The sequence below is a fragment of the Nocardia coubleae NBRC 108252 genome (genome assembly GCF_001612805.1).
Taxonomy (GTDB): domain Bacteria; phylum Actinomycetota; class Actinomycetes; order Mycobacteriales; family Mycobacteriaceae; genus Nocardia; species Nocardia coubleae.
Map to the genome: position 1 here is coordinate 1 of NZ_BDBD01000007.1, position 115,343 is coordinate 115,343.

The following is a 115,343-nucleotide window of genomic DNA, read 5'->3' on the forward strand; positions in this document are numbered from 1 at the left end:
CCCAGTACCTCCGTGGGCGCAATACCACAAGACCCTGGCGCGACAGCCCGACAGCGCCGATCAGTTCCGACGCCGATGCCCACCCGAACGACGCGCACGCCGCGCGAACCAGCGCCCGTCGACCCGGTCCAGCGCGATGGCCTGACTGAACGCCTTGCTCAGATTGTCTGCCGTGAGCACGTCCTCGAGCAATCCCTGACCGACCACCTCACCCTCCTTGAGCAGCAGCGCATGAGTAAACCCCGGCGGTATCTCCTCGACGTGGTGGGTCACCAGGACCATGGCAGGCGCATCCGGATCGGCGGCCAGGTCACCGAGCCGTTCGACGAGTTCCTCACGTCCACCGAGGTCCAGACCCGCGGCCGGTTCGTCGAGCAGGAGCAGTTCCGGATCGGTCATCAGGGCACGGGCGATGAGCACCCGCTTGCGTTCACCCTCGGAGAGAGTGCCGTAGGTGCGGTCGGAAAGGTGTTCGGCGCCAAGGGTTTCCAGCATGTCGACGGCGCGTTCGGTGTCGATGTCGTCGTAGCGTTCGCGCCAGCGGCCGAGCACCGCGTACCCGGCCGACACCACCAGGTCGCTGACCTTCTCGTCGACGGGGATGCGGCTGGCCACGGCCGCCGAGGACAGGCCGATGCGTGGGCGTAATTCGGTGACGTCGACGCGACCGAGGGTCTCGCCCAACAGGTTCGCCGTCCCGGCGGTCGGATGGACCTCGGCGGCAGCCATTCTCAGCAGTGAGGTCTTACCGGCACCGTTGGGGCCGAGGACCACCCAGCGTTCGTCGAGTTCGACCTGCCAGGTGACCGGGCCGACGAGCGTTCGGCCCGAGCGGCGGATGGTGACGTCGGAGAAGTCGATGAGCAGATCTGGATCGGGTTGCGACACGCGCTCCATCTTGGCCCACGGGAGCCCTCAGCGGAACGACCGGCCCGGGTGGGATTCGTCGGTTCGGTGCCGCGCCGCTTCGCGCGACGCGCCGAGGTCGCTGCGCAGCATCCGGGCGGCGAGGAACGACACCGGCACCGCGAGTGCGACCCAGACGATCAGGATCACGGCGATTGTCGTCATCATGGCGGAACCTCCGTGTGTCTCTCGCTGCGGACGGGTATCCGATAGGTCTTACCCACACAATGCTGCCGGTACACCCGAACATCGCGACGACGCGCGCGAACCGCAACGACAGCCGTCCGATTCGCTCGCGCGTGTCGGACGTCTCACGGCACGGCGATCACCGTCATCGAGCCCGGGGCCACCTCGGTGAAGCCCGCGTCACGCACGGCGACAGCACGTCCCGCAGATACCCGCGCGACGAGTTCGGACCATTGCCGCGGGTCGGCATCGCGCACGGCGCAGCGGAATTCGCGTTCGACCCAGGCGGCGGCCGCTTCGACCGGCATGGCGCCGGCCAGCAGCATGCTCGCGTGTCCCACCTGCGCGGCGGCCTTGCCCACCGACATCCGCAGCGCGCTGTTCACCCACAGCACGGGCAGGTCGGGGTCGGGTGGGCCCGGTTCGTCGTGTTCGAGGTCGGTTCCGCCGATCTGGAGTTTGCGGATGCGTGGGTCGATCGCGCCGACGGGGCCGGGGACGAATGCCCGCGCCTGCGCACCGTCGATGTCGACGGTCACGCCGTCGACATCGTTGGCCGCCAGCCATTGCGCACCGCGCGCCCGGCGGGCCACCTTCCTGATCCGCGAGCGTTTCCACGCCAGGTACCGCGCCCCCCATTCGCCGCCCGGCCCGGAACGCGGGTCGAGACACACCGCGACCGCGGCGGCGGCAGCGGCGGCCAGTAGCGCACTGCGCGCGGGTGGTTCGGCCTTGGGGATGTGCAGCACCATCTGCATCGCCTGCACCATGGCCGGGTCGTCGGGGTCGCCGGTGCCGCCGTAACCCTGCGCCAATTCCGCGTGCCGCACAGCGAATTCGGCCGCTTCGTCGCGGACCTCCACCTCGGTATCCCCACCGCTCAGTTCCGCGCTACCCACACCACACCCGATTCGATCGACACCACACGTGCGAACCAGCGTAGCGAGCCGTGCGCGTTAGGAGACCTCGACCGTCACCAGGAAGGTGCTCTCCGGCCGGACCGGCGGCTCCTCGAGCTGCCCGTAGGTGAACTCGACCGTCGTCGTCCCCTCGGCGACCGCGCGCAACGGCCACACCGTCGTCCGGCCCTCGGCCACGGGTTCCTCGGCGACCAGGATGCCCTCGTCGAGATTCACCGGCTCCCATTCCTGGTCCGAGTCGGCGGCCTGGGGCAGCCGGACCCGCAGTTCCTGACCCACATCGAGGGTCACCGTGCGACCGGCGGCCGACTGGTCGACGGTGACCGCCGGTTTCGCGACCGCCGGAGCGGTGCTCGGCAGGGTGAGCGTCGTCGATCCGATGCTGTCGGGGATCGGTTCGTCGTCGCCGCAGCCGGTGAGCAGACCGGCCACGGCGAGCGGGACGAGCAGGAATTTGCGCACGGACTCTCCCAACGCCGAAGTTCTTTCTGCGCTGGGATTACCCGCCGTGCCCGGAACTAACGGCCGAGCAGCGGAACTCGGCGGACACCGCCGTCGCGGGCGTCGGCCGCTTCGACCTCGTCACGCGTCACACCGAGGATGAACAGCACCGCGTCCAGGTACGGGTGCGACAGCGCCGTATCGGCCACCTCGCGCAGCGCGGGCTTGGCGTTGAACGCCACACCGAGCCCGGCCGCGTTGAGCATGTCGATGTCGTTGGCGCCGTCACCCACGGCGACGGTCTGCTCCATCGGCACGCCCGCGTCGGCGGCGAACTTGCGCAGCGCGGTCGCCTTGAACGCGCGGTCGACGATCTCGCCGGTCACCCGCCCGGTGAGTTTGCCGTCGATGATCTCGAGGGTGTTGGCCTGTACGAAGTCGAGTTCCAGCTCGTGCGCGAGCGGCTCGATGACCTGCCGGAACCCGCCGGAGACCACACCACAGCGGAACCCGAGCCTGCGTAGCGTGCGGATGGTGGTGCGCGCGCCCGGGGTGAGTTCGATGCGGTCGGCGACCTCCTCGATCACCGATTCGTCGAGCCCCTCGAGGGTGGCCACGCGCTGCCGCAGCGACTCGGCGAAGTCGAGTTCACCGCGCATCGCGGCCTCGGTGACCTCGCGAACCTGCTCCTCGACGCCCGCGTGCGCGGCGAGCATCTCGATGACCTCGCCCTGGATGAGGGTGGAGTCCACGTCGAACACGATGAGCCGCTTGGCGCGCCGCGCCAGGCCCGCGCGTTCCACGGCGATGTCGACCTGTTCGGCGACGGCCACATCGGCAAGCGCGGTGCGCAGTCGCGCATCGGTGTCGGCGCCGGAGTCGGCCGCCGACACCATGAGCTCCATGCCGGTCACCGGGTAGTCGGCGATGCCGCGGATGGTGTCGATATTGGCGCCGAGCCCGGCGAGCAGCCGCGAGATCGCGCTGAAGGCGTGCGCGGTGACCGGCGAACCGAGCACGACGACGGCGTGGGTCGACATCGGCGGCTTGCCGATCTGCGCGTCGACCGACACGTCGACCTGCATGCCGACGGTGTTCATCGCCTCTTCGAGCTCGTCCTGCAGCGCCTCGGGGTCGTTCGGGCACGAGACCAGCACGCCGAGGGTGAGTCGGCCCCGGATGACCACCTGCTCCACGTCCAGCAGGCTCACCTGATGCCGCGAGAGCGCCGCCAGCAGCACCGAGGTGACGCCGGGTCGGTCGGGGCCGGTGACGGTCACGAGAACTGTGGTGTCGGCCAAGTCGATCTGCTCCGTTCGTTTACCCACAAAAAGAGTGTGCACCCGCTGGTCACCCAGCAGGTGCACACCCTGGTCGTTCGGTGGTTCCTTGCTACTTCGTCAGCACGGGTTCGTCGGCGTGGGCGTTGTGCTTGCCCGAGCCCCAACCCACGTGCGCCTCGCGCTTCATGCGCTCGATCATGTGCGGGTAGTGCAGCTCGAACGCCGGACGCTCCGAGCGGATGCGCGGCAGCTCGTAGAAGTTGTGGCGCGGCGGCGGGCAGGTGGTTGCCCACTCGAGCGAGTTGCCGTAACCCCACGGGTCGTCCACGGTGACGACCTCACCGTAGCGGTAGCTCTTGAAGGTGTTCCACACGAACGGCAGCATCGAGGCGCCGAGGATGAACGCGCCGATGGTGGAGATGGTGTTCAGCGTGGTGAAGCCGTCGCTCGGCAGGTAGTCGGCGTAGCGACGCGGCATGCCCTCGGCGCCCAGCCAGTGCTGCACCAGGAAGGTGGTGTGGAAGCCGATGAAGGTGGCCCAGAAGTGCCACTTGGCCAGACGCTCGTCCATCATGCGGCCGGTCATCTTCGGGAACCAGAAGTAGATACCGGCGAAGGTCGCGAACACGATGGTGCCGAAGAGCACGTAGTGGAAGTGCGCGACGACGAAGTACGAGTCGGTGACGTGGAAGTCCAGCGGCGGCGAGGCGAGGATGACGCCGGACAGACCACCGAAGAGGAAGGTCACCAGGAAGCCGATCGACCACAGCATCGGTGATTCGAACGTCAGCTGACCGCGCCACATGGTGCCGATCCAGTTGAAGAACTTCACACCGGTCGGGACCGCGATGAGGAAGGTCATGAACGAGAAGTACGGCAGCAGCACGGCGCCGGTGGCGTACATGTGGTGCGCCCACACGGCGATGGACAGCGCGGCGATACCGAGGGTCGCGTAGACCAGCGTGGTGTAACCGAAGATCGGCTTACGGCTGAAGACCGGGAAGATCTCGGAGACGATGCCGAAGAACGGCAGCGCGATGATGTACACCTCGGGGTGGCCGAAGAACCAGAACAGGTGCTGGTAGAGCAGGATGCCGCCGGTGGCCGGGTCGTAGATGTGGCCGCCCAGGTGGCGGTCGTAGGCCAGGCCGAACAGGGCCGCGGTGAGCAGCGGGAACGCCAGCAGCACGAGCACCGAGGTGACCGCGATGTTCCAGGTGAAGATCGGCATGCGGAACATGGTCATACCGGGCGCGCGCAGGCAGACCACGGTGGTGAGCATGTTGACGCCACCGAGGATGGTGCCCAGACCGGAGACGGCGAGACCCAGAATCCACAGGTCGGTGCCGACACCGGGCGAGTGCAGGATGTCGGTGAGCGGCACGTACGCCGTCCAGCCGAAGTCCGCGGCGCCACCGGGGGTCACGAAGCCCGCGGTCGCCATGGTCGCGCCGAACAGGTACAGCCAGTAGCTGAACGCGTTCAGGCGCGGGAAGGCGACGTCGGGGGCGCCGATCTGCAGCGGCAGGATGATGTTGGCGAAGCCGAACACGATCGCGGTCGCGTAGAACAGCAGCATGATCGTGCCGTGCATGGTGAACAGCTGGTTGAACTGCTCCGGCGACAGGAACTGCAGACCCGGACGGGCGAGCTCGCCACGCATGAGCAGCGCCATGAGGCCGCCGATCATGAAGTAGCTGATCGCCGTCACCAGGTACATGGTGCCGAGCACCTTGGGGTCGGTGGTGGTGACCGCCTTGTAGAGGAACGAGCCCTTCGGCCCGGTCCGAGCCGGATACGGTCGAGTCGCTTCCAACTGAGGGACTGGCCTGGGCTCTACCGCAGTCACTGATCCTCCTGAAGATGCCTGTACGTCACTCGCAGAGCCGACCGCGCCTCGTACAAGGGCAGCAGACATGCGTTGAAGTGATCGTAAACCGTGCGGCCGCAGCATTCCGCGCGGGTCCTACTCTGTGTCGTATTCAGCGCGCCGTAGGCGCCGCTCGCCATCTTCCTCCGCAGGTCGCGCGGGTGCAACGGTTGGCGGGGACAACCTTTCAGGTTCCGGCGCGTCTCGTGCGCGACCGATCCGGTTCACCCACCTTGGGGTGGTATTCGATCCCCCTCGGAGTGCGCGCCCCACCGCTGGGGTCGCTGTCGGCGGGGTCCCTGGGCGACGAGATTGGAGGTGTACCGAAAACACCGCTGACAAGCCCTCGAGGGGAACACGATGAGCACCTTGGTCACCGCACCCGCCGACAACGTCATCCAGCTGCCGCGCCGCTCGAGCGCACCGATCGCCGACGGCCGACTCGCCGACGCCGACCTGGACCGCTGGGCGAACCGCCTGGCCCGGCTCCTGCTCGGCCGTGGTGCGGGCGCGGGCGACCGGATCGCCCTCGCGGTCGATCCACGGGTGGAGGCCGTCGTCGCCGAGGCCGCGGTGCGCAAGATCGGCGCCGTCCCGGTGAGTGCCGAGGAGCAGTCGGACACGGGTTTCGGGATCACCACCAGGTCTCGCCGCGGCGAACTCTCCGACACCGTCGACTGGCTGGTGCTCGACGATCGGTCGACCCTGCGGCGCTATCTGGTGAGCTCGGACGCCCCGCTGTCCGGCATCGATCTGCGCGCGGTCTCCTGAACCCATTCCGGTCTGGTCCCCACAGGTTCAGAATGGAACCCAGAGCGCAGTACCAAGCGGTCGGGGACACCGGGCTCCACGTATGAAAACGCAGGTCAGCTCATGATCCAGCCTTCTTCGCGAGCGTCCGACACCGCGCCCGAAGATCCTTTCCCCCTGTCCGCCGCCCAGCGCGGCATCTGGTTCGCCCAGCACATCGCGGGCGACACCCCCATCTCCATCGCCCAGTACGTCGAACTCAGCGGCGCGATCGACCACGCGCTGCTGACCGCGGCCGTGCGGCAAACCGGTCGCGAGTTCGGCACCGGTTTCGTGCGCCTGGTCGACATCGACGGACAACCCCATCAACTCGTCGACCCGACCCTGGACGCCGACATCGCCGAACTGGATCTGCGCGGCGAGCCCGACCCGGAAGCGGCCGCGCACGCCTGGATGCGCGCCGAGTACTCCGCGCCGCTGGACATGACGCGCGACCGTCTGGTCCGCCTGGCGATGCTGCGGATCGCCGAGGATCGCTGGTTCTGGTACTCGCGGATGCATCACATCGTGCTCGACGGAATGGGCGCCCTGGCGCTGGTCCAGCGCACCGGCGAGCTGTACAACGCCGCCTTCGAGGGCCGTGAGCCCCCGCCGGCCAAGGCCGAGCCGTTGCAGCGGATCGTCGAGGCCGACCTGGCCTACCGGAGCTCGGACCGTTTCGCGACCGACCGTGAGTACTGGCGCACCCATCTGGCCGATCTGCCGGACCCGGTCACCCTCGCCGGTCGGGCCGCCGAGGTCGACAGTCATCCCACCCGGGTCGCGGGCGCGCTGCCCGCCGAGACGAGCGCCCTCCTGGATTCGGTCGCCGCGGGGATCAATTCGGGCGTCGCCCCGACGGTGGTCGCCGCCTTCGGCGCCTATCTCGCGGCGATGACCGGTGCGCCCGAAGTGGTGCTGAGCCTGCCGGTGTCCGCGCGGACCTCCGCGACGCTGCGCCGCTCGGGCGGCATGCTGGCCAATGTCGTCCCGCTGCGGGTCGCTCTCGACCCGACCACCACGGTGGGCGCGGCGATCCTCGCCGTGCAGAGCGAGCTCACCGGGGCGTTGCGACGGCAGCGGTACCGCCAGGAGGACATCATCCGCGATCTCGGTTGGTCGATGGACGAGGCGGTGTCGTTCGGACCGGCGGTGAACCTGATGATGGTGGACACCAAGATCGCGCTCGGCCCGGTCGTCGGTCGCCTGCATGTGCTCACCTCCGGCCTGATCGACGATCTGTTCGTCAACCTGTATCCGGGGATGGGTGGAGACAGCACCCATATCGATCTCCAGGGCAACGGCAACCTCTACAGTCCCGCGGAGCTGGCCGCGCATCACGACCGTTTCCTGCGTTTCCTGCATCGTTTCCTCGCCGCGGGCCCCGAGGCGCCGCTGTCGTCGGTCCACGTGCTCGCCGATGCCGAGCAGGCCGTGTCGGTGCCCGCGCGCGGTGCCGCCGGGGTCGAACAGCGCACGCTGCCCGAGATCCTCGCCGCGGGCGCTGCGATCGATCCCGACGCGGTGGCGCTGCGCTGGGGCGTGGACGACACGATGACCTACCGCGAGCTCGACGACTACACGAATCGGCTGGCCCGCGTACTCATCGCGGCCGGTGCCGGACCGGAACACGGTGTGGCGCTGTCGATTCCACGATCGGCCGAATCGGTGCTCGCCACGATCGCGGTCGCCAAGTCGGGCGCTCCCTTCGTCCCGATCGATCCGACCTACCCGGACGACCGGATCGAGCACATGCTCGACGACAGCGCGGTGGTCACCGGCCTGACGGTGACCCAGGCACGAAAGTCCTTGCCCGACAAGGTCGACTGGCTCTGCCTCGACGACGAAGCCACCACCGGCCGCGTTGCCGCGCAGGAGGCCACCACGATCACCGACGCCGACCGGACCGCCTCGATCCACCCCGATCAGGTCGCCTACGTCATCTACACCTCGGGCTCGACCGGATTGCCCAAGGGCGTGCTCGTCTCGCATCGCGGGCTGGCGAATCTCGCCGCCGGATCGGGAGCGGGTTTCGGTGTCGACGCGGGTTCGGTTGTCGCGCACGCTGTTTCCCCGAGTTTCGACATCTCGGTGGAGGAGATCCTGGTGACACTGGCGGCCGGGGCCACCCTCGCTGTGGTGCCGCCGTCGGCCTACGCGGGCGACGACATGGCGCAGGTCTTGCGCGCGCACCGCGTGACCCATCTGAACGTGACCCCGGCGGTCGTCGGCTCCCTCGACCCGGCGACGCTGCCCGACCTGGGCACCATCGTGGTCGGCGGCGACGCCTGCCCACCCGAGCTGGTGTCGAAGTGGGCCGGGCGCAGGCTGCTCAACGGGTACGGCCCGACCGAGACGACGGTCACCGCCACGCTGAGCGAACCGCTGACTCCGGGCGGCCCGGTCACCATCGGTGGCCTCGCCCGTGGGGTGAACGGGCTGGTACTCGATCCGTGGCTGCGGCCGGTCGCACCGGGCACCGTGGGCGAGCTGTATCTGTCGGGCCCCGGAGTGGCGCGCGGTTACCACCGGCGCAGCGGGCTGACCGCGAGCCGCTTCGTCGCCGATCCGTATGCGCCCGGAGCGCGTATGTACCGCACGGGCGATCTGGTGCGCTGGACCGCCGACGACGGCCGGTTCACGCTGGAATACCAGGGCCGCAGTGACTTCCAGGTGAAGGTGCGTGGATACCGGATCGAACTCGGTGAGATCGACGCAGCGCTGCAACGGCTGCCCGCCGTCGATTTCGCCATCACCCTCGGTGTCGAGACACCGTCCGGCGCGACCGCTCTGGCCTCCTACATCACTGTCGAACCCGGTGCCGATGTCCATCCCGAGGCGGTGAAAGCCGCTGTCGGCGAGACTCTTCCGGCGTATATGGTGCCCGCATCGGTGATCGTGCTCGACCTGGTTCCGCTCACTCCGCTCGGCAAGGTGGACCGCAAGGCCCTGCCCGCACCGGATTTCGGCGCCCGCGTCGTCGCGAGCAGAGCGCCGTCCACACCGCGTGAGGAAGTCCTCGCCGCCCTGTTCGCCGAGGTGCTCGGGATGGATACGGTCGGGGTGGACGACAGCTTCTTCGCCCTCGGTGGTGACAGCATCGTGTCCATTCAGCTGGTCTCCCGGGCGAAGGCGGCGGGGATCGCGTTCAGCGCCCGTGACGTGTTCGAACGCAAGACCGTGGCCGCGCTGGCCGCGATCGCGGGCGACACCGAGGCCACCGTGGTGCACGAGCTGCCCGGCGGCGGTGTCGGCGCGGTGGAGCTCACACCCATCGTGCACGCCATGATCGAGCACGGTGAGCCGTGGGGTCGCTACGGTCAGGCCGTCCTGATCGGGCTGCCCGACGGCACCTGCCGTGAGACGCTCGTCGCGGCGCTCGGGGTGTTGCTCGATCATCATGATCTGCTGCGCAGCTCGTTGCGCGACGGGGAATGGGTTGTCGCCGAGGCAGGTTCGATCGACGCCGACAGCCTCGTCGAGGTGATGCGGTCGGAATCCGACGATGTTGTCGACCGCGCGTTGCAGGACGCGGCGAACCTGCTCGATCCCGCGTCCGGTGTCGTGGTGCGATGCGTGCTGATCGAACGCGCGGATGCCGCTCCGCTGTGCTGGCTCGTGCTGCACCACCTGGTCACCGACGGGGTGTCCTGGCGAATCCTGCTGCCCGACTTGGCGATCGCCGCAGCCGGTGGCACGCCCGCTCCGGTCGGGACCTCGTTCCGGCGGTGGGCGCACGGTCAGGCGGAACAGGCGGCGCTGCGTGTCGGTGAGCTGCCCGTCTGGCAGCGGATAGCGGCCACCCCCGACCCGGCGTTCGGCCGCGACACCTTCGATCCGGCCCGCGATGTGGTCGCCACCATGGCGCAGCTGCGATCGACCGTCCCCGCCGAGGTCGCGCACGCGGTGCTCACCACCGTTCCCGAGCGATTCCATTGCGGCGCGGACGATGTGCTGCTCGCCGCGCTCACCATGGCGGTGTGCCGCTGGCGTGCGCGCACGGGCACCCTGCTGACCCTGGAAGGGCACGGCCGCAGCGAATCCCTGCTGCCCGGTGCTGCCGATATCGGCCGCACCGTCGGCTGGTTCACCACCGTCTATCCCGTCGCGATCGACCTCGCGGGCATCGACCTGGACGACGCGTTCGCGGGCGGCGGTTCGGCGGGCTCGGTCGTCAAGGCGACCAAGGAGCAGATGCGCGCCGTCCCCGACCGGGGCGTCGGCTACGGACTGCTGCGGTACCTGAACAGCGAGACGGCACCGGCCCTGGCGGACGCGCCGATACCCCAGCTCAGCTTCAACTATCTGGGCCGGGCGGTCACCGGCGAGGGCCCCTGGCTGCCGCGCCGCTTCGCCGCGACCAACGATGATCGCGCGCCCCTGGCCGCCGTCGTGGATGTCAACGCCGTGCTCACCGACGCTGAGCTGGAGGTCACCTGGGCATACGCGGGCAGGTTGCTCGACGAGGCCGACGTGCGGGCACTGAGCGAACTGTGGGCACAGGCACTCGACGCGCTGGTCGACCATGCGCGCACTGATGGGGCAGGTGGGCGCACACCGTCGGATTTCGCTCTCGTCGCGGTCGATCAGTCCCAGATCGACAGCTGGGAGGCGACCTATCCGAATCTCGCCGATGTGTGGCCGCTTTCGCCGCTGCAGTACGGGCTGCTGTTCCACGCGCTCTACGACTCCGACACCGCCGACGGCTACACCGTCCAGTCCTTGCTGACCCTCGTCGGCACCGTCGACAGCGCCCGCCTGCGCCGCGCGGCTCAGGCGTTGGTCGACCGGCACGAGAACCTGCGGGCGGCGTTCGTCGAAACCGCCGACGGACCACGTCAACTCGTCCTCGCCGATGCCGAGATCCAGTGGAACGACATCGATCTCACTGACATCGCCGAGGAGCAGCGGGCGCGCGAGCTCGACCGGGTGGTCGAACTGGACGCGCTCACCCGATTCGACCTCACCCGTCCCCCACTGCTGCGGTTCACCCTGATCACGACGGCACCCGACACGTACCGCCTCGTGATGACCAACCACCACCTGGTGCTCGACGGCTGGTCGACGCCCCTGCTGGTCCGGGAACTGCTCGCCCTCTACGTCACCGCGGGCGACGCGTCACCGCTGCCGCCCCCTCGGTCCTACCGCGAATTCCTGTCCTGGCTCGCGGAGCGCGACGCCCAGGAATCGCTCGACGCGTGGACGCGGTCGCTGGCCGGGATCGACACCCCGACGCGCGCGGTCCCCACCCTGGCCGGGATCGAGTCGACCGAAACCGCGATGATCTCGCGCGACCTGCCACGGACCACCGTGGCCACCCTCGAATCCGCCGCACGCGCCGCCGGTGCCACGGTGAACACCCTCGTCCAGACGAGCTGGGCGCTGGTACTCACCATGCTCACCGGCCGCACCGACGTGGTGTTCGGCAGCACCGTGTCCGGTCGGCCGCCGGAGCTGTCCGGCGTCGAGGAGATGGTCGGCCTGTTCATCAACACGCTTCCGGTGCGGGTGACGCTCGACCCCGGTGAGCGGGTCGCCGATCTCCTGGCGCGGGTGCAGGCCGAGCAGGCGCGCCTGATGGACCATCAGCACGTCGGGCTGGCGGAGATCCATCGCGCTGTCGGCCTGGCCGAATTGTTCGACACACTCACGGTTTTCGAGTCCTATCCGATCGACCGGGCGGCATTGTCGCAGGCCCTCGACATCGCCGGGATGCGTGTACTCGATGTGGAGGGCACCGACGCCACGCCGTACCCGCTGAACCTCATGGTGATTCCGCTGCGCGGCGAGGACGACGCGGGCGACACCTTGCGCATCACCGTCAAATTCATGGCCGATCAACTCGAACACACTGTGGCACAGTCTCTTCTGGATCGGTTCATTCGGCTCCTGGGTGCGCTCGCCGAGAATCCGGATATCCCGGTGGCCCGCCTGCAACATTGCGACGACGACGAAAGAGCTTTGCTGGCCCCGGTATACGGTGCCCCCGCGCTGCCGATGCGCACCCTGCCCGAGGTACTGACTGCGGGCGCCCGCATCGACCCCGCCGCGATCGCGGTCAGTTCGGGCGACCTGCGGATGACCTACGGTGAACTCGACGCCTGGTCGAACCGGTTCGCGCGGGTCCTGCTCGGCCGTGGCATCGGGCCCGAGGTGTTCGTCGTGCTCGCCCTGACCCGATCCCTGGAATCGGTGGTGGCGGTGTGGGCGCTGGCCAAGACGGGCGCGGCGTTCGTCCCGCTGGACCCCAGCTACCCGGTGGAGCGGATCGAGCACATGCTCGCCGATTCCGAGGCACCCATCGGTGTCACCGTCACCGAGACCGGCGAGACCCTGCCGGGATCCATCGACTGGCTGCTGCTCGACGACCTGAACACCCTGCGCCGGGCCATGCTGGTGTCGGACGCGCCGATCACCGATGCCGAACGCGGCGGACCCCTCGACATCGACCACACCGCCTACCTGATCTACACCTCCGGATCGACCGGCAAACCGAAGGCGGTCCTGCTCAGCCATCGCGGTCTCGCCAATCTCGTCACCGCCCAGCGCGAAACGCTCGCTCTCGACCCGTCGGCGAGCGCGTTGCAGGTGGCCTCCCCCAGCTTCGACGCGTCGGTCTTCGAGATGCTCACCGCGCACGCGGCGGGCGGACGGCTCGTGGTGTCCCCGCCGGAGGTGTACGGCGGCAGCGAGCTGGAGACATTGCTGCGCACCGAACGCGTCACCCACGCGGTGATCACCCCGTCGGCGCTGGCCACGATGGAACCCACCGATCTCACCGACCTGCGGGTACTCGCGGTGGCGGGCGAAGCAGCCACCCCCGAGCTCATCGAGAAGTGGGCCGCCGGCAGGCGCATGGTGAACCTGTACGGGCCGACCGAGTTCAGTATCTGGGCGACCGGTCCCGCCGAACTCGTGGCCGGTGCACCGGTCACCATCGGTGGGCCGATTCGCGGTGCGGCGGTGGTGGTGCTCGACAGCTGGTTGCGGCCGGTCCCGGTCGGTATCGCCGGTGAGCTGTACCTGTCGGGCCCCGCGCTGGCCCGCGGTTACTTCAACCGCTTCGAGATGACCGCCGGTCGCTTCGTCGCCGATCCGTTCGGCGCACCCGGTGAGCGCATGTACCGGACCGGCGACATGGTGCGCTGGGTGACCGACGCGGACGGCCGGCTCACCCTGGAGTACCTGGGCCGCAGCGACTTCCAGGTGAAGATCCGCGGTCTGCGCATCGAGCTCGGCGAGATCGACGCGGTGCTCTCGCGCGACGAGGAAGTCGACTACGCGGTCACCATCGGGCGCGAAGGACCGGCGGGCGCGACCGTGCTCGTGTCCTATGTGCTGCCGGTCCCGCACGTCGAACTCGATTCCGAGCGGTTGCGGGCACGCGTCGCGGCGGAACTGCCCGGTTACATGGTGCCTGCGTACATCGTCGTGCTCGACGACATCCCGCTCACACCGGTCGGCAAGCTGGATCGCAAAGCCCTTCCGGTACCGGACTTCTCGGCGGCCCGGCAGGCGTATCTTGCGCCGCGCACGCCCGTCGAACAGTCCGTCGCCGAAGTTTTCGCCGAGGTGCTCGGCAGCGAGCGGGTGAGCGTCGATCAGTCGTTCTTCGAGCTCGGCGGCAATTCGCTGAGCGCGACCAAGGTGGTGGCGCGGGTCAATGCGGCGCTCGGCTCGACCATCGCCCTGCGCGATCTGTTCGACGCGCCGACGGTGGCGCAGCTGTCGGCGCGGGTGGTTCCTGCCGCCGAGGGCAGCGAAGGACGTCCCGCGCTCGCGCCACGGGTGCGCCCGGATCGCCTTCCGCTGTCCCCGGCCCAGCAGCGCATGTGGGTGCTCAACCAGCTCGATCCGGCCTCGTCGGCCTACAACATCGCGATCGCGCTCCGCCTCACCGGCACCCTGGACGTCGCGGCCATGCGCGCGGCCCTCATCGACGTGATCGACCGTCAGGAAAGCCTGCGCACCCGCTACCCCGCCGACGCCGAGGGCCCACGCCAGGTCGTCGTCGGTATCGACACCACTACGCCGGTCATGCCGCTCATCGAGACCGAAGACGGTGCCGCACTGCGTGATCGGATCAACGAGCTGGCCGGCACGGGGTTCGACCTCACCCGCGAGGCGCCCCTGCGCGTCGGGCTGTTCGCGGTTCGTCCCGCCGCCGTGAACCGTGATCGGGACACCGAACTGGTCGACAGGGCGCGGTCGGACTCGTCTCCGGCCATACCACAGCGCCCTTCTGCGCACCCGCAGCGTGCCGGAGCCGACCGTCCGCCCGCGTCTGCCCGGCCCTCGGGCAACGAAACCGCTCATGGTGTGACCGACCATGTCCCTGATGGTGTGACCGACCATGTCCTGGTTCTCGTGGTGCACCACATCAGCGCCGACGGTGCGTCGATGGCGCCCTTGGCCGCCGATCTGGTCGCCGCGTATTCGGCGCGGGTCGCGGGTGCGGCACCGGCGCGACCGCCGCTCGCGGTGCAGTACGCGGACTTCGCGCTCTGGCATCGTGAGCTGCTCGGCTCCATTACGGAACCGGAATCGCTTGCTGCCCAGCAGATCCGGTATTGGCGCGAAACGCTCGCCGGTGCGCCGGATGCGCTGGAACTCCCCTCGGACCGGCCACGACCGGCCGTGCAGACGATGCGCAGCGACGACGTGGACTTCGGTATCGACGAGCAGACACACCGCGCGCTGATCGACTTCGCCGCCGCCCACCATGTGAGCGTCTTCATGGTGGTGCACGCGGCGCTGGCGGTCCTGCTGGCCCGGCTCGGCGGCACCGACGACGTGGTCATCGGCACCCCGATCGCCGGCCGGGGCGACGCGGCCCTCGACGACCTGGTCGGGATGTTCGTGAACACCCTCGCCCTGCGCACACCGGTCGACCCCGGCACCGATTTCCGGCAGCTGCTCGCCACCGTCCGCGCCACCGATCTCGACGCCTTCGCCCATGCCGACGTGCCGTTCGAGCAACTCGTCCAAGCCCTCGACCCCACCCGGTCCACCGCGCATCACCCGCTGTTCCAGGTGTCGCTGTCCCTACAGAACTTCGTGGAGCCGGTCCTCGAGCTGCCCGGCCTGCGCTTCGAGGTCGAGGATTTCGACCGGCGCTCCTCGGCCTTCGACCTCACCCTCGACCTGCGCGAACGCTTCACCGACGCCGGTGCGGCAGGCATCGACGGCGTCCTCACCTACGCGACGGACCTGTTCGACCCCGCCACCGTCACTTCGTTCGCCGCCCGCTGGAGGCAGGTCCTCACCACCGTCCTCACCGCCCCCGACACGCGCCTGTCCGACATCGACATCCTCGCCGAATCCGAACGCGCCGAACTGGTTCCGGTGCTCGGGCCCGCCACCGCCGGAACAACCACCCTTGCCCAGCTGCTCACCACCACAGCGACCACCTACCCCGACCGTGCCGCCTTGGTCGCCCGCACCGGCGGCACGACGACCTACCGCACTCTCGATGCCCGCTCGAACCAGCTGGCCCGGCTGCTCATCGCGGCGGGCGCGCGCACGGAAACCGTTGTCGCCCTCGGCCTTCCGCGCTGCCCCGAACTGCATCTCGGCATCTGGGCCTCGGCGAAGGCGGGCGCGGCGTTCCTGCCGGTCGATCCGAAACATCCGGTGGATCGCATCGAGCACATGCTCACCGATTCCGGTGCGCGGATCGGGATCACGACCGCCGAGTACCGGCCGGCACTGTCGGACGCCACCCGCTGGCTGATCCTCGACGACCCGGACTTCGCCGCGCGCCTGGACAACGCCGACGACAGCACGCTCGAAGACCTCCCGGCGCCGATCAGGGTCGAGAACCCGGCCTGGATGATCTATACCTCCGGGTCGACCGGCACCCCGAAGGGCGTCACCGTCACCCACCGAGGCCTGGCCGATCTGGTCACCTCCCAGCGCACCGATCTGCGGCTGGACGAGCAGGCCCGCGTCTTGCAGGTCGCCTCACCGAGTTTCGACGCCTCGATCTTCGAGGCACTGATGGCCTTCGGCTGCGGCGCCGCCTCCGTCATCGCCCCGCCGGACGTGTTCGGCGGCGCACCCCTGGCCGAACTCATCGCGGCCGAGGGTGTGACCCACATGGTGATCACCCCCTCGGCACTGTCCACCATCGATCCCGCCGGAGTGTCGAGTGTGCGGGTCCTCGCGGTGGCAGGCGAAGCGGTCGGTCCCGACCTGGTCGCGCGGTGGTGCGGTGGCACCGCCGGGCGGACGATGGTCAACCTGTACGGCCCGACCGAATACACCATCTGGGCAACGGGTTCCGGCCCGCTCTCGGCGACGGAGCCGGTCACCATCGGCACTCCGGTGCGTGGTGCGGCGGCGCTCGTCCTCGACGACCGGCTGAGCCCGGTACCGGTCGGTGTAGCGGGTGAGCTCTACCTCGCGGGCACCGCACTGGCGCGCGGCTACCACGCCCGGCCGGGGCTGACGGCGGCCAGGTTCGTCGCCGACCCGTTCGGCGCGCCCGGTGACCTGCTCTATCGCACCGGCGATCTGGTGCGCTGGACCCGTGGCGCGTCCGGGCTCGCCCTGGAGTACCTGGGCCGCACCGACTTCCAGGTGAAAGTGCGTGGTCAGCGCATCGAACTCGGCGAGATCGATGCGGTTCTCAGCGGCATCGACGGGGTGGAAGTCGCTGTGACACTGGGTGTTCCCGGTCCCACCGGAGCCACCGCGCTCGCCGCCTACCTGGTGCGCGTGCCCGGCACCGAGCTGGACGTCGACCGCGTCCGCGCCCTGGCGGCCGACACCCTGCCCGCGTACATGGTGCCCGCCGCCTTCATCGTCCTGGACGAGATCCCGGTCAACGCCGTCGGCAAACTCGATCGAAAGGCGCTGCCCGCACCGGTTTTCGTCACCGACGAGGCGCCCTATCGAGCACCGCAGACCCCGACCGAGAAGGTGCTGGCCGAGGTGTACGCCGAGCTGCTCGGCCGCGATCAGGTGGGTGTCGACGATTCCTTCTTCGCGCTCGGTGGCGACAGCATCCTCGCAATCCAGCTGGTGACCCAGGCCAAGCTGCGCGGTGTGCACTGCACGCCCCTGCAGGTGTTCGAACACCGCACGGTTGCCGCGCTCGGCGCCGCGATCGACGCCGCCGACACCGTCGAAGCGCTCGCCGAACTTCCCGGCGGCGGCACCGGCGACCTCCCGCTGACCCCGATCGTGCGGTACATGGTCGAACGCGGCGGGAACTTCGACCGGTTCGCCCAGACGGCGGTCCTCGAACTGCCCGTCGGCATCGACCGGGCCGCGCTCGTCGCCACGCTCACGGCCGTCATCGACCGGCACGACATGCTCCGATCGCGGCTGTGGGCGAGCGCGGACGGCTGGCGGCTGCGGGTCGCCGAACCGGGGTCGGTGAACGTCGACGCACTGGTGCACCGCACTGTGTTCGACTCCGCCGCCGACCCGGTCGACCTGAGGGAATTCGCGCAGACCGAACTCGACACCGCGATGAACCGGCTGCGTCCCGCCGATGGTGTCGTGCTGCAATTCGTGTGGCTCGACCCCGTCGGCGACGCCGGGTCGCACACCCGGCCCGGTCGACTGATCGTGGTGGCCCATCATCTCGCGATCGACAGCGTGTCGTGGCGAATCCTGGTGCAGGACTTGATCGCCGCCTGGGCGCAGGTCGACGCGGGCGCCACGCCGGTGCTACCCGAGATCGGCACCTCGATGCGGCGCTGGGCGCACGCCCTCACCGAGCAGGCGAACTCCGAACGGCGCGAATCCGAACTCGACTACTGGCAACAGGTGGTGAACGGTCCCGACCCACTGCTCGGCACACGACACCTCGATCCGGCGATCGATCAGGCACGCACCGTGCGCCGTTTCGGCATCGAGGTCGACGAGGACACCACAGCGGCCCTGCTCACCACCCTGCCCCGGCTGTTCCAGGGGACGGTCACCGACGCGCTGCTGGCCACCCTCGCACTGGCCCTGGTGCGGTGGCGCCTGCGCCGCGGCGTCACCGAACGTTCGGCGCTGCTGCGGCTGGAAGGCCACGGCAGGCAGGAGGAGATCGTGCCGGGCGCCGACCTGTCGCGAACCATCGGCTGGTTCACCACCCTGTACCCGGTCCGACTCGATCTCGCCGAGGTCGACGTCGACGAGGCGTTCGCGGGCGGTCCCGCGATGGGTGCGGCCATCCGGGCGGTGAAGCACGACCTGCTGTCGGTGCCGGACAAAGGCATCGGCTTCGGGATGCTGCGGTACCTGAATCCAACAGCCGCGCAACAACTCCCGGCCCGGCTTCCCGGCCAGATCTGCCTGAACTACCTGGGCAGGCACACCTCCGTGGAAACCCCCGCGGGTCTCGAAGGACTCGGGTGGCTACCCACCGACGCGCTCGGCGACCTGGACGCATCCGAACACCAGGACGTGCCGATCATGTCGGCCGTCGACATCAACGCGATGGTCACGGGCGAATGCCTGCACGCCGAATTCGGCTACGCCGCAGAACTACTTGCCGAGGAAGACGTCACCGAGCTCGCCGACCTGTGGGCCGACGCACTGCGCGCGGCCGCGCGCTTCGCCGAAACACCCGCCGCCCGAACCGCTTCGGCCGACGAAGCCGCCGCGATGACCGCCCGCACCGCACCCACCAAGGCAGGACCGGCGGGCCTCGGCCTCGACGTCCTGCTGCCGATCCGACCCGGCGGCGACCGCCCCGCCCTGTTCTGCGTCCACTCCTCCTCCGGAATGTCGTGGAGCTACCTGGGACTGGCCGAGCAGCTACGCCCGGGACGACCGATCTACGGGCTGCAAGCGCCCGATCTCAGCGGCCGGGAACCATCGGCTCGGTCCATCGAGGAATTCGCCCGCCGCTACGTGCGCGAGATCCGCGCCGTCCAGCCGACCGGCCCGTATCACCTGCTCGGCTGGTCCTTCGGCGGCCTCATCGCCCACGCCATGGCGGTCGAATTGGCTACCGCGGGTGAGCGAGTCGGGGTGGTCGCGCTCCTGGACACCGACACCGCCGACATCGACGGTGACACCATCGAACGCCTCTCACCCGGTGCGTTCATCAACACCTTCGGGGCGATCTTCGGCATCGACGACGTCCCCGCCACCTCGACGGCCGAGGAGGCGGCCGACCTCATCACCGCCCGGCTCGGCGGCGTCGAACTCATCGATGCCGCGACCATCGAGCGGATGGCGGGCTCCTACAACGCCTCCGCGGGGACCAGAACCGGCTACCGGCGCCCCGTCTACCAGGGCGATGTCCTGTACTTCAGCGCCACCGTCGACCCCGCCGAATGGATGGGACCCGACGGATGGCGGCCCTACGTGACCGGCGACATCGTCAACCACGACGTCGACGTGTCCCACGACGACCTGACCAACCCCTACGCACTGTCGGTCATCGCGCCGGTGCTCGACGACCACATGGAAGCAGGAGACCGGATATGAGTGTCGAACACACTGCCGTACAGAGCCCTGCGCGCACCGGCACCGGTGGCGTCGTCGTCGAGGGGATCGAGAAATCCTTCGGGGAGGTGCGCGCCCTGCGCGGCATCGACTTCGAGGCCGCGCCCGGGCAGGTGCTCGGCATCCTCGGCCCCAACGGCGCGGGCAAGACGACCATGGTGAACATCCTGTCCACCCTCGTCATGCCCGACCGCGGCCGGGCGACGGTCGCAGGCCACGATGTCGTCGCCGACCCGGCCGCGGTGCGCAAACGGATCATGCTCACCGGTCAGTACGCCGCGCTCGACGACATGCTCAGCGGCTACGAGAACCTGGTGATGTTCGGCAGGCTGATGGGTCTGCGCAAACCGGCCGCCCGCGCCCGGGCGACCGAACTCATCGGCGAATTCGACCTCGACCAGGCCGCCGACCGACGCGTCGGCACCTACTCGGGCGGCATGCGGCGCCGCATCGACATCGCCTGCGGCCTGGTGGTGCGGCCCGACGTGGTGTTCCTCGACGAGCCGACCACCGGTCTCGACCCCCGCAGCAGGCAGGGCGTCTGGGATCTGGTGCGCAGCTTCAAGAACGCGGGCATCACCACCCTGCTCACCACCCAGTACCTGGAGGAGGCCGACGCCCTCAGCGACCGGATCATCGTGATCGACCACGGTGTGGTGATCGCCTCGGGCACCGCCGACGAGCTCAAGCACCGCACCGGCGGCAGCTACTGCGAGATCGTGCCGCTGGATCTGGAGGAACTGCCCGCGATCGTCACGGCGCTCGGCACATTGCTCCCCGCCGAGCACCTGGCGGCCCTCACCCCGGAGTCGGACCGCATCACCATCCCCGCCCCCGACGGTGCGAAAACGCTCGCCGAAGCCCTGCGGCGACTCGACAACGCCGGGCTCGAACTCGTCGACATCGCCCTGCGACGGCCCTCGCTCGACGACGTCTTCCTCCAGCTCACCGGTCACCTCGCCTCGACCGAATCCACCCCGCAGGTGATCTCATGACCGCCACCACCTGGCAGACGCACTGGCGCGCCGCCCCGAACACGCTGCAGCAGTGGTGGGTACTGACCACCCGGCTGATCGTGCCGTCGGTCAAATCCGGTGAGGTGCTCGCCTCGCTGCTGGCACCCGCCGCCTTCACCGCGAGCTTCTACATTCCGTTGAAGACGGTGATGTCGTTCTCCGGCAACGGTTTCAGCAGTTACGCCCAGTACATGATGCCGCTGGTCATCTTGCAGGCGGCGGCATTCACGGCCATCTCGGCCGCGTTCCGATCGGCCACCGATTCCGTCGCCGGGATCGACCGGCGATTCGCCTCGATGCCACTGCGACCCCTGGTCCCGGTGGCGGCACGCATGTCGGGCAATCTGTTCCGGCTGCTGCTGTCGCTGGCCGCGGCGATCGCGGCAGGTTATGTGATCGGGTTCCGGTTCCGGCTCGACGCCGCGCACACCCTCGGGTTCCTGGCGTTCTCGCTGCTCATCGGCATCGCGTTCACCCTGGGCGCCGACGTGATCGGCACGCTGTCCAAAAGCCCGGAGACCACCTCGCAGGCGCTGATGCTGCCGCCGTTGATCTTCGGCATGCTCTCGACGGGCCTGGCACCGGCCGACCAATTTCCCACCTGGGTCCAGTGGTTCGTGCGCAATCAGCCCGTCTCGCAGTTCGCGACGGGGCTACGCGCGCTCGCCGGTGACACCAAGGCCGCCACCGGTGCGGTGAGCTGGTCGCTGATGGGCCCGTCGCTGCTGTGGCTGGCCGCGATCCTGCTGATCTGCGTCCCGGCGGCGATCCGGCTGAGTTCGAGGAGGGCGTGATGACATCGCAGTCGGAGACCTCACCGGTGGCGCTGGTGCGGCAGACGACGATCCAGACCCAGCGGCTGCTGCTGCGTTGGGTCCGCAATCCGATCACCGTGCTCGAGGCGTTGTTCATCCCGTGCCTGCTGCTCGTGATGCTCGACATCGTTGTCGGCGGCCAGATCGAGCGGTTCACCGGGGAGAACGCGCTGTCCAGCTCGGTCCCGATGGTCGCGATCGTCGGCGCACTGTCCGGTGCCGTGGCGAGCGGGGTACTGCTCGGCCGCGAGCGCGACGCCGGGCTGCTCGCCCGATTCTGGGTGCTGCCCGTGCACCGGGCCTCCGGCCTGGCCTCCCGCATCCTCGCCGAGGGATGCCGCATCCTGCTCGGCACCGTCACCGTGGTGATCGTCGGGCTGCTGCTCGGCTTCCGATTCCAGCAGGGACCGCTGGCGGCGCTCGTCTTCCTGCTGGTGCCGGTGGTTTTCGGGTTGGCCTTCGCCACCATCGTCACCGCCGTGGCCGTCTACACGGCGAAGTCCTCGCTGGTGGAGGGGATCACCATCCTCACTTCGCTGATGATGTTCTTCAGTACCGGGTTCGTTCCGCTGGTCGCATTTCCCACGTGGATCCAGCCGCTCGTCCGCAATCAGCCGATGTCGGTCGCCGTCGATGCCATGCGTGGCCTCGCCGACCACGGGCCCGTCGCTCGCCCGCTGCTGCTCACCCTCGCCTGGTCGGCCGGTGCCATCCTGCTGTTCGCCGTGCCCGCCGCCATCGGCTTCCGACGGGCCAGCCGCCGCTGAGCAGGGCCCGATCGGTTACCGGGCGGGCCTCCGCAGGACGCGACGGTTGATGGCGATGACTTTTCCCGCTGCGGCGCGTCTTGATTGCAGACGGTGTGCTCGCCTGCGACCGTCTGCGTAGATCCCTTCAGCCGAGGAGTCAGCATGCAGTTCACCCCGCAACCCGGCGATCCCACCTGGATCGACCTCTACACCTCCGATCTCGACCGTGCCATCGCCTTCTACGGCGACCTGTTCGGCTGGACCGCCGAACGCGGCGGGCCGGAGTTCGGTGGGTACACCACGTTCAGCAAGAACGGCGTCGCCGTCGCCGGTGCCATGAGCCGGATCGAGGACGAGGGCGATCCGTACCCCGACCGCTGGACCGTCTACCTGCACTCCGACGACGCGGCCGCCACCGAGCAGAAGGCCGCCGAAGCGGGTGGCACCGTGTTCGTGAAAGCGATGGAGGTCCCCGGGGTCGGCACGATGGCCGTGCTGGCCGATGTGGGCGGCGTCGGTGTCGGCGTGTGGCAGCCGGGACCGTTCCCCGGTTTCGGCGAGATCGGCCGGGTCGCCGACGGAGTCTGGCAGGACGCCGCCGGCCTGCCGTCCTGGTTCGAACTCATGACACGCTCCTACCCGCAGTCGCTCGACTTCTACCGCGAGGTGTTCGGCTGGAATGACACCTTCACCGTCGCCGACACCGAGGAGTTCCGCTACACCACCCTGCACGCCGAGTCCCCGATGCTGGGTGGGGTGATGGACGGGCAAGGCCATCTGCCCGAGGGAGTACCCGGCGCGTGGGTGGTGTACTTCGGCAGCGACGACACCGACAAGTCGGCCGAGCTCGCCGTCTCCCTCGGCGCGAAACTGGTCTTCGAGCCCATGACCACGCCCTACGGCCGGGTCGTCGGCCTCACCGATCCCACCGGCGCCCACTTCAGCATCGGCGGAACCGCTCGCTGACCGAGGCGGCGGCGTTTTCCGCGTCGCCCCCCGGCGCTAGTCTCGACGCGACGCCCGAGCGGGCGGTATCGACGAGTTCTTTTGTGGGGGAAGATGTCCGGGGACCAGACGGCCGAACGCGCGCGTGCACTGCGGTCGATACCGATACTCGCAGGCCTGGTCGGTGCCGTACTCCTCGCCGGGGGTGTGGTGCTGGCGCTCTACAGCCAGTTCGTCGCGGAGCCGATTCCGGTGCCGTTCGACGGCGACTTCAGCGAGACCGCCGACTTCCCGTTCCATCTGGTTCGGGGAGCCCTGGTCGTCGCGGGCGCCGCGGCGCTGACCGGTGCCGTGGTGCTCGTTCTAGGGCGGCGCGGTGACGAGCGTGCCGCGAGTGTCGGTGCGGGAGGCGTACTGGCGATACTCTTCGTCCTCGGTGGGGGCCTGTGGTTCGCGGTGGCGGCGGACATCCCGTCGACATTTCAGCGACTGACCTCGGACTTCGTCGTGACACCCCGGGCATCGTCTGCGATCGCGTCGCTCGCCCTCGCCATCTCGGGCGCATTGGGGATCTTCGTATTCGTGGTGAAGCCGACCGGCCCGGTGCCCCGTTGGTGGGCGCTGGCGGCGGCGGTCGTCGTCGGCGTGATCCCGGTGCTCGGCGCCGCGGGCGTCGCGGTCCGCTTCGGGGACGACAGCGTCGCCGGCGATCACGTCACCGCCGCAGCGGCACCGGAGGCTGCCGCGCCCGCGGTGCTCGGGTCCGAGAAGTTCCGGCTCCAGATCCCGGCCGATCCCGATCTGCGCCACCGAATCCTCGTCACCCGAGGCGGTTTCGTCGTCGCGACGCCTGCGGGCCTCACGCAGTACGACGGTGCGACGGGAACCGAACGGTGGCACTACCGGCGCAGCGATATCAGCACCGACAGCGTGTGGCACGCGTACGACCAGACGATCTACCTGCGCGCCGAGGACGTCGTGCTGACCTACTGGGCGAACATCGGCTGGCTGGCATTCGACGCCGCCACCGGCGAACTGCTCTGGACCGGAGGGGATTTCGCTCGCGATTCTCGTTCCGTGGCCGAGGGACACTTGCTGGCCACAGCCTCCGACTCGCTCGGGCGGGTGACCCGCTACGACGCCAGGACCGGGCGTGAAATGTAGCGCACCCCAGGTGAATCGGACGCCTGCACCGCCAGGCCGCCGCACGTCGCCACCACCACTACCGCGATCTACCGTGTGGTGATGTGTGACGAAGGAGGGGATGCGACGGTGGTCGTCACCGCGTTCGATCCTATGTCCGGAGAGGTTCGCGAGAAGCGCAGCTTCCCCACTCCAGGGGCTAAGCAAGATTTCGATATCGACGTCCGCGTTTTCGACAGCGGCGTCGTCTGGGTGAAGCGCTGGCGGGAGGAGGCGGACACCGAAATCTTCGTGCGACCGGACCAGCCGCTGACTTCGAGCGTCGTCGTGTCGACGCGCGATGACAGCGACGTGGACGTAGCGGACAGCACCGCAGCCCTGGTCAGCTACAACCCGGACCGGCAAGGATTGCGCGAGCTCTGGGCAGTGCAGTCGACAGCCGACGCTGCGATGGCGACGGAACTCGAGATGTCCACACCCCAGGACCGGCGGGTGCTTCACGACAAGCGCTCGGCGCTGCTCACCGACCAGATCGTCATGCTGAACTGGGACGACGGATACAAGCTGCGGACCTGGGACCGGTCGACCGGCCGCGAGAGCCGAGCCGTACTCGTGGCCACCGGTCCATACGCGGACCCGTGGGTGGCCACCACCTACGGATCCGTGCTGGTGATCTCGACCGATCGCCAGAGCAACGACTCCGAGATCATCGGCTTCGGCTGATCGCGAAGTGCCACCGAGCCGCGCGGCATTCGGCCGGTTTACCAGCAGTGGGATAGGTCGTCGCACCACTGCGGTCGACTGGTTTCGCACCGACGACCCTCGGCCCCCGGCAGGCCCGGCGACCCAACCCAGTACCCTCGTGCGCATGCCGGTGAGCGCCCGAGAACGCACCCGATTCCGTCGCACCGCCACGCAGGGTCGTCGTGACCGCTCGCGGGGCGCGCTCGTTGTCGCCGCGTTGCTGTGCGTCGCCGTGGTGAGCGCGGGTTGCGCGGACAAGCACGACGATGCGAGCACGATCATCCGCACCACGACCAATATCGCCGGTGCCGGTGTGGTCGGCGCCGACCGCGATACGGCGACCGCGTGCCCGACGCCGAGTGCACCCGACGCGGGTTCGGGTACCCGCTCGGTCACCCATTCGGCCGGGGTCTCGCAGGTACCTGCCGATCCGCAGCGCATTGTCGTGCTCACCAGTTCCGCTCTCGACGCGGCGTGTGCGCTCGGCCTGTGGGAGCGGGTCGCGGGCGCGGTGACGCTCGACGGTGAGCGTCCGCAGCCGATGTACCTGGGGTACGGCGTGCTGAAGGTGCCGAGTGTGGGCCCGATCGGCGCGCCCGACCCGGCGCGGATCGCCGAGCTGAAGCCCGACCTCATCCTCGGCGACGTCCCCCCTGCCGCAGGCGGTTACGAGGCGCTGCGCGCGATCGCACCGACCGTGCTGGTCGGCAGCGGCGGCAGCTGGCAGTCCGATTTCGTCGCCTACGCCGCCGGTATGGGCCGCACCGACGCCGCCGAAAGTGCCCTGCAGTCCTATCTCACCGAAGCCCAGGACGTCGGCACCGCGCTGCACGCGAACCAGTCCCAGGCCTCGGTGCTGCGCTTCACCGCCGACACGATCCAGGTGCAGGGTTCGGAAACCTTTGCCGCCCAGGTCCTCTCGGATGCCGGTGTGCAGCGTCCCCAGGCACAGCGCGGCACCTCGTTCGACATCACCCCCGACGACTTCTCGAACAAGGCCGAGGGCGACATCATCTACGTGATGTTCGACGGCCCCGACGGCGAGGCACACGGCAAGAAGGTGCTGCGCTCGAAGGAATTCGAGAACCTGGGCGCCGCGACGGATCGCCGCGTGTTCGCGGTGGACGACAAGATCTGGCACACCACCGGCCTCACCGCGGCGCGCGCCGTGCTGACGGATCTGCGCAACAGCCTCAACGGCTACGTCACCGACTGATCGGCGCACAGCAAACGTCCAGCGAGTTTCCAGGCCGGACGCAGTCCGCGCGCTTACCGTCGTCGGCATGGACGAACACGATCTGGGACTCGGTCACGATCTGCGGGTGATGTCGCGGCGGCGAATTCTCGGCGTTCTCGGAGCCGCGGGTGTAGCCGCCGTCGCGGCGGGCTGCGCGGCGGGCGAGGAAACCGGCGCGACCACCACCGAGGCGTCGACGACCACCACGGCCACCCCCGCCGCAGCCCCACAGGAAACCGCGGGCCCCTACCCCGGTGACGGCTCAAACGGACCGAATGTGCTGATCGAATCCGGCGTCGTCCGATCCGATCTGACAACCAGCTTCGGCGCGTATTCCGGTGCCGCCCAGGGTATCCCGATGTCACTGACCTTGACAGTGCACGACCTTGTGCGGGGCGGGGCCGGTGCGGGGATGGCGGTGTATGTGTGGCATTGCGATCGTGAGGGCCGCTACTCGCTCTACAGCGACGGCGTCACCGACCAGAACTATCTACGCGGCGTACAGGTGGCCGACGATGCGGGCGTCGTCGAATTCACCTCGATCTTCCCCGCCTGCTACGCGGGCCGCTGGCCGCATATCCACTTCGAGGTCTACGACTCGCTCACCACCGCCGTCGCGGGCGAGAACGCCCGCCTCACCTCCCAGATCGCCCTCCCCCAGGACTCCTGCGAGACAGTGTTCGCCGCCGACGCCGGTTACGCGGCCAGCACGAAGAACATGTCGGCGGTGAGCTTGTCCTCGGACAACGTCTTCGGCGACGGCTGGGATGCCGAACTGGCCACCGTCTCAGGCACTCCCGTCACCTCCATGGCCGTATCGCTCACGATCGGTGTGGGCGAGAAGTCCAGTCCCCTGCCGGGTGGTGGCCGCCCGCCTCGCTGAGATCATTCCGGAGCGTCGGCGCGCACGCTGCGGCGCAGCTTCAGTTTGTTGAACACACCGATGGCGACGACGCCTGCCAGCAGCACGTACAGCGTGATCGTGATCGGGGTGCTCACCAACGTCAGCGGATCGTTGTCCGAGTTGTTCATGGCCGCGCGCAACGAGGTCTCGGCCAGCGGCCCGAGGATCACCGCAATGAGCACCGGGGCGATCGGCACGTCGTAGCGGCGCATCGCGAAACCGATCGCACCGAGCACCAGCATGAACACGACGTCGACGATCGATGCCGCCGCGGCGTACACACCGAAACACGCGAACACCGCGATCCCCGCGTACAGGTATTCGCGCGGGATCTTCAACAGATTCGCCCAGAGCCGGGCGAAGGGCATGTTCAGGATCAGCAGCACGACCATGCCGATGAACAGGCTCGCCATCAGCGCCCACACCAGGTCGCCGTTGCGGCTGAAAAGCAATGGGCCAGGCTGCATTCCGTACTGCTGGAACGCGGCGAGCAGCATCGCGGCCGTCGCCGAGGTCGGCAGGCCGAGCGCGAGCAGCGCGCCCATCGCGGTGCCCGCGGTGGCGTTGCCCGCCGCCTCCGGTGCGGCCACACCGCGGATCGCGCCCGTGCCGAACTTCGGCTTACGGCTGCGGCGGTCCATTCGTTGCTCGGCACCGTAGGCGAGGAAGGTCGGTACCTCCGCGCCACCTGCGGGAATCACACCGAACGGCACACCGAAGGCCGTGCCACGGGCCATGGCGGGCACCATTTCCCGGAACTCCGAGCGCGTCAGGTAGGGCCGCCCCTGCGGGGCGATGAGCGTGCGGTCGTCGGGTCGCCCGATCCGGGACGCGACGTACAGGACTTCACCGATGGCGAGCATGGACACCGTGATCACCACGACGCTCACCCCGTCGAACAGTTCCACACTGCCGAAGGTGAACCGCTGCGCACCGCTCACCTGATCGGTGCCGATCACAGACAGCGCCAAGCCGATGAGCAGCGCGGCAATGCCTTTGAGAACCGAATCCGACACCACCACCGAGATCGCGACGAACGCGAAGACCGCCAGCGCGAAATACTCTCCCGGCCCGAACCTGGTCGCCAGATTCGCCAGGTGCGGTGCGAAGAACACCACGAGGACGGTCGCGATCAGCCCGCCGAAGAACGCTCCGACCGCCGCGGCCGCCAACGCCTGTGGGGCGCGGCCGTTGAGCGCCATCCGGTGGCCCTCGATGGATGTCGCTATGGCGGTGGAGTTGCCGGGTGTGTTCATCAGGATGCCGGAGATCGAGTCACCGAACAGGCCACCGAAGTAGATGGCGGCCATCATCACCAGCGCGGCCAGCGGGTCGAGTGTGAACGTCACCGGCAGCAACAGCGCCACCGCCATCGCCGAACCGAGCCCGGGCAGCACGCCGACGGCGGTGCCGATCACGCAGCCGAGCACCACGTAGAGCAAGTTGGCCGGGGTCAGGACGCTGCCGAAACCCTCCAGGAGGTTCGCGATCTCGTTCATCTAGAACAGTCCCATCACGCCGGGCGGCAAGCTGATACCGAGCAGACCGCCGAAAACCAACTGGATGGTCGAGGACAGGGCAAGGCCGACAAGGATATTGAGCCCGTACCGCCTGCTGCCGAGGCCGATGGTGACACCCCAGAACGTCACCGCGCCCGCGATGATCCACCCGGCCGGCAGGAGCAGCACCGCGAACATGACCAGCGACGCGAAGGTGATCCCGGTGCCACGCCAATTGCTGGACAGACCGATGATCGGGCGGCCGTTCTCGTCGAGCGGGACCTCCGGCCTGCGGATCACGCTCACCGCCAACAGCACCGCGAAGACCAGGCACAGCACCGCGGCCAGCAGCGGCACCGTTTTCGGGCCGAACAGTTCGCTCTCGTCCGCCACCTCCATGTCGGCGATACCGGCGAACAGGAACGCCGCCAGCGCGACGAGCAGCAGCGGCATGATGAGCGCGCTCCAGCCGGGCCGCCACCACGAGCGTGACACCGACGCCGGTTCGGGTTCGGTGGTACTCACGACAGCCCCAGGTCTTCGACGATCTCGGTGATCCGCGTCTGTTCCTCGGCGAGGAACTGGCGGAACGCCTCGCCTGCCAGGAACGTCTCCTGCCACCGGTTGCGGGCGACGGCGTCGCGCCAGCTCTCGGTGCGGGTCATCTCGGTGACGATGTCGATCAGCTCCTTCTGCTCCTGCTCGCTCAACCCCGGTGGGGCTACGAACCCGCGCCAGTTCACGAGGTCCACCTGCGGGTAGCCGGCCTCGGCCATGGTCGGGGTCGCCTCGAGTCCGGGCAGCCGGTCGGGCGCGACCACGGCCAGCGGTCGCAACCTGCCGTCCTCGATCAGGTCGCGGAAGTCGTTGAAACCGCTGATCCCGATACCAGGGGTGCCCGGTGCCGTCGAGAGCAGGTTGATGGTGAGTTCGCCGCCACCGGCGTAGGCGGCGTAGCGCACCTGAGCGGCGGGGATGCCCGCGGCCTCGGCCAGCTGGGCGGCGAGCATGTGGTCGATCCCGCCCGCCGATCCGCCGCCGACCGGTGTGGTGGCCGGGTTGGTTCGCCAGTCGCGGATCAGGTCGTCGAGGGTGCGATAGGGCGAGTCGGCGGGGACGACGATCACTTCGAAGTCCTCGGCGAGCCGGGCGATCGGCGTCATATCGGCGAGTTCCACGGGCGAGCCGTTGCGCGCGATGCCGCCCATCATCACGGTGCCCGTGACCATGATGGTCCTCGCCACCCCGGTCTGCGTGGACAACTGACCGAGCCCGATCGTGCCGCCCGCGCCGGGCACGTTCACCACCTGCACGTTGTTGACGATCCCGTCGCCGCGCAGCGCCTGCTGGGCTTCGCGGGCCACCAGGTCCCAGCCACCGCCCGCGGCGGCGGGCGCGATGACCGTCAGCTTGGCCCGCGCATCGGCACCGTGGCCCGACCGATTGGCGTCCAACCCCGCCGCGACCACCAGGACCACGACTCCGAGGACACCGAGGATCCAGCGAACTGAGCGGGGAACACGGTGCATCGGGGTCCTCTCACCGAACGTCTGCCGAAAGTTTGCCCGAGTCGGGTCGCCGCTGTGCACAGAACGCACAACAATTCGTCGACGGATCCGGCCGCGCGTCCCCACGGTTACCCTCGTGCTCATGCCTGTGCGTCGCGACAGTTCCGTCATCCATTTCACCGACACCGGCAGCGGCGAGCCGATCGTGCTGTCGCACGGATTCCTCATGGACGCAACGATGTTCGACCGCACCACCGCGCGGCTCACTGCGGCGGGACTGCGGGTGATCGCCGTCGACGCGCGCGGTTTCGGCGAGACCGTCAGCGACCCCGACGAACCGTTCACCTACTGGGACCTGGCCGACGACATCGCCTCGGTACTCGACCATCTGGACATCACGGGCCCCGTCGTCCTCGGCGGCATGAGCCAGGGCGGCTACACGGCCCTGCGTTTCGCCCTGCGCTACCCCGACCGCACCAGAGCTCTGGTCCTCGCCTCGACCACAGCCCGCGCCAACACTGTCGAGGAATCCGCCCAGTACCGCGCCATGGCCACCGCCTGGACCGACCCCGCCATCCCCCTCGAACCCCAAGCCCGCGCCCTCGCACCCCTGCTCATCGGCGGCACCGACGCCGACCAGGAACACTGGATCCGCCGCTGGCTCACCAACCCTGACCGCCCCCGCACCACAGCGGCCTGGACAAACCTCGCCACCCGCGACGAAATCACCCCCCGCCTCCCCGAGATCCCCTGCCCCGCCCTGGTCCTGCGCGGCCACGCCGACCAAGCAGGCGGCACCGCCGACGACGCCAGCGCCCTAGCCGCCTCTCTCCCCGGCACCCAGGGCCTCTCCACCGTCATCGCGGGCCCCACCGCAGGCCACGCAGTCTGGTGGACCCACCCCCAACCCGTATCCACGGCCATCACCACCTTCGTCGACCGAGTGCGTCGCACCGAACAGGTATCTTCCGGATAGCGAGTTCTTCGATCAGGGGCGAAGCGCAGGCCCAGCAACGGCAATCGGCCGAACGCAGCACCGCTTCGGAATACGTCCGGCCGATACCTCACATGCGTTGTGGTGCAGCGATTCCCAACTGTCCCAGGCCGAGCCCGAGGGTGCGAGCGGTGAGCCGGCACAGGGCGATCCGGTTGGAACGAATCGGTTCGTCGGCGGTGAGGACGGGGCACGAGTCGTAGAACGCTGTGTACGCGCGGGCCAGATCGTAGAGATAGCCGGCCAACCTGTGCGGTTCCAGCGTCTCGGCGACCTCGTCGAGCACCGACCCGTATCCGTCGAGAGCCAAGACGAGTTCACGTTCAGCCGGTTCCATCGGGACGCCGATGTCGACGGTGGGCTGAACTCCCCCGCCGGCCTTGCGGAGGATCGAACATACCCGCGCGTGCGCATACTGCAGGTAGACGCCCGTGTTGCCGTTCAGCGAGGTCATCCGAACGGCATCGAAGGTGTAGTCCTTGACCCTCGAAGTCGACAGGTCTGCGTACTTCACCGCACCAATTCCCGCCTGCTCGGCAATCGTGTCCAGTTCAGCAGGCGACAAATCCGGATTCTTCTCCGCCACCACCGCTCGAACACGTGCGACGGCTTCGTCCAGCAGATCCATCAACCGAACCGTGCCGCCTGCCCGGGTTTTGAACGGTTTACCGTCGGGTCCGAGGATGGTTCCGTAGGCGACGTGATCGACCTGGATAGCGTCGGTGAGCCAGCCGACTCGCCGCGCTGCCTCGAAAATCAGCTGGAAGTGCAGGGATTGGCGGGAGTCGGTGACGTAGAGCAACCGGTCGGCGTGCAGGGTGGCGATCCGGTACCGGATGGTCGCGAGGTCGGTGCTGTCGTAGCCGTAGCCACCGTCGCGCTTGCGGGCCATCAGGACAGCCGGCTTGTCGTCAGGGCCGTTGACCTGCTCGGACAGCACAACGATCGCGCCCTCGCTGTCGACGGCCACGCCCTTGTCGACCAGTTCGGTCACCGTATCGGCCAGCTGATCGTTGTAGAACGATTCGCCGGCGTAGTCGTCGGGCGTGAGCAGGACGCCGAGTCGGTCGTAGATCGCGCCGAACGCCTTCTCCGACTCCGCTACGATCTCGCGCCAGCGGGCGACGGTGTCGGGATCGCCTGCCTGCAAGGCGACCACACGATTTCTGGCCCTGTCCGCGAATCCCGAATCGGCGTCGAACTGTGCGCGAGCAGCTTTGTAGAGGCTGTCCAGAGCGGATACCGAACTCGTCTCGTCGTCGAGTTCGTCAGTGTGCCAAGGTGACTCGGGATGCTCGTCGATGTACTGGATGAGCATCCCGAACTGGGTGCCCCAGTCACCCAGGTGGTTGGCCCGGATCACGTCGGCACCGAGGAATCCGAAGACCCTGGCGAGGCTGTCGCCGATGATGGTGGTGCGCAGGTGCCCCACATGCATCTCTTTCGCCACGTTCGGAGCCGAGTAGTCGATCACCACCCGACGCCCGTCCTCTGTCGTCGGAATGCCGAGCCGTTCATCCGCTCCACGCTCCGCGACAGCCGTCCACACCGCGGAGTCCGACAGGTTGATGTTCAAGAAACCCGGTCCCGACACCTGCACGTCAGCGATCACCCCGTCGGTGCGATCGATGCCGGAGGCGATGTCGGCACCGAGCTGAGCCGGTGGCATCCCGACCCGCTTCGCAAGTGGTAACGCCGCATTGGACTGGTAATCGGCGCGGTCGGATCGTCGCACTACCGGGTCCGCATCCGCCGTTTCCGGGCGGACTCGGGCGATCGCCTCCGACACAGCGGTAGCGACACGTCCGAGCAGCGGTACAACACCGGCAGAGCTCACCTTCGGTTCCTTTCGAGATGGGTTGGTGACGTTATTGTCGCAGGCTAGCCGCCCGACCAGCGCTGACCAGATCGCTCGTTGACCCTAGGTAGGTAAACCCGCAGGTACAGACACAATTGCTACGATCGAACCGCTGATCCATGACCCGTGAGCGTCAAGGAGAGACCTATGTCGAAGCGTGAGGTTCCGCCCGAATCCGACAATGCCGCCGATGTCGATATGCCGTGGGCGCCGCGGGATCATGAATGGACCGGGCATCGGGCCGAGCACGATGCCCTGGAGTGGGCGAAGGGTGATCCGAAGAAGCTCGCCAGTATCTATCTGTATCGCGATCCGGAGGGGGATCCGGCGCTCGAGAAGGATTACAAGTTTCCGGTTGCCGACATCATCGACGGGAAGCCGACCAGGGTGTTCCGGGCGGTGGCGAATGCGGCGGCGCGGCTGGATCAGGCCGATATCTCCGGCGCCGACCGCGACAAGGTGAAGCAGCGCATCAGCGAGCTCTACCGGGACGCGGCCGACGCCTTCGACGATCCGGAACTGCGGGCACCGTGGGATCGGTGAACTAGAACTCCCAGTCCTCGTCCTCGGTGTTGACGGCCTTGCCGATGACGTAGCTGGAACCCGAACCGGAGAAGAAGTCGTGGTTCTCGTCGGCGTTGGGTGACAGCGCCGACAGGATCGCCGGGTTCACCTCGCACTCGTCCTTCGGGAACAGGCCCTCGTAGCCGAGGTTCATCAGCGCCTTGTTGGCGTTGTAGCGCAGGAACTTCTTGACGTCCTCGGTGAGGCCGACCTCGTCGTAGAGGTCCTGGGTGTAGTCGACCTCGTTGTCGTAGAGCTCGAAGAGCAGCTCGAAGGTGTAGTTCTTGAGCTCGTCGCGCTCGGCCTGGGAGACCAGCTCGAGGCCCTTCTGGTACTTGTAGCCGATGTAGTACCCGTGCACCGCCTCGTCGCGGATGATCAGGCGGATCATGTCGGCGGTGTTGGTGAGCTTGGCCCGCGAGGACCAGTGCATCGGCAGGTAGAAGCCGGAGTAGAACAGGAAGCTCTCCAGCAGCGTGGAGGCAACCTTGCGCTTGAGCGGGTCATCACCGTTGTAGTACGACAGGACGATCTCGGCCTTGCGCTGCAGGTTGCGGTTCTCCTCCGACCAGCGGAACGCCTCGTCGATCTCCTTGGTGGAGCACAGGGTGGAGAAGATGGAGCTGTAGCTCTTGGCGTGCACCGACTCCATGAAGGCGATGTTGGTGTACACCGCCTCCTCGTGCGGGGTGAGCGCGTCGGGGATCAGCGAGACCGCGCCGACGGTGCCCTGGATGGTGTCGAGCAGCGTCAGGCCGGTGAAGACCCGCATGGTGAGCTGCTTCTCCTCGGTGGTCAGCGTGTTCCAGGAGGGGATGTCGTTGGACACCGGCACCTTCTCCGGCAGCCAGAAGTTGCCGGTGAGCCGGTCCCAGACCTCGGCATCCTTCTCATCGGGTACCCGATTCCAGTTGATGGCCGACACCCGATCGATGAGCTTCATTCCGCCTCCACACCTTTCCGCCAGACCTGTGACCCGCACCCGCCGCCGTGTGCGAGGCCGTTCCCCACGAACACTACTCGTAGTGGGTGACAACCTCGCGGAGCACAACAGCTTGTGTTGCGATGCGGGCGATCCGACCTCACCGGTCGACCGTCCACACCACACACGCGGCCCCCATTGTGCGTCACGCGCCCGCGCGGACCACCATCGCATCGCCCGCGTTTTCCTCACACGCACCGACCACCCCGCCCCGTCGGTGAGCACCACCACCCGCCGCCCGATCCGGAACCACCCCGTCGACCCACGATCACCGTGCGGGAAGATCGTCGGGAGAGAGTGAATCGATCCGAAGGGACATCGACTGTGCGACGGATGTTTCTGTTGACCCTCGCCGCGATGACCTCGGTCGCATGCGGTCCCGGCCCCGCGCCGGATCCGATGCCCAGCGACGGATTCTGGTCCAGGGCAGCGGTTTCCGACGAGGAGAAGGTGACCGTCCTGCGCAAGGTCCGCGCGATCGACGTGTGCGCCCTGCTGCCGCGCGCCTCACTCGAACCGTTCGGAACGGTGAGCACGGTCGAGGACGTCCGCCCGGATCAGTGCCGCGCCGCCATCGCCGTCGACGGTCATCTCACCGGCATCGACGCCACCTGGAGTACAGGGGTGATGTTCTCCGGTGAACCCGCGATGGACGGACCGGTGCGCGAGGAGTCGATGGGCGATGTGCGCGTGCTGTTCGACGACGAACCCGCCACCTCGTCGGATCCGCAGTCGCGGGCGGCGTGTCAGGCGTGGGCGCTGTTCGTGTCGGGCGCCGATCTGTCACTGAGCGTTCGCGCGCCGGGCGATGCCTGCGCTACCGCGGCGGACCTGTTGCGGATCGCCCTGGTCGAGTTCCGCGAGGAACCGCCGCACGGCACCTCACCCGATTCGGATCGCACGGTGGTGACCGGCGCCGACCCGTGTGCCGTTGCCCCGCTGCTCGGTTCGCTCGTCCCGGTGGGTGATCAGCGGCTCACCACCTGCAAACTCACCGTCGACGGTCACGAGGCGATCGTGACCTACGACTACGGCTCCGAGCGCTCCGTCACCGATGACACCCCCGCCTTCACTGTCGGCAGCCGCCAGGTGTTCCGTTTCGAACCGGGCACCGCGACGTCGTCCATCACCTCCCTGACCGCCGTCGTCGGCCGGGCTCTGACTCCCGGTCCGACCGACGCCCTGCTCGGCCCCCGCGTGCCGAAGGTGACGGTCACCGCCGACTCGGCCGTCGCGGAGAAGGTCATGCGCGAGGTACTGCCGCTGCTGCCCTGAGCTACTCCGTGTCCTCCGGGAAACGGCGCAGGGCGATGACGGAGGCGAGCAGCCCACCCCACACCACCACGATCGAAATGATCAGCATCGTGATCGCACCAGCCGACATCAGGACTTCGCCTCCTCGGTCACCGGCGCCGCGACGACGCCGTCCTCGTCTTCCGGTACGCCGGGATCGCGCCACGGCAGCAGCGCCATGACCACGCCGAACACGATGGCCGCTCCGGCCACGCCCCAGCCCGCGATCAGCACGTACTCGGTCGTGTAGCCGCCGTAGGTTTCGTCGAATTCCTGGCGCAGGCTGTCGACCATCATCCACACCAGCGCCACCGGTGTCACCACACCGAGCAGCACCATCCACACGCGGCCGACCTTCAGGTTGGACACCGTGTCGGTGTGTTCGCGCAGCACACCGAGTTTGCGCAGCGCCCAGGCGACCACGATCACCGCGACGAACGCGGCCAGGACGATGCCGTACTGGTTGATGAAGTGGTCGGCCACGTCGAGCAGGTACAGACCGTTGCGAGTCGGGAACAAGGCGATCGAGACAGCGGCGGTGAGGCCGCCGACGATCAGCACCGCGGGCACCCGGGCCAGCCCGGTCCGATCCTGCACCGCCGCGACGATCACCTGGACGATGCTGATCAGCGAGGTGAGCCCGGCCAGCACCAGGCAGGTGAAGAACAGGATGCCGAACCAGGCGGCGCCGGAGGACAATTCGGAGATGATCGTCGGGAACGCGACGAACGCCAGTCCGGGACCGCTGGTCGCGGCGTCGCTCACGGCGACACCGGTCTGGTGCGCCATGAAGCCGAGGGTGGCGAACACGCCGATACCGGCCAGGATCTCGAACGAGCTGTTGGCGAACCCGGCGACCAGCGCCGACCCGCCGAGGTCGGCCTTGCGCCGCAGGTAGGAAGCGTAGGTGATCATGATGCCGAAGCCGACCGACAGGGAGAAGAAGATCTGCCCGTAGGCCGCGACCCACACCTTGCCGTCGGTGATGCTCGACCAATCCGGGGAGAAGAACGCGTCGAGTCCCTCGGCCGCGCCGGGCAGGAACAGCGCCCGCACCACCAGGATCAGGAACAGCGTGAACAGCAGCGGGATGAAGATCTTGTTGGCGATCTCGATGCCGCGGCGGATGCCGAGGGCGAGCACGACCAGCGTCACCGCCCACACCGCGATCAGCGGCCACAGCACACCGGGCACGAACGGCGCCGCGAAGCCCGGCTGGTCGGCGACGTGGAGGAAGTCGTTGCTGAAGAACTTCTCTGGGTCGTCACCCCACTGCTGGCCGACGGAGAACCCGGCGTAGCGGATGGCCCAGGCGATGATCACCGCGTAGTAGACCGCGATCACGAAACTGATGGCCACCTGCCACCAGCCGATGGGTTCGGTCGCGCGGGACATGCGCCGGAACGCCAGCGGGGGTGACCCACGGAACTTGTGGCCGATGGTGTACTCGAAGATCAGCAGCGGGATACCTGCCGAGAGCAGGGCGACCAGATAGGGCAGAAGAAAGGCTCCGCCGCCGTTCTCGTAGGCGATATAGGGGAATCGCCAGATGTTGCCCAGTCCGACCGCCGAGCCGATCGCCGCGAGCAGGAATCCTGCCCGTGTACCCCATTGTTCCCGGGGGCGTGCTGTCATCGCACTTCTCCATCTACTCGCGACGTGTGGTCTCGGTTGCGCGAAAGGACCTTAGTGTAGGGGCGCCCGGCTCCTCCCGGCCGGGGATCCGATGACGCCCCGGTGACGATCCGGCGGAGATCGCGATGCGGCGACAAGGCGGCATCGGTCCAGTTCCGGTGTTTGCGAGTGGATTGCTCGGGCGGGCACACTCGGGTTCGGGTCCGACATCGGACCGGGTCACCGACGACAGGGGTTGCCGATGGTGCGCAGGATCGCGTTCGCCGCGGTGGCATTACTCGTTTGCGTCGGCTGCGGTGACGACGAGAGCGACCCGTCCGCGACCGCGCCGCCACCGCCGGTGGTCCCGGCGCCGCCACCGGAGTTCTGGTCGCAGGTGCCGCGTGACCAAGCCGAACGCGAGAAGGTCGCCCAGGCGACCCGGCAGGTGGATGTGTGCGCGATCTTGCCGCGCGAGGCGCTCGAACCGCTGGGTTCGATCGAGAGCGTCACCGTCGGCCTGGATTCGTGCCGGGCGGTGCTGCACAGCGATTCCCCTGGCGAAGGCACCACCCTGACCTGGCACGCGACACTGCTGCCCGCCCTGACCGCGGGCGGACGCGGCAGGACCAGCCAGATCGGCGATGTGACCGTGCGCCTCGTTCCCGACCGAGACGCCGGTGAGCCCCGATCCTGCGGCGTCACCGCGCATTTCCCGGCGGGGGCGGCGTTCTACCTCGGCCTGTCTACGCGCCCGGGGACAAACCCGTGCACCGTCGCCGACGAACTGGTGCCGGGGATGGTGCAGCGGTGGCGGGAGTCGCCGGCCCAGGGCACCTCCCCCGACACCGTGCCGACGGTGCTGCTCGGCGCCGACCCGTGCGCGGTCCGCACGAAACTCGTCGGCACGGTGCACGACGACGAGCAGCGACTCACCCAGTGCCTGTTCGGTTACCGGGGACAGCGGATCACGGTCGGCTACGAGTACCGGGTGCCGGAATACCTGGCGGCCAACAGCACCGAAGAGCACATCGACGGGCGGACCGTGCACCGTTCGGTCTCGGTGTACGACAGCTCGATTCCTATCTACACCGCCGCCGTCGGGCCTGAATTGCCACCTGAATCAACGGTTTTCGGACGGCGGATCCCCATCGTCGAGGTGGTCGCCGCCACCGACGATGTCGCGAGGGACGTGATGGCGGCGGCCCTCACCCTGTTTCCACCCCGCTGAAACTCAGATGCCCAGAACGAGTTTCGCGGTGGTGAAGTAGATGATCAGGCCGGTGGCGTCGACGAGTGTCGTCACCATCGGCGCCGAGACGACGGCCGGGTCGATGCGGAACTTCTTGGCCAGCAACGGCATCGTGCCGCCGATGGTCGCGGCCCAACCGCAGATGAGCACCAGCGTGACAGCCACGACGATGGCGATCTTGGGGCCGACGAACACGGTGCCGATCAACAGGCCCGCCGCGGCCAGCATGCTTCCGAGCACCAGGCCGACCCGGCATTCGCGCCAGATCACCTTGAACAGATCAGACACCCGCACCTCGCCGACGGCGAGCGCACGCACACATGCCGTGGCCGCCTGCGCGCCCGCGTTGCCGCCCGCCCCGATGAGCAGCGGAATGAACAGCGCCAGGCTGGCCGCCTGCTCGAGGGTGGTGGCGAAGATGTCGGTGACGCTCACCGTGAGCGTGGCCGCGAACAGCAGCAGCATCAGCCACAGTGCCCGGTAGCGCGCCAGCTGGAACACCTTGGCGGCCATGTAGTGGCCTTCCCACGGCGCCGAACCGGCCTGCTTGGCCACGTCCTCGCTGTCGGCGGCCTCGAGCACCTCCATCGCGTCGTCGATGGTGAGCAGCCCGACCACCCGGTCCTCGCTGTCGACGACGACCAGGTTGATCTCGTTGGTCGAACTCATCAAGCGCGCCGCCTTCTCGGCGGAATCGGTGGCACGCACGAACGGCGGTTCGGTGACAACCAGTTCCGACACCATCGCCTCGGGCGCGTGCAGCACCAGCTCGCGCAGTTCCACGATGCCGGTGAGCCTGCGCCCCCGGTCGACCACGGGCAGGGTGTACACCGTTTCGGCGTTGGCGCCCTTGGCACGCACCAAGGCCAGCGCCTGGGCGACGGTCAGATTGCCCGGCAGCGCAACGACTTCCGGCGTCATGTAGTGACCGACCGACCCCTCCGGGTAGCCGAGCAGGGCGGCGGTCATCCGGCGCTCGCGGGGGCTCAGCCCCTCGAGCACCTTCTTGGCGACCTTGGCGGGCGCCTCGTGCAGCATGCGGGCGCGGTCGTCGGGGTCCATCGCCTCGACCAGATCGCGAAAGCTCTTCTCGCGCAGGCCCTGCAGGATCTGCTGCTGGTCGACCGGCTCGAGTTCCTCGAAAACCGTGATGGCGCGGTCCTTGTCGAGCAGCCGGAACACCACCCCGGCCTGCACGGCGTCCATGCGGGCCAGCGCGTCGGCGATGACGTGCGGCGGTCGGTTGTCGAGCCAGTCCATCGCGCTGTTCACGCGGTGGGTCTCGACGATGTCGCGCACCGACTCGGACAGGATCGCCAAGGCCTCGGTCACCGAATGATCCTCGGCCACAACAGGATTCGGTTCGTGCGCGACGGCTTCGACAGGTACGTGACGTGCTTCGACGAGATCGATCTGCGACATGGGACAGTCCTCTGGCGCGACAACGCGCATGCCTACGGCAGAGGTAGGTACATGCGCCGAGATGGTTTCGGGAGACGGCGAGGATTACCGCGGGCGTCCGCCACCACGACCATCACGCACCACCGCCAGGACAGCCGGCCGGTTTCAGTGCGAGAGCGAAGGGGCGACGCCGCGCGGCCTTCGACTAGGGGGTTCGCTGCGCATGGCAACACCACCTCCTCGTCGTCACCGCGGGCCCTGTGCCCACACTTCTCCCCGAAGGATACATGCGAGGACTGGTCGTTTCATCTTTACGCTGTCGTACCACTGGTCACAGTGGCCTCTGTCACACCAGGGGCGGGCAATCCCGCGATGACGGTGTCGACCGCCTGTTCGGCGAACTGCCAGACCTTCGCGCCGCCCACGTGGCGCAGCGGTCCACGCAAGGCCAGTTCGGCAAAGCCGTGCACCGTCGACCAGCAGCTCCACGTGGCGGCCTCGCGCGCCGACGGGGCGAGGTCGCCGATGTGGACCATCATGTCGAGCGTCTCGGCGAGGGCCAGGTAGGCGGGCGAGTCGGCGATCGCGGCGGGCGAGGTGTCTCCCGCGCCGAAGAACGCGACGGCGAACCAGCCCGGCTCGGCGAGCGCGAACGCGATGTAGCCGAGACCGACGGCGCGCAGGCTTTCCCGTGGCCCCGCGGGTACGCGGTCGGTCGCCATGCGCGCCGCCATGTCGGCCTGGATCGCCGACGACACTGCGTCGAGCAGCGCCTTGCGGTCGGGAAAGTGCCGGTAGGCGGCATTGGGCGTGACCCCGACGCGACGGGTGACTTCCCGGATGGTCAGCGCGTCCGGCCCACCGGACCTGGTGAGTTCCAAGCCGGCCGCGAGGAGCGCGGCCGCGAGATCGCCGTGGTGATACGCCAACCCTTGTACACCCTTTCCGCGAAGTATATGGTGTGAACATATCAAATGTGCACGCCGTATACATCGGAGGCCGTACCCATGACCGCACTCCCGAACGTCGTCGACCACGACACCTGGCAAGCAGAACTCGACGCGCTTCGCGTCCGCGAGAAGGCTGCCACCCGCGAACTCGACGCCATCGCCGCCCAGCGACGCAGGCTGCCCGCCGTCCGCCTGCCCGATTACACGCTCAAAGCCGAAGACGGCAGCGATGTTTCGCTCGCCGAGGTGTTCGACGGGCGCACTCAGCTCATCACCTACCACCACATGTGGACGCCGGGGAACACCTGGCAGTGCCCCGGCTGCACCGGGCTCACCTCCCAGTACGCGCGGCTCGATTTCCTCGACGCCTACGACGCGCGGTTCGTCATCGTCACCCAGGGCCCCATCGACGAGGTGCTCGCCTACAAGCGCCGCGTCGGCAACACCATGACCTGGTATTCCACCGCCGACAGCCCCTTCGGCGCCGATATGGGCGCGGGCCCAGGGGCAGGCTTCGCGGTGAACACTTTCCTGCGCGATGGCGACACGGTCTACCGCAGCTGGCACACCGACGGTCGCGGCACCGAACAGCTCGCCTACACCTTCGGCCTGATCGACGCCCTCCCCTACGGACGCCAGGAGGAGTGGCAGGACAGCCCCGAAGGCTGGCCGCAGTCACCCACCTACAGCCGGTGGCCCAGCTCCAAGGACATCGCCGCCTCCTACGGCGACCCGAACGCCTGAGCGGACGGTCGCGGGCGAAAACCGCCGGTCGGGGATTCGGCGCGGCGCGCGCACAATAGTTGCCGGAGTGGGCGGCAGTGGGAACAGTGGAGACCGGAAGCCGCGGTGCGTGGCGCGGCGACATCGGTTGTCAACACACTGAGGAGAAACCTGTGCGCTTCGGCATCTTCGTCCCCCAGGGCTGGCGGCTCGACCTGGTCGACATCGAACCGGCCGACCAGTGGGCGGTGATGCGCGAACTGGCCGAGCGATTCGACAGCGGCGGCGTGTGGGAGTCGGTCTGGGTGTACGACCACTTCCACACCACCCCGGTGCCCACCGACGAGGCGACCCACGAGGCGTGGTCGCTGATGTCGGCCTTCGCCGCCTCGACCAGCCGGGTGCGGCTGGGGCAGATGTGTACGGCCATGAGCTACCGCAACCCCGCCTATCTGGCCAAGGTCGCCGCGACGGTCGACCTGATCTCGGGCGGCCGGGTGGAGATGGGCATCGGCGCGGGCTGGTACGAACACGAGTGGCGCGCTTATGGTTACGGCTTCCCGCCCGCCGGTGAACGCCTGGGCCGCCTCGACGAGGGCGTGCAGATCTTCCGTCAGGCATGGCGGACCGGGCGCGCCACCCTCGACGGCAGGTACTACCAAGTCGACGGCGCCATCGTGCACCCACGTCCGTTGCAGGAGAACGGGATTCCCATCTGGATCGCGGGCGGCGGGGAGAAGAAGACACTGCGCATCGCCGCGAAGTACGCGAACTACACCAACTTCAGCGCCGTCCCCGACGAGTTCATCCGCAAGTCCGAAATCCTGCGCGAACACTGCGCAGAGGTGGGCACCGACTTCGCCGCCATCACCCGCAGCGCCAACTTCAACGCCGTGGTGGGCAGCACGGAAACCGAAGTGCAGGAACGTCTCTCGCTCATCATCGACCGCTACGCGCCCTTCCTCGGCGCCGATGCGGCCAAGACCTACGTCACCGACAATTTCGCGAGCAGCGCCGCCACCGGCACGCCCGAGCAGATCGCCGAACGGCTGGGCGCCGTCAAGGATCTCGGCCTCGGCTACGCCATCCTCAACTTCCCCGAAGCCGCCTACGACACCTCCGGTATCGAACTGTTCGAGCGCGAGGTGGTTCCCACGCTAGGCGGGTAGGGCGGGAACGATCGCCTCCCCCATCCGGGTCAGCGTCGCGCAGGCGTCCGGCGCGGGCTGGCCCGGGTTGGTCACCACGATCATGCGGACCACTCCCTGTTCGGCGCCGAAGGCGACATCGCACACCGTGGTCAGCGAGGCCGAGTCGACCAGCTTGCGTCCCGCACGTCCGGCGACCGTGATGTCGTAGAAGTTGCCGGGACCGGCCTCGGCCTCGAACTCCTCGAGGGAACGATCCGCCGAGTAGACCCGCAACGACGCGGTCGCACCGTCCCACGCGCACGTCTGCCACCCCGCCTCCGCCGACCCGGCGGGGACTCGTGACGCCGGGTCGACCCCCGCCTGTGTCAGCGCCTGCTCCCCCACGCCCGCGCACGGCTCGAACAGCGCCTTCGCCGCCGGGTCGTCCCCGGAGCATGCGGCGACCGTGCCCGCCACCACGATCCCCAGGCCAATCGTCGACAACCGGCGCATTCCAGGTCCCTTCCACTGCCTCACAAACGCGCCCAAGCTACCAAGCGATTGTCCTCACCCAGCCCTGCGTCGCCCGATACTGTCGCGGTCACCACTGCCGACCATCCGGGTTGTGGCAGATCCGTACGGTCCTCCGTCTGTCGAATCTTCTCGGCACTGCGGCTTCTGCTGAATCCTGTTTCCACAGCGGGCTTTCAGACTCCGAACTTCCGGTGAGTGGCGACGTAGGATCACTGCCGGGCCTGCCCGTCGGCGGGTCGGGAAGGGGAATCGGACGATGAGTGCCACCATGCCCGTCGAACTATTAGCGGCGGGTTCTACTACTTTGGGCGCTGCCTACGCGGCCGCGCTGCAACTCCTCGACGCGCGCCGCTCGCGCGTCCGCGTCCAGCAACTGAGCAGAACGATCACCGAGGACACCGCGGAACCGAAGGCCGAGGCCGACTGGCTCGAGACCGCCGCACGCGAGCGCTCGGCCCTCGACATCGAGCATCATCACAGCGCACTCCAGCAGCAGCGGCTGGCGACCATCGCCTCGCTGGTATGCGGCGTGATCGCGATCGGCGTGGTGATGTACGGCCTGATCGGCGACGATCCGAGCGATCCGCAAGGGCTCGCCACCGTGGCCGCGGGTCTGCTGCCCGGCGCGGCCAGCGCCCTGCTGTTCTGGCAGTCGCGCGGAGCGAGCACCCGCGCCGACAAGTTCGCCGAGCGCATCGCCACCACCGCCGCCCGCGCCGAAGCCCTCCGCCATGCGGACTCCATCCTCGACACCCGCGCCCGCGACCGCTTCGCCACCGCCGTCCTCCTCAGCACCGCGTTCCCGGAACTCACCGGTCGGGAGATCTGGCGGATGGCCGAGAGCAAAGCCCCTGCCCACGAAGGTGATTCGCTGCCGCCCGCCGAAGTCCAGGTCGACTGAGAGCTCGACCTGGCCCGGCCACAGTATTGGCATGATCAACGGTTCCCGTTAAGCGCCCCCACCTACGTTGCCGACATGAGCGACTCGGTGGATATGCGGAAAGAGACCAAGCTTCTCAGCGCCAGATACGAGCGGGACAGCGACGGTCGGCTGGTGTTCGTCCCGGCAGTGCCCGCCGAACCGGACCGCGACGCGGAATGGCCGCTGCTGGCGAAGGATTCGACCGGCAGCACCACCCGGATATGGTTCGCGTTCCCGTTGGACATGTCGCTGCACCTCGCGATCGGCGCCGCCACATGGTTCGCCGTCCCCGGCTCGATATCGCTGCTCTACGGCCTACTCGCCTGGCTCACCGCATCGTTCCTACACCGCACCGTCATCCAACGCCTCACCCGAGCAACCCTGGGAAAGGCCGTCTTCGGTCTCCGCATGCGCTACACCGACGGCACCTACCCCACCCTCGGACGACTGATCAAGGAGTGGTTCCGTGGCCTCGGCGCCGCCCTCGAGATGCTGGCCTGGCTCGGCTAGAGCCCGACACACCACCGCCACCGCCCTGGAATTCACCCGCCTCAGGTTTCAGCGCTTCTCCGGGAGGGGGTCGGCGAAAGACCAGCCCTCGGAGAGGAGTTGGTCGACGGCGGTTACGGCGGCGGTGAGGCGTTCGTGGTGGGAGCCCGTCAGGACGGTGAATCGTCGGCCGGTTCGGGTGAGTTCGGTGCGGAAGCGTTCGGTCATCCAGGGGCGTAGGTGTTCGCCGTCGCGGAGGCCGTCGTCTTCGAAGGGGACGTCGGTGTGGTCGGTGAGCAGCCAGAGGTGCTGGCGTGGGGGTGTGTGCAGGGTCGGGTGGGGGACGCCGAGGTAGCGCTCGTGCCAGATTTCGGTGGCGAAAGCGTCGGTGTCGCAGAAGAGTACGGGGCCCGACTCGCGAGCGGCGTGGTCTTCGCGTTCCTGTTGGCGGGCGGCGATCAGGGGGAACTCGGCGGAGGTGAATTCGACCTGGGACCAGTGGGCGGAGGGGCCGAGGGCGGCGAGTTTCTGCTCGCTGTATTCGCGGCCGTATTCGGGAACCCAAGGGGCGCCGTAATGTTCGGCCAGCGCTGTGGCCATGGTCGTGGTTCCGGTGGACTCGGCACCGAGGACGACCACGCGTCTGGTGAGCGCGGCGCGCACCGGAGGCTCGAGAAACTCCCAGTGTGCCATCGGATCCCGCCGGATCGCTGTCGCGGAGATCGGGTAGCGGCGGCGCTGCGGGTCGACGCTGATCGACTGGGCGCCGAAGCGGCGGGCCAGCTCGTCGCCGTAGGTCTCCGAGGTGAACACGGCGTCGACCGGCTCGGGGACGGCGGCACGGAACACCGCCATGTGCGCGTCCCAGACCCGCGGATCGGTGAGGTCCATGGGTATGTCGTCGACGGCGCCTACAACGGAAATGCCGGTTTCCGAGTGGATTTCACGCATCCACGCCACCCGGTCGGTGAGCGGAATCGACTCCACCGAGGCGGCGCAGACCAGCACCGTCAGCCGGTCACAGCGCGCGGCTGCGGTGCGCACCAGATGATGGTGGCCCGCGTGCGGCGGATAGAACTTGCCCAAAACCAAACCGTGCGCGAACCCGCGTGCGGAATCTGATTGCCCGACAGTCGCGTTCATGGTGCTCATACCGCCACAACCGCCGGTTCCGCGCGTACATCCCGCCGCCAGGCGATCAGCCCGCGCACACACAGCGCGAGGAACCCGCAGTACAGGATCGCGGTGAGATAGAGGTCTTTGTAGACATAGAGGGGGATGTAGACGACATCGGCCGCGATCCACAACCACCACGACTCGAGGCGTTTGCGGCACTGCCCGTAAGTGGCCATCAGCGACAGCGCAGTGGTGAGCGCGTCCCAGAACGGCACCGTCGATTCGGTTGCGGTAGCGAGCAATACGGTGATCGCCGCGGTGCCGAGCACACCGCACGCCCCGAGCACGAGCCATTCGGTGCGTGTGGTCCTGCGGACGGGCAGCCGTTCACTCCGTGGCGCCCCGGTGGCCCATGTCCACCACCCGTAGACGGCCAGTGCGATGAACACCACCTGCAACCCGGCATCAGCGAACAACCCGGCCTGGGTGAACAGCAGAATGAAGAACACATTGTTGGCGATGCCGATCGGCCAGTTCGCGATGTGCTGGCGAGCCACCAGCCAGACACACAGCGCACCGCTACCGAATCCGAGCACCTCGGTCCAGCTCACCGGCGTGCCGAGCAGCGTGAACAGCGGTTCCTGTAAGGCAGCTATCAGATCGAGCACGGTCATCCCCCGCATCAGTATTAGTCAAATTGACAATAACCTGAGCGTGGCTGCGGCACAAGAGATCCGTCACCAAGGTCGTCACACGGTTCTTGTTAAGCGGAGTCGAGCAATCTGTGGCGCATGACCAACGCAGCACCGCCCCGGCACGCGACGAGGAACGGCAGCTACGAGCGCGACGGACGATCGACCTACGTCCCGGAGACGACGACCGCGCAGGACGAATTCCCCCTCACCGGACGCACATCCACGGGTTCGGAGACCGGCGTGATCCCCGCCTTCCTCATCGACATGGCCCTGCACGCCGCGATCGGCCTCACCACCTGGCACCTCGTCCAGGGCCCGACCGGCGTCCTCTACGGCCTGCTCGCCTGGCTCGGAGCCTCGTTCACGCACCGCACGATCGTCCAGCACCTGGCCGGAACCACCATCGGCAAATGCTCGTTCGGCCTCAGCCTGCGCCACGCCGACGGCACCCACCCCTCTCTCGGGCAGCTGATAATCCAGTGGTTCCGAGGCGGCTGGGCCTGCTTCGACTTCTTCGGCTGAGGCCGGTCACGACGAACGACCTCGGCGCGGATCACCCGCACCGAGGTCGTCGGCCAAGACTTACAACATGCAGCTGACGCAGTTCTCCACTTCGGTCCCCTCGAGGGCCATCTGCCGCAGGCGGATGTAGTAGAGGGTCTTGATTCCCTTGCGCCAAGCGTAGATCTGGGCCTTGTTCAGGTCGCGGGTGGTGGCGGTGTCCTTGAAGAACAGCGTCAGCGACAGGCCCTGGTCCACGTGCTGGGTGGCCGCGGCGTAGGTGTCGATGATCTTCTCGTAACCGATCTCGTACGCGTCCTGGTAGTACTCCAGGTTGTCGTTGGTGAGGTACGGGGCCGGGTAGTAGACGCGGCCGATCTTGCCTTCCTTGCGGATCTCGATCTTCGACGCCACCGGGTGGATCGAGCTGGTGGAGTGGTTGATGTAGGAGATCGAGCCGGTCGGCGGCACCGCCTGCAGGTTCTGGTTGTAGATGCCGAATTCCTGCACCGAGGCCTTCAGCTCACGCCAGTCGTCCTGGGTCGGGATGCGCACGCCCGCGTCGGCGAAGAGCTGACGAACCTTGTCGGTCTTGGGTTCCCACACCTGATCGGTGTACTTGTCGAAGTACTCACCGCTGGCGTACTTCGACTCGGCGAAGCCACCGAACGCGGTACCGCGCTCCTTGGCGATCAGGTTCGAGGCCCGGATCGCGTGGTAGACCACGGTGTAGAAGTACATGTTGGTGAAGTCGATGCCCTCTTCGGACCCGTAGTGCACCCGCTCACGCGCCAGGTACCCGTGCAGGTTCATCTGGCCGAGGCCGATGGCGTGCGACTCGTTGTTGCCCTGCTCGATCGAGGGCACCGAGTAGATGTGGGTCTGATCCGACACCGCGGTGAGCGCGCGGATCGAGGTCTCGATGGTCTGCCCGAAATCGGGTGAGTCCATCGCCTTGGCGATATTGAGCGAACCCAGGTTGCAGGAGATGTCCTTGCCGACCTTGGAGTACGAGAGGTCGTCGTTGAACTCCGACGGAGTCGAGACCTGCAGGATCTCCGAGCACAGGTTCGAGTGGGTGATCTTGCCCTTGATCGGGTTGGCCCGGTTCACCGTGTCCTCGAACATGATGTACGGGTAGCCCGACTCGAACTGCAGCTCGGCGATGGTCTGGAAGAACTCGCGCGCCTTGATCTTCGACTTGCGGATGCGCTTGTCGTCGACCATCTCGTAGTACTTCTCGGTGACGTCGATATCGGCGAACGGCTTGCCGTAGATGCGCTCGACGTCGTACGGCGAGAACAGGTACATGTCCTCGTTCTTCTTCGCCAGCTCGAAGGTGATGTCGGGGATCACCACGCCGAGCGAGAGGGTCTTGATGCGGATCTTCTCGTCGGCGTTCTCGCGCTTGGTGTCGAGGAAGCGGTAGATGTCGGGGTGGTGCGCGTGCAGGTACACCGCGCCCGCGCCCTGTCGCGCGCCCAGCTGGTTGGCGTAGGAGAACGAGTCCTCGAGCAGCTTCATGATCGGGATGACACCCGAACTCTGGTTCTCGATCTTCTTGATCGGCGCGCCGTGCTCGCGAATGTTGCTCAGCAGCAAAGCCACACCGCCGCCGCGCTTGGACAGCTGCAGCGCGGAGTTGATGGAGCGCCCGATGGACTCCATGTTGTCCTCGATGCGCAGCAGGAAGCAGGACACGGGCTCGCCGCGCTGCTTCTTGCCGGAGTTGAGGAAGGTGGGGGTGGCCGGCTGGAAGCGGCCGTCGATGATCTCGTCGACCAGCTTGCTCGCCAGCGTCTCGTCACCGGCCGCCAGGGTCAGCGCGACCATGCAGACACGGTCCTCGAACCGCTCGAGGTAGCGCTTACCGTCGAAGGTCTTGAGGGTGTAGGAGGTGTAGTACTTGAACGCGCCGAGGAAGGTGGGGAACCGGAACTTCTTGGCGTAGGCCTGCTGGAACAGCTGCTTGACGAACCCGCGGCTGTACTGGTCGAGCACCTCGGGCTCGTAGTAGTTCTCCTTGACCAGATAGTCCAGCTTCTCGTCCAGGTTGTGGAAGAAGACGGTGTTCTGGTTGACGTGCTGCAAGAAGTACTGGTGCGCGGCCTCGCGGTCCTTGTCGAACTGGATCTCGCCGTCGGGGCCGTACAGGTTCAGCATGGCGTTGAGGGCGTGGTAGTCCATCACCTCGCCCGCGGCGTCGGGCCGCACCGCCGACCGCTCTAGACGGGCTGACTTGCCTGCCGGTGCTGTGGTTGCTGTTGCCAAAACAATCCCAATCCCTCTCGGACGCGCGCGACGTCCTCAGCGGTTCCCATCAGTTCGAAGCGATACAGGTACGGCACCCCGCATTTGCGCGAGATGACATCGCCTGCAGCACAGTAGGTTTCGCCGAAGTTCGTGTTCCCGGCCGCGATCACACCGCGCAGCAGGGCACGGTTGTGCGGGTCGTTGAGGAACTTGGCGACCTGCCGCGGTACGAGGTCCTTGTCGGACCGTTGCTCACCCATGACGTGCCGACCACCACCGTAGGTGGGGGTGATCAGCACGTAGGGTTCGTCGACGCGCAGCGAATCAGCGGTGTGCAGTGGTAGTCGAGTAGTCGGGAGACCCAGCTTCTCGACGAAACGGTGAGTGTTCTCCGAAGCGCTGGAGAAGTAGACCAGCCCGCCCGGAGTCGTCCGTTCGGGCATCGCGGCTCCTTCCGAGCGAAGTCCTAGGCGGCCGCGACGGCGAGCGACTTGATGCGGTCGGGACGGAAGCCCGACCAGTGATCCTCACCCGCGACGACGACGGGCGCCTGCAGGTAACCGAGCGCCATGACGTAGTCGCGCGCCTCGGCGTTCTCCGAGATGTCGATGACGTCGTACTCCACCCCGACCTTGTCGAGCGCCTTGTAGGTGGCATTGCACTGAACGCAAGCGGGCTTGGTGTACACGGTGACGGTCATTAGAGTCCCTCTCTCCTATGCCTGATCCACAGCCTGTGATCCGTATGCAGTGCACGAACGGTGATGCTGCGCAAACTCCTGGATCTGGCGAAGAAAGCCCTGCTCGTAACCCCTTCCCTTGGGCCCGATCAGTAGTGGCTTCACACCGTGTTCCAGTACCGAAGACACTACACCTAGTGGCCGACAGATGGGAACAACACAAGGGGTTGCGAGTCGCACAGATGTAATTTCCACCGGGTAAGTCCCAGGACGCACCGGCGGCGAGCAGCCGAAACAGTGGCTCAGATCACGATTTCGCCTACCGGCGAGTCTTCAGCAAACCGGCTCGACAACGAAAGAGCGCCGCATCGACCGTGTCGATGCGGCGCCCGTCGGGAGCGCTGTCAGCTTACGCGCTGACGAGCGTGCCGTTCGCGGCAGCGACCAGCTCGTGCACCGCGGCACCGAGCTGGGTCAGCGCCTCGGCGTCCTCACCCGGATGCACCTGGGCGAACCGGTCACCGATGGTGCCGAACCGCACCGTGGCCGACTCCACGACCACACCACCCGCGACGCCCACGGACTTCACCGCGTCGCCGTGCGCCCACTCGGCGGCACGCGCGCTGATCGAGGCACTCACCACGGCGACCGGCTTGTCCTTGATCGAACCGGCACCATAGGGACGGGAGGCCCAGTCGATGGCGTTCTTCAGCACGGCAGGCAGGGTGCCGTTGTACTCGGGCGTGACAAGCAGGACGGCGTCGGCGGCGGCCACGGCGTCGCGCAGCGCCTGCGCGGTGGCGGGCACGGAACCGGGGACGTCGAGGTCCTCGTTGTAGAACGGGACCTCGGCGAGACCCTCGTAGATGGCGATGTCGACGCCCTCGGGCGCGGTCTGTGCGGCGGCCTCGGCGAGGCGGCGGTTGATCGAACCGGCGCGCAGGCTGCCGACCAGAGTAAGGATGCGGGTCTCGCTCATGACGACTCCTGGTGTACTCAGTGGAAAGATCCAAGTTTCATCCGACAATAACCGGACCGCGGTCCGAATACTTCCCCGGAGGGGCGTGTGAGCAGCGTGAGCTACAGCACACCGAGGTCGGACGAGCCCGGCGTGCTGCGGATCGGGCAACCGTCGTCCCTCAATGCCGAACCGGCCGAGCGCGCAGACGCGGCCCGCAACCGAGCCCTGCTGCTCGACGCGGCCCAGCAGCTGGTGCGCGAGCACGGCGTCGCCGGACTCACCATGGACGCGCTCGCCAAGCGCGCGGGCGTGGGCAAGGGCACGGTGTTCCGCCGCTTCGGCAATCGCTCCGGGCTGATGCTGGCCCTGCTCGACCACTCCGAACAGAAGTTTCAGACGGCCTTCATGTTCGGACCAGGCCCGCTCGGGCCCGAGGCCGAGCCGATCGACCGGCTGATCGCCTTCGGCCGAACCCGGCTGCTCGATATCGAACTCGAGGGCGACCTGCACCGCGCCGCCGAGGAGAAGGGCCGCTTCGGCGACGGCCCCTACGCGCTGCACCGCGCCCACATCGTGCTGCTGTTGCGTGCGGCCGGGGTGCGCGGCGAGCTCGCCCTGATCGCCGACGGCCTGCTCGCCACGCTCTCGGCGGCGCTGGTCCTGCATCAGATGGAGGAGCTCGGCTACACCCGCGCACAGATCGGCGACAACTGGGAATGGTTCGTTCGCCGGGTTGTTTCGCCTGTCGCCCAAGTAGAGTGAGACGGCATGGGGACACTGCGTGAACAGATCATTGCCGAATTGGGTGTGCAGCCCGAGATCGAACCGAAGCAGGAGGTCCGCAGGCGCGTCGACTTCCTCAAGGAGTACCTGAGCACCACCCCCGCGAAGGGTTTCGTGCTCGGTATCAGCGGCGGGCAGGACAGCACCCTCGCCGGTCGGCTGTGCCAGCTGGCCGCCGAGGAGCTGCGTGCCGAGGGCAAGGACGCCACCTTCCTCGCGGTGCGGCTGCCCTACGGCGTGCAGGCCGACGAGCACGACGCGCAGGTCGCCCTGAACTTCATCGACCCCGACCGCTGCGTCGTCGTGAACGTGCGCCCCGGTGTCGACGCGGTGTCGGCCGAGGTGGCCGGGTCCATCGACCACGAGCGGTTACGCGACTTCGTGCGCGGCAATATCAAGGCACGCGAGCGGATGGTCGCCCAGTACGCGCTGGCCGGGCAGGAGAACCTGCTGGTGGTCGGCACCGACCACGCCGCCGAGGCGGTCACCGGTTTCTTCACCAAGTACGGCGACGGTGGTGTCGACCTGACCCCCCTCACCGGCCTCACCAAGCGTCAGGGTGCCGCGCTGCTGCAGGAACTCGGCGCGCCGCCGAGCACCTGGTCGAAGGTGCCGACCGCCGATCTCGAGGACGACCGCCCCGCCCTGCCCGACGAGGACGCGCTCGGTGTGCGCTACAGCGAGATCGACGACTACCTCGAGGGCAAGGAGGTGAGCGACGCGGTCGCCGAGCGCGTCGAATCGCTGTTCACCGCAACCCGTCACAAGCGCACCGTGCCGGTGACTCCCCTCGACACCTGGTGGCGCTAGGCCGATATCGGCATCGTCTTCGAGCAGAACGCCGTCTCGTCGGCGACGGTGGCCCATCGACTGGGGATGAGTCCAGTGAGTAGCGCTCACCGCACCGAGCGCGTTCAGCGTCGGCATGGGCTGTCTCCCTTGGCGATTCGCGACAGGCTCGTCGCGAGCTGATCCGCGCGCGGACTCGAGACGCGCGGATGTCGCGTTCCTAGGGCGCCGGCGGGAGCGGCTCGGTATCGACGCCGCCCTCATCCAGCTCGGACCGCGTCATGGCATATCGAGTCCGCGGGCAGACGGGTCAGCGAGCTCTGGATTCACGCAGTTGAGCGGCGGCGGCCCGCGACTTCCGAAGAAACTTTCGCGATTCGGGAATCAACACGACCCCTACTAACCTTTCAACTGTTGATTGACGGTTAGAAAACCGGCTGTCGCCGCTCATCCCGAGTTCGTTCCAGAAGAAGAGGTTCCTCATGTCTCGTCTGCCGCTCATCCAGTCCGACGCCGCCACCGGCAAAGCCGCCGACCTGCTCGCCGGGGTGCAACAGGCACTCGGCGTTACCCCGAACATGACAAGGGCGATGGTCAACAGCCCCGCCGTACTCGAGGCGTACCTCGGTTTCTCCGGCGCGCTCGCCGGCGGCGCGCTGTCGGCCGCGACCAGGGAGCGGATCGCGCTCCTGGTGGCCGAGGAGAACGGCTGTGACTACTGCCTGTCGGCGCACAGCTACATCGGTGCCAATATCGCCAAGCTCGACGCCGAGGAGATCGAGCGCAACCGCCACGGCCAGTCGTCGGACCCGAAAGCCGAGGCCGCGCTGGTCTTCGCCGCGGCCGTGGTCCGCAACCGGGGTGGTGTCGAAGAGGCCGATATCAAGGCAGCCAAGGCCGCGGGTCTGACCGACGGTGAGATCACCGAGATCATCGCCGGTGTCGCCCTGAATGTGTTCACCAACTACCTGAACAAGGCGGTCGACACCGACATCGACTGGCCGGTGGTGCGCCACCACCAGCACTGACCCGAATTCGCCGGGCCTCGCCCACCAGCGAGGCCCGGCTCTTCTTCTCCCGTGAAAGGGTTTACGGTGATCGAGATTCCTGTGATCGCATATCGATTCGTCGAGGTCGACGGTGTCCGCGTCTTCTACCGTGAGACCGGCCCGCGCGACGCGCCGACGCTGGTACTGCTGCACGGCTTCCCCTCGGCCTCGCACCAGTTCCGCCGGTTGATGGATGCCCTCGGCGGCCGGTACCACCTCATCGCACCGGACTACCCCGGCTTCGGGCACACCTCGGCTCCCGAGGATTTCGCCTATTCGTTCGACCGTCTGGCCGATATCACCGAAGGCTTCCTCGAGGCCCTCGGCCTGCACCGCTTCATCATGTACGTCTTCGATTTCGGTGGGCCGGTGGGCTTCCGGATCGCCGAGCGTCATCCGGAGTGGATCGCCGGACTGATCGTGCAGAACGCCAACGCCTACACCGATGGCCTGTCCGACGGCGCCCGCGATTTCATCGCGCTGACCCCGGAAACCCCCGGATCACGCGACGTGATCGGCGAGCTGCTGACCTTGGACGGCACCCGAGGTCAGTACGAAACAGGTGTCTCCGACCCGCAGGTGCTCGACCCCGACGCCTGGACCCTGGACCAGCACTTCCTCGACGCGCCCGGACGGAAACAGGCGCAGCTCACGCTGGCCTTCGACTACCACAGCAACCTCGAGCGCTATGACGCCTGGCAGCTCTGGCTGCGGACGCACACACCACCCACCCTGATCCTCTGGGGTCGGCACGACCCGTTCTTCCCCGAGCCCGGCGCCCACGCCTACCTCGCAGACGTGCCGCAGGCCGAACTGCACCTGTTCGACACCGGCCATTTCGCCCTGGAGAGCCATCTGCCGGAAATCGCCCCGCGCATCGCGAATTTCGCCGACCGCGTCTGGGACACCGGCCGCACCGATCACTGAGACCGGTCGTCCCTCGCCGCCACCTTCCAGGCGGTAAGCCGGCTCTTCAGCTGGGCCGGGTTCAGCCGCCGGCGAATGGGGGGAGAACGTCTACCCGGTCGCGGAGCATGGCCGCGGGGTCGCGGGTGAGTTCGTCGCCGATCAGGAAGGCGCAGACCCGGACCAGGGTGTCCACTTCGGCACCGTAGGTGGTGGCGAGGGTGGTGCGTAGGTCGGCGACGGTGGCGCCGTCGGGGAGGTCGAGTGTTTCGGTGTTCTTGCCGACCGCGTCGGCGATGGCGGCGAAATAGCGGACCTCAACCACCGATGGCTCCCATCGTGCGTTCCGGGGGGACGAAACCTGCGGCGTCGATGCCGTGACCTGCCCACTTCTGCCACATCGCGCCGCGCCACAGTTCGGCGACCTCGGCGTCGTCGGCGCCGGCCCGCAGGGCGGTGCGCACGTCGAATTCCTGGTCGCTGAACAGGCAGGAGCGCAGCATGCCGTCGGCGGTGAGCCGGGTGCGGTCGCAGGCGTCGCAGAACTTGCGGGTCACCGTCGCGATGATGCCGACGGTCGCCGGGCCGCCGTCGACCAGCCACTTCTCCGCGGGTGCCGAGGGGTCGGCCCGGCCGGCGGGCGTGAGGGTGAAGCGGGTGCCGAGGACGTCGAGCAGGTCGGCGGCGGTCACCATCTGTTCGCGCGCCCACTCGTGGTCGGCGTCGAGCGGCATTTCCTCGATGAAGCGCAGTTCACATTCCTCGGCCAGGCACCAGGCCAGCAGGTCGGCGGCACCGGCGAGGTTGTCGCGCATGAGCACGGCGTTCACCTTCACCGGTGCGAGGCCCGCGTCGCGGGCGGCGCGGATACCGTTGAGGACCGATTCGAGGCGGTCGCGGCGGGTCAGGCGGGCGAAGTCGAGCCGGTCGACGGTGTCGAGGGAGACATTCACCCTGGTCAGGCCGGCAGCGGCGAGGGCACGCACTCGATGTTGGAGGCCGACACCGTTGGTGGTCATCGCCAACGGAGTGTCGGGAACGGCGGCGTGGCAGCCCGCGATGATCTGCTCGAGTTCACGGCGCATCAGCGGTTCGCCACCCGTGAAGCGCACCTCGCGCACCCCGAGTTCCTTCACGGCGAGGGAGACCAGCCGCACGATCTCGTCGGCGGTGAGCAGTTCCTCGCGCGGGATCGGCGGCAGGCCCTCCTCGGGCATGCAGTAGGTGCAGCGCAGCGAACACTTCTCGGTGATGGAGACGCGCAGGTCACGGGCGACGCGGCCGAATCGATCGACCAGCAGCGGCGTCTCGGGCCTGCCGTCGAGAGACGGCCGCTCCGAGCGCACAGCGGGGATCCCCATCTCGACCAGCGTCATTCCTCCAGTATGACCCGTCGGGGCCGTCACATCGGGTCCGGTGCGGCGATTCGTTGCTCACCGCTAGGGCCGGGAAAGAGTGAGCAACACGATCGAACCGGGTCCCGCGACGACGATTAGGCTGGGCACATGACTCACCGGCCCGCCACCGCGTCGGCGCGCAGCGTGGACGAGTACCGCGACACCGTTGCCGCGCTGCTGGCCCACCTCGCCGACCGCACCCCCGAACAGGTGCCGGTCCCCGACGCACTGGGGCGCGTGCTCGCCGCCGATGTGAACTCCCCGATCGATCTGCCGGTCTTCCGCAATTCGGCGATGGACGGGTACGCGGTGCGGGCTACCGATGTCGCCGTGACGCCGGTGACGCTGCCGGTCGCGGGTGTAGTGGCCGCCGGTAGGCCAGGCACCGAGGTACTGCCCGAGGGCGCGGCGATGAAGGTGATGACGGGTGCGCCGCTGCCGCCGGGCGCGGACTGCGTCGTCCCGGTGGAGGACGTGCAGGCGGGCGCCGACCGCATCGTCGTCGAACGCGGCCGGGCACGTGGGGAATTCGTGCGCGAGGCCGGTACCGATGTGCGCGTGGGTGAGCTGGTCACCCGGGCGGGCACGGTGCTCGCGCCGCGTCATATCGCCGCGCTGGCCGCCGTGGGACTGCCGAGTGTGCCGGTGCTGTCGCGGTTGCGTGCGGTGTGCCTGACCACCGGCGACGAGTTGCGACCGGCCGGTTCCGTGCTGGCCCCCGGCCAGATCTACAACTCGAACGGGATCGGCCTCGCCGCCGCCCTGCGCGCCGACGGCGTGGACGTGCTCGAGATCGCCCACAGCACCGACGACGCGACCGTCTTCGCGCAGGTGCTGCGGTCGGCTGTCGCGAAGGCCGACGTGGTGTTCACCTCCGGTGGGGTGTCCAAGGGCGACTTCGAGGTGGTCAAAGAGGTGCTGGCACCGCTGGGCGGGACGTTCGGTTCCGTCGCGGTGCAGCCGGGTGGACCGCAGGGGTACACGGTGGTCGACGGTGTGCCCGTGCTGAGTTTCCCGGGCAATCCGGTGAGCACGATGGTCTCCTACACGGTGTTCGCGCGTCCGGTGATCCGGGTGCTCGCCGGACTGCCCGCGCCCGAGAGCCGCGAGCTGCCCCTGCTCACCCCGGTCCGCTCCCCCGCGGGCAAACGTCAGTTCCTACGCGGCCTGACCAGCGACGACGGCGTGGAGGTCGTGTCCGGACCCGGCTCGCATCTCATCGCGGGTATGGCCTGGGCGGATGCGCTGGTCGACATTCCCGCCGAGGTCACCACGCTCGCCGCCGGTGCCACTGTGCGAATCTTGATGCTATGAGCGAGTTGTCGCACGTCGACCGCGAAGGTCGCGCCCGCATGGTCGATGTGAGTGCCAAGCCCGACACCACCCGGATCGCCGTCGCCGCAGGCGAATTGCAGACCACGGCCGAAGTCGTGCGCTTGGTCCGTGCCGACGGCATGCCCAAGGCCGACGTGCTGTCCACCGCCCGGCTCGCCGGAATCGCCGGTGCCAAAAAGACTTCCGAGCTGATCCCGCTGTGTCACCAGCTGGCACTGTCGTCGGTGAAGGTGGAGTTCGGGTTCACCGAGACGACCATCACCATCGAGGCGAGCGCCAAGACCACCGGGCCGACCGGGGTCGAGATGGAGGCACTCACCGCCGTCGCCGTGGCAGGACTCACCCTGCACGACATGGTGAAGGCGGTCGATCCGGCGGCGGTGCTGAACGGGGTGCGGCTGGTCACCAAAGAGGGTGGCAAGCACGGACATTGGGTGCGGCCCGAGGCGCGGCCGGCGTCGACCGAGGCCGCGGAGGCTCCGGCCGTCGCCGGATCGGGCGGCACTGCGGGCATCTCGCAGGCAGTTGACTCCGTCGCCCCTGCCGCTGATGCTGCGGTCGGCGTCTCGGAATCGCCGCATGCTGCCGAATCACGTTCAGCCGTCGCTGATTCTCGGCACGCCATGAACAGCGCCCCCGTCGGGTCTCGTAGTGCCGCTGTCGTGGTCGCGTCTACTGGCGCGGCGGCTGGGTCGCGTGTCGACACCACCGGCCCGGTGCTGACCGAATGGCTTGCCGCGCAAGGTTTTTCCGTGCGTGGCCCGCTGGTTTACGCGGACGCCGACATCGCGGCAGGCTTGGCCGACGCACTGACCGGGGCGCCGTCGCTGGTAATCACGACCGGCGGCACCGGTGCCTCGCCGACCGACGCAACCCCCGAAGCGACCCGGGCCGTGCTCGATCGGGAGCTGCCCGGGGTGGCCGACGCCATCCGGCAGCGTGGGACGGCGAAATTCCCACTCGCGGCGCTGAGCCGCGGGGTCGCGGGCCTGGTCGGGAGCACCGTTGTGGTGAACCTGCCCGGTTCGCCCGGCGGGGTGAAGGACGGCATCGCCGTGCTGGAGCCGCTGCTGGATCATCTGCTCGCGCAAGTAGCCGGAGGCGGCAATCATGAATGACAAGGGCACGGTCGCGCTGGCCGCGATCAGTGACCGCGATCTCGATCCCGCCGCCGTCGAAAAGGCCGTGGACGGACCGGAATTCGGCGCCGTGGTGGTGTTCACCGGCAAGGTCCGCAATCACGATGGTGGCCAGGCGGTTTCCTCGCTCGAGTACTCCGCGCACCCGCAGGCCGAACGGTTTCTCCACGCGGTGTGCGCCGAAGTCGCCACGGCCAGTGGGCTTCCCGTCGCCGCCGCCCATCGGGTCGGTGCGCTCGACATCGGTGGCCTGGCGATCGTGGTCGCCGTCGCCGCACCGCATCGGGCCGAGGCGTTCACCGTATGCCACGAGCTCGTCGACCGGATCAAGCACGAAGTGCCCATCTGGAAGCGGCAACTGTTCGCCGACGGACTCTCGGAATGGGTCAACGCCTGCGGTTAGACCATGCTCGGGGTGTAACGCCAGATGCCGAGCATCGCCTGGTCGTCCAGTGGTGAGTCGCCCTCGAAGACGGTGGCGCGCAAGCGTTCCAGGGCCGCGTCCGCGTCGAGGCCCGCGCCGATGAGGACCAGGCTCGACACCCGCTGCTCACCCCGCGCCCAGGTGCCGGGGGTGAACGTCACGTGGCGGCCGACCAGGTGCATCTCGAACTTGCGTCGCTCGCCCTCCACGGCGAAGGCCACGCATCCCTTGGCGCGGAACAGGCCGTGCGGCGGGTTCTCCAGGAACTCCACCAGCGCACGGGGGTTCAGTGGGCGCTCGCTGGTGTACGACACCGAGACGTAGTCGTCGTGGAAGTGGCGGTGGTCGGGATCGTCGTGGTCGTGGTCGTCGAGCAGGGCGTCGAAGCTCAACTGCTGCGCCACCTTCGGCTCTTCGCGGGTGCGCTCGTCGAACAGCAGGCCCGGGTCGACCCGGCCGTGCGTGGTCGCGTAGACGGGTACCTGACCGACCCACTCGGTGATCTGCGCACGCAGGGCTGTGAGTGCCTCGGGGGTGACGCGATCGGCCTTGTTCACCAGCACCAGGTCGGCCAGTTTCAGATGCGATATCAACTCCGGGTGCCGGGTGCTCGTTTCGCCGAACTGTTCGGCATCGACCACCTCGACCAGTCCGCCGTAGCCGATGCGCGGATTCGGATTCGCCACGACCATCCGGATCAGATTGCGCGGTTCGGCCAGCCCGCTGGCCTCGACGACGATCACGTCGACCGCGCTGCGCGGCTGCGCCAGCTGTGCGAACAGATCGTCGAGCTCGGACACGTCCACCGCGCAGCACACGCAGCCGTTCCCCAGCGACACCATGGCATCGACCTGCCCCGCCACCAGCATTGCGTCGATGTTCACCGCCCCGAAGTCGTTGACCACCACCCCGATCCGGGTCCCCCGATTGTTGCGCAACAGATAGTTCAGCAGAGTCGTCTTCCCCGACCCCAGAAACCCAGCAACGATCACCACAGGAATCACGGCACCCATGGTGCCATCTCGCCGCTGCGCTCCACCCCCACCGTCCCTCCACCGAGCCCCTCCCCGGCCCTGGACGCGAGATCACCACGCTCTGGTGGCGGCATCGACCGAGAGCCGACCGCCAGCAGAGCGTGGTGATCTTGAAAGAAGGGTTTCGGTGGTCTACTTCGTCGGGCCGAAGACGACGCCGGCGAGGGTGTAGGCCAGGTTGATGAGCTGATCGGTGACGACGCTGTTGTCCATGCCGAGGGACTGAGCCATGGGCATCAGCATGTTCATCACCGTGAGGACCGGGCCGCCGAGAGAACTGCTGAGCGACGTGATGTCCGGAACCGATTCCTCCTGGTAGGGCTGGGCCTTCGGGGCGGCACCGCCGCGTTCCCTCGGGGTGGGGGCCGGCGCGGCCGGCGGGCGGGCATTGGCACCGGGTGCGGTGCGGGCGGGGGCGTACGGCAGCGGCGCCGGGTCGGCGATCGGGGCCCGGGCCGGTGCGCGCGCGGGGGCGGGCGCTGCCGGGGTGGTGGAATCGCTGGACGGTTCCTCCACGGGCGCCGGGTTCTGGCCGGATTCGTCGCCGGCCGCGCCGTTCTCCGGCGACCCCTGGGCGGGTGCGCCCGCCGGGCCCGACTCGGGCGCGGACCCCGGCCCGTTCGCCCCGGATTCGGGCCCCGCACCGTTTCCGGTCGCGTCCGATCCAGGTGCCGACCCCTCGCCGACACCGCCGGACTCGGGTCCCGACGCCGCACCCTCACTAATTCCACCGGACTCGGGTTCCGATGCCGCACCGGGCGCGGATCCCTCGCCAACTCCACCCGACTCGGGTTCCGACGCCGCACCGGGCGCGGGCCCCTCGCCAACTCCACCGGACTCAGGTCCCGACGCCGCACCGGGCGCGGATCCCTGGCCGACTCCACCGGACTCGGGCGCCGATCCCTGCCCGGTCCCGTCGGACTCCGGCACCGATCCCTGACCCGACTCACCCGCAGCACCGGGCGCGGACTTGCTGGTAGACGGCTCACCCCGCCGCGGCGAAGTCGTATCGGACTGACCCGGCTTCTCGGTCGTCGAGTCCGTCGCCGCACCCGGCTCGGGCTCCTGCCCGGGCGTGGGAACCGGGGTCGCCACCGGCGCGCGACCCGGAATCGGCTTGGGTGCCGATGCCAGGGCAGGCGCGGGCCCGATCGGTTTGTTCAGCAGATAGCCGACCAATCCGGTCGTGATGGCCACCGCGTGTTGCAGCCGTCCCTCGCGCGATTCGAGCAGCGCCGCGTCCTCGGCATTGGCGCCGTTGCCCATCTCCACGAAAACGAGCGGTACCCGGGTCAGCGCGGGCCCGGCCACATCGGCGCGGGTCTGCAGCCCGTTGTTCGCCCCGCCATAGGTCGCGGGCGGTATCCCGGCCGCGACATAGGCGTCGCGCACCGCGCTCGACGCGGCGAGCCCGGCTCGCGATTGGGCCTGCTCGACGGCCGGATCAGGCACCGGGAGCTGCGGCAGGATGAGGTGGAAGCCGCGCTGGTCGGCGGGTGCGCTGTCGGCGTGGATGCTCACCGCCACCTCGGCGCCGGATTCGTTCGCGGCGCGGGCGCGTTCGTCCACACAGCCGCCCCATCCGGCGTCGTCGGCGCGGCTGAGCACCACTTCGGCGCCGAGCGCCTGCAGCGAGGTCTTCACCAGCTGGGCCACTTCCCAGTTGATGGTGTGCTCGGGGACGCCGCCCAGCGACGTCATGCCGGTGGTCTGGCAGTCCTTGGTTCCGCCTCGGCCGTTGTCGACCTGGCGAGTGAGATCTTCCGCATGGGCCGGACCCTGATGACCCGGGTCGAGGAAAATCGTCTTCCCGGCGAGCTGATCGCCCTGCGCTGGTTCGGGGGCGGCGTGGGCGGTCACGGGCAGCAGCCCGGACAGCGACACCACGACCGCGGCGGAGACTGTGGAGCAGAGACCGGCCTTGATGATGTCTGGTTTCATGTTCGGTCGGCGCTCCGGAACGGAGCACCCCTCCCTTCCCATTGGTAACACCAAACCCAGTAGTTAACTCTTGCCACGTGTACAACCACAGGGCAAGCGCCGTTACCGAACTGCAATAGGCCGATAATCGCTGGTCAGGTGCCCAGATGGGCGACTTTTCAAGCGCGTCAGGCAACCTCCGGCAACTGCCGCAGCGAGCGCAGCGCGTAGTGCACGCGGGTCTTCACCGTGCCGACGGGAACACCGAAATCCTCGGCCACTTCCCGGTATCCGCGATCACGCAGAATCACTTCGACCACGGCCGCGCGCTGAGGTTCGGGCAACCTGGCGAGCAGTTCGTCGACGAGCAAGCCGTCGACTAACCCGTCGGCGAAGTCCGGCCTGCCGCAGGGCACCAGCTCGGCGAGGTCGTCGAAACCCACATCGATCGGGCGCACGGCCCGAGCCCGCACGATATCGACGACCACATTGCGTTCGATCGCCAGCAGCCACGTGCGCACGCTGCCCTTGCGCGCGTCGAAGTCGGCGCACGCGCGCCACGCGCGCAGCAAGGTCTCCTGTACGGCATGCTCGGCCAGCCCGCGATCGCCGAGGCTGCGCATGGCCCGCCAGTGCAGCAGGCCGCGATCGGTGGCCAGCACGTCGGCCAACCCGTCCCGGGTACACAGTCGCGCACAGTGCGCGTTACAGAAGTTGTCCGTCATACCGGGTTATCGCGGCCGGACCGCCCGATGACAACGCCTTAAGCGACTCTTCAGGATCCTGCTGGTGCCGTACCGGAAAGTAGTTCCTGCGAGCCCGGCCGGGCCTGCTCCAGGAGGGGGGAGCAGGGCTGCCGGGCTCGCTCCGTTCCCGGGCCACGAAGGAATTGCATACATAGCGATTCGTGCATATGATTGCGCCGTTCGGTTCACCGGAGAGGGGAAATCGCATGGGCGCAGGACACGGGCACGACCACGGGGTGTCGGCCGACAGCGACAAACGCTGGCTGGCGGGCGCGCTGGCCCTGATCGTCACGTTCCTGATCGGCGAGGTCATCGTCGGTATCGTCGCCGATTCGCTGGCACTGCTGTCCGACGCCGCGCATATGACCACCGACGCCGCGTCCATCGCGCTGGCGCTGTGGGCGATCCGGTTGGCCGCGCGTCCGCCGAAGGGACGGATGACCTTCGGCTGGAAGCGGGTGGAGATCCTGTCCGCCCAGGCCAACGGGCTCACCCTGCTGCTGCTCGCGCTGTGGCTCGGTTACGAGGCGATCCGCAGGCTGTTCGAGCCGCCGGAAGTGCACGGCGGCCTCGTGCTCGTCACCGCACTGGTCGGCGTGGCCGTGAATGTGCTCGCCACCTGGATGATCAGCCGCGCCGACCGGACGAGCCTGAATATCGAGGGCGCCTACCAGCACATCCTCAACGACCTGTTCGCGTTCATCGCCACCGCTGTCGCGGGTGTGGTCATCATCCTGACGGGCTGGGCCCGCGCCGATATCGTCGCCACTCTGATCGTGGTCGCGCTGATGATCAAGGCGGGTGTCGGGCTGATCCGCGCGTCGAGCCGCATCTTCCTCGAGGCCGCCCCCGACTACCTCGATCCCGCACAGATCGACACCGACATCCGCGCCCGCGACGGCGTGGTCGGCGTGCACGATCTGCACATCTGGGAGATCACCTCCGGCTCGCCCGCCCTGTCGGCGCACATCCTGGTGCAGCCGGGCCGCGATTGCCACGCGGTGCGCGAAGACGTGGCGCACATGCTCGACCACGACCACCACATCAGCCACGTCACCCTGCAGGTCGACCACGCCACCCCGGAGGTGCTCGCGATCGGCAACCGGCAGAGCAGCGCCTGCGGCGACACCCACACAGCCGAAGCGCCGCACACGCACTGACCCCGAACGCGAGAATGCCCCACACCGGAAGGTGCGGGGCATTCTCGTGGCCGACGTTCCCGCCGACCCGGCCGTTACCGGCCGAAAGCGCTGACGAATCAGCCGCCGAAGGAGCCGGTCCACAGGGTGTCGACCAGACCGTGCAGAGCAGCACCCAGGGTGTCGAAAAGACCGTTCAGGGCGGCGCTACCGGTGTCGATGATAACGGGGATCATAAATACTCCTCTGTTTCTCATGCTCCAGCCGAGGCTGGCTTACGAATGGCATATCGACCCCCGAACGCCGCGAGTTACGCAAATTACGGATTAGTGACAGCCGTTACAGTAACCCGGTTTCACCTATCACCACCTGCGGTTATAGGTGCGACAACGTGTTACTTAAAATTGTATGAGAACTTTCTGAGAGTTATTTGTTCACCTTTTATGTTTAGGACTCGGCGTGCGCGGGAAAGGTGCGGAGAATTAGCTGATACGTAATATTTCTCTTTCTTCGGGCACCAGCGGCGAGGACTGTGCGGCCGACGCCGACGGGGCATCGGCCACACCGATCGACCGACCGGCGACCATGGTCAACACGACCTGCAGGAACTCCAGGTTCTTGCGCACCGCCCGCACGGAACGGGCCACCGAGGTCACCGTCTCCGTTCCGGTCTCGGCCTGCCTGCCAGCGAAACGGTCGGCGAGCCAGTCGAGGACGACCGGGACGACGAGGAACTCCAGCGGCAGGTGGGAACCATTGCGGATGCGCAGGTACCGCACGGTCGCACCGGCCCGCTCGTAGCGCTGGACATGCGCGTCGATGTCGGCGACCGCGATCACCTCGTCGCGCACGCCCTGCACCACGAGCAGCGGGGCGGCCGGGGCCTTGCCGCCGGGCTCGATGTCGGTGAGAACGCGGCGCAGCACCGGTTCGGCGAGCAGTTCCGCGATGCCGCCGCGCAGGTGGCGGGCGACATCGCGGCGGGCGAACCGCAGCAACAGCGCGAAGGTACTGCGTTGTTCGGCCTCGCCGAGCAGGGCGCGGAACCGCGTGTCGAAGTGGTCTTCCAGCACGGGGACCAGCTCCGGGTAGGCGCGGCGCAGACCGGCGACGAAGGCGGCGGGGAATCCGGCGAACCAGCCACCGTTGAGCCGGACGAACGCCGCCGCCGGGTCACCCACGGGCGACCCGGCGGCGGCGCCGACGATATCCAGCTCGGGGGCGTACTCGGCGGCCAGCTCGGCCGCCCAGGCCGTCGCCAGCCCGCCGCCCGAATAACCCCACAGGGCAACCTGATTCGACGGCGACAACCCGAGCGCGCCGAAACTCAGTGCCGCACGGATGCCGTCGAGCGCCCGGTAACCGGGTTCCCTCGCGGCGCCGAACCGTCCGTCGAGCCCCTCGTGGTCGGGGACCGAGACCGCCCACCCCTGCCGCAGCGCCATCGCGATGATCGGCAGTTCCAGCGGGGCGATCGAGCCGATGGTCTGCGCGCCCCGGCGCAAGGCGTAGGACGGAAAACACTGCGGGGCAACGGCATCGATCGCGCACTGGAACGAGACGAGCGGACGGGACTCGCGCGGGTCGGCACCCCAGGGCAACAGCACCGTCGTCACCGTCACCTCGGCATTGCCGTCGAGATCGCAGGTGCGATAGAGCAATTGCCATGCGGCGATACGCTGCGGCACCATGCCGAACAGGGCCAGCTCCACCGAGCGCGACCGCACCACCGTGCCGGGCGCGAGCGTCTCTAGATCAGGCGGAGCGATATAGAAGGGATCGTCGGGCGGTAGCGGCGGTGCTCCGCGCAGGGTGGCCGCCCGATCGAGCAGACTGGTCATAGGCTGCCGCCTCCGCCGAAGAACCACGGGTTGAACGTGCAGGCCAGCTCGGGTCCGCTCGCCGGATCGAGAGCACGCAGCGCGATGGAGGCCGCGCGCGGGGAGTACATCATCGTCAGATGGTCGGAGACGTCCTGTTCGCAGCCCGCCTGCAAGGTGATGTTGTCGACGGTCGCGTCCGGTCCGGCGACCAGGAAGCCCAGGTCGAGAGGGTTCATCACTTCGTCGTAGCGGGAGCCCACCACGGTGTAGTGCACGCCGGGCACAGTGTCGCCGCCGGCGTTGAGGGTGGTGTAGAACGGCGAGCCGATGGCCTGTTCCACATTGGCGGCGCCGATGATCGGGCGGTAGAAGCCGAGGATGTCGATACCCGCGTTGTTGATCATGCGGCCGAGCGAGGCGATACCGAGCAGCGAGGTGCCGTGGTGGGTGCCGCCGAAGCTCACGAGGGTGGCGACCTTGCCCTGTCCCCCGTCGAACTTGAGATAGTGGTTGGCGATGGTCGCGCCCTGGGAGTGGCCGACGATATCGACCTGTTCGGCGCCGGTCGCGGCCAGCACCCGCTCGATGAACGCGGCCACCTGGCCTGAGGATTCGACCATCGGGCCCACCCCGTTGCGGCCGGGCAGGATCGCGCCGAGCCCACCGGCCTCCAGCAGGGTGGACTTGCCGAAGTTCAGGGTGAACACGCAGTGCCCGGCATCGGCCAGCCGCGGTGACAGATAGGAGAAGGTGTCGTAGGCGTTGAGCCAGGTGCCGTGCAGCAGGACCACCGGTCGCGGATGGGCCGCGGTGGGTTTGCAGTCCCAGCGGTTGGCCTTGGGCGGCGCGGCGTCCGGGTGCAGCAGGCCGTAGGCGAAGGCGGGCAGGTAAGCCGACATCGAGGGGCCCTCACCGATGGTGTCGGAGGCACGGCTCGACGAACCCGACCCGCTGCCCGAGGAGCTGCCGGTGTCGGCGATGGCGGTGGGGCGGCCGTCGGGGGTGGTCGGCGCGGTGGCGGTCAGGTACTCGGCCAGCGAGGCGACGGTCGGGTCGAGCGTGGGAGTCGCGGCGGCCGAATGGGTGCCGAGCGCGACGAGCGCGGCGGCGATGCCGAACGCGGACAGGGTTCGGCGAAGAGGATGCGTCGTTGCAATCAAGGTTTCACTTCCGTAGAACAGCGTCGTCGGGCAGGTGGCCCGATGCGCGTTCTGCGAATCTATGACCGGCGCCACAGGGTGTCACTGCACCGTGCGCCCAGAAAACGCGACCGTTCTTGTCTCGTGAACCAAGTTCTCGTCGTAGCCGACTGGAGCGCCCACTTTCGCCCTGTCTTGGGACACAATTCCAGGCATGCTCGCCGAACAAGCCACGTCCGCCTCACCCGATCTGACGACTCGCCTGCTGAGTCGCTGGCCCCAGATCGCCGAGCGGATGCTCGCCGAAGGACTCGCCGCCAAAGCCCCCGCCGAACTGCCCGCCGGCCACTTCACCGCCGAGGTGCTGCCGACCATCTATGCCTGCGGCCGGGCGGTGCTCGACGCGATCGCCTCGAACCGGGAGTTCACCAAGTCGGAGGTGGCGATGTTCGTGGCCCCGGTCGCCGAGCGGCATGCCGAGGACCGGTTGCCGTTGCCGCTGCTCATCGATGCCATTCACGCATCGGCGCAGTCGCTGCTCGCGGCGGCCTCCGCGGAGGCCGAGCCCAGCGAGATGTTCGAGTTCATCCACGTGTTCAGCCGGCTGCTCGATCTGCTCCGCCACATCAATATGACCGTGGTCGAGACCTACACCGAGGTGGAGCAGTCGATCTACCACGCCGAACGCGAGGCACGGCGCGAATTGTGCTCGGCGCTGGTGCGCGGGCTACCGGCCGAGGAACTCGCGGCGCGGGCCGACACGATTCTGGCCGAGCAGTACACAGTGCTCGCGATCCACCTCGACGAGCAGCCGCGCACCGGCAGCGCGGCCAACCTGCTGACGCGCCGCCGCATCCGGGTGTTGCAGCGCGCCCTCGACGCGCTGACCGGAACGACCACCCCCGCCACCTTCGACGGCACCAGCGGCATCGCCCTGCTGAGCCGCTCCGAGGCCGATGTCCTCGATGCCGCGCGTTTCGACCAGCTCGCCACGCGACTGGCCGAACAATTCGGGGTTCCGGTGTTTCTCGCGGAATTCTCGGAGGTGGCCCGCGACGACATTCCCACCGCCGCCAAAGACGCGAGCGAACTGACCGAACTGGCTCGGCTCCGGGGTAAGCCCGGCGGGTGTTACCGGCTCGACGATCTGCTGCTCGAGTATCAGCTCACCCGGCCGGGCCCGGCGCGAGAGCGGTTGGCGCAACGCGTGATTCCACTGCTGTCGAGCCCACATCTCGTCGAAGCGCTCGAAGCGCACCTGCAGTACGGCGCCGACCGGAAGACCGCCTCGCGACGGATCCATGTCCACCCCAATACCTTCACCTACCGATTGCGCCGCATCGCCGACCTGACCGGCCTCGACCCGGCCGATCCCAAGGATTCACGAATGCTCGCAGCGGCGCTCACGGTATATCGGCTGGATTCGGCATAAAACGAAAAAACCCGCTATTCGACGTGTGCTTCGAATAGCGGGTATTCCGTTTCCCGACAAGGAAAGTCTTTATTGCGCGGCGTACCTTACAGGTAGGCGCTGCAGGTCGGCCAGGCGCCGGGGCCCTGGGCCGCGAGCACGTTCTCGGCGACGCGGATCTGCTCTTCACGGCTGGCGTTGTCGGCCGTGCCGGTGCCGCCGTAGGCCTCCCAGGTGCTCTGCGAGAACTGCAGACCGCCGTAGTAGCCGTTACCGGTGTTGATACCCCAGTTACCGCTGCTCTCGCACTGCGCCACGGCGTCCCAGTTGTTCGCCGAAGCGGTGGCAGTGGTCAGACCGGCCGGAACGGCGATCATGGCACCGGCGACAGCGGCGAAACCGAGGGCACGGGTGGTGAACTTGCGATTGAAAGACATAAGCATTTCCTGCCTGCGCCCACCGACTCGGTATTCGAACTACCGCGTCCCTGCCCCACAGGTATGTCGGGGATCCTCGAATCGCGGGGCAGGCTTTGCGGCGTTCTGCGATTCGATTCGGCTCGGGTTGTTGTTCAAGCCGTGATCGAATGTAGCTGTTTCGCAACGGAAGATCACGCACCGATCACGGACGCTTATGTAGCAAAGATTGTCCAAACGTACGCTGTTCACCGCTGGTCGTTCGTGATAAATCCGTAATCACAGAACTGTGTTTCAGGCGCCTATTTGTGACCGGCCTCACAGAAAATTAGTGGGCCCGCTCACGTTTCTTCCGCGCAATTCGGGCAACCCTTTGTATGCGTAGTGGCCTCGGCTCCTCAGGCGAGGAGCCGCTTCTCCGATGCCACGGCCACCGCGGCGGCGCGCGTATCGACGCCGAGCTTGTCGTAGATGCGCCCGAGATGCGTTTTCACCGTCGCCTCGCTGATGTGCAGCGCGCGGGCGATCTCCCGGTTACCGAGGCCTTCGGCCAGCTTGCCGAGGATGTCGCGCTCGCGAGCGGTGAGGGTGGGCCCGGGATTGCGCATCTTGGCCATGACCTTGGCCGCCACCGGCGCCGACAACGCGGTCTGACCGCTCGCGGCAGCGTGGATGGCGGCGAACAGTTCCTCGGGGCGTTCGGCCTTCAGCAGGTATCCGGTGGCGCCCGCTTCGATCGCGCGGGTGATGTCGGCATCGGTGTCGTAGGTGGTCAGCACGAGAACGTGCGGTGTCGGCGCCGGTTGGGCGGTGATGAGCCTGGTCGCGGCCACCCCGTCCATCTCGCCGCCGAGCTGCAGATCCATCAGCACCACATCCGGGTGCAGGCGCCCGGCCAGCGCGACGGCCGCCGGGCCGTCGGCGGCCTCCCCGATCACCTCGATCCCGGGAGCGCTCGACAGCAGGGCGTGCAGGCCGGCGCGCACCACCGCGTGATCGTCACAGATCAGCAGGCGAACGGTGGTGGTCATAACGGCCGATGCTAGCGGGCATCGCCCGGTTCGACCGGGGCCAACGGGATCGACACCGACAGCACCGTCCCCTCCCCCGGCGCCGATTCGATCGCGCAGGTACCGCCCAGCTGACGCACGCGCGCCCGGATCGCAGGCAGACCGTGACCCCGATGCTCGGCCGGATGGCCGACGTCATCGGGATCGAAGCCGCATCCGTTGTCGGCCACATCGAGAACGATCTGGTCGTCGAGGCTGGTCAGCGTGAGTGTCGCCGTACTCGCTCGCGCGTGTTCGCGCACATTGGCCAGCGCACCCTGGGCGATGCGGAGCAGCGTGGCTTCCACGCGCTGTGGCAGCGGCACCGGCGCACCTTCGATATGGCATCGCACCGTCAGCGTGTCGGTGGACTCGCGGTCGGCGAGCGCGGTCAGGGCGGCGGCCAGCGACCCGCCCGCGGCGAGGTCGGCGGGGGCGAGATCGTGGACGAAGCGGCGCGCTTCGGTGAGGTCACGCTCGGCGATCTCGGCGGCCGAGCGCAGATGCGTGCGGGCCAGCCCGGGGTCGGTATCCCAGACCAGGTCGGCGGCCTGCAACAGCATGCGCTGGCTGGACAGGCCCTGGGCGAGAGTGTCGTGGATCTCCATCGCGAGCCGTTCGCGTTCGGCCAGCGTGCCTTCGCGTCGTTCGGTGTCGGCCAGTTCCTGACGGGTTCGCACGAGGTCGTCGATGAGCGCCGCCTGCCGGGTCGCCTGCCTGCGCATACCGACGAACAACGCGGTGGTCACGGCCGCCACCGCGGGCGGCGCGAGCACCAGGTTCGGATCGAGCCAGCCCGCGATGCGTACCTGACTGGCCACCACCAGCGCGGTCAGCACGACGACCAGCGTCACCGCGGTGCGTTCGGACAGGATGCGCAGACCCGTGTACACCAACGGCACCGCGCACCAGGCGAAACTCGGTGCGAGCACCACCAGCACCGACCAGGTGAGCACCAGCGCCGCGAACCACACGAGCCGGCGCGACTCCCGCAACTCGCTGAGCCCGTAGAGCACCGCGAGCGCCACCGCGAGGACGACGATGAGCGGTGTCGAACGGGTCTCGCTGTGCCGGATCAGCCAGCGCAACAGCGACGCGGCGAGCAGCACATAGAACGCGCTGTGCACGATGATCGCGAGCAGACGGGTGTCCTCGCGCTGGTCACCGAGGTCCATGCGGCCACCTCCTCTCCACGGCATTCTCTCCCGGCGCCGGGGCCCGGCGGGTCATCCGATCGGTTGACCACGGTGTCGTCCGATCCGGCCGCGCACTCCAGCCACACCGTCGATTCGCGGGAGCCGCCGAGCGAACAGGATGGATATCACCAGGCCGCGCCGCAGATCCGACGGCCGAGAAAAGCTCAGGAGCAGCAATGACCAGCAAGTTCAGCACCCGTAACCGTCTCATCGTCGCCGGTGCCACCGCCGCTGTGGTGGGCGCGGGCGTCGTCGGTGTCGTCACCGTGCAGGCCGCCGATCCCGACCCGGCCACCCGCACCCCCGTCGTCGTCGAGGCCGCCGACAACAATCTGGCCACCAGCACGCACCTGTCGGTCGCCGCCGCGACCAAGGCCGCCCAGACCGCGCTCGACGCGGCCGCCAAGGAGAACCAGCGGGTGAGCGTGGCGGTGGTCGACCGCAACGGCAATGTGATCGTCACCCTGCGTGGCGATGGCGCGGGCCCGCAGTCCTACGACGCCGCCCAGCAGAAGGCGTTCACCTCCGTCTCGTGGAACGCCCCGACCAGCGAGCTCACCAAGCGGCTCGAGTCCGCACCCCACCTGGCCGACATCGACGGCACCCTCTTCCTCGGTGGCGGCGCCCCGGTGAAGTCGAAGGGCGCGCCCATCGCGGGCATCGGCGTGGCAGGCGCGCCGAGCGGTGATCTGGACGAGAAGTTCGCGCAGGCCGGCGTGGCCGCGCTCGGTAACTGATCGAAGGCTGCGCCCGGCGGTCGGACGGAGAATGATGGACCTCGAAGGAGGCATCATGTCCGCTCGCCGGGTTCTGTTCAGTGTCCTCACCATCGGCTTGGTCGCGGCAGTGGCTGTGGGGCTGTATCTGTTCCAGCCGTGGCGGTTGTTCACCACGGTCACGGTCGACGAGGCCCCGGTGGTCGCCGCCGACGGCGCCCCGCCCCCGCTGCTCGCCCAGGGCACGTTTCTCTCCCACGAGCACGACACCTCGGGCACCGTGGTGTTGCAGCGCGCCGCCGACGGCACCGTGGTCGTGCGGATCACCGACCTGCGCACCTCCGACGGCCCCGCCCTGCGGGTATGGCTCACCGATCAGCCGGTGATCCCCGACGACTGGCACAACTTCGACGACGGCACCCATATCGATCTCGGTGCGTTGAAGGGCAACGAGGGCAATCAGAACTACGAGGTGCCCGCCGGAACCGATCTGTCCTCGGTGCGTTCGGTGAGCATCTGGTGCGAGCGGTTCCACGTCTCCTTCGGCGCGGCGACGCTCACTCCGGTCTGATTCTCATTCCGCGCGACGGGCGCGGGCGCGTCGTTTGCCCTCGTGCATCGCCTGCACCCGGGCGACCGGGATGGTGTGGCCTTCGGCGATCAGGTCCTCCGGAAGTTGCTGCGGTTCAGGCATTTCCGATGACCAAGGATCGGAGTCGCCGATCAGGCCGGGCACGGTCCGCAGGGTGAAGTCCGCTGGCGTCACGTCGTCGAGGTCCGACCAGTGCAGTGGGAACGACACGGTGACGCCCGGACGGATGCGCGGGCTGTAGGCCGCCGCGACGGTGGCGCCGCCCGCACGCGTGGCATCGAGGAACACCTTCCCGTGGCGGTCCTCACGGATGAAAGCCGTTGTCCCGACGGCAGGATCGATGCGTTCGGCCCGCGCGGCCACCGCCCGGGTCGCCGCGGCCGCGTCCTCCACGTCGATGCCGTCGACGACCGGTACGAAGACATGCAGCCCCTTGGACCCGCTCGTCTTCACCGCCCCCGCCAGTCCGTCGGCCGCCAGCGCCTCCCGGATCAGCCGGGCACCTGCCACCGCATCGGCGAACGTCTGCCCCGGGGACGGATCGAGATCCAGCACGAGATGCGTTGGCGCGGGCGTTGATTCGGCCAGGAACAAGGTCGCGTGATACTCGACCGCACGCTGATTCCCGAACCACAGCAGCGTCCGCAGGTCGTCACACAGCGCATAGGTGATCTCCCGCCGCGAACTCTCCGCCCACACCGTCGTGCGCCCCACCCAGTCCGGCGTGTATTTGGGCAGATTCTTCTGCATGAACGGCTCCTGCCCCGGCCGCACCCGCACCACCGACAAGGGCCGACCCCGCAGCACCTTCACCAGCCGCTCCCCCACCACCTCCAGGTACCCGACCAGATCCCGCTTGGTCGCCTCGGCACCGTCGAACAGCGGCTGATCGAGATTCGACATCTCGACCCCGCCCCACACCTCTTTACCGGCCATCGCTCCACCCTCCACCCCACCACCGACCAGGTCAACCACCACCTGCGCCACCGGGTCTCACGAGCCGGAGCCGTGCATCGAGAAGAGCACTCCCTTCCGCGAGATGAGTTGATGCACCGCCTGTACCTATTGGTATGTACAGTGGCCGGGTGAGCACCAGAGAGAGCCTGATCGAGAGCACTCGGTCGCTGTTGTGGGAGCGCGGGTACGTCGGGACCAGCCCGAAGGCGATCCAGCAGCGGGCCGGGGCGGGACAGGGCAGCATGTACCACCATTTCGCGGGCAAGGAGGATCTGGCGCTGGCCGCCATCCGCCGCAGCGCCGAGGAGTTGCGGGCCGCCGCCGACGCCCAGCTGTCCGCCGACGGCACGGCTCTCGTGCGGATCGAGGCGTTCCTGCGCCGTGAACGTGACGTGTTGCGGGGATGCCCGATCGGGCGACTCACCCAGGATCCCGACGTCATGGCGACCGCCGCGCTGCGCGAACCGGTGGAAGAGACTTTCGACTGGCTACGAACCCGGCTCGCGCGGGTGCTCGAAGAAGCGCGGGAGCGGGGCGAACTCGAGCTCGACCCCCACACGACAGCCCAGACGATCGTCGCCGTCTTGCAGGGTGCCTACGTCCTCGCCCGTGCCGCCGACGATCCACAACGGTTCGACGACGCGATCACCGGAGTCCTCGGCCTGCTCACACACAGCTCGATCGGAACGGAGTAACCCCCGTCATGCCTGCCCCGACCCCCGAACCCGGCACCACCCCGGTCGTCCGCACGACCCTCCTCGACCAGGTGCTGCCGTCTCCCCGAACCCTGCACCGCGTCGAGATCAGGCGCATCACCCTCGCCCCGGACTTCGCCGGTGGCCTCCACCTGCACAACGGACCGGTCTTCGGCAGCATCGAATCCGGCTCCGCCATATACCAAATCGACGGGGAAGAACCCACGATCCTGCGCCCCGGCGACGTGTTCTACGAGCCCGCGCACGTTCGCATCGCCCGCTTCGACGCCCGCCACGACGGCGTCACCTTCCTCGGGTATTTCCTGCTCGAGGCCGATCAGGAAGCCGAGCTCGAGTTCCCGGACTGACCGCGAACGCAACGAGAGACCCCACGGCGGTGAGCGGGCCTTCTGCCGCCCGTTTTGGTCGATCGCCCGGTCGTCGGCTAAGGTATGTTCCGCGCGGTTCACGCTGGTGAATTGCTGTTCTGGCCCCGTCGTCTAGCGGCCTAGGACGCCGCCCTCTCAAGGCGGTAGCGCGGGTTCGAATCCCGTCGGGGCTACAGATGAGCTCCCCGGTCCACCGACCGGGGAGCTTTTTCGTGTCCGGCGACAAGGCTTCTCGTTCGCGTTGACATCGGCCCATGCGCCATTCGTACACTGTAGGAATGAAGCGCACCCTCTACACCGAGGACCATGAGGCCTTCCGTGCCTCGGTAGCCGAATTCGTCAAGCGGTCGATCGAACCCAAGGCCGAGAAGTTCATCGAACAGCGTGCGATCGATCGCGAGACCTGGTTGGCCGCAGGCGAACTGGGCTATCTCGGGCTCGGGGTTCCGGAGGAATTCGGCGGCAGCGATGCCGGTGACTACCGGTTCAACGCGGTGCTCGGCGAGGAACTGGCCAAGGCCGGTGCGGCGATCTCGTCGTCGTTCGGCATCCACTTCGACGTGTGCGCCCCCTACCTGGTCGAACTGACCACCGACGAGCAGAAGCGGCGCTGGCTGCCGAAGTTCTGCACGGGCGAGCTGATCACGGCCATCGGCATGACCGAACCCTCGGGCGGTTCCGACCTCGCCGCGCTGAAGACCACCGCCGTGCGCGACGGCGACGACTGGATCATCAACGGCTCGAAGACCTTCATCACCAACGGCTTCAACGCCGACCTGGTGATCGTGGCCGCCCGGACCAGCCCGGAGAAGAAGGCCAAGGGCATCACCCTGTTCGTCGTGGAGAACGGCATGGACGGCTTCACCCGCGGCCGCAAACTCGACAAGGTCGGCCAGCCCGAATCCGACACCGCCGAGCTGTTCTTCGACAACGTGCGCGTCCCCGACGCCAACCGCCTCGGTGAACTCGACCGCGGCTTCATCACCATGATGCAGATGCTGCCCCAGGAACGCATCGGCGCCGCCGCCTCCAATATCGCCCACGCGGCCGCGATCCTGGACGAGACGCTGGCATACGCCAAGGAGCGCAAGGCTTTCGGGCAGCAGATCGGCAGCTTCCAGTACAACAAATTCCTGTTCGCCGAGCTGGTCACCAAGGTGGAGGTCACGCAGGCCTTCATCGACCAGTGCCTCGCCGCGCACACCACCGGCGAGCTGTCGGCCGTCGACGCCGCCAAGGCCAAATGGTGGTCGGCGCAGGTGCAGAACGACGTGCTCGACGCCTGCGTGCAGCTGCACGGCGGCTACGGCTACATGCGCGAATACCGGGTGGCGCGGGCCTGGATGGACGCCAGGGTCACCAAGATCTGGGCGGGCTCGAACGAGATCATGAAGGAACTGATCGGCCGCGACCTCGGTCTGTGAAGCAGAGCGTCGCGCCCGGTGAAGCGATCCACCGGGCGCGACGCGACGCCGGTCAGTTCAGGGTGATCGGCAACGCGGCCAGATCGTTCTGGGTCAGCACCGGCAGGTTGCCGAGTTCGCTGTCGGGCACGGCCAGGCGCAGATTCGGGAAGCGGGCGAACAGCGCGGGCAGCGCGATCGCCGCCTCGAGCCGCGACAGAGCCGCACCGGGGCAGATGTGCGGGCCGTAGCCGAAGGCGAGGTGGCGGTTGGCCGTCGAGCGGGTCACGTCGAACTCGTCGGCGGTCTCACCGTGCACGGCGAAGTCACGGCCGACGGCACGGTAGGACATCACCACACCCTCGCCCTTCTCGATGACGGTCTCGCCCACGGCGATGTCCTCGGTGGCGAACCGCATCAGCAGGTGCGAAACGGGCCCGTCCCAGCGCAGCGACTCCTCGATGACCTGCTTCCAGTCCACCTCGCCGGCAAGGACTTTCGCCAGCTGCTCGGGTTCGTTGAGCAACGCGCGCACGGTGTTGACGATGAGGCTCACGGTGGTCTCGTGCCCGGCGGCGACGAGGGCCTTGATATTGCCGATCGCCTCCGCCTCGGTGAGCGCCTCGCCGCCCTCGTCCGCCACCACGAACGCCGAGGTGAGATCGTCGCCCGGATCGGCGATCTTCTTGCGCACCTGGTCGGTGAAGTACACGTCGAGCTCGCCGATCACGCGCAGGCGCTCGTCCTGCGGGGTCATCACCGAGAAGAACTTCTTGTACCAGTCGAGCAGCTGGGCGTGGTCCTCGCGCGCGACGCCCATCAGGTCGCCGACCACGCGCATGGGCAGCGGGTAGGCGAACACCTGCTTGAGGTCCACCGGGGTGCCGTCGGCACCGGCCGCGGCGAGGTCGTCGAGGAGTTCGGCGGTGAGCGCCTCGATCCGCGGGCGCAGCTCCTCGAGCCGGCGCGGGGCCAGCGCCTGCGCGGTCTTGAGCCGCAGCCTGCGGTGTTCGGCGCCGTCGACACTGAACATCGAGCGGTCGACGTCGACCATCCCGATCAGCGGCCACTGGTTGCCCACCACGCCGTCGGCGAACAGTTTCCAGGCGTTGATGTCCTTGACCAAGCGAGTGTCGGTGGTCAACTGACGGGCCAGGGCGTGGTCGGTGACGGTCCACACGGTCACACCCATCAGGTCGATCCGCGTGATCGGCCCCGCGTCACGTAGTCGGGCGGTCTCCCCCGCGAGATCACCGACCATGGGGTCGATGGCGATAGGGCATTGCGAACTCACAAGAAACCTCCGACGGGTCGAACAGGGGTGAAACGAACGGGCAGTGCTTGCATGCCCCGAAGGAAAGCCGAAGGTCGCCGGGTGAGCTGGTCGGCCGGAACCGCCAGGTCGACATCGGGGAGCCGGTCGAGCAGCACCTCGATCCCGGTTCGAGCGATGATCTCGGCGATCTGCTGCGCCGGGTACGGGCAGCGGTATTCGCCGTAGCTGAACGCGAAGTGCGCGTTGTTGCCGGTGGGCACGGTCTCACCGTCGGAGAACGACTGGCGCACATGCGGATCGAGGTTCGCAGCGGCCAAGCCGAGCAGCAGCATGTCCCCGGCGCGGATGGTGCGGTCGCCCAGGCGCGTATCGCGGGCGGCCCAGCGACCGGCCAGGATGGAGGTCGGCCCCTCTTCCCAGAGCACCTCGTTCATGGCCTGGCCGACGCTGCGCCTGCCGCCACCGAGCGCGGCGGCGAACCGTTCGTCGGTGAGCATCAGCCGCATCGAACTGCCGAGCCAGTCGGCGGTGGTGAGGTGACCCGCGGCGGCGATCGCCATCAGGTCGTTCATGTACTCCTCGTCGGTGAACGGCTCGGGATCGGCCAGCATCAACGAGGTGAGGTCGCCGCCGGGGCGGGCCTTCTTGGCGGCGACGAGGCGGGCCATGTGCTCGGCGAAACGCATGTGCCCGGCCTGGGCGTCGGCGCCGCCGTCGGCGAGGGTCTTCATGGTCAGCGCCAGGTCGGCGGCATCGGCGTCGGGCAGGCCGAGGATGCGCCCGAGCGCGAGCACGGGCAGCGGTTCGGCGAATTCGGCGACCAGGTCGGCGGTGCCACGCCCACAGAACCGGTCGACCAGTTGATCGGCGAGTTCCTCACAGGCACGGCGCAATTCGAAGTGGTCCACCGCGTCGAGCGCGGGTTCGACCATGGCCAGGTGGCGACGGTGTTCGGCACCGGCGGTGAAGTAGATCGACGGCATCGGCCGCCCGACCATCGGCAGCAGCGGCCAGTCCTCGGGCACCCGCCCCCACTGGTTCCACAGCGACACATCGCGCGGGAACAGCACCGGATCGCTGGTCACCTGGTGCAGTTCGCGGTACCCGATCACCAGCCAGGCGGGGAAACCGCCGGGCAGTTCGACGGCGACGACCGGGCCGTGTTCGCGGCGCATCCGCCGGTACACCTCGTGCGGTTCGATATGGAACTCGGGACCGCTCAGCGGGACGGCGCCGGTGACCGGGCAGGCGCCTGCCGGTGTGCTCATGAGACGGTCTCCCCCTGTGGGACAACAGAATACAGGTGCTCGATCAGGGCGATGAGTACCTGTTTGCTCGATTCACGCGAGCGGGCGTCACACATCAGCAGCGGGACCGCCGGGTCCAGATCGAGCGCGTCGCGCACCGCCTCGGGGGCATGTGATTCACCGAAGTCGTTGCAGGCGACCACGAATGGCGTGCCCTGGTGTTCGAGGCGGTCGATGGCGTACCACGAGTCGGCGATGCGGCGCTGATCGACGAGCACGATCGCACCGAGCGCACCGGCGAACAACCGGTCCCAGAGGAACCAGAACCGTTGCTGCCCAGGGGCGCCGAACAGATACAGGACGTGTTCGTCGTCGATGCTGATGCGGCCGAAGTCGAAGGCGACGGTGGTGGTCGACTTGCCCGGCACGCCGCTCGCGTCGTCGACGCCGACACCCACATCGGTCATCGTCGCCTCGGTGTCGAGGGGGCGGATCTCGCTCACCGACCGGACCAATGTCGTTTTGCCGACACCGAATCCGCCGATGATGACGATTTTCAACCCGTGCCGCGCCGTGCTGTGCAGCGGCGCCCGTGACCGCTCGGGTACGTCTTCAGAGCCTGCGAAGTCCAACGAGCACCTTCTCGAGGGTGGAAAGATCCAGATTCATCGCCGCCGACAGCGGAGGCCTGATGGTGATCTTGCCCGCGGCGAGCAGATCCGACAGCACAACCGTCGCCACGCCGACCGGCAGCCGCAGTTCGGCCGCGATCTCCACCACGGCGGTCGGCGCCCGGCACAGCTCGAGGATCGCGACCTGTTCGGAGGTCATGCCCGCGTTCGGCGCCGACTCGCTGACCACGAGGGTGACCAGGTCGAAGTCGTCGTCGGCGGGCATCCGGCCGCCGGTGAGGGTGTAGAACCGGTCGGGATCGTCGTCGCGGCCGAGCATTACGGCGTCCCCCGGCGCGGCTGGGCGGCGAGGTGTTCGCCGAGCTGCTCGACCAGTTCGTGCATGGTGTGCCCGACCAGGCCCGCGTCGGCGTCCTCGGCGGCGATCACCGCTAAGTGCGCGCCGAGTCCGGCCTCGACCACGAACAGGATGCCGCCGTAGAACTCGGTCATCGACTGGCGGACTCCGCCTCGCCCGTCACCGAATTCGACGGAGGCCCCGTGCGCGAGGCTCTGGAAACCGGCGGCGATCGCGGCGAGCTGGTCGGCGCGGTCGGTGTCGAGTTCCGGGGTGTGGCAGATCTTGAGGCCGTCACCCGAGAGCAGCAGGGCGTGGCGGGTGCGTGGGGTGCGGGCGAGCAGTTTCTCGAGCAACCAGCCGAGATTGGTCGCGGCGGTGGTGGTCATCGGTCCTCCTGGGGGTCTAGTGCAGAGGCGGCGCTGCCTGTGCGCGGCTCGGTGCGGGCAGAACGTTGGAAGGCGCCGAGTGCCGAGGGTTTCGCCGGCGTCGCCTGGGTGGGCGCGGGCGAGGTGAGACCTTCGGGATGGACCTGCGCGAGCGTGCTGCCGCGACGGCGCTTGGGCAGCGCCGGAGTGGTCGCCGCGGGCAAGTGGGCGGCCTCACCGGCGGGCGGTGACACCTGGCGGGCGATGGCATCGGCCCAGCCGAGGTCGCCGTTCTCGGTGTGCGGCGCCGGGCGCGGGGTCGGTGCGTCGAACTGGCCGAGGTTGGTGAGCTGGATGCCGCCGGTGTCGGCACGCTGGGTGGCGGGCGCGGCGTGACGGCCCGTGTCGCGGCCCCGGCGTTCGGCGCGGGCGGTGAGTTCGCGCGGGACGACGACGACCACCGCCGTGCCACCAATGGCCGAGGGCCGGTACGACACGGTGAGATCGTGTTTGCGCGCGAGGTTTCCGACCACGGCCAGCCCGAGCCGGGTGCCCGAGAGGGAGGCCAGGTCGGCGCCCTTGCCCTTGTGGTCGCGTCCGCTCACGGCGGCCTCGGCGCGGCGCAGGGCCGATTCGCTCATCACCAGACCGCTGTCCTCGATGGTGATGACGACGCCCGCGGGCACTTCCGCCGCGTAGACATGCACCTCGGTGGTGGGCGGGGAGAAGTTGCACGCGTTGTCGAGCAGTTCGGCCAGCGCGTGCATCACGCCTTCGGCGGCGTGCCCGGCGATACCGACCTCGGCCACCGCGCGCAATCGCACACGCTGGTATCCGGCGACCCGGCCCATAGCGCCACGCAGGATCGATTCCATCGCGATGGGTTTGGCCCAGCGCCGGCCGGTGCGGGCGCCGCTGAGCACCGCGATGCTGTCGGCGAGGCGACCGGTCTGGGCGGTGCGGTGGTCGATGTGGAGCAGGTCGGTGAGCACGCGGGGGTCGGCGTGACGGTGTTCCATCTCGCGCAGTTCGGCGAGCATGCTGGTCGTCATGGCCTGGATACGGCTGGCGGCACCGGCGAACGCCGCGAGCGCGGCGGCACCGCGACGCGAGTTCTCCTGCGCTTCCCAGGCGTAGGCGGAGCTGTGTTCCTCGGCCTTCGCGATGCGCTGCGTCGCCTCGGCGACAGTGGCCGCCAACTGCTGTTCGGCGCGCTGAGCGGCGGCGGCGGAGAGGTCGGCTTTCGCGGTTTGGCGCAGCGCGACGAAAACCGCCGGACAGGCGATCAGCGCCGTGACCAATGCTCCGACCAGCACGGGAATGCCGATGAGAGGGGGCGCGAAAACCACGGTGAGCGCGGCGATCACCACGATGACCACTGCGGCGCTCAGCACCACGTACCCCGCCGGTCCCGCTGTCGTGCGGTCCCCCGTCGCGTGCGTCACCGGCCCGACTTCCGCAGTAACCACAGGCCCCCAACCACCAATCCTCGAGCCAAACATGCAGCAAGGCAGCCCGTTTCGATAACGGGGCGAGCATAACGAGCCCTCGTCCCAACTGCCACTCGAGCAGCCAGGGTTCACCGGTTGTTGACCCGGTTGTCTCTTCCCGCGCTGGTGACAGCCTCGCCGCTGTCGAGCATCACAGCACGCCCGCGCCTGCTATGGCCGCCGCCATAGCACCGTAGCCGAGATCGTTGGGGTGCAGATGATCTCCGCTGTCGAACTGTCGCGCCAGTCTGCTCCGGTCGTCCGGCGCGGCCAGCGCACGGTCCAGATCCACCACCGCGTCGAAGGCGTTGCCGGTGCGTATCCAGGTGTTCACCTGAGTTCGCAGGTCGTCCTTGCCCGGCGAGTAGTACACCGACCCACCGAACGGCAGCAGAGTCGCGCCGATGACGCGCACGCCCGCCGCGTGGGCCGCGCCGATCAGCTCGCGATAGCCCGCGATGAGCTGGTCGGCCGAAACATCCGGAGACAACACGCCATCCGGTCCGGTGGTCCCGGCCAGGCCGATGTCGTTGATGCCGATGAGCACGATCACGGTGTCGACGCCGGGCTGTTCGAGGACATCGCGGCGGAATCGTAGGCGGGCACTGTCCCCGAGCACGGTCGAGTCGGTGAGCAGCCGGTTACCGCTGATACCCGCGTTGACGACCGCGTGCGGTCCGGTGCCCGGGTGGCGGGCGAGCTGGTCCGGGTAGCGCTGGTCGGTGTCGACCGTCGAGCGGTAGCCGTCGGTGATGGAATCGCCGAAGGCGACGGTGACCTCCCGTTCCGCGCCGATCGCGTCGACGCCGGTCAGGTAGTACCAGGATCGGGAGGTCTCGGTGAAGGGCGTCGCGGCCGGTTCGGGCGCGTGGTCGCCCGCGGCGCGGAAGCTGGTCGTGGCAGCTTGCGCGTGCTGGGTCGCCGGGCCGGTCGGACGGGCGAAGTAGAGCGTGACGGTGACCGCCTCCCCGGCCGAGACCGGGAGGGTGATCGGGTCGCTCGCCGCCTCGGCGCCGGGGGCGACATCGAATGTTGTCGAGCGGGCCATTGTCAGCCGGTGCACCGACCCGGGTGCCAGCGCGGCGCCGCCTGCGCTGCGAGCCACCGTGGCACCCGCGACGGCCAACGGTTCGGTGCCATAGCGATTCGACAGCCGGACCCGGACCTGCGGGCCGCCGTCCGTCAGGCGGACGACCTGGCGGACGGTCTCGTCGGCAAAGCCGTCGGCCGACCAGTTCTGGGTCGCCGGATGCTGGGCGGCCGCCGCCCACACGCTCGACCACTCGGGTGCCGGCTCACGCGTGCCACAGGCGACCAGCACCAGGGCGGTCACCGACGCGAGGAAGGCGACCGCCCGGCGTGTGGGCTTGTTCATCCGAGCGACCAGGTCATGCCGAATTCGCCCAGTGCGTCGAGGAATTCGACCGGGTCGAACAGTTCGGCCGGTGACTGCGCGCCCGGTTTCGCGCCCGCGCCGATGCGGGTCGCTACCGCCACCGCGAGCTGGGCACTGTTGCGGTACGTGTCGGGGCCACTTCCGATGCCGCGTAGCGTTTTTCCGTCGCGGTGGATGTCGACCACCATCGAGTAGGGAGCCGGGGCGGAGGGTGTTTCGGGCGCGCGTTCCAGGTCGGCCTCGGTGACGGTGCCGACCATCGCGAAGATCTCCTTCGCCAGTACACCTTCCACCGAAGCGGCCGCGGTATGGCGCGGGATCGTCACCACGGCCGGCTGCGGGAACTTCACCACCGCGACAGGGTCGGTGGCGCCGGGCAGCAGCAGCGTGTCCCGGCGCGGCTGAGCACCGGTGCGGAATTCGCCGTCGGCCCAGGAAAGACCACCACGGGTGAAGACGTCCAGATTACGCAGCACCGTGCGCATACTGCCACGAGAACCCTCACCACCGGGTGCGACGACATGGCTGAGCACGATCTCGTCGGCACCGCCGAGCCGCCGCGCGCCGAGGTTGGCGAGCAGGTCACCGAACACGCCCGCCTCCGTGACCGCCGTGACCAGGGTGACGCCCGCGGCTTCGGCGAGCGGCCCGTATTCGTCGAACACCTTGCGGGCGAACAGTTGTTCGCCCGCGACATCCACATAGCTCGCGCCCGCGGCGACGGCGGCGCGCAGCACGCCCTCACCGGTTCCGGTGTAGTCGGGCAGGGTGCTGACGACCACGTCGATGCCGGTGAAGGCGGCGACCAGCGCGGAGTGATCGTCGGCTGCCGCGACCCGGACAGGTACGCCGAAGTCCGTCAGCCGCTGCGCGTTACGTCCCACGACGACGGTGTCGATTCCACGACGACCCAGTTCCGCCACCACGAAACGGCCGACGTGTCCACTTGCCCCGTACACGGCGATCTTCATGTCCTGCTCCTTGTTCATTCGGTTGATGAACTCAGCGTATGGACAGATACCAGGACGTGAAATCATCCAGAATCCACAGAAGATATCCAAACGTCTTCGGCGGTATTGTCATCGGTTATGGATCTGCTCAGCGATGTGCTGGCCACCGCGCGCACCGGTGACCCGGCGTCAGGGATGTTCGTGCGGCACGCGCCGTGGGGCCGCAGGTATCCGCTGATGGAGGGTGCCGGTTTCCATGTCGTCCTGCAGGGTTCGTGCTGGCTCACCAGGGCGGGGGCCGAACCCATCGCGCTCGGTACGGGGGACGCGGTGCTGATGCCGCGCGGGGTCGCGCACGGCCTGGTCGATCAGCTCACCAGCACGTTCACCGAGACCGCGGGACCCGACGACGTCCGCGTGGTCGACGGCCCCGGCGCCGCTTCCACCCTGCTGTGCGGGTCGTATCACCTCGCCGCCGATCGCACCCACCCATTGCTGGCGGAATTGCCCGAGGTGGTGCACATTCCGGCCCGGCTCGGCACGCACGCGTCGTTGCGCGCCGCCGTCGACCTGCTCGCCGCCGAACTCACCGACGCCCGCCCCGGCGCCGACGCGGCCGTCCCACCGCTGCTCGACCTGCTCCTGCTCTATCTGTTGCGCGCCTGGCTCGCCGAGAGCGCCACCCACGACACCGCACGGTGGTCGGTGGCGTTCACCGACCCCGAACTGTCGCGTGCGCTACGGGCCGTGCACGACGACCCCGGTCACAACTGGACCGTCGAATCGCTCGGCGCCCGTGCGGGTTTGAGCCGGGCCGCGTTCGCCAAACGATTCACCACCTTGCTCGGCGAACCGCCACTGGCCTATCTCACCCGCTGGCGGATGCTCACCGCCGCCCGCCTCCTGCGCGAGACCGATCACCCGTTGGCCACCATCGCCGGGCGCACCGGCTACAGCTCCGAGTACGCCTTCGGCAAAGCCTTCAAACGTGAATACGGTGTGGCCCCCGGCCGGTACCGCGCAGGGTGATCAGTCGAGCACCGCGGTCGCCTCGACCTCGACGAGCAGGTCGGGTTCGCCCAGTGCGGCCACGCCGATCAGGGTGATCGGTTTGACCGGGTCGACCCCCATTTTCGCGGCCGCGCGACTCACTCCTTCGCCCAGCAGCGGATATTTGTCGGCACTCCAATCGACGACGTAGATCGTCAGCTTCGCGACGTCGTCGAAGGATCCGCCGATCGCGGTCATCGCGGTGCCGACATTCAGGTAGGCCTGTTCCACCTGGGCGGCGAAATCGCCCGCGCCGACCGGGTTTCCGTCGGCGTCGCGGGCCACTTGCCCGGCCAGGAAGACCAGGCGTGAGCCGGTCGCGATCGACAGCTGTCGGTACACATCAGGCTTGGGCAGCCCGTCCGGATTGATCAGTTCCACGGTCATGTTCGCTCCCATCGTCGGTGCCATAACCATAACGCTGTTATGTAATGTGGCGCCATGGGTAGAACGCGAAATCCGGCGGTGCGGTCGATGCTGATCGAGCGGGCGGCGCAGATGGTCGCGGCTCGTGAACCGGTGACGCTGCGCGGGCTCGTCGCCGGGATCGAGGTGTCGACGATGGCCGTGTACACCTATTTCGACGGGATCGACGGGTTGTGGCGCGCGGTGCGGCAGGAGGGGTTCACCCGGTTGGCCGAGCGCCTCGCCCATGTGCCCGACACCGGCGATCCCGTGCGCGACCTGGCCGCCCTCGGCAGCGCCTACCTCGCCAACGCACTGGCCGAACCCGATCTGTACCGGGTGATGTTCGACGCCGGTTTCGAACTCGAGGACGCACCGGCCGCCGATGCGACATTGGAACGGCTGGTGGCGGCCGTGGCGAGGGCCCGCGACCTCGGCCGCTTCCGGGCCGAGGTCGACCCCCTCGAACTGGCGACGCAGAGCTGGGTGATCGGGCACGGGCTGGCCGCGCTGGTGGCGACCGGCCCGTTGCCCGCCGAGGCACTCGACCACGGCATCCCGATGCTCACCGCCTTGTTCGTCGGAGCAGGCGACGAACCGCAGCTGTGCGCCCATTCCGTGCGGGCGGGGTGGCGGATCAATTGAGCTGGGCGACAGCCGCTTTCGTCGCCTCGGCCAGGAGTTCGTTGGACGGTTCGGCGTCCTGCTCGGATTTCGTCGACAGGACCGCGAGTACCAGGGGCGGGCGGTTCGGGGGCCAGGCGATGGCCACGTCGAGGGCCGAACCGTAGGCGGGGCTGCCCGTCTTGTCGCCGACAGTCCAGTCGGCGGGTAGACCTGCCTTGATGCGTTTGCCACCGGTGGTATTGGCCTTGAGCCAGTCGGCGAGCTGGGTGCGCTCGGGCTCGGCGAGGACATCGCCGAGGACGAGGGCGCGGTAGTCGGCGGCCAGGGCGGCCGGGGTGGTGGTGTCGCGTTCGTCGCCGGGGATGGCGGTGTTGAGTTCGGTTTCCCAGCGGTCCAGGCGGGTCACGTTGTCACCGAGGGTGCGCAGGAACGCCGTGAAACCCGCTGGGCCGCCGAGCAAGCGGAGCACCAGGTTGCCCGCCGTGTTGTCGGAGAGCGTGATGGTGGCATGGCAGAGGGCCGCCACGGTCATGCCGGTGTCGACGTGCTTCTCGGTTTCGGGTGAGTACTCCACCAGGTCGGCGGCGGTGTAGTGGATGACCTGGTCGAAGTAGCCGGTCGAGAGTGGGTGCGCCTTCAGGAGGGCGCCACAGGCCAGGCCCTTGAAGGTGGAGGCGATGGGGAAACGTTCGTCGGCCCGGTAGGCGACGGTGGCGCCGGTTCCGGTGTCGGTGACCGAGAGACCCAGTCGCGCACTGTATTTCGATTCCAATGTGGCGTACTGGGTGGTGTCGGTGGACGCGGTGCCCGGCGCGGCCGAGGTTTCGCTCGGGGCCGCGGGTTCGGAGGAGCACGCGGTGAAGGTCAGCGTGGCGACCGCGAGTGCGGCGGCCGCGAGGCGTCTGCGGATCGGGTGCTCGGTAGCGGAGGAAATCACCGTTGCACCACACCATCGCGGGCGAGGCGCGGCCAATACCGGATGCCGTCGGCGGCGAGTCGTGATCGATATCGCCGCAGTTCACCTGCGGTATCCGAGGCGATGCGCTGGGCACTTCGTCCGGTTCGGGCGAGTCGTTGCGTGACCGCTGGTTCAATGGCCCCATGGACCTGCTGCGCCACCTCCGGTTCTTCGTCGCCGTCGCGGACGAGGGCCATTTCGGGCGGGCGGCAGCGGCACTCGACATGACCCAACCACCGCTGTCCCAGGGTTTGCGTCGCCTGGAACAGCATCTCGACATCGAGCTCGTCCACCGGACCACCCAGGGCGCCGTGCTCACCCCGGCGGGCAGGCAGTTGCTGCCGCGCGCCCGGCTGCTCGTCGACGACGCCGATCGCCTGCTCGCCGAATCCCGGCGCATCGCCCAGCTCAGCGGCACCACCCGCTTCGCGGCGACCACCGCCTTGCCGGACCGCGTGGTCACCGCCTGCGTCACCGCGTTGCGGCCCGCGGACGGGACGGTGTCGACCACGATCGGCAGCACCGTCGACCTCGTCGCCGACGTGCGCTCGGGCATCTGCGATGTCGCGGTCATCGAACACCCCGCTCTGGTCGACGGCGTCGAAGCGGGCCCCGTCGTGAAACTCCCCCGCTGGCTGGTCGTTCCCGCCGGTCACCGCACCACCACCACCGAACGCCCCACCTTCCCCATGCTCACCGGTCTGCACTTCGCCCATCCCCCGCGTCCGGCCAACCCACCCGCTTACGACGCGCTCCTCGATCTCCTGCGTGAACGCGGCCTCGACACTCCGTCGCTGCCCGCCCCCGACGACCGCGCTGTGCTGGCAGCGGTAGCCGCCGGAACCAGCTTCGGCCTCACCACCACGCCACCCACTCCCACGCCCGGCGTCGCGTGGTTGACCTTGGCGCCGCAGTCGGTCGCGTTGCGGGTCAGGGTGATTCGGCGGACTGATACGCGCGGGCAGGCGGACGTGCTCGATCGCGTGCTGTACCGGGAGCGGTTGCGGTGACGGTGCGAATCACCCGTCTGTGCGCGATGAGGTGTAGGAGAGCAGGTGTTCTGTGTGCTGATCGATATGGCTCGACCGGCGCACAGGCCGAGTTCACGCCGGTCGAGAGGCGGAACGCACAGATCGAGTCCCCGTCGCCTCGGTCGCGAGGGGTTGCTGCTCGGATCGCTGGCCGAGGACGTGGTGCGGGAAACCTATGCGCGCTGGTACGCGATGAGCGAACAGCGCCGCGCCGAGGTGACCACGCCCGGCGTGCGGAGCACGGCGCCGGGACGACCGCTGCCACCACGGCCGGGCAAGGCCACCGAAGCACGGACGATTCTCGCGGCGGAAGATCGGTGCTCAGGGTGCGTCGCGTGACTGTTCGGAGCGCGCGGTGAGCCGTTCGTTCGACATGCTGCGTGCGGAGCCGGGATTCGCGGCTGCCGATCGGGCTGTCCCGACGACCGCGGACAGGATTCGGGCGGTGTTCGCGGATGCTGGGTGCAGTGGGTGGCTGCATGCGCGGCGGTGTGACGGTTCGGTGGCGGAGATCTCGGTGGGTGGGCGGGATCGGGTGGTGATGGCGTCGGTGTACAAACTGCTGTTGTGCGTGGCGTTCTACCGCGAAGTGGATCACGGGCGCATCGATCCGGCGGGCAGGCTCACCATCGATCCCGCCGACTGCACCCCGGGCCCGACCGGTATTGCCGCACTGCATGATCCGATCACACTGAGCCGTCGCGACCTAGTGACCTCGATGATGACGGTGTCCGATAATGCGGCCGCCGACGTTCTTCTCGGTGAACTCGGGCTGGCCGCCGTGGCCGACATGGCCGTCGAACTCGGCCTCACCGAAACCCGCGTCGTCGGCGGCACCGCCGATCAGCACCAAAGTCTGGTGCGCGACACGGACACCCACAGCACCGCCGAGGCGTTCGCGGCGCTGGCCGACAATGACGAGGCGTGGACGGTGTCGGCCTACGATCCCGCCTACGCCAGCGCGACTACTCCCGAGGAGATGACGCGTCTGCTGTGGCGTCTCTGGTCCGGCGACGTGTTGTCTACGGAGAGCACGGAATTCGTGCGCGCGGTCATGCGCAACCAGATCTGGCCGCACCGTGTCGCTGCCGGCTTCCCACATCGCGGTGTCGTGGTCGCGGGCAAGACCGGCACCGTCGGTATCATCCGCAACGAGGTCGCGGTCGTCGAATTCCCCGGCGAAATCCCCGTCGCCGTAGCGGTCTTCACCCGCGCGGCCCGCGCCGACCCCGCCCTCCCCGTCGTCGATGCCGCCATCGGCGAGGCCGCCCGCATCGCCGTCACCGAACTCCGCCGCCCCACCCCCTGACCCCCTCCTGGACAAACGATCACCAGTCTCTGGTGGCGTTCGGCTCTCGGGCGATGCCGCCATCGGAGCGTGGTGATCTCGAAGTGACTGGGTGCGAGCCGGTTCGACGGCCTAGCATCGTCATTCGTGGGTGGAGATTCCGGCTTCGGCCGAGCGAAAATTGGTGGGATCGTGGCGGGGGCGCTCGGTTTGTTGCTGGCGGTTCTCGTCCCGCTGCTTCCTGTGCAGCAACAGCGCGCGAGCCTGGATTGGCCGCAGGACAAGTCGCTACAGGTCAGCGCACCGCTCGTGGACTACGTGCCGCTGAGCCTGGATCTACGCATCCCCTGCACCGCCCTGCAAGGTTTCACCGGCGGAACCGTCCTGTCCACCGTCCCACCCCAAGCTCCCCGAGCAGGCTCCAAGGGCCTGGTCGCCCGCATCGAGGACCGCCCCGACCAGGGCCGCACGCTGTCGATGGTGTTGCGCGACCGCCTCTTGCTGAGCGTCCCCCTCACCAGCCTTCCGACCGGTCCCGCAGCGCCTGGGGTAGGGGGAGCACCCTTGCCTTCGACGCCTGCCGCACCCTTGGGGGCCCCATCGGGAGCACCGTCGGCAGCGCCGTCAGGAGCGCCATCGGCAGCACCAGCGGCAGCGCCATCGGCAGCACCAGCGGGAGCGCCATCGGCAGCACCAGCGGGAGCACCTCCGGCAGCACCAGCGGGAGCACCATCGGCAGCACCCTCGGCAGCACCAGCGGGAGCACCATCGGCAGCACCCTCGGCAGCACCCTCGGCAGCACCATCGGCAGCACCAGCGGGAGCACCTCCGGGAGCACCGTCAGGAGCACCCTCGGCGACGCCGGCGGGGGCACCGGCAGCGTCATCGGGGGCACCGGCGAGCAGCGCACCATCGGCAGTGCCAGAGAGTGGTGCGCCAGGCGCGGCGGACGGTGGCTGTGCGCTTGTCCTCTTCTCCGATGCGGGGCGCACCAGTGCCGAGATCGTAGGAGTGGCGGACCGCGACGGAGCGGTGATGCGAACGGCTGTGCAGGGGGATGTGCGGCCGCAGGTTGTCGGTGTGTTCACCGAACTCGATCGGGGGCGGCTCGGTGATGCGCGGTTGCATGCCGAGATCGACGCGCGATTCTCGTCGAGTCCGAGTGGGTGGAAGCTGGCGGCGATCATCGGTGCGGTGCTGTGCACGCTGGTGGCGCTGATCTGCCTGCACCGCAGTGACCCTCGCGACGGCAGGCGCACCCGCCGGTTACTTCCGATGGGCTGGTGGCGGTTCCGCGCGGTCGACGCAACTGTGGCGGGCGTGCTGGTCGTGTGGCATGTGATCGGGGCGAACAGTTCCGATGACGGGTACATCCTCACGATGGCCCGGTCCGCGCGTGAGGCCGGGTATACGGCGAACTACTACCGGTGGTTCCAGGTGGCGGAGGCGCCGTTCGGCTGGCCGTACGAGGTGCTCGCGTGGATGAGCAGGGTCAGCGAGGCAGGCGTGTGGATGCGGTTGCCCGCGTTGCTCGCCGGACTCGTGTGCTGGCTGGTACTCAGCCGGGAAGTACTGCCCCGCTTGGGCATTGCCGCGAACCGCTGGGCGGTGTGGACCGGTGCGCTGGTGTTCCTCTCGATCTGGCTGCCGTACAACAACGGTCTGCGTCCGGAACCCTTGATCGCCGTCGGGGTGCTGGTCACCTGGTGCTCGATGGAGCGCGCGGTGGCGACACGGCGTGTGCTACCGGCCGCCGTCGCCGTGCTCGTCGCGGCATTCTCATTGGCCGCCGGTCCCACCGGATTGATCTGCACGGCGGCGCTTCTGGCCGCTTCACGCCCGGTTCTGCGCACCGTCGTCGCCCGCTCCGGCTCCACTCCGAGCGGATACGCGATGCTGCTCGCACCGATCGCCGCCGCCGGAACACTCGTTCTGGTTGTGGTCTTCGCCGACCAGACCCTGGCGACCGTCCTCGAAGCCACCCGCGTCCGCCAGCTCGTCGGCCCCGACATGTCCTGGTTCGAGGAACGCACCCGCTGGGACACCCTGCTGTCGGTGAACCCCGACGGTTCCCTCGCCCGCCGCTTCGGCATCCTCGCCATGCTGTTGTGCCTGATCATCGGTGTCCTCACCACCTTGCGCCACGGGCGCGTCCCCCGCACCGCCCGCGGACCGGTAACCCGCCTGCTCGCAGTGGTTTTCATGGCACTGCTGCTGATGATGTTCACCCCCACCAAGTGGACCCACCACTTCGGCGTGTACGCGGGCCTGGCCGCCGCCCTCGCCGCTGTCACCGCAGTCGCCCTGAGCCGCAAGATCATTCACGCCACTTACGTCCGCACCCTCTTCACCGCAGCGGTCCTGTTCCTCCTCGCGGTAAGCCTCACCGGCTCCAACGGCTGGTGGTACGTCTCCGGCTACGGCGTCCCCTGGCCCGACCGCGCCCCCACCCTCGGCAGCATAAGCCTGTCCACCCTCGCCCTGACCGCCACCGCCGCAACCCTCCTCCTCGCGCTCTACCAGTACTACCGCGAACCCCGCCCGCGCGAGAGCGGCACTCAGACACGCGCTGGCGACCACAACAGCCAACCGCGCATATCCGAGAGCGAGACCCGGCCTGGCTCTGTCGAGCACGACAGCGATCTCGACGTAACCGAGCCAGGGGCCCGCTCCCGCTCATCCGAGCACGACCGCCGGTCAGTCGACGCCGAGCACAGCGAGCCGAGTGTGCGTGGACGCGAGGACAATCCGCTGCTACTCGATAGTGACGACGTCCCCACAGCCGCCGACCACCCCGTACAGGCCGGAAGATCGACTGGTGCCGAGCACGCCAGCGCACCCGACGAATCCCAGCGCAGCGACCATTCACCGTCACACGAGCAAGACGTCCTTCCGACGGCCGCCGACAAACCAGGCGCACCCACGCAGGCCGGCCAACCAGTAGGGGCCGAGCACGATAGCGACCTCGCCGATTCCCTGCGCAACAGCCATTCACCGTCACCCGAGCATGACTCCCAGCCGGCGGGCGACAACCCGCGCACATCCGGGCGCGACAACCCAATCGTCGACGAGCGCGGCGCACCACTGCCCGACACCACGCAGGACGGTGAGCCTCGCATCTCGCAGGCCGACAGAAGGTTGCCGTTTGCTGGGAAGTGGTCTGCGGCTGGTTGTTTCAAGGTCGCCCCGGTTGCGCCGCTGACTCTGGTTGCGGCAGCGCTCGTGCTCTTCGAGGTGGGTTCGCTTGCCTCGGCGGCGATCTCGCAGTACCCCGCCTACTCGGTCGGACTGTCCAACCTGCGCGCCCTCACCGGCAACCCCTGCGCCATGGCCGACGACGTCCTGGTCGAAACCAACACCGCCGACTCCCTGCTCACCCCGTATACCGGCACCATCGCCGACAGCCTCGCCGCCGAGAACACCGGCTTCACCCCGAACGGCGTGGGCAGCCTCGCCCCGGACCCCGGCCCCGGCCAGTCGTCCGCACCACCCTCCGGTTCCGGTCCCGGCGGTGGAGGGCCAGGTAGCGGGCCCGGCAGCGCACCGAGCGGTCCGAACGGCGGGGCAGCCGGTTCTCCACAAGGTGGACCCAGCGGTGGAGGACCTGGCGCCCCCATCGGCTCACCACCCAGTGGCAGTGCAGGGGGCCCCGGCGCCGGCCAGAGTGGCGCCGCACCCGGCGGTCCAACTGGTGCCGCCCCCAGCGGCCCGAATGGTGCGGCGACCGGTCCAGCGCCAGGTGGTTCGGCACCCGGTGCCGGCGCAGGGCCCAGCAGCGGCGGCCCGAGTGGCAGCGCGCCCGCCGGGCCGAACAGCGCCATCCCCGGCGGACAGCCGAGTGGCAATGAAGTACCGCGCGGGACAAACGGCGGCCCGGCGGGCGCTCCAGGCGGGCCGAGCGATGGCATGCCAGGCGCTGCCGCAGGACCTGGCAATGGCGCACCAGCCGGAGCCGCAGGACCAGGCAATGGCGCACCGACTGGAGCCGCAGGACCAAACGGGACAGGGGTTGCCGGTGTCAACGGGAGTACCGTGGCGCTTCCGTTCGGGCTTGCTCCCGAGCGAACGCCGGTACTCGGTAGCTACGCCGTGGGAGAGCCTCGCGCCAGCAAGTTGGTCACCCAGTGGTTCCGGATGGATCTCGCAGCGGTGCAGCGCGATCCGGCTTACCGGGTGTTGATCCTCACCGTTGCCGGACGCATCGAAGGAATGGGCCCTGATGGGGCGCCCATGCCAGGACAGCGGCTCCGCGTGGAGTTCGGGCAGGAGGCCGGGGGAACGTTCTCGCTGTTGGGCGAGGTGACCCCGCCGAGTGTGGGCGGCGCACCGGGGTGGCGGAATCTTCCAGTCGCACTGGATCGGATTCCGGTGGGCACCAACGCCGTTCGCCTCGTCACCGAGGGTGACCCCGATCCGATGCAGTGGGTGGCACTCACCCCACCACGCCTGCCGAAACTGACAACGCTGAACACGATGGTCGGCGAAGAGAACCCGGTACTCGCGGATTGGCATGTGGGACTGGCCTTCCCATGCCAGCGCCCCTTCGATCATCGAGCAGGCGTGGCGGAGATGCCGATCTGGCGGATCCTCCCCGACAAACTCAACGCCCAGGTCTCCGAAACCTGGCAGGGCGACACCGGCGGCGGCCCCCTGGGCTGGACCGGCATGCTCATGCGGTCGCAAACCATCCCGTCCTACCTGGCCGACGACTGGACCCGCGACTGGGGCGAACTCCAACGCCTCACCCGCCTGATCACCGCTCCCCCCGCCGAGATCACCATCGACACCGAACCCACCTGGGGCTGGTCGACCGCCGCACCGATCAGAACCAACTGACCGCCCGAACGAAAGAGGGACGCCCCCAACTGAAACCGGTCGACCATCACCTTCCGTTAGCCCGAAAACAAGGCCGGCTCGGAGGGTACGAACGTTATGGCAGGATCTCCGCTCATGGCTCGCTCGACAATGATCACGATCAACAGCACCCAGATTCACCTCAGTGATGAACAGGTCTTCCTGGCTACCCGTGGCAGGACCCCGGAGACGCCGAAGACCTACGTGGTCCTTGTCAACAACGCCCTGTGGCCGCCGATGCAACTCATCCGATTGGCAACAGGTTCCGGCCAGACAGCAGAGTTCAACTCCCATACCGCGCTCAAGGCGTTGAACGAGCTCGGCTTCCCCACATTCGAACGGGTGGAATACGACTCACGGGGAGCGGTGGTGGTGCGCGAAAGCCGCCAACGCAACTAGCCGAAACACGAACCGCCGCTGCCCACACGGGTCAGCGGCGGTTGGATTGTGGGATAACCCTACTTCGGCGGTGCACCACCGGCCGGCGGCTCCGCTCCGGGAGCGCCCGGGGGCGCGGCAGCGGCGGGCGGCTTGGCGCCGGCGGGCAGGGGCTTGCCGATGTGAGGTGCCATGTCCGGCATCAAACGGATCGCCACCTGCTCCCAGGTGCCCCAGTTGTGGATGCCGATGTCGGGGAAGTCATAGCTCACGTTGGTGTAACCCAGTGCGGTGAGGCGCTTTTCGAAGGAACGGGTGTTGGCGAGGGCGATCGCTTCCAGCGGCATGCCCTGGGTGATCGCGTCGATGGACGACAGATCCTGATCGGCGGGCTTGGCGCTACCGGCGGAGATGTAGAGGCGGGTGTTGTTCGCGATCAGCTTCTCGGCGAAGCCGTAGGAGTCCATCCGCCGCCACTTCTCGCTACCCGCGGGCGCCATCGCCTCGATGTTGTACCCGCCGCTGGCGATCATGGCCGCACCGAGCGCCTCCCGCATACCGGGCATCGACATGTGCAGGTACCCCGACAGCGACCCCGCATAGCTGAACTGCTGCGGGTAGTAGGCCGCCATCAACAGCGCCGCACTGCCACCACTGGACAGCCCGAGCACACCATTGCGCGTGGAACTGAATCCCAACCGCGACTTCAAAGCCTCGGGCAGCGTCTTGGTGATGAAGGTTTCCCACTGGTAGGCGGTGGTTTTGCCCTGGGTATCCTCCCAGCCGCCGATGGCCGAACCGGAATCGGCACTCGGCAGCATCGACCCGTCGGGGTTCACCCCGTTGAAGCTGCTCGGCTGCTCCCAGTCGGCGTAGAAGCTGGACTGCCCGCCGACCGGCATCACCACATTGATATTGAACTTCGCCATCTGCGCCGGGATGGAGGTGTGCTTCTCCCAGCCGTTGAGGTCGTTCTCCGCGCGTTCACCGTCGAGCAGGTACACCACCCGGTCGGTGTTGCCGTCGGCCGCGCGCACGATGCGCGTGTTGATGGTGCCCATCGACGACTCGACCGCGAAGTCGATCGCGTTCGGATCGGCATCGGCACCCGCCGGAACCACCGTCCCGAACGGCAGCAACACCGCCGCCGTGACCCCGATCAGAGTCCGCCGGACCCGCCCGGATCGGCGCGCAGGCGCCCCTCCCCCGTTTACGCCACGCATGATCGACCTTTCGCTGACGCGGCCACGCCGCTCCCCACACGACCCGCCCCCACGGCGATGTCCTGCCGCGCAGCATAGCGCGCCCGGCTGCCACCGGCACATACCGAATTACGGTGCGACGCAGCCACCTTCACCGGCCTGGGCTTTCACCACGGCACCGGTGACGATCCGGGCGCTACGCTGGTGAGGAATTTCGTGCCGCGACCCCGGCGGCCCCTGCAGAACGGGACCCCGTGAAGCTCGCTGTACGCCTGATGTTCGTGCTGATCCCAGCCTTGCTGCTGGCCCTGCCCTGGTGGACCCTGGTCTGGGCACCCACCGGCGGTACCGGAACGCTGTTCTGGATCGGGACCGCCGTCGTCGCGGCCCTGTTCGCCTGCCTGCCGGTGGCGATGTTCCTCGGGCACGGCCCGGCCCAATCCGACCCGGCGGTGATCGTCGGCGATGCCCTGCTCGGGGTGTCCTGGGTGTTCTTCGCCTGGTCGGTCATCGGCGTGTTCGTCCGCGGCGCGCTGACGGTGATCGGTGTCGACGACCCCGCCCGCCCGGTCGCCGCCGGGGTGGCGATCACCGCGCTCGCCCTCACCGGCTGGGGCGTATACGAGGCACGCCGGGTGCCGCGCGTGCGCACAGTCGACGTGGCCATCCGCGGCCTCGCCCCCGGCCTCGACGGCCTGCGGATGGTTGTCGTCACCGACACCCACTACGCCGCGCTGAACCGCGTGCGCTGGTCGGAGAAGGTGGTCGACGTGGTGAACAGCCTCGAACCCGACATCGCCTGCCACGCCGGTGATCTCGCCGACGGCTCGGTCGAGAAACGCCAGACCCAGGTCGACCCGCTCGGCAAGGTCGTCGCACCGCTCGGCCGCTTCTACATCACCGGCAATCACGAGTACTTCGGCGACGCGCAGGGCTGGATCGACTACATGGCCGCCCTCGGCTGGCAGCCACTGCACAACGAACACCGCACCCTAACCCGCGACGGCGACCGCCTGGTCATCGCCGGAATCGACGACCCGACCGGGCGCGGACTCCCCGGTCACGGCCCCGACCTGCCCGCCGCCCTGACCGGCGCCGACCCCGACCTGCCGGTGGTGCTGCTCGCCCACCAACCCAAGCAGATCGCCGACGCCGTCGCGGCCGGGGTGGCACTGCAGATCTCCGGTCACACTCACGGCGGCCAGATCTGGCCGTTCCACTACCTGGTGCGACTGGACCAGCCGGTCGTGGCCGGGCTGAGCAGGCACGCGAACAACACCCAGCTCTACACCAGCCGTGGCACCGGGTTCTGGGGCCCGCCGCTGCGGGTGTTCGCGCCCAGCGAGATCACCGTCCTGGTGCTCCACCCGGAGCCCGCCTGAACTGTCAGCGATGCGGCTGGGTGACCTCGCTCGGCAGCGGACCGCTCATCGCCACACCGGACCCGGTCCAGCTGTAGGTGATCGCCGCCGGGCCACCCTGCGGCGCCGCGAACGGTTCGTCACCGACGAGCCACTTGTAATTCACGGTCACCGAGTTGCCACTCGCCCCGGCGACATAGGTGAAGGCGTAGGCCTCGGAAGTCGCTGTGCCCAAATACTTTCCGTCGTGGAAGAACATGATGTGAATCGGTGCACCCGCCGAATTCCCACCGACGGCGCGCACCCACAGCAGCTCACCACAGCTGCCCGGCCGGTCCTCCGAGGCCTGCGAGGCGGCCCAGCCGTCACCGAGCCCGGCGAGCGCGTTGCGCACACCGCTGGAGCCCGGGTCGACACACCGGTCCGGCCCGCTGATGTCGTCGGCGGGCGGCGTGACCGCCGGCGGCTCCGGATCCGAGGGCACCGGTGAGTCGATCACCGGCGGCACCTCAGCAGACGGCCTCCCCGGCGACGGTGTGCCCGGCGACGGTGAAATGGTCTGCTCCACAGGAGGTTCCACCGGAACCGAAGACGTGGCGGTCACCGAGGCCGTCTGGCGGACAGTGCCCCCGTCGTCCCCGGTGCAGCCCGCGACCATCCCCGCCGCCACCGCGATCAGCACACTCATCCGAACTGCGTTCTTCATGATTTCCTCGATTCCGAGTCCCCCGCACGCTGTCGGCGCGGACAACGACTCCATCGAGACTCTCGCCGACCCCGTTAGGCGAAAATGCGAATCCCAGCCCTAGGGTGCGAAATCCACACCCTCCGTCCCACCGGCTGTGACGTGCCGATTCGATATCCGCGCCGAGCAGCTCCCGGCGAGTGGTACCGAATGAAAGCATCGGCGCGCGATCGATGGCACTGTTACCGTGAAACGGGGGCATTCGTACCGAAAAGGCTTGCCCCGCAAGCAGTGTGATGTGCGAGCGATGAGGAGACCTGAATGGACGACGTGGCACTGGTACTGGACCCCGCAGGCGCGGATATCCAGGGAGAATCCGCGCGGATTCGGGCACGGGGGCCGGTGACGCTCGTCGAGCTGCCGGGTGCGGTGCGGGCGTGGTCGGTCACCGACGCCGCCACGCTGAAGAAGCTGCTGGCCGACCCACGGGTATCCAAGTCCGCCACCAAGCACTGGCCCGCGTTCGCCGCGGGCGAGGTGCCGCCGGACTGGCCGCTGTTCCTCTGGGTGGCCGTGAACAACATGTTCACCGCCTACGGCGCCGACCACACGCGCCTGCGCAAGCTGGTCGCACCCGCCTTCACCCATCGGCGCACGGTGGCGATGCGCCCCATGATCGAGAAGATCACCGCGGGTCTGCTCGACGAACTGGCCGCCGTCCCGGCAGGCGAGGTGATCGACCTGCGCGAACGCTTTGCCTACCCGCTGCCCATCCAGGTGATCTCCGAGCTGATGGGTGTGCCGGATTCGCTGCACGCGGGCCTGCGCAAGTGCGTCGACGGCATTTTCGACACCTCGCTGAGCCCGGAGGAGTCGCAGGCCAACTACATGAACATGTACGGCATCCTCGGCGAGTTGGTCGCCTACCGCCGCACCAACCCCGGCGACGACATGACCAGCCTGCTCATCACCCACCGCGACGAGGACGACGGCACCCAGCTCACCGAGCAGGAACTCGTCGACACCTTGCTGCTGGTGATCAGCGCGGGCCACGAAACCACCGTCAACCTGCTCGACCAGGCGGTGCACTCCCTGCTCACCCATCCCGAGCAGCTGGCGGCGGTCGGCGAGGGCAAGGCCACCTGGGCCGATGTGGTGGAGGAATCGCTGCGCTTCGAGGCGCCGGTCGCGCATCTGCCGCTGCGGTTCGCCGTCGAGGAGATCCAGCTCGAGGGCGTCACCATCGCGGCGGGCGACCCGATCCTCGCCTCCTACGCCGGGGCGAGCCGTGACCCGAACCTGCACGGCGACACCGCAGACGACTTCGATGTCACCCGGGTGAACAAGGAACACCTGGCCTTCGGCTACGGCGTGCACCGCTGCCTCGGCGCGCCGCTGGCCCGGCTCGAGGCCGAGATCGCCCTACCCGCCCTGTTCGCACGCTTTCCCGGAATCCGATTAGCCGGTGCCACAGAGGAATTCGGTTCGGTGGCCAGTTTCATCTCCAACGGCCACGCGACACTGCCGGTCCGCCTGAGCTGAGGTTCCCCCTTCTCCCATACCTAGATCTGCTAGGGTCATACCTAACGGTTCTAGGTATGGGAGTGCTGTGCGCATCGACAAAGACCTGGTAGCGGCTTCGGCGACGCCGCTCGTACTCGGGATCCTCGCCGACGGCGAGTCCTACGGCTACGCCATCCTCGAGCAGGTGAACACGCTGTCCAACGGCCGCATGCAGTGGACCGACGGCATGCTCTATCCCCTGCTGCACCGGTTGGAACGGCTCGGCTACGTGTCCTCGGCCTGGCGCGTGTCCGACAGCGGTCGCCGCCGCAAGCACTACCTCATCACCGACGCGGGCCGCGCCGCCCTCGCCGAACGCCGGGCGCAGTGGACCGTCGTGGCCGAAGCCCTCGACCAAGTCTGGCGCGGCATCAATCAGCCACCGGCCACGGCGCAGGGGTGGGCGTGATGGATGCCGAACTCGACGCCGCGGTGGACCTGTGGCGCGGTTATGTCCAACGGCACCGGGTGATTTCGGTGGCCGATGTAGACGAGATGGAAGACCATCTGCGCGAACAGGTCTCGACATTGCAGGACGCCGGTCTCAGCAGCGAGGAAGCGTTTCTCGTCGCGGTCAAGCGGATGGGCAATGTGGACTCGATTTCGCGCGAGTTCGCCCGTGAGCATTCCGACCGGTTGTGGAAACAGCTGGTGCTGATGCCCGAAGACGGTGGGCGCCAGAGCAATCGGGAGCTGATGATGGTGATCGCCATCGCGCTCGCCGCGGGCCTGGCGGTGAAGATCGGGATCACGTTCCTGCACGAGGAGACGCTCGGGCTCAATGTGAGCCTTCTCGTCCTGCCTTTCCTCACCGGGTATTTCGCCTGGAAGCGGCAGGTGAGCGCGGCTGTCGCCCTCACCTTGATCGTGCCGTTCGTGCTGGCGGCGCTCGTATTGAATCTGTACCCGTTCGAGGACGGCGGTTCGACGGTGGTGCTGGCGGGCATCCACGCTCCGATCGCGCTGTGGCTGGTGGTCGGTCTCGCGTATGCCGGGGGTGACTGGCGCTCGGACCGTCCGCGCATGGATTTCATCCGGTTCACCGGCGAATGGTTCGTCTATCTGACGCTGCTCGCCCTCGGTGGTGGCGTGCTGATGGGCCTCACGGCCGCCGCGTTCGATGCCCTCGATTTCGATATCGAACCGGTCATCACCCGCTGGATCATGCCGTTCGGCGCGGCCGGTGCGGTGATCGTGGCGGCATGGCTGGTCGAGGCCAAACAGAACGTGATCGAGAACATCGCCCCCGTGCTCACCAGGGTGTTCACGCCACTCACCATCCTGATGCTGCTCGCCCTGCTCGGCGCCTTCGCCACCACCCGCAGCTTCACCGGCATCGACCGGGACCTGCTGATCCAGATGGACCTCATCCTGGTCCTCGTGCTCGGCCTGCTGCTCTACACGATCTCGGCCCGCGACCCGCTGGCACCGCCGGCCTTCTTCGACCGGGTCCAGCTGGTCCTGGTACTGAGTGCCCTGATCGTCGACCTGATGATGCTGACGGTCATGGCCACCCGGATCGCCGAATTCGGTTCCAGCCCTAATAAAATCGTCGCGCTCGGCATGAATGTCGTGCTGCTGGTGAACCTGGCCTGGTCGGCCCACCTGAGTCTGCGATTCCTGCGCGGCCGAACCCCTTTCACCGCGCTGGAACACTGGCAGACCCGTTACCTCCCGATCTACGGCGCCTGGGCGGCGGTGGTCGTGGTCGTGATCGGGCCGCTGTTCGCCTTCGCCTGAAGGTTTTCGCAAGAAATTCGCTGGACCGGCCGTGACAGGATCGGTCTGTGCTGTTGACGATCTCCACGACCCACTCCCCGGCGACCGATCTCGGGTACTTGCTGGTCAAACACCCCGACCGGGTGCAGTCGTTCGCGACGACCGGCGGCACGGCGCATGTGTTCTACCCCCACGCCGACACCGAACGGTGCACGGTGGCGCTGCTGCTCGAGATCGACCCCGTGGAACTGGCCAGGCCGGCGAAGGGCCGGCACAGCTCGGCGCTGGGACGCTACGTCAACGACCGGCCGTATGTGGCGTCGAGCCTGCTGTCGGTGGCGCTGGGCAAGGTGTTCCGGTCGGCGCTCAACGGCACCAGCCGGGACCGGGCCGAGCTGGCGGGCACGGCGATCCCGCTGGAGATCGAGGTGCCCGCGGTGCCGTGCCGGGGTGGGAGCGAGATCGTCGAGCGGCTGTTCGCGCCGCTGGGCTGGCAGGTATCGACCACCACCGAACCACTCGACCCACAGTTCCCGGAGTGGGGCGACTCGCCCTACACCCGGCTGCGGCTCACCGGGACCGTGCGCCTGGCCGAGGCGCTGAACCACCTGTACGTGCTGCTGCCGGTGCTCGACGACGCCAAGCACTACTGGGTCGACGCCGACGAAGTCGACAAGCTGCTGCGCGCCGGTTCCGGATGGCTCGGCGCCCACCCCGACCGCGAACTGATCGCCCGGCGCTACCTGGCCGGACGGCACTCGCTCACCCAGTCCGCGCTTGAACGCCTGCGCGCCGCCGACGACCAGCTCGAGCCCGAAACCACCGAGGACCCGGTCGAACTCGTGGAGGCCACCGAGCGCAGGACACCGCTGGTGAAGTTGCGCCGCGACGCGGTGCTCGCCGCACTGGCCGAAATCGGCGCCACCCGCGTCCTCGACCTAGGTTGCGGGCCGGGCACTCTGCTCCTCGCACTGCACGCCGACCAGCGATTCACCGAGATCGTCGGCGCCGACGTGTCCAGCGGTGCGCTGGCAATCGCCGAGCGGCGCTTGAAATTCCACCGCATGCCCGACCGGCAGCGGGCCAGGATCACCCTCGTCCAGTCGGCGCTGACCTACCACGACGACCGGCTGCGCGGCTTCGACGCGGCCGTGCTGATGGAGGTGATCGAACACGTCGACGAGAGCCGGTTGCCCGCCCTCGAGCGCGCCGTCTTCGGGCACGCCGCGCCCGGCGCGGTCATCGTGACCACGCCGAACGTCGAGTACAACGTGCACTACGAAACTCTCGACGGTCACCGTCACGACGATCACCGATTCGAATGGACCCGTGCGCAATTCGCCGACTGGGCCGCCCGCGTGGCCGATACCTTCGGCTACACCGTCGACATCCGTCCCGTCGGCGAGCACGACTCGCGCACCGGCTCCCCCACCCAGCTCGCTCTCTTCCGTAAGGCCGCCTGATGAACATCGACCTTCCCGAGCTGTCGCTCGTCGCTCTCGTCGGCATCTCCGGCTCCGGCAAGTCCACCTTCGCCCGCGCACACTTCAAGCCGACCGAGGTGCTGTCCTCGGACTTCTTCCGCGGCCTGGTTGCCGACGACGAAAACGACCAGACCGCGACGAAGGACGCCTTCGACGCACTGGGGCACGTCGCGGGGATCCGCTTGCGTGCCGGTCGACGCGTGGTCGTCGACGCCACCAACGTGCAGAAGCACGCCCGCGCCGAGTTGGTCGCGCTGGCACGGTCTTTCGATGTACTCCCGGTCGCGATCGTGCTCGACACACCGGAAGCCGTTGCGTGGGAGCGGACTCGGACCCGCACGGACCGCACCTTCGAACGGCATGTCCTGCGGCGGCAGAGCCAGGAGCTGCGGCGGTCGCTGCGGCAGCTCGGACGCGAGGGGTTCCGCAAGGTCTATGTGGTGAGCGACCCGGCCGATGTCACGATCTCCTACGAGCGGGCCTGGAACGACCGGCGCGAACTCACCGGACCGTTCGACATCATCGGCGACGTGCACGGGTGCCACGCCGAATTGGAGTCCCTGCTCACCGAACTCGGCTGGGTGTTGGTGCGCGACGAGGCGGGCCGGCCGGTCGATGCGACTCACCCGGACGGGCGCCAGGCCGTGTTCGTCGGCGATCTCGTGGATCGGGGACCGGATTCACCGGGAGTGCTGCGGCTGGTGATGGGCATGACCGACAGCGGCCACGCGCTGTGTGTGCCTGGCAATCACGAGCAGAAGCTGCTGCGCAAATTGCGTGGCAGGCAGGTGACGGTGTCGCACGGACTGGCCGAGACGCTCGAGCAGTTGGAGTCGGAGACACCGGAGTTCGTCGACGAGGCGGCGCGGTGGATCGACAAGCTCGTCAGCCACCTGCGGCTCGACGGTGGGCGGCTCGTCGTCGCGCACGCGGGACTCAAGGAGGAATACCACGGACGCGCCTCCGGGCGGGTACGCGACTTCTGCCTCTACGGCGAATCCACCGGGGAGACAGACGAATACGGTCTTCCGGTGCGTTATCCGTGGGCGCGTGACTATCGCGGCTCGGCGATGGTGGTGTACGGGCACGTGCCGACACCGAAAGTGGAGTGGGTCAACAACACCGTGTGCCTCGACACCGGTGCCGTCTTCGGTGGTGAGCTGACCGCGCTGCGCTACCCGGAGAAGACCTTCGTCGCGGTGCCCGCCGAACGGACGTACTACGAACCGGTGAAACCGCTTGTCGCCGAACCGGTTCGCGACAACGAGACGCTGAATCTCGCCGATGTCACCGGGCGCAGGCACGTGCGTACCGACGACGGCACCGTCATCGTCGACGCCGAGAGTTCGGCGGCCGCGCTCGAGGTGATGAGCCGGTTCGCCATCGATCCGCGTCTGCTGCTGTGGTTGCCGCCGACCATGTCGCCGCCGTCCACGTCGTCGGTGGAGGGGTATCTCGAATACCCGACCGAGGCGTTCGCCGACTACCGGGCGGCGGGCGTGGACACGGTGGTGTGCGAGGAGAAGCACATGGGTTCGCGTGCCGTCGTGCTTGTCTGCCGCGACCAGGCCGCTGCCACAACACGTTTCGGCGTCTCCGACGGCAGCTCCGGTGCGGTCTACACCCGCACCGGCCGATCCTTCTTCAGCGACGCCGCCCTCACCGAAACACTGCTCGCCCGGGTACGGGCCGCCGCCGGGACACTGTTCGACGAACTCGACACCGATTGGCTACTGCTCGACTGCGAACTGCTGCCGTGGTCGGCCAAGGCGGGCGGGCTGATCCGCACCCAGTACGCCGCGGCCGGTGCGGCCGCACGCTCCGCCCTGCCCGTGGCACTGGCCGCATTGGCAGCGGGCGTCGACCGCGGTCTCGACCTCACCGCCCTGCGTGCTCGCACCGCCGCCCGCGCCGCGAACGCCGACGACTTCACCACCGCCTACCGCCGATACTGCTGGCCCACAAACGATCTCGACGGCGTGTCGCTGGCACCGTTCGCCCTGCTCGCCGCCGAAGGCACCACCTTCGCCGACCGCGACCACGGCTGGCACCTCGACATCTGCGACCGCCTGGTCACCGCCGACCCCACCACGTTCCGATCCACCGACCGACGCGTGGTCGACCTGTCGGACCCGTCCGCCGAAGCCGAGGCCACCACCTGGTGGCTCGACCTCACAGGCGCGGGTGGCGAGGGAATGGTCATCAAGCCCTACGCGGGCCTGTCCACCCGCACCAAGGGCAAACTCGTCCAGCCGGGCATCAAATGCCGAGGCCGCGAATACCTCCGCATCATCTACGGCCCGGACTACACGGCCCCCGAACACCTCACCCGCCTACGAGACCGCAACCTCAACCGCAAACGCGGCCTGGCCCTCCGCGAACACAGCCTCGGCCTCACCGCCCTGAACGCCCTCGCCGCCGGCGAGCCGTTGTGGCGGATCCACGAGCTGGTCTTCGCGGTCCTCGCCATGGAATCCACCCCGACCGACCCACGTCTGTGACCCACACAGAGGCCGCCTTTACCCAAGCCGACGGCAGCTAAACGCTGAAATCCTGTTATCCGCGTAACATCGCGGCCTGCAGTAGAGATCTCCTACCGACTGGCAGCAATCCTGGAGATCTCGCTGGAGAGGAACCCACTTGACCAACCCGCCGTACCCACAGCAGCCTTACCCACAGCAGCCCTACGGCGGGCGCCCCGGGTATCCCTACCCTCCTCGGCCGCCCAAGAGCAATGCGAACACGATCATTCTGGCCGTCGTGGGTGGCTTTCTCGCACTCTGCGGATTCGGCGGATGCGTGGCTGTGTTGTCCGACGACAGCGACAACAGCAAGACCGCCGCGACGTTCACCACTGCCGTGGGCAAACCCACCGCCCCGGCCAAACCGGCTGCGCCGGCACCTACCGAGGAAGGGCCGGCGCCGGCCGGTACGCCTGTTCGCGACGGCAAGTTCGACTTCACGGTGACTGCGGTAGACCCACCGGTGAAGGTCATCGGGGACAATCCCTATCTGCAGAAGACTGCGCAGGGTGAGTACATCGCGGTACACCTCACCGTCACCAATATCGGCGGTAAGCCTCAGTCCTACTTCGCGAGCAACCAGAAGCTGTTCGATGATCAGGGCCGAGAGTTCGAGAACGACACGATGGCCGGAATCAACGTCAACGACGACAGCGCCATGATGTCGGACATCAATCCGGGAAATTCGGTCGACGTGGTCGTCGTCTTCGATGTGCCGGCGGGGACAGTTCCCGCCTCGCTCGAACTCCACGACTCCATGTTCTCGGGTGGCGCCCAGGTCGCGCTTCGCTGAACACTCGGGCCCATGCGTCGCCTCATGCCGTCGCATGGGCTTCGGATCGACCAACGGGGATGGGTTGGGCAGCAGTTCTGTGGCAGGGTCGCAGGTGCATCCGCGGAGTCGCCGTGGGTGCGGCAGAACTGTTGAGAGATCAGAGAATTGACTGAGTTGGATCTGTTCCCGTTGCCCTTTCGTGCCGCCCATGTGGCGTGTGTCGCGCCCGTTCGGACGGTGCGGGAGCTCGAGATGATGCGGTTGAGTGCGAGTATCCGGGCCAAGCCGGAGTGGTTTCGCAAGCGCGAGGATGCCGAGGTCGTGGCGCGGTGGTCGCGGGAGGCGGCCGAGCAGGGGATGACGCAGGCTCAGATCCGCTATGTGCTCGACGAATTGGGGTACTACGCCGAGCTTCGTGATGCGGAGCGCGGGATCGAGGTGTCGGCTGTCGACGGGGTGTGGCAGTCGGACTCGGTGGTCGACGAGGATCTGCGTAAGCGGTTGGCCGAGGCGGTGCGCGTACTGGAGGAAGTGCCGGCTGCGGAACTGGATTGGCATCCGGGATCCGACGGGCAGGTGCTCGATCTGGTGCATCCCTCGATGTACTGCCTGGTGCGTGGCGTGAGCTTGCCCGAGGACGCACCATGGCCCACTCCGGAGAAGAACGCCGAGTCGGCCTCGCATTCGAAGAAGTTCCAGTGGTTGCCCACCGATGTCGAGGTCGGCGCCGACGGTTCCGTGGCGTTCCTTTCTTACGTGAACAACGTCGACCCCGACCGCCATCAGGACCTCGCCGCCGTCCTGCCCGAGCTCTTCGGCCGGACACTCCCCCTGCTGGAGAACGTGCTCACCGATCTGCGCGCCCCGAAACGAGTGCGCATCGTCGCCGACCCGTTCGGCTGGTACGAGGACACCGAACCGCAACCCCCGGAGGACGACGACGAGGCGGCCGAGGAAGCCTACGAGGAAGCCATGGAGAAGTGGTGGGAGGAACGTCAGCCCGCCATCCCGGACGCGCCCGAGTTCCAGCCGCCCGAGCGGGACGACACTCACACCGTCACGCTCAGCGGCCGCCGGCTGCAGGTGATCGTCAAACTGGCCAACATCCACCTCACTCCGGACAAACCCGAATATCCCGGTGGTTCATGGCATGTCGAGGCCATGCTGAACGAACGCATCGTCGCCACCGCCATCTACTACTGGGACAGCGACAACATCACCGAAAGCCTGCTCGGTTTCCGCACCGCCATCGACGAGCCGTACTACGAGCAGAACGACCGCACCGGAGTCCGCGAGGTCTACGGTCTCGACGACGAGGACGCGCTCAACCAGGAACTGGGCTCGGTCCGCACCACGACCGGCCGCTGCGTGGCCTTTCCGAACATCTACCAGCACCGCGTCGCCCCGTTCCGGCTCGACGATCCGACCCGAAACGGTCACCGAAAGATCGTGGCCTTCTTCCTGGTTGACCCGTCGGTCACCATCACCTCGACCGCCGACATCCCGCCGCAGCAGCCGTGGTCACCCACCTCGACGATGACCAGGGCCCAGGCCGAGGAATTCCGTGAACAACTGATGCACGAACGCAAGTTCTTCGTCGACGAACACAACGAGGAATACTTCGAGCGGGAGTTCTACCTCTGCGAGCACTGACCTACTTCGCGTGGCGGCCGACCTCGTCCAGGTGCGTCAGTGCTTGCCGGTAGGACTCGAAAAGACTTGTCTCGCAGTACGGCACGCCGATCTCGTCGCAGAAGCCCGCGACGATCGGCTGTGCGTGCCGCAGGTTGGCGCGCGGCATCGACGGGAACAGGTGATGTTCGATCTGGTAGTTCAGGCCGCCCATCGCCAGGTCGACGAGGAAGCTGCCGCGCACATTGCGTGAAGTGAGGACCTGACGACGGAGGAAGTCGGTGTTGTCACCCTCGGGCAGGACTTCCATGCCCTTGTGGTTGGGCGCGAACGTCGAACCCATGTACAGCCCGAACAGGCCCTGCTGGACGGCGATGAACACCAGTGCTTTGCCCGGCGACAGCACCAGGAACGCCGCCGACAGCAGACCGATGAAGTGGGCTGCGAGCAGTGCACCCTCCCAGACGCGGTTCGCGATCGGCCAGCGGAACACTGCGACGATGCTCTTCCAGTGCAGGCTGCCGCCTTCGAGCAGCAGCAACGGGAAGAACAGCCACCCCTGGTAGCGGAAGATGAAGCGGCGCCAGCCCTTTCCGGTCCGCGCGCGCTCGCCGGAGAACGCCAGCACTCCCATCGCGTCCGGGTCCATGCCCTCGGTATTGGGGTGGGCGTGATGGCGGGCGTGATTGCTGGTCCACCAGCCGATACTCAACCCGATCGCCAGATTGCCCGCGATCAGGCCATACAGGTAGTTGGCCTTGCGGCCCGCGAAGATCTGCTTGTGCCCGGCGTCGTGGCCGAGGAAGGCGATCTGCGAGAACACCATCGCGAGGAACGCCGCCACGAGCAGCGTCCACCACGAGTCCCCGATGACGAAAAATGCCGCCCAACCAGCGACGAAAGCCGCCGCGGTGAGGGCACTCTTCCACCCGTAATACCGCAACCGCCGGTCCAAGAGGTTCGCCTCCCGGACACGACGCAACAGGACCGAGAACTCACTGCCACGCACGGGGACGACATCTGACGCTATAACCACCGCACAAGCATGGCGCATGGAGGCCACAGCCGGGTGAACGGGTTGCAGATCGATGACGACCGATTGCCTCAGCGCCGCCAGAAGAAGTGGTGGACGACCCCGCTGGGGCTGGGGACTTCTTCGTGCTGGAAGCGGTCCGCCAGTTCGGCCGGGCTCTCCCACAGCCGCTCCCCCGCGCCCAGCTCCACCGGGGCGACCGCGATGTGCAGTTGATCGATGAGGTCGGCGTCGAGGAATTCCCGGACCGTCGCCACGCCGCCGCCGATGCGCACATCCTTGCCGTCGGCGGCGTCGAGGGCCCGTGCCAACGCCTCTTTCGGCGAGGCGTTCAGGAAGTGGAAGGTGGTGTCGGACAACGTGAACGAAGGGCGTTCATGGTGAGTGAGCACGAAAACCGGTGTGCGGAAAGGCGGTTCGTCACCCCACCAGCCCTGCCAGTCGTAGTTCTCCCACGGACCGCGCTGCGGACCGAACTTGTTGCGGCCCATGATCTCCGCGCCGATATTGCGGGCGTAGTCGCGGGTGATGTAGTCGTCGAGGCCGTAGCTGCCGCCCGGCGCGGTCCGGCCGGGCCAGTGCGCGGTGGCGCCCGCCCAGGACATGAAGTCCCCCGGGTCGGCGTGGCCGAACGGCCGCTCGCGGCTCTGCCCCTCACCTGCCCCGTACCCGTCGGTGGAAATGCTGAAGTTCTGCACCCGGACCAGCTGTGCCATGGCGGCACCCCTTTCTGATTGCGATCTGCAAGCAGTTGCGACGGTAACCTAAACTGATCCTGTGATGCAACCAGTTTCGAAGAACAAGCTGCCGGTGCCGCCCGGCAAATCCGGATGCCCGATCAACCGGAGCGTCGAATTGCTCGGCGACCGCTGGAGCATGATCGTGCTGCGCGACATGATGTTCGGCGGGCACACGCACTTCCGGGAGCTGCTCACCGGCTCGATCGAAGGGATCGCATCGAACGTCCTGGCGGCGCGGCTGGCGAAGCTGGTTTCGGCCGGGTTGCTCACCCGCCACGACGATCCGTCGCACCGACAGAAGGTGGAATACCGGCTCACCGAGGCCGCGATCGATCTCGTCCCGGTGTTGGCTCAGCTAGGCGCCTGGGGCGCGCGCTGGCTCGAGGCCACACCGGAGCTGACCGTGCGCGCGGAACTTCTCGCCGCGGGCGGACCACCGCTGTGGGAGCGATTCATGGCAGAGCTGCGCGCCACGCACCTCGAGGGCGCACCCACCCCGCGCGACGGCGTCCTGGCCGAGCTCACCGCCGCCTACGAGGCAGCCAAGTCCTGACCCCCCGCAGCCGGGGCTCCCGATGGCGCGCGACCCGAGCGAATCCCGATTCGGGCGGCGCTCGCTACCCGTCGTGTCAGACGGACTCGTCGACGAGGTGGGCGTTCCACACCGCCGCGGCTTGTTCGTGGGAGTCGACACCGGCGAAGAAGGCGTCGGCGATCGCATCGTAGTCCGGCTCCTCGAAACCGCTCGTGCCGACGAACTTCGGCCGGTACACAGCGAAACCCAGCTCGCTCGCGTGCGGCCGATACGGGACAGCCATCTTGATCGACCGTCGCTGCGGCCCGTAGTCGATCGCCTCGATGACGAGCGCATCCGTCCGCCCGTTCGGCAACCGCAGGAATGCGTCGACGACGAGCGCGGCATACGCCCACTCGGGACGCCCCTCCTGCAACTGCGCAGCCCCCATCTGCGCGGCGTCGGCGACATCGTCGGCCTGGAAACGCACCAGTCCCTCAGCCCCGTCCGTTCTGGCATAACCGATCAACGGAATCAATAACGAAGAGTCGCTGACGCTCCAGATCCCGTGTGCTCCAGCGAAACCTGCGACCTTCGCGAATTCGTACACACCGACGAGCCTAGCGCCGGTCAACGATCAGGGGTTGTTCCAGCGACGCGAAGGGGATTGTCGCCTCAACCGGTTCGTCGAGGAGGAGCACTCCGGAACCCGTAGGTCGCCCCGCCCGGCCCATTCTCGATTGACAGAGCCCGTCGAGCCGACGAAGACTGATCCGCTGGCTGACGCGGACGACCACGTTCAAGGGGTGCATCGGATGGACGGAACAGTGATCATTCTGACCGGCCCGCCGGGAGCAGGGAAAAGCACGGTCGCAGATGCGTTCGCCCGAAAGCTCGAGCGGGGCGTGCACCTACATACCGACGACTTCTGGCATTACATAGTCGCCGGAGCGATCCCGCCCTACGAACCGGCATCAGCTCGCCAAAACCAGACCGTCATGAACGTCATCGCCGGAGCGGCCTTCACCTATGCGGCAGGCGGATTCACGACAGTGCTCGATGGCATCGTCGGGCCGTGGATGCTCCACCACTTCCGCGACCACACGCCCGGTATCGCCCTCCACTACGTCGTACTGCGGCCCGGCCGCGACATCACACTGTCGCGAGCCAAGGCGCGAACGGCGCCCCAAGCCCTCGTCGACGAGCAGCCGATTGCCACGATGTGGGACCAATTCGCTTCCTTGGGCGACTACGAGCCGCATGTGCTCGACACGTCGACAGACGATGCGCACCGAACCATCGAACGCGTCACCGACGCCGTCACCTCCAACAGGTTTCGCCTCCACCTTTAGCGCAGGCAACGCCGCCCGGAGCGTTGAGACCACCTCAGCCGAGGCCGTCCGGAACGATGCGAAGTTTTTGCGCGATGCGGGCGAGGGCTTTCTGATCACTCGTGCTGAGCGAGTCGAGGACGGTGCGGCGCACTGAACGCAGGTGTGTCGGAGCTGCCAGACGCACGATGCCCAGGCCTGCGTCGGTGAGTTGGGCGAGGGTGTAGCGACCGTCTGTCGGGTCGGGTGCTCGGACGATCCAACCGCGCTGTTCACAGCGCTTGGTGACGTTGGACAGGCGCGACAGCGACCCGCTGGCGAGGACGGCGAGTTCCCCCATGCGCAGCTTGCGTTGCGGCGCTTCGGAGAGGTGACTGAGCACGAGGTACTCGAACAGCGTGAGGTCGTGCTCTTGCCGCAGCGGTGATTCCAGCTTCCCGGGAAGCAGTAGGACCAGGGAGATCAGCCCGGTCCACGCAGCCTTCTCGTGCTCATCGAGCCAGTGATCTTCCTGGTCGCCCATGCGTGTCTCCGTGCTGCTCAGGAGGTCTGTTGCCGGCGGACTCGAGCCGGCAATGACTTCAAGGTTGAATTATTGACTGCGCAGGGTTAGTTTACGTGTGAAGTCATACGTCGCGGTACGCCCCTCCACACGAATGAGAGCATCATGAGCACCGTTACCTTCGGCATCAGTCCCGGCGCAGGCGAGAAGCTGCACCAAGCGCTCGGCTACAGCAGCGCCGTCCGGGTCGACGACCGGGTGGAGACCTCTGGTCAGGCCGGGGTGAATGACGAGCTGATCGTTCCCGACTCGCTGGAGGACGAGATCATCCAGGCTTTCGACAACGTGGAGCGAACGCTCGCCACCGTTGGCGCCACCTGGAAGGACGTCATTCACGTCAACTCCTACCACAAGGTCGAAGCGGGAAGCGGCGTCATCGGAGACGACCACAACGAGGTGATGGCCGAGCAGTTCCGTCGGCGCCTCGGCGGCCGCGCGCCGATCTGGACCGAGACCGGGGTGACCGCGCTCGGTCTCGCCGCCATGCGCGTGGAGATTCGAGTCACCGCCATCGTCGGTTCCGGAAACTGAACGCCGCATCCAGCGACCGAAAGCAGCGCCTCACTCGCGAGTACTACCGAGGACGCTCCCACGGAGTGATGTGGCGCGGCTCGGCTCGTTCGTAATCTCGCCGTACTGACCAACGGCGAGAGGACATTTGATGATCATCCCCACCGAGCGGAGATCGCCGATGCAGCGGCTCCGGGTGCCGGTTCTGCTCGTCGGGGCGGTCGTGTTGCTGATCGCCGCGCGGGGCGTGGACGCGCTCGTTCCGGATGTGCCTGTGCTGCGGTTCTTCCTAGGAATCGGCGCGGCGGTCGGGGCGATCTTCGCTTTCAGGTGGCTTACCTGCCGTGTCGAGAAACGGTCGGAGGTCATGGAATTGGCTGCCGCTGGGCGGTGGCGGGGGCTCGGGCACGGTGTACTCATCGGAGCCGGGGCATTCCTCGCGACGATGCTGCTCGCGACCCTGTTCACCGACGCCGACATCACCAGTGGCTCATTCGGAGCCTGCCTGGGAGTGGCGGGCTCGATGGCTTCGGTGGCGGTCACCGAGGAGCTGCTGTTCCGTGGCGTGGTGCATCGCATCCTGGAAGAACGGACCGGCAGCATCGTCGCGATCGCGGTCTCGTCACTGATCTTCGGCCTGACGCACTTGGTCAACAGCAATGCCACGCCGTGGGGTGCTCTGGCCATCGCGGTCGAAGGTGGTGCGCTGCTCGCCATCGCCTACACCGCCACGCGGTCGTTGTGGTTGCCGATCGGCCTGCATTTCGCCTGGAATTTCACGGAGTCCGGCGTGTTCGGCACTGCGGTATCCGGCGCCCACGGCGAATCCGGCCTGCTACGCACCGTCCTCTCCGGACCGGATGTGCTGACCGGTGGGACATTCGGTCCGGAGGCGAGTCTCTTCGCACTGCTGTGCTGTCTGGTCCCGGCGGTGTGGATGCTCCGCGGTGCGAAGCTCGTCACCCGGCGCTGACAGTTCACTTCCGGACCTCCCGCCTCCGGCCGAAATAGCCTCGGCGGCTGCGATTCTCGCTTTCGATGCACGAGTTAATGTTGCTGGAACAGCAAGTTTGCGTGCCAGATCGTGTCCGATCCGGAAACACTGAGAGGTGTCCCGTTCAAAGGGGTCTCGATGAGCGCCATCCATGCGGTCACCTCCTGGAACGGGACCGGGAGCGCCGTTCTCGGCGCCCCATGCCGCCGCGTCCCGCTCTCAGCATCCGCCGATTTCTCTGGACAGGAACACATGATCACCGCAATCCGGCCGTCACCGCACCGCTTCCGCCGAGCCGTACACGCGATGGTGACCGGCACGCTGGCTCTGCTGCTCACGGTCGGCACCGCCGCGTGCACCACGCCCATCTCTGCCGACATTCCCCCATACGCCCTTGCTACCTACAACGATCCGGAATTCGACAGGACCTTCCGGCACGAGTTCGCCGATATCGACGGGGTCCGGATGCACTACGTGACCGGTGGCAGCGGCACACCGGTGGTGCTGATCCACGGTTGGCCGCAGACCTGGTTCGGCTGGTGGCCGATCATGCCGGAGCTGGCCGAGAAGCACACCGTCTACGCTATCGACCTTCCCGGGCTGGGCGACAGCACCGGCTCACCGAGCGGCTACGACAAAGCCACCTTGGCCCGCTACGTGCACACCCTGATCGCCGATCGGCTCGGGGTGCGCGATGCCCGCGTCATCGGGCACGATTTCGGTGCCGCGGTGGCATTCCAGTACGCCACTCAGTTCCCCGCCGACATCGCACGTCTCGGCTACCTCGACCTGCCGCTACCCGGGCCCGCGATCGATGCGGCCACATACCGGTCGATGAGCTGGCATATCGCCTTCCATTCCCAACGGCGGGTCCCCGAGGCAGTCGTCGACGACGTCCGCGAATATCTGGCGCTGTTCTATCCGCAGGTCTCCTTCGGCGGATCAGCCTTCGGTGGCACCTCGGACCGATCCCCGTTCACCGACGCCGAGAGCGATGAGTACGCACGGACTTACGGCCAACCCGAAAAGCTGGCAGGCGGATTCGAGCTCTACCGTGCTCTCGACCAGGACGTCCGCGATGCCGTGGCAGCAGCACCGACACCGGTGCCCACTCTGCTGATGACCGCCCAGGGCCAGCTAGACCCCGTCCGGACGACCGCGGCCCCACGGATGACCAATATCGTGCGGGCAGTGGATGTGCCGAACGCGGGCCACTGGCTCATCGAGGAGAACCCTCAGTTCGTCACCTCCGAACTGCTGCGCTTCCTCGCCGGATGAGCTTGGCGGAACTCGTCGACAAGTGGTCTGGAGTACCGGGATCACGACAAAAACAGGTAAGGCCCGGTCGATGACCGGGCCTTACCTATTATTTCTGTGGAGCTAAGGGGACTCGAACCCCTGACCCCCACACTGCCAGTGTGGTGCGCTACCAGCTGCGCCATAGCCCCGTGTTCTGTTGTTTCAGCCGCTCTCGCTGCTGCCTGAATGAAGTTACACCATGGTTCTCCGGGAGAACAAATCGGCTGGTAGATGGCGAAAACGGGGCGATTCAGGAGTGGGTTCGGGGCTCAGGGAAGTGGGCGGGCGGCGCGGAGGGGGTCTAGGATGTGCGCAACCTCACGTGGGTCAGGGGGCGAGGGTGGTGACCCAGTTTTCGTCGCGCCAGTCGACGGTGGTTGTTCCGTCGTAGATCGTGGGGGTGGCGGATTTATTGCCGGTGCGGGCGTCGAGGTCGGCGAGGGCCGATTTCGCGGCGGCCGCGGCGGCGTCGCGCTGGGTGGCGTGGGTGATGCAGGCGGCGACGGATTCGGGGGCGCCCGATTCGGTGGCGAGGGCGGCCAGGGCGGGGTTGCTCAGGTCCTCGGCGCCCTCTTCGGGCTGGCGGTCCACGAACAGGGCCTTGTGGAACTTGCCGTAGGTGGGGCCCGAACCTGTTTGGGCGACACAGAGATTGGCCGCGATGGCGCGGGTGGAGTAGTCCTTGCTCTTGGACTGGTCGTCGAGGAACGCGACGAGGTGGTAGTTCACGGCGAGCTTGCCCTCGTCGATCTTCTGGGCGAGTTCCTGGCCGTAGCTGGTCTCCATCACCCCGCACGCGGGGCACAGCGGGTCTTCGAAGATGTCGATGGTTTTCGCGGCGTCGGGGCGGCCGAGCCGGATCACCCCTTCGGGCGTGGTGGTGACCTGCACCGCCGCCTCGCGCACAGCGCCGTAACCGTCGTTGCGGACGGATGGTGGTTCGGCGCTCCACTTGTAGACGGCGAACACGATCAGCCCGATCACGACGAGGGCCACCGCGCCCAGCGCGTAGGTGGTGTTGCTCGACACGGGACGTGGATTGTGCGAAGAACCGGCTGTGCTCACCCGTCCACTCTGCCTCGAGCTGATATCGGCGCGCCGCCCGGGCACGCCGATATCAGCTCTACCAGCTATTTCTCCGTGTCGACCGGACGACGGTTCGCGGGAACCATGCCGTCACGCACGACGGGCGACCCGTCGGGGCCGTCACAGGTGCATTGCGGGTCGAGGCCGTCGCCGGCGTGGTCGGGGTGCTGCGGGTCCTCGGGATGCACGATCCGCGACGGCTCGGGAGTGAACACCCACACCGTCGCCGACACCGCGAGCACCGCCCCGGTCACCGCCATACCGACCCCGAACGAC

General features: G+C 68.0%; 104 protein-coding genes, 2 tRNA genes and 2 pseudogenes (1 of these 108 running past the window's edge). 55 read left to right on the forward strand and 53 right to left on the reverse strand.

Annotated elements, in window-relative coordinates:
• Positions 1-60: 60 nt before the first annotated feature.
• The 6 genes from NCO8_RS05695 to ctaD form a co-directional block, all read right to left on the reverse strand.
• Positions 61-897, reverse strand: coding sequence for an ABC transporter ATP-binding protein (locus NCO8_RS05695; RefSeq protein WP_067493152.1), 837 nt, complete (start codon positions 895-897; stop codon positions 61-63).
• A gap of 18 nt (positions 898-915) precedes the next feature.
• A complete protein-coding gene (locus NCO8_RS31110; RefSeq protein ID WP_157104673.1) occupies positions 916-1,074 on the reverse strand; it encodes a hypothetical protein in 159 nt (52 codons plus the stop codon).
• Between the two features lie 143 nt (positions 1,075-1,217).
• Complete coding sequence (locus NCO8_RS05700) at positions 1,218-1,991, reverse strand: peptidyl-tRNA hydrolase (RefSeq protein ID WP_084456626.1); 774 nt, start codon at positions 1,989-1,991, stop codon at positions 1,218-1,220.
• Between the two features lie 57 nt (positions 1,992-2,048).
• The gene (locus NCO8_RS05705) at positions 2,049-2,474 is read right to left on the reverse strand and encodes a protease inhibitor I42 family protein (RefSeq protein ID WP_067493150.1); all 426 of its coding nucleotides are present in this window, start codon (positions 2,472-2,474) and stop codon (positions 2,049-2,051) included.
• A gap of 56 nt (positions 2,475-2,530) precedes the next feature.
• Positions 2,531-3,760, reverse strand: coding sequence for a phosphoserine phosphatase SerB (serB, locus tag NCO8_RS05710; protein ID WP_133733910.1), 1,230 nt, complete (start codon positions 3,758-3,760; stop codon positions 2,531-2,533).
• 85 nt (positions 3,761-3,845) lie between these two features.
• Complete coding sequence (ctaD, locus tag NCO8_RS05715) at positions 3,846-5,585, reverse strand: aa3-type cytochrome oxidase subunit I (protein ID WP_067493148.1); 1,740 nt, start codon at positions 5,583-5,585, stop codon at positions 3,846-3,848.
• A 381-nt stretch (positions 5,586-5,966) separates the two neighbouring features.
• Between ctaD and NCO8_RS05720 the strand changes: the two genes are divergently transcribed.
• The 10 genes from NCO8_RS05720 to NCO8_RS05765 all read left to right on the forward strand — a co-directional run bounded on the left by NCO8_RS05720 (position 5,967) and on the right by NCO8_RS05765 (position 27,382).
• The gene (locus NCO8_RS05720) at positions 5,967-6,377 is read left to right on the forward strand and encodes an AMP-binding protein (protein ID WP_067637020.1); all 411 of its coding nucleotides are present in this window, start codon (positions 5,967-5,969) and stop codon (positions 6,375-6,377) included.
• A 102-nt stretch (positions 6,378-6,479) separates the two neighbouring features.
• Complete coding sequence (locus NCO8_RS05725) at positions 6,480-19,832, forward strand: non-ribosomal peptide synthetase (RefSeq protein ID WP_067637022.1); 13,353 nt, start codon at positions 6,480-6,482, stop codon at positions 19,830-19,832.
• Positions 19,829-20,845 (forward strand): daunorubicin/doxorubicin resistance ABC transporter ATP-binding protein DrrA, encoded by a 1,017-nt coding sequence (locus NCO8_RS05730; protein WP_067637024.1) that lies wholly within the window; start codon positions 19,829-19,831, stop codon positions 20,843-20,845. The genes NCO8_RS05725 and NCO8_RS05730 overlap by 4 nt, the downstream gene beginning before the upstream one ends.
• Positions 20,842-21,660, forward strand: a complete 819-nt coding sequence (locus NCO8_RS05735; RefSeq protein ID WP_067637026.1) for an ABC transporter permease — start codon at positions 20,842-20,844, stop codon at positions 21,658-21,660. The genes NCO8_RS05730 and NCO8_RS05735 overlap by 4 nt, the downstream gene beginning before the upstream one ends.
• Entirely contained in the window at positions 21,660-22,448 is a 789-nt protein-coding gene (locus NCO8_RS05740; RefSeq protein ID WP_067637027.1) for an ABC transporter permease, read from the forward strand. The genes NCO8_RS05735 and NCO8_RS05740 overlap by 1 nt, the downstream gene beginning before the upstream one ends.
• Positions 22,449-22,592: 144 nt before the next feature.
• On the forward strand, positions 22,593-23,396 hold the full coding sequence (locus tag NCO8_RS05745) for a VOC family protein (protein WP_067637030.1): 804 nt from the start codon (positions 22,593-22,595) through the stop codon (positions 23,394-23,396).
• Between the two features lie 93 nt (positions 23,397-23,489).
• The gene (locus tag NCO8_RS05750) at positions 23,490-24,539 is read left to right on the forward strand and encodes an outer membrane protein assembly factor BamB family protein (RefSeq protein WP_067637032.1); all 1,050 of its coding nucleotides are present in this window, start codon (positions 23,490-23,492) and stop codon (positions 24,537-24,539) included.
• A gap of 108 nt (positions 24,540-24,647) precedes the next feature.
• A complete protein-coding gene (locus NCO8_RS05755) occupies positions 24,648-25,241 on the forward strand; it encodes a hypothetical protein (protein ID WP_157104788.1) in 594 nt (197 codons plus the stop codon).
• A 145-nt stretch (positions 25,242-25,386) separates the two neighbouring features.
• Positions 25,387-26,478 carry an ABC transporter substrate-binding protein gene (locus NCO8_RS05760; RefSeq protein ID WP_084456628.1) on the forward strand — a complete coding sequence of 364 codons (1,092 nt, stop codon included), beginning with the start codon at positions 25,387-25,389 and terminating at the stop codon, positions 26,476-26,478.
• Positions 26,479-26,545: 67 nt separating this feature from the next.
• The gene (locus NCO8_RS05765) at positions 26,546-27,382 is read left to right on the forward strand and encodes a dioxygenase family protein (RefSeq protein WP_067637036.1); all 837 of its coding nucleotides are present in this window, start codon (positions 26,546-26,548) and stop codon (positions 27,380-27,382) included.
• A 2-nt stretch (positions 27,383-27,384) separates the two neighbouring features.
• On the opposite strand, the gene NCO8_RS05770 is transcribed toward NCO8_RS05765, so the two are convergent.
• Genes NCO8_RS05770 through NCO8_RS05780 form a run of 3 tightly spaced genes read right to left on the reverse strand, consistent with a single transcriptional unit; the run spans position 27,385 to position 30,431 of the window.
• Positions 27,385-28,902, reverse strand: coding sequence for a tripartite tricarboxylate transporter permease (locus NCO8_RS05770; RefSeq protein WP_067637038.1), 1,518 nt, complete (start codon positions 28,900-28,902; stop codon positions 27,385-27,387).
• The gene (locus NCO8_RS05775; RefSeq protein ID WP_067637040.1) at positions 28,903-29,427 is read right to left on the reverse strand and encodes a tripartite tricarboxylate transporter TctB family protein; all 525 of its coding nucleotides are present in this window, start codon (positions 29,425-29,427) and stop codon (positions 28,903-28,905) included.
• Positions 29,424-30,431, reverse strand: coding sequence for a Bug family tripartite tricarboxylate transporter substrate binding protein (locus NCO8_RS05780; protein ID WP_067637042.1), 1,008 nt, complete (start codon positions 30,429-30,431; stop codon positions 29,424-29,426). The genes NCO8_RS05775 and NCO8_RS05780 overlap by 4 nt, the downstream gene beginning before the upstream one ends.
• A gap of 121 nt (positions 30,432-30,552) precedes the next feature.
• Between NCO8_RS05780 and NCO8_RS05785 the strand changes: the two genes are divergently transcribed.
• Complete coding sequence (locus tag NCO8_RS05785; RefSeq protein ID WP_157104789.1) at positions 30,553-31,386, forward strand: alpha/beta fold hydrolase; 834 nt, start codon at positions 30,553-30,555, stop codon at positions 31,384-31,386.
• A gap of 88 nt (positions 31,387-31,474) precedes the next feature.
• Here the strand turns inward: NCO8_RS05785 and argS are convergent, their stop codons facing one another.
• Entirely contained in the window at positions 31,475-33,241 is a 1,767-nt protein-coding gene (gene argS, locus NCO8_RS05790) for an arginine--tRNA ligase (protein WP_067637046.1), read from the reverse strand.
• A 168-nt stretch (positions 33,242-33,409) separates the two neighbouring features.
• Here argS and NCO8_RS05795 point away from each other — a divergent pair, with 168 nt between their 5' ends.
• A complete protein-coding gene (locus NCO8_RS05795) occupies positions 33,410-33,805 on the forward strand; it encodes a hypothetical protein (protein ID WP_067637049.1) in 396 nt (131 codons plus the stop codon).
• A 1-nt stretch (position 33,806) separates the two neighbouring features.
• On the opposite strand, the gene nrdF is transcribed toward NCO8_RS05795, so the two are convergent.
• A complete protein-coding gene (nrdF, locus tag NCO8_RS05800) occupies positions 33,807-34,769 on the reverse strand; it encodes a class 1b ribonucleoside-diphosphate reductase subunit beta (protein ID WP_067493116.1) in 963 nt (320 codons plus the stop codon).
• A 372-nt stretch (positions 34,770-35,141) separates the two neighbouring features.
• Between nrdF and NCO8_RS05805 the strand changes: the two genes are divergently transcribed.
• Positions 35,142-36,083: a hypothetical protein gene (locus NCO8_RS05805; protein WP_067637051.1), complete on the forward strand. Its 942-nt coding sequence runs from the start codon at positions 35,142-35,144 to the stop codon at positions 36,081-36,083.
• A gap of 1 nt (position 36,084) precedes the next feature.
• On the opposite strand, the gene NCO8_RS30455 is transcribed toward NCO8_RS05805, so the two are convergent.
• A complete protein-coding gene (locus NCO8_RS30455) occupies positions 36,085-36,192 on the reverse strand; it encodes a methionine/alanine import family NSS transporter small subunit (RefSeq protein ID WP_084456630.1) in 108 nt (35 codons plus the stop codon).
• Positions 36,192-37,736, reverse strand: coding sequence for a sodium-dependent transporter (locus NCO8_RS05810; protein ID WP_067637053.1), 1,545 nt, complete (start codon positions 37,734-37,736; stop codon positions 36,192-36,194). Before NCO8_RS05810 ends, NCO8_RS30455 begins: the two co-directional genes overlap by 1 nt.
• A gap of 241 nt (positions 37,737-37,977) precedes the next feature.
• Here NCO8_RS05810 and NCO8_RS05815 point away from each other — a divergent pair, with 241 nt between their 5' ends.
• Positions 37,978-38,946, forward strand: a complete 969-nt coding sequence (locus tag NCO8_RS05815; RefSeq protein WP_067637055.1) for a peptidase — start codon at positions 37,978-37,980, stop codon at positions 38,944-38,946.
• A 3-nt stretch (positions 38,947-38,949) separates the two neighbouring features.
• On the opposite strand, the gene mgtE is transcribed toward NCO8_RS05815, so the two are convergent.
• Both mgtE and NCO8_RS05825 read right to left on the reverse strand, forming a co-directional pair.
• Positions 38,950-40,389 carry a magnesium transporter gene (gene mgtE / locus NCO8_RS05820; RefSeq protein ID WP_245655253.1) on the reverse strand — a complete coding sequence of 480 codons (1,440 nt, stop codon included), beginning with the start codon at positions 40,387-40,389 and terminating at the stop codon, positions 38,950-38,952.
• A gap of 290 nt (positions 40,390-40,679) precedes the next feature.
• Complete coding sequence (locus NCO8_RS05825; protein WP_067637057.1) at positions 40,680-41,297, reverse strand: TetR/AcrR family transcriptional regulator; 618 nt, start codon at positions 41,295-41,297, stop codon at positions 40,680-40,682.
• 78 nt (positions 41,298-41,375) lie between these two features.
• Here NCO8_RS05825 and NCO8_RS05830 point away from each other — a divergent pair, with 78 nt between their 5' ends.
• Together NCO8_RS05830 and NCO8_RS05835 are read left to right on the forward strand one after the other, a co-directional pair.
• Positions 41,376-42,062 carry a DUF899 domain-containing protein gene (locus NCO8_RS05830; protein ID WP_067637059.1) on the forward strand — a complete coding sequence of 229 codons (687 nt, stop codon included), beginning with the start codon at positions 41,376-41,378 and terminating at the stop codon, positions 42,060-42,062.
• A 152-nt stretch (positions 42,063-42,214) separates the two neighbouring features.
• Entirely contained in the window at positions 42,215-43,210 is a 996-nt protein-coding gene (locus NCO8_RS05835; RefSeq protein ID WP_067637061.1) for an LLM class F420-dependent oxidoreductase, read from the forward strand.
• Here the strand turns inward: NCO8_RS05835 and NCO8_RS05840 are convergent.
• Complete coding sequence (locus NCO8_RS05840) at positions 43,199-43,684, reverse strand: DUF3558 family protein (RefSeq protein WP_084456633.1); 486 nt, start codon at positions 43,682-43,684, stop codon at positions 43,199-43,201. The two genes, NCO8_RS05835 and NCO8_RS05840, sit on opposite strands and share 12 nt — an antisense overlap.
• Before the next feature lie 277 nt (positions 43,685-43,961).
• Between NCO8_RS05840 and NCO8_RS05845 the strand changes: the two genes are divergently transcribed.
• On the forward strand, positions 43,962-44,606 hold the full coding sequence (locus NCO8_RS05845) for a hypothetical protein (RefSeq protein WP_157104790.1): 645 nt from the start codon (positions 43,962-43,964) through the stop codon (positions 44,604-44,606).
• A 75-nt stretch (positions 44,607-44,681) separates the two neighbouring features.
• Positions 44,682-45,137, forward strand: a complete 456-nt coding sequence (locus NCO8_RS05850; RefSeq protein WP_067637066.1) for an RDD family protein — start codon at positions 44,682-44,684, stop codon at positions 45,135-45,137.
• A gap of 48 nt (positions 45,138-45,185) precedes the next feature.
• Here the strand turns inward: NCO8_RS05850 and NCO8_RS05855 are convergent, their stop codons facing one another.
• Together NCO8_RS05855 and pnuC are read right to left on the reverse strand one after the other, a co-directional pair.
• Entirely contained in the window at positions 45,186-46,268 is a 1,083-nt protein-coding gene (locus tag NCO8_RS05855; RefSeq protein ID WP_245655254.1) for an AAA family ATPase, read from the reverse strand.
• Positions 46,265-46,915 carry a nicotinamide riboside transporter PnuC gene (gene pnuC / locus NCO8_RS05860; protein WP_376739938.1) on the reverse strand — a complete coding sequence of 217 codons (651 nt, stop codon included), beginning with the start codon at positions 46,913-46,915 and terminating at the stop codon, positions 46,265-46,267. Before pnuC ends, NCO8_RS05855 begins: the two co-directional genes overlap by 4 nt.
• Positions 46,916-47,023: 108 nt before the next feature.
• On the opposite strand from pnuC, the gene NCO8_RS05865 reads away from it, so the two are divergent.
• Entirely contained in the window at positions 47,024-47,449 is a 426-nt protein-coding gene (locus NCO8_RS05865) for an RDD family protein (protein ID WP_067637071.1), read from the forward strand.
• A 60-nt stretch (positions 47,450-47,509) separates the two neighbouring features.
• On the opposite strand, the gene nrdE is transcribed toward NCO8_RS05865, so the two are convergent.
• From nrdE to NCO8_RS05885, 4 genes are all read right to left on the reverse strand, one after another.
• Positions 47,510-49,615 (reverse strand): class 1b ribonucleoside-diphosphate reductase subunit alpha, encoded by a 2,106-nt coding sequence (gene nrdE / locus NCO8_RS05870; RefSeq protein WP_157104798.1) that lies wholly within the window; start codon positions 49,613-49,615, stop codon positions 47,510-47,512.
• Between the two features lie 38 nt (positions 49,616-49,653).
• Positions 49,654-50,124, reverse strand: coding sequence for a class Ib ribonucleoside-diphosphate reductase assembly flavoprotein NrdI (nrdI, locus tag NCO8_RS05875; RefSeq protein ID WP_067637075.1), 471 nt, complete (start codon positions 50,122-50,124; stop codon positions 49,654-49,656).
• A 23-nt stretch (positions 50,125-50,147) separates the two neighbouring features.
• Positions 50,148-50,381 (reverse strand): glutaredoxin-like protein NrdH, encoded by a 234-nt coding sequence (nrdH, locus tag NCO8_RS05880; RefSeq protein ID WP_067493089.1) that lies wholly within the window; start codon positions 50,379-50,381, stop codon positions 50,148-50,150.
• Positions 50,382-50,769: 388 nt separating this feature from the next.
• The gene (locus NCO8_RS05885; protein WP_067637076.1) at positions 50,770-51,339 is read right to left on the reverse strand and encodes an NAD(P)H-dependent oxidoreductase; all 570 of its coding nucleotides are present in this window, start codon (positions 51,337-51,339) and stop codon (positions 50,770-50,772) included.
• 135 nt (positions 51,340-51,474) lie between these two features.
• Here NCO8_RS05885 and NCO8_RS05890 point away from each other — a divergent pair, with 135 nt between their 5' ends.
• From NCO8_RS05890 to NCO8_RS05905, 4 genes are all read left to right on the forward strand, one after another.
• Positions 51,475-52,083: a TetR/AcrR family transcriptional regulator gene (locus NCO8_RS05890; RefSeq protein ID WP_067637202.1), complete on the forward strand. Its 609-nt coding sequence runs from the start codon at positions 51,475-51,477 to the stop codon at positions 52,081-52,083.
• A gap of 6 nt (positions 52,084-52,089) precedes the next feature.
• Complete coding sequence (gene nadE / locus NCO8_RS05895) at positions 52,090-52,914, forward strand: NAD(+) synthase (protein ID WP_067637078.1); 825 nt, start codon at positions 52,090-52,092, stop codon at positions 52,912-52,914.
• A gap of 461 nt (positions 52,915-53,375) precedes the next feature.
• Entirely contained in the window at positions 53,376-53,921 is a 546-nt protein-coding gene (locus NCO8_RS05900) for a carboxymuconolactone decarboxylase family protein (RefSeq protein ID WP_067637080.1), read from the forward strand.
• A 66-nt stretch (positions 53,922-53,987) separates the two neighbouring features.
• On the forward strand, positions 53,988-54,869 hold the full coding sequence (locus NCO8_RS05905) for an alpha/beta fold hydrolase (protein ID WP_245655255.1): 882 nt from the start codon (positions 53,988-53,990) through the stop codon (positions 54,867-54,869).
• A 61-nt stretch (positions 54,870-54,930) separates the two neighbouring features.
• On the opposite strand, the gene NCO8_RS05910 is transcribed toward NCO8_RS05905, so the two are convergent.
• A complete protein-coding gene (locus tag NCO8_RS05910; RefSeq protein ID WP_067493080.1) occupies positions 54,931-55,173 on the reverse strand; it encodes a MoaD/ThiS family protein in 243 nt (80 codons plus the stop codon).
• Positions 55,166-56,224: a GTP 3',8-cyclase MoaA gene (moaA, locus tag NCO8_RS05915; RefSeq protein ID WP_067637082.1), complete on the reverse strand. Its 1,059-nt coding sequence runs from the start codon at positions 56,222-56,224 to the stop codon at positions 55,166-55,168. Before moaA ends, NCO8_RS05910 begins: the two co-directional genes overlap by 8 nt.
• A gap of 129 nt (positions 56,225-56,353) precedes the next feature.
• Between moaA and NCO8_RS05920 the strand changes: the two genes are divergently transcribed.
• Genes NCO8_RS05920 through NCO8_RS05930 form a run of 3 tightly spaced genes read left to right on the forward strand, consistent with a single transcriptional unit; the run spans position 56,354 to position 59,122 of the window.
• A complete protein-coding gene (locus NCO8_RS05920; protein WP_067637083.1) occupies positions 56,354-57,559 on the forward strand; it encodes a molybdopterin molybdotransferase MoeA in 1,206 nt (401 codons plus the stop codon).
• Complete coding sequence (gene moaCB / locus NCO8_RS05925) at positions 57,556-58,698, forward strand: bifunctional molybdenum cofactor biosynthesis protein MoaC/MoaB (RefSeq protein WP_067637085.1); 1,143 nt, start codon at positions 57,556-57,558, stop codon at positions 58,696-58,698. The genes NCO8_RS05920 and moaCB overlap by 4 nt, the downstream gene beginning before the upstream one ends.
• Complete coding sequence (locus NCO8_RS05930; protein ID WP_067493072.1) at positions 58,691-59,122, forward strand: molybdenum cofactor biosynthesis protein MoaE; 432 nt, start codon at positions 58,691-58,693, stop codon at positions 59,120-59,122. Before moaCB ends, NCO8_RS05930 begins: the two co-directional genes overlap by 8 nt.
• Here NCO8_RS05930 and NCO8_RS05935 read toward each other — a convergent pair.
• The 3 genes from NCO8_RS05935 to NCO8_RS05945 form a co-directional block, all read right to left on the reverse strand.
• Entirely contained in the window at positions 59,119-60,156 is a 1,038-nt protein-coding gene (locus NCO8_RS05935; RefSeq protein WP_067637087.1) for a CobW family GTP-binding protein, read from the reverse strand. The genes NCO8_RS05930 and NCO8_RS05935 overlap by 4 nt on opposite strands.
• A gap of 153 nt (positions 60,157-60,309) precedes the next feature.
• Positions 60,310-62,118, reverse strand: coding sequence for an N-acetylmuramoyl-L-alanine amidase (locus NCO8_RS32990; RefSeq protein WP_067637089.1), 1,809 nt, complete (start codon positions 62,116-62,118; stop codon positions 60,310-60,312).
• A 167-nt stretch (positions 62,119-62,285) separates the two neighbouring features.
• Complete coding sequence (locus NCO8_RS05945) at positions 62,286-62,759, reverse strand: sigma-70 family RNA polymerase sigma factor (protein ID WP_281201969.1); 474 nt, start codon at positions 62,757-62,759, stop codon at positions 62,286-62,288.
• 290 nt (positions 62,760-63,049) lie between these two features.
• Here NCO8_RS05945 and NCO8_RS05950 point away from each other — a divergent pair, with 290 nt between their 5' ends.
• Positions 63,050-64,003 (forward strand): cation diffusion facilitator family transporter, encoded by a 954-nt coding sequence (locus NCO8_RS05950; RefSeq protein WP_067637093.1) that lies wholly within the window; start codon positions 63,050-63,052, stop codon positions 64,001-64,003.
• Positions 64,004-64,464: 461 nt separating this feature from the next.
• Here the strand turns inward: NCO8_RS05950 and NCO8_RS05955 are convergent, their stop codons facing one another.
• Positions 64,465-65,823 carry a lipase family protein gene (locus NCO8_RS05955; RefSeq protein WP_084456637.1) on the reverse strand — a complete coding sequence of 453 codons (1,359 nt, stop codon included), beginning with the start codon at positions 65,821-65,823 and terminating at the stop codon, positions 64,465-64,467.
• Positions 65,820-66,965: an esterase/lipase family protein gene (locus tag NCO8_RS05960; protein ID WP_067637205.1), complete on the reverse strand. Its 1,146-nt coding sequence runs from the start codon at positions 66,963-66,965 to the stop codon at positions 65,820-65,822. Before NCO8_RS05960 ends, NCO8_RS05955 begins: the two co-directional genes overlap by 4 nt.
• A 193-nt stretch (positions 66,966-67,158) precedes the next feature.
• Here NCO8_RS05960 and NCO8_RS05965 point away from each other — a divergent pair, with 193 nt between their 5' ends.
• Positions 67,159-68,376: a PucR family transcriptional regulator gene (locus NCO8_RS05965; RefSeq protein WP_067637095.1), complete on the forward strand. Its 1,218-nt coding sequence runs from the start codon at positions 67,159-67,161 to the stop codon at positions 68,374-68,376.
• An 89-nt stretch (positions 68,377-68,465) separates the two neighbouring features.
• Here the strand turns inward: NCO8_RS05965 and NCO8_RS05970 are convergent.
• The 3 genes and pseudogenes from NCO8_RS05970 to NCO8_RS05980 all read right to left on the reverse strand — a co-directional run.
• Positions 68,466-68,792: pseudogene (locus NCO8_RS05970) on the reverse strand (transglycosylase family protein); the annotation flags it as partial.
• 377 nt (positions 68,793-69,169) lie between these two features.
• Positions 69,170-69,802: a response regulator gene (locus NCO8_RS05975; RefSeq protein ID WP_067637097.1), complete on the reverse strand. Its 633-nt coding sequence runs from the start codon at positions 69,800-69,802 to the stop codon at positions 69,170-69,172.
• Positions 69,803-69,813: 11 nt separating this feature from the next.
• Positions 69,814-70,995 carry a sensor histidine kinase gene (locus tag NCO8_RS05980; protein ID WP_067637099.1) on the reverse strand — a complete coding sequence of 394 codons (1,182 nt, stop codon included), beginning with the start codon at positions 70,993-70,995 and terminating at the stop codon, positions 69,814-69,816.
• Between the two features lie 197 nt (positions 70,996-71,192).
• On the opposite strand from NCO8_RS05980, the gene NCO8_RS05985 reads away from it, so the two are divergent.
• Complete coding sequence (locus NCO8_RS05985) at positions 71,193-71,753, forward strand: GlcG/HbpS family heme-binding protein (protein WP_067637102.1); 561 nt, start codon at positions 71,193-71,195, stop codon at positions 71,751-71,753.
• A 55-nt stretch (positions 71,754-71,808) separates the two neighbouring features.
• Positions 71,809-72,303, forward strand: coding sequence for a DM13 domain-containing protein (locus tag NCO8_RS05990; protein WP_067491892.1), 495 nt, complete (start codon positions 71,809-71,811; stop codon positions 72,301-72,303).
• A gap of 3 nt (positions 72,304-72,306) precedes the next feature.
• On the opposite strand, the gene NCO8_RS05995 is transcribed toward NCO8_RS05990, so the two are convergent.
• Positions 72,307-73,260 carry a DNA polymerase domain-containing protein gene (locus NCO8_RS05995; protein WP_067637207.1) on the reverse strand — a complete coding sequence of 318 codons (954 nt, stop codon included), beginning with the start codon at positions 73,258-73,260 and terminating at the stop codon, positions 72,307-72,309.
• A 149-nt stretch (positions 73,261-73,409) separates the two neighbouring features.
• On the opposite strand from NCO8_RS05995, the gene NCO8_RS06000 reads away from it, so the two are divergent.
• From NCO8_RS06000 to NCO8_RS06015, 4 genes are all read left to right on the forward strand, one after another.
• The gene (locus NCO8_RS06000; protein ID WP_067637209.1) at positions 73,410-73,976 is read left to right on the forward strand and encodes a TetR/AcrR family transcriptional regulator; all 567 of its coding nucleotides are present in this window, start codon (positions 73,410-73,412) and stop codon (positions 73,974-73,976) included.
• 8 nt (positions 73,977-73,984) lie between these two features.
• Positions 73,985-74,344: a cupin domain-containing protein gene (locus NCO8_RS06005; RefSeq protein ID WP_067637104.1), complete on the forward strand. Its 360-nt coding sequence runs from the start codon at positions 73,985-73,987 to the stop codon at positions 74,342-74,344.
• Between the two features lie 121 nt (positions 74,345-74,465).
• Positions 74,466-74,538, forward strand: a tRNA-Glu gene (locus tag NCO8_RS06010).
• A gap of 105 nt (positions 74,539-74,643) precedes the next feature.
• A complete protein-coding gene (locus tag NCO8_RS06015; protein WP_067637106.1) occupies positions 74,644-75,789 on the forward strand; it encodes an acyl-CoA dehydrogenase family protein in 1,146 nt (381 codons plus the stop codon).
• Positions 75,790-75,841: 52 nt separating this feature from the next.
• Here NCO8_RS06015 and NCO8_RS06020 read toward each other — a convergent pair whose 3' ends face one another.
• From NCO8_RS06020 to NCO8_RS06055, 8 genes are all read right to left on the reverse strand, one after another.
• Positions 75,842-77,062 (reverse strand): cytochrome P450 family protein, encoded by a 1,221-nt coding sequence (locus NCO8_RS06020; RefSeq protein ID WP_067637108.1) that lies wholly within the window; start codon positions 77,060-77,062, stop codon positions 75,842-75,844.
• A complete protein-coding gene (locus NCO8_RS06025; protein WP_067637110.1) occupies positions 77,059-78,312 on the reverse strand; it encodes a cytochrome P450 in 1,254 nt (417 codons plus the stop codon). Before NCO8_RS06025 ends, NCO8_RS06020 begins: the two co-directional genes overlap by 4 nt.
• Positions 78,309-78,875, reverse strand: a complete 567-nt coding sequence (locus tag NCO8_RS06030; RefSeq protein ID WP_067491890.1) for a GTP-binding protein — start codon at positions 78,873-78,875, stop codon at positions 78,309-78,311. Before NCO8_RS06030 ends, NCO8_RS06025 begins: the two co-directional genes overlap by 4 nt.
• Positions 78,876-78,903: 28 nt before the next feature.
• Positions 78,904-79,242, reverse strand: coding sequence for a DUF742 domain-containing protein (locus NCO8_RS06035; protein ID WP_067491839.1), 339 nt, complete (start codon positions 79,240-79,242; stop codon positions 78,904-78,906).
• Complete coding sequence (locus tag NCO8_RS06040; RefSeq protein WP_067491837.1) at positions 79,242-79,649, reverse strand: roadblock/LC7 domain-containing protein; 408 nt, start codon at positions 79,647-79,649, stop codon at positions 79,242-79,244. The genes NCO8_RS06035 and NCO8_RS06040 overlap by 1 nt, the downstream gene beginning before the upstream one ends.
• A complete protein-coding gene (locus tag NCO8_RS06045; RefSeq protein WP_245655256.1) occupies positions 79,646-81,073 on the reverse strand; it encodes a sensor histidine kinase in 1,428 nt (475 codons plus the stop codon). Before NCO8_RS06045 ends, NCO8_RS06040 begins: the two co-directional genes overlap by 4 nt.
• A 196-nt stretch (positions 81,074-81,269) precedes the next feature.
• The gene (locus tag NCO8_RS06050; RefSeq protein ID WP_067637114.1) at positions 81,270-82,493 is read right to left on the reverse strand and encodes an SGNH/GDSL hydrolase family protein; all 1,224 of its coding nucleotides are present in this window, start codon (positions 82,491-82,493) and stop codon (positions 81,270-81,272) included.
• The gene (locus NCO8_RS06055) at positions 82,490-83,485 is read right to left on the reverse strand and encodes a saccharopine dehydrogenase NADP-binding domain-containing protein (RefSeq protein ID WP_167353247.1); all 996 of its coding nucleotides are present in this window, start codon (positions 83,483-83,485) and stop codon (positions 82,490-82,492) included. The genes NCO8_RS06050 and NCO8_RS06055 overlap by 4 nt, the downstream gene beginning before the upstream one ends.
• A gap of 117 nt (positions 83,486-83,602) precedes the next feature.
• On the opposite strand from NCO8_RS06055, the gene NCO8_RS06060 reads away from it, so the two are divergent.
• A complete protein-coding gene (locus tag NCO8_RS06060; RefSeq protein WP_067637116.1) occupies positions 83,603-84,493 on the forward strand; it encodes an AraC family transcriptional regulator in 891 nt (296 codons plus the stop codon).
• Here the strand turns inward: NCO8_RS06060 and NCO8_RS06065 are convergent, their stop codons facing one another.
• Positions 84,494-84,901, reverse strand: a complete 408-nt coding sequence (locus NCO8_RS06065; RefSeq protein WP_067637118.1) for a RidA family protein — start codon at positions 84,899-84,901, stop codon at positions 84,494-84,496. It lies immediately after the preceding gene.
• Between the two features lie 54 nt (positions 84,902-84,955).
• On the opposite strand from NCO8_RS06065, the gene NCO8_RS06070 reads away from it, so the two are divergent.
• Positions 84,956-85,564, forward strand: coding sequence for a TetR/AcrR family transcriptional regulator (locus NCO8_RS06070; protein WP_067637121.1), 609 nt, complete (start codon positions 84,956-84,958; stop codon positions 85,562-85,564).
• On the opposite strand, the gene bla is transcribed toward NCO8_RS06070, so the two are convergent.
• Positions 85,557-86,456 (reverse strand): class A beta-lactamase, encoded by a 900-nt coding sequence (gene bla, locus NCO8_RS06075; RefSeq protein WP_067637211.1) that lies wholly within the window; start codon positions 86,454-86,456, stop codon positions 85,557-85,559. The two genes, NCO8_RS06070 and bla, sit on opposite strands and share 8 nt — an antisense overlap.
• Before the next feature lie 191 nt (positions 86,457-86,647).
• Between bla and NCO8_RS06080 the strand changes: the two genes are divergently transcribed.
• The 4 genes and pseudogenes from NCO8_RS06080 to NCO8_RS32850 all read left to right on the forward strand — a co-directional run.
• Positions 86,648-87,514 carry a LysR family transcriptional regulator gene (locus NCO8_RS06080; RefSeq protein WP_067637124.1) on the forward strand — a complete coding sequence of 289 codons (867 nt, stop codon included), beginning with the start codon at positions 86,648-86,650 and terminating at the stop codon, positions 87,512-87,514.
• A 153-nt stretch (positions 87,515-87,667) separates the two neighbouring features.
• A complete protein-coding gene (locus NCO8_RS32120; protein ID WP_067637126.1) occupies positions 87,668-87,874 on the forward strand; it encodes a hypothetical protein in 207 nt (68 codons plus the stop codon).
• A gap of 34 nt (positions 87,875-87,908) precedes the next feature.
• Complete coding sequence (locus NCO8_RS06090; protein WP_067637214.1) at positions 87,909-88,844, forward strand: serine hydrolase; 936 nt, start codon at positions 87,909-87,911, stop codon at positions 88,842-88,844.
• 222 nt (positions 88,845-89,066) lie between these two features.
• Positions 89,067-89,291, forward strand: a pseudogene (locus tag NCO8_RS32850) (hypothetical protein); the annotation flags it as partial.
• A gap of 46 nt (positions 89,292-89,337) precedes the next feature.
• On the opposite strand, the gene NCO8_RS31120 reads toward NCO8_RS32850, so the two are convergent.
• On the reverse strand, positions 89,338-89,709 hold the full coding sequence (locus NCO8_RS31120; protein ID WP_067637128.1) for a hypothetical protein: 372 nt from the start codon (positions 89,707-89,709) through the stop codon (positions 89,338-89,340).
• 32 nt (positions 89,710-89,741) lie between these two features.
• On the opposite strand from NCO8_RS31120, the gene NCO8_RS32340 reads away from it, so the two are divergent.
• Positions 89,742-93,659: an arabinosyltransferase domain-containing protein gene (locus tag NCO8_RS32340; RefSeq protein ID WP_245655257.1), complete on the forward strand. Its 3,918-nt coding sequence runs from the start codon at positions 89,742-89,744 to the stop codon at positions 93,657-93,659.
• 114 nt (positions 93,660-93,773) lie between these two features.
• Positions 93,774-94,076: a hypothetical protein gene (locus tag NCO8_RS06105; RefSeq protein ID WP_157104792.1), complete on the forward strand. Its 303-nt coding sequence runs from the start codon at positions 93,774-93,776 to the stop codon at positions 94,074-94,076.
• A gap of 59 nt (positions 94,077-94,135) precedes the next feature.
• On the opposite strand, the gene NCO8_RS06110 is transcribed toward NCO8_RS06105, so the two are convergent.
• Complete coding sequence (locus NCO8_RS06110; RefSeq protein ID WP_084456647.1) at positions 94,136-95,278, reverse strand: alpha/beta hydrolase; 1,143 nt, start codon at positions 95,276-95,278, stop codon at positions 94,136-94,138.
• A gap of 254 nt (positions 95,279-95,532) precedes the next feature.
• Here NCO8_RS06110 and NCO8_RS06115 point away from each other — a divergent pair, with 254 nt between their 5' ends.
• Positions 95,533-96,639: a metallophosphoesterase gene (locus NCO8_RS06115; protein ID WP_067637218.1), complete on the forward strand. Its 1,107-nt coding sequence runs from the start codon at positions 95,533-95,535 to the stop codon at positions 96,637-96,639.
• Positions 96,640-96,643: 4 nt separating this feature from the next.
• On the opposite strand, the gene NCO8_RS30475 is transcribed toward NCO8_RS06115, so the two are convergent.
• Positions 96,644-97,324: an LppP/LprE family lipoprotein gene (locus NCO8_RS30475; RefSeq protein WP_167353248.1), complete on the reverse strand. Its 681-nt coding sequence runs from the start codon at positions 97,322-97,324 to the stop codon at positions 96,644-96,646.
• Between the two features lie 300 nt (positions 97,325-97,624).
• On the opposite strand from NCO8_RS30475, the gene NCO8_RS06130 reads away from it, so the two are divergent.
• The 7 genes from NCO8_RS06130 to NCO8_RS06160 all read left to right on the forward strand — a co-directional run bounded on the left by NCO8_RS06130 (position 97,625) and on the right by NCO8_RS06160 (position 107,019).
• A complete protein-coding gene (locus NCO8_RS06130) occupies positions 97,625-98,845 on the forward strand; it encodes a cytochrome P450 family protein (RefSeq protein ID WP_067637135.1) in 1,221 nt (406 codons plus the stop codon).
• A 67-nt stretch (positions 98,846-98,912) separates the two neighbouring features.
• Positions 98,913-99,275, forward strand: a complete 363-nt coding sequence (locus NCO8_RS06135; protein ID WP_067637138.1) for a PadR family transcriptional regulator — start codon at positions 98,913-98,915, stop codon at positions 99,273-99,275.
• Complete coding sequence (locus NCO8_RS06140) at positions 99,275-100,606, forward strand: permease prefix domain 1-containing protein (RefSeq protein ID WP_067637220.1); 1,332 nt, start codon at positions 99,275-99,277, stop codon at positions 100,604-100,606. The genes NCO8_RS06135 and NCO8_RS06140 overlap by 1 nt, the downstream gene beginning before the upstream one ends.
• A gap of 47 nt (positions 100,607-100,653) precedes the next feature.
• Positions 100,654-102,048 carry a 3' terminal RNA ribose 2'-O-methyltransferase Hen1 gene (locus tag NCO8_RS06145; RefSeq protein WP_067637140.1) on the forward strand — a complete coding sequence of 465 codons (1,395 nt, stop codon included), beginning with the start codon at positions 100,654-100,656 and terminating at the stop codon, positions 102,046-102,048.
• Positions 102,045-104,570 carry a polynucleotide kinase-phosphatase gene (locus NCO8_RS06150; protein ID WP_157104793.1) on the forward strand — a complete coding sequence of 842 codons (2,526 nt, stop codon included), beginning with the start codon at positions 102,045-102,047 and terminating at the stop codon, positions 104,568-104,570. The genes NCO8_RS06145 and NCO8_RS06150 overlap by 4 nt, the downstream gene beginning before the upstream one ends.
• Before the next feature lie 298 nt (positions 104,571-104,868).
• On the forward strand, positions 104,869-105,384 hold the full coding sequence (locus NCO8_RS06155) for a DUF4352 domain-containing protein (protein ID WP_245655259.1): 516 nt from the start codon (positions 104,869-104,871) through the stop codon (positions 105,382-105,384).
• Positions 105,385-105,531: 147 nt separating this feature from the next.
• Positions 105,532-107,019, forward strand: coding sequence for a DUF4246 domain-containing protein (locus NCO8_RS06160; protein ID WP_067637145.1), 1,488 nt, complete (start codon positions 105,532-105,534; stop codon positions 107,017-107,019).
• Between the two features lies 1 nt (position 107,020).
• On the opposite strand, the gene NCO8_RS06165 is transcribed toward NCO8_RS06160, so the two are convergent.
• Together NCO8_RS06165 and NCO8_RS06170 are read right to left on the reverse strand one after the other, a co-directional pair.
• The gene (locus NCO8_RS06165; protein ID WP_245655260.1) at positions 107,021-108,034 is read right to left on the reverse strand and encodes a fatty acid desaturase family protein; all 1,014 of its coding nucleotides are present in this window, start codon (positions 108,032-108,034) and stop codon (positions 107,021-107,023) included.
• A 68-nt stretch (positions 108,035-108,102) separates the two neighbouring features.
• The gene (locus NCO8_RS06170; RefSeq protein ID WP_067637149.1) at positions 108,103-108,747 is read right to left on the reverse strand and encodes a dihydrofolate reductase family protein; all 645 of its coding nucleotides are present in this window, start codon (positions 108,745-108,747) and stop codon (positions 108,103-108,105) included.
• 64 nt (positions 108,748-108,811) lie between these two features.
• On the opposite strand from NCO8_RS06170, the gene NCO8_RS06175 reads away from it, so the two are divergent.
• Entirely contained in the window at positions 108,812-109,324 is a 513-nt protein-coding gene (locus NCO8_RS06175) for a winged helix-turn-helix transcriptional regulator (protein ID WP_067637224.1), read from the forward strand.
• 76 nt (positions 109,325-109,400) lie between these two features.
• Here the strand turns inward: NCO8_RS06175 and NCO8_RS06180 are convergent, their stop codons facing one another.
• A complete protein-coding gene (locus NCO8_RS06180; RefSeq protein ID WP_157104794.1) occupies positions 109,401-109,823 on the reverse strand; it encodes a hypothetical protein in 423 nt (140 codons plus the stop codon).
• 289 nt (positions 109,824-110,112) lie between these two features.
• Between NCO8_RS06180 and NCO8_RS06185 the strand changes: the two genes are divergently transcribed.
• A complete protein-coding gene (locus NCO8_RS06185) occupies positions 110,113-110,637 on the forward strand; it encodes an AAA family ATPase (protein ID WP_245655261.1) in 525 nt (174 codons plus the stop codon).
• Positions 110,638-110,671: 34 nt separating this feature from the next.
• Here NCO8_RS06185 and NCO8_RS06190 read toward each other — a convergent pair whose 3' ends face one another.
• Entirely contained in the window at positions 110,672-111,139 is a 468-nt protein-coding gene (locus tag NCO8_RS06190; RefSeq protein ID WP_067637155.1) for a MarR family winged helix-turn-helix transcriptional regulator, read from the reverse strand.
• 144 nt (positions 111,140-111,283) lie between these two features.
• Here NCO8_RS06190 and NCO8_RS06195 point away from each other — a divergent pair, with 144 nt between their 5' ends.
• From NCO8_RS06195 to NCO8_RS06205, 3 genes are all read left to right on the forward strand, one after another.
• Positions 111,284-111,709, forward strand: a complete 426-nt coding sequence (locus tag NCO8_RS06195) for a Rid family hydrolase (RefSeq protein WP_067637157.1) — start codon at positions 111,284-111,286, stop codon at positions 111,707-111,709.
• A gap of 130 nt (positions 111,710-111,839) precedes the next feature.
• On the forward strand, positions 111,840-112,661 hold the full coding sequence (locus NCO8_RS06200; RefSeq protein ID WP_157104795.1) for a CPBP family intramembrane glutamic endopeptidase: 822 nt from the start codon (positions 111,840-111,842) through the stop codon (positions 112,659-112,661).
• A 273-nt stretch (positions 112,662-112,934) separates the two neighbouring features.
• Complete coding sequence (locus NCO8_RS06205) at positions 112,935-113,960, forward strand: alpha/beta fold hydrolase (RefSeq protein ID WP_167353250.1); 1,026 nt, start codon at positions 112,935-112,937, stop codon at positions 113,958-113,960.
• A 97-nt stretch (positions 113,961-114,057) separates the two neighbouring features.
• Here the strand turns inward: NCO8_RS06205 and NCO8_RS06210 are convergent.
• From NCO8_RS06210 to NCO8_RS06220, 3 genes are all read right to left on the reverse strand, one after another.
• A tRNA-Ala gene (locus NCO8_RS06210) sits at positions 114,058-114,130 on the reverse strand.
• A 178-nt stretch (positions 114,131-114,308) separates the two neighbouring features.
• A complete protein-coding gene (locus NCO8_RS06215) occupies positions 114,309-115,046 on the reverse strand; it encodes a DsbA family protein (protein WP_067637159.1) in 738 nt (245 codons plus the stop codon).
• A gap of 65 nt (positions 115,047-115,111) precedes the next feature.
• Positions 115,112-115,343, reverse strand: partial view of an MFS transporter gene (locus NCO8_RS06220; RefSeq protein WP_067491794.1) — the end only. It continues 1,094 nt past the right edge of the window; the window shows 232 of its 1,326 coding nt (coding positions 1,095-1,326); its start codon lies off the right edge, out of view; its stop codon occupies positions 115,112-115,114.

Bases quoted from the DNA above. Each gene is read 5' to 3' on its own strand.
- NCO8_RS05695 (WP_067493152.1), bottom strand. From the start codon at position 897: ATGGAGCGCGTGTCGCAACCCGATCCAGATCTGCTCATCGACTTCTCC.
- NCO8_RS31110 (WP_157104673.1), bottom strand. From the start codon at position 1,074: ATGATGACGACAATCGCCGTGATCCTGATCGTCTGGGTCGCACTCGCG.
- NCO8_RS05720 (WP_067637020.1), top strand. From the start codon at position 5,967: ATGAGCACCTTGGTCACCGCACCCGCCGACAACGTCATCCAGCTGCCG.
- NCO8_RS05725 (WP_067637022.1), top strand. From the start codon at position 6,480: ATGATCCAGCCTTCTTCGCGAGCGTCCGACACCGCGCCCGAAGATCCT.
- NCO8_RS05730 (WP_067637024.1), top strand. From the start codon at position 19,829: ATGAGTGTCGAACACACTGCCGTACAGAGCCCTGCGCGCACCGGCACC.
- NCO8_RS05735 (WP_067637026.1), top strand. From the start codon at position 20,842: ATGACCGCCACCACCTGGCAGACGCACTGGCGCGCCGCCCCGAACACG.
- NCO8_RS05740 (WP_067637027.1), top strand. From the start codon at position 21,660: ATGACATCGCAGTCGGAGACCTCACCGGTGGCGCTGGTGCGGCAGACG.
- NCO8_RS05745 (WP_067637030.1), top strand. From the start codon at position 22,593: ATGCAGTTCACCCCGCAACCCGGCGATCCCACCTGGATCGACCTCTAC.
- NCO8_RS05750 (WP_067637032.1), top strand. From the start codon at position 23,490: ATGTCCGGGGACCAGACGGCCGAACGCGCGCGTGCACTGCGGTCGATA.
- NCO8_RS05760 (WP_084456628.1), top strand. From the start codon at position 25,387: ATGCCGGTGAGCGCCCGAGAACGCACCCGATTCCGTCGCACCGCCACG.
- NCO8_RS05765 (WP_067637036.1), top strand. From the start codon at position 26,546: ATGGACGAACACGATCTGGGACTCGGTCACGATCTGCGGGTGATGTCG.
- NCO8_RS05770 (WP_067637038.1), bottom strand. From the start codon at position 28,902: ATGAACGAGATCGCGAACCTCCTGGAGGGTTTCGGCAGCGTCCTGACC.
- NCO8_RS05780 (WP_067637042.1), bottom strand. From the start codon at position 30,431: ATGCACCGTGTTCCCCGCTCAGTTCGCTGGATCCTCGGTGTCCTCGGA.
- NCO8_RS05785 (WP_157104789.1), top strand. From the start codon at position 30,553: ATGCCTGTGCGTCGCGACAGTTCCGTCATCCATTTCACCGACACCGGC.
- NCO8_RS05795 (WP_067637049.1), top strand. From the start codon at position 33,410: ATGTCGAAGCGTGAGGTTCCGCCCGAATCCGACAATGCCGCCGATGTC.
- nrdF (WP_067493116.1), bottom strand. From the start codon at position 34,769: ATGAAGCTCATCGATCGGGTGTCGGCCATCAACTGGAATCGGGTACCC.
- NCO8_RS05805 (WP_067637051.1), top strand. From the start codon at position 35,142: ATGTTTCTGTTGACCCTCGCCGCGATGACCTCGGTCGCATGCGGTCCC.
- NCO8_RS30455 (WP_084456630.1), bottom strand. From the start codon at position 36,192: ATGTCGGCTGGTGCGATCACGATGCTGATCATTTCGATCGTGGTGGTG.
- NCO8_RS05810 (WP_067637053.1), bottom strand. From the start codon at position 37,736: ATGACAGCACGCCCCCGGGAACAATGGGGTACACGGGCAGGATTCCTG.
- NCO8_RS05815 (WP_067637055.1), top strand. From the start codon at position 37,978: ATGGTGCGCAGGATCGCGTTCGCCGCGGTGGCATTACTCGTTTGCGTC.
- mgtE (WP_245655253.1), bottom strand. From the start codon at position 40,389: ATGTCGCAGATCGATCTCGTCGAAGCACGTCACGTACCTGTCGAAGCC.
- NCO8_RS05830 (WP_067637059.1), top strand. From the start codon at position 41,376: ATGACCGCACTCCCGAACGTCGTCGACCACGACACCTGGCAAGCAGAA.
- NCO8_RS05840 (WP_084456633.1), bottom strand. From the start codon at position 43,684: ATGCGCCGGTTGTCGACGATTGGCCTGGGGATCGTGGTGGCGGGCACG.
- NCO8_RS05845 (WP_157104790.1), top strand. From the start codon at position 43,962: ATGAGTGCCACCATGCCCGTCGAACTATTAGCGGCGGGTTCTACTACT.
- NCO8_RS05850 (WP_067637066.1), top strand. From the start codon at position 44,682: ATGAGCGACTCGGTGGATATGCGGAAAGAGACCAAGCTTCTCAGCGCC.
- NCO8_RS05855 (WP_245655254.1), bottom strand. From the start codon at position 46,268: ATGAGCACCATGAACGCGACTGTCGGGCAATCAGATTCCGCACGCGGG.
- pnuC (WP_376739938.1), bottom strand. From the start codon at position 46,915: ATGCGGGGGATGACCGTGCTCGATCTGATAGCTGCCTTACAGGAACCG.
- NCO8_RS05865 (WP_067637071.1), top strand. From the start codon at position 47,024: ATGACCAACGCAGCACCGCCCCGGCACGCGACGAGGAACGGCAGCTAC.
- nrdE (WP_157104798.1), bottom strand. From the start codon at position 49,615: ATGGACTACCACGCCCTCAACGCCATGCTGAACCTGTACGGCCCCGAC.
- nrdI (WP_067637075.1), bottom strand. From the start codon at position 50,124: ATGCCCGAACGGACGACTCCGGGCGGGCTGGTCTACTTCTCCAGCGCT.
- nrdH (WP_067493089.1), bottom strand. From the start codon at position 50,381: ATGACCGTCACCGTGTACACCAAGCCCGCTTGCGTTCAGTGCAATGCC.
- NCO8_RS05885 (WP_067637076.1), bottom strand. From the start codon at position 51,339: ATGAGCGAGACCCGCATCCTTACTCTGGTCGGCAGCCTGCGCGCCGGT.
- nadE (WP_067637078.1), top strand. From the start codon at position 52,090: ATGGGGACACTGCGTGAACAGATCATTGCCGAATTGGGTGTGCAGCCC.
- NCO8_RS05900 (WP_067637080.1), top strand. From the start codon at position 53,376: ATGTCTCGTCTGCCGCTCATCCAGTCCGACGCCGCCACCGGCAAAGCC.
- moaA (WP_067637082.1), bottom strand. From the start codon at position 56,224: ATGACGCTGGTCGAGATGGGGATCCCCGCTGTGCGCTCGGAGCGGCCG.
- NCO8_RS05920 (WP_067637083.1), top strand. From the start codon at position 56,354: ATGACTCACCGGCCCGCCACCGCGTCGGCGCGCAGCGTGGACGAGTAC.
- moaCB (WP_067637085.1), top strand. From the start codon at position 57,556: ATGAGCGAGTTGTCGCACGTCGACCGCGAAGGTCGCGCCCGCATGGTC.
- NCO8_RS05930 (WP_067493072.1), top strand. From the start codon at position 58,691: ATGAATGACAAGGGCACGGTCGCGCTGGCCGCGATCAGTGACCGCGAT.
- NCO8_RS05935 (WP_067637087.1), bottom strand. From the start codon at position 60,156: ATGGGTGCCGTGATTCCTGTGGTGATCGTTGCTGGGTTTCTGGGGTCG.
- NCO8_RS32990 (WP_067637089.1), bottom strand. From the start codon at position 62,118: ATGAAACCAGACATCATCAAGGCCGGTCTCTGCTCCACAGTCTCCGCC.
- NCO8_RS05950 (WP_067637093.1), top strand. From the start codon at position 63,050: ATGGGCGCAGGACACGGGCACGACCACGGGGTGTCGGCCGACAGCGAC.
- NCO8_RS05955 (WP_084456637.1), bottom strand. From the start codon at position 65,823: ATGACCAGTCTGCTCGATCGGGCGGCCACCCTGCGCGGAGCACCGCCG.
- NCO8_RS05965 (WP_067637095.1), top strand. From the start codon at position 67,159: ATGCTCGCCGAACAAGCCACGTCCGCCTCACCCGATCTGACGACTCGC.
- NCO8_RS05975 (WP_067637097.1), bottom strand. From the start codon at position 69,802: ATGACCACCACCGTTCGCCTGCTGATCTGTGACGATCACGCGGTGGTG.
- NCO8_RS05980 (WP_067637099.1), bottom strand. From the start codon at position 70,995: ATGGACCTCGGTGACCAGCGCGAGGACACCCGTCTGCTCGCGATCATC.
- NCO8_RS05985 (WP_067637102.1), top strand. From the start codon at position 71,193: ATGACCAGCAAGTTCAGCACCCGTAACCGTCTCATCGTCGCCGGTGCC.
- NCO8_RS05990 (WP_067491892.1), top strand. From the start codon at position 71,809: ATGTCCGCTCGCCGGGTTCTGTTCAGTGTCCTCACCATCGGCTTGGTC.
- NCO8_RS05995 (WP_067637207.1), bottom strand. From the start codon at position 73,260: ATGGCCGGTAAAGAGGTGTGGGGCGGGGTCGAGATGTCGAATCTCGAT.
- NCO8_RS06005 (WP_067637104.1), top strand. From the start codon at position 73,985: ATGCCTGCCCCGACCCCCGAACCCGGCACCACCCCGGTCGTCCGCACG.
- NCO8_RS06015 (WP_067637106.1), top strand. From the start codon at position 74,644: ATGAAGCGCACCCTCTACACCGAGGACCATGAGGCCTTCCGTGCCTCG.
- NCO8_RS06025 (WP_067637110.1), bottom strand. From the start codon at position 78,312: ATGAGCACACCGGCAGGCGCCTGCCCGGTCACCGGCGCCGTCCCGCTG.
- NCO8_RS06035 (WP_067491839.1), bottom strand. From the start codon at position 79,242: ATGCTCGGCCGCGACGACGATCCCGACCGGTTCTACACCCTCACCGGC.
- NCO8_RS06040 (WP_067491837.1), bottom strand. From the start codon at position 79,649: ATGACCACCACCGCCGCGACCAATCTCGGCTGGTTGCTCGAGAAACTG.
- NCO8_RS06050 (WP_067637114.1), bottom strand. From the start codon at position 82,493: ATGAACAAGCCCACACGCCGGGCGGTCGCCTTCCTCGCGTCGGTGACC.
- NCO8_RS06055 (WP_167353247.1), bottom strand. From the start codon at position 83,485: ATGAAGATCGCCGTGTACGGGGCAAGTGGACACGTCGGCCGTTTCGTG.
- NCO8_RS06060 (WP_067637116.1), top strand. From the start codon at position 83,603: ATGGATCTGCTCAGCGATGTGCTGGCCACCGCGCGCACCGGTGACCCG.
- NCO8_RS06065 (WP_067637118.1), bottom strand. From the start codon at position 84,901: ATGACCGTGGAACTGATCAATCCGGACGGGCTGCCCAAGCCTGATGTG.
- NCO8_RS06070 (WP_067637121.1), top strand. From the start codon at position 84,956: ATGGGTAGAACGCGAAATCCGGCGGTGCGGTCGATGCTGATCGAGCGG.
- NCO8_RS06080 (WP_067637124.1), top strand. From the start codon at position 86,648: ATGGACCTGCTGCGCCACCTCCGGTTCTTCGTCGCCGTCGCGGACGAG.
- NCO8_RS06090 (WP_067637214.1), top strand. From the start codon at position 87,909: ATGCTGCGTGCGGAGCCGGGATTCGCGGCTGCCGATCGGGCTGTCCCG.
- NCO8_RS31120 (WP_067637128.1), bottom strand. From the start codon at position 89,709: ATGACGCTGCCGGTGCCCCCGCCGGCGTCGCCGAGGGTGCTCCTGACG.
- NCO8_RS06105 (WP_157104792.1), top strand. From the start codon at position 93,774: ATGGCTCGCTCGACAATGATCACGATCAACAGCACCCAGATTCACCTC.
- NCO8_RS06110 (WP_084456647.1), bottom strand. From the start codon at position 95,278: ATGCGTGGCGTAAACGGGGGAGGGGCGCCTGCGCGCCGATCCGGGCGG.
- NCO8_RS06115 (WP_067637218.1), top strand. From the start codon at position 95,533: ATGTTCGTGCTGATCCCAGCCTTGCTGCTGGCCCTGCCCTGGTGGACC.
- NCO8_RS30475 (WP_167353248.1), bottom strand. From the start codon at position 97,324: ATGAAGAACGCAGTTCGGATGAGTGTGCTGATCGCGGTGGCGGCGGGG.
- NCO8_RS06130 (WP_067637135.1), top strand. From the start codon at position 97,625: ATGGACGACGTGGCACTGGTACTGGACCCCGCAGGCGCGGATATCCAG.
- NCO8_RS06140 (WP_067637220.1), top strand. From the start codon at position 99,275: ATGGATGCCGAACTCGACGCCGCGGTGGACCTGTGGCGCGGTTATGTC.
- NCO8_RS06170 (WP_067637149.1), bottom strand. From the start codon at position 108,747: ATGGCACAGCTGGTCCGGGTGCAGAACTTCAGCATTTCCACCGACGGG.
- NCO8_RS06175 (WP_067637224.1), top strand. From the start codon at position 108,812: ATGCAACCAGTTTCGAAGAACAAGCTGCCGGTGCCGCCCGGCAAATCC.
- NCO8_RS06190 (WP_067637155.1), bottom strand. From the start codon at position 111,139: ATGGGCGACCAGGAAGATCACTGGCTCGATGAGCACGAGAAGGCTGCG.
- NCO8_RS06195 (WP_067637157.1), top strand. From the start codon at position 111,284: ATGAGCACCGTTACCTTCGGCATCAGTCCCGGCGCAGGCGAGAAGCTG.
- NCO8_RS06200 (WP_157104795.1), top strand. From the start codon at position 111,840: ATGATCATCCCCACCGAGCGGAGATCGCCGATGCAGCGGCTCCGGGTG.
- NCO8_RS06205 (WP_167353250.1), top strand. From the start codon at position 112,935: ATGATCACCGCAATCCGGCCGTCACCGCACCGCTTCCGCCGAGCCGTA.